Annotated in this window: 96 protein-coding genes, 3 tRNA genes and 16 pseudogenes (2 of these 115 cut by a window edge); 65 read left to right on the top strand and 50 right to left on the bottom strand. The window is 67.6% G+C overall.

Annotated elements, in window-relative coordinates; genetic code table 11:
• The 3 genes in view from ACFJGX_RS19760 to ACFJGX_RS19750 are tightly spaced (at most 25 nt apart) and all read right to left on the bottom strand, a layout consistent with a single transcriptional unit that may run on beyond the window.
• Positions 1-388 carry the 5' portion of a class IV adenylate cyclase gene (locus ACFJGX_RS19760; RefSeq protein WP_382324297.1) on the bottom strand. It extends 131 nt beyond the left edge of the window, so only the first 388 of its 519 coding nucleotides appear in the window; the start codon lies at positions 386-388; the stop codon falls past the left edge of the window.
• 22 nt (positions 389-410) lie between these two features.
• The gene (locus ACFJGX_RS19755; protein ID WP_382324299.1) at positions 411-893 is read right to left on the bottom strand and encodes a GNAT family N-acetyltransferase; all 483 of its coding nucleotides are present in this window, start codon (positions 891-893) and stop codon (positions 411-413) included.
• 25 nt (positions 894-918) lie between these two features.
• Entirely contained in the window at positions 919-1,848 is a 930-nt protein-coding gene (locus ACFJGX_RS19750) for a LysR family transcriptional regulator (protein WP_382158600.1), read from the bottom strand.
• A gap of 103 nt (positions 1,849-1,951) precedes the next feature.
• On the opposite strand from ACFJGX_RS19750, the gene ACFJGX_RS19745 reads away from it, so the two are divergent.
• The 5 genes from ACFJGX_RS19745 to ACFJGX_RS19725 all read left to right on the top strand — a co-directional run bounded on the left by ACFJGX_RS19745 (position 1,952) and on the right by ACFJGX_RS19725 (position 5,468).
• Positions 1,952-2,806: an intradiol ring-cleavage dioxygenase gene (locus tag ACFJGX_RS19745; protein WP_382158598.1), complete on the top strand. Its 855-nt coding sequence runs from the start codon at positions 1,952-1,954 to the stop codon at positions 2,804-2,806.
• Positions 2,803-3,105, top strand: coding sequence for a Dabb family protein (locus tag ACFJGX_RS19740; protein WP_382158596.1), 303 nt, complete (start codon positions 2,803-2,805; stop codon positions 3,103-3,105). The genes ACFJGX_RS19745 and ACFJGX_RS19740 overlap by 4 nt, the downstream gene beginning before the upstream one ends.
• Positions 3,106-3,327: 222 nt before the next feature.
• Positions 3,328-3,771 (top strand): nuclear transport factor 2 family protein, encoded by a 444-nt coding sequence (locus ACFJGX_RS19735; RefSeq protein ID WP_382324301.1) that lies wholly within the window; start codon positions 3,328-3,330, stop codon positions 3,769-3,771.
• A gap of 64 nt (positions 3,772-3,835) precedes the next feature.
• The gene (locus ACFJGX_RS19730; protein ID WP_382324303.1) at positions 3,836-4,855 is read left to right on the top strand and encodes a Bug family tripartite tricarboxylate transporter substrate binding protein; all 1,020 of its coding nucleotides are present in this window, start codon (positions 3,836-3,838) and stop codon (positions 4,853-4,855) included.
• A gap of 31 nt (positions 4,856-4,886) precedes the next feature.
• Complete coding sequence (locus ACFJGX_RS19725; protein ID WP_382158590.1) at positions 4,887-5,468, top strand: malonic semialdehyde reductase; 582 nt, start codon at positions 4,887-4,889, stop codon at positions 5,466-5,468.
• A 24-nt stretch (positions 5,469-5,492) separates the two neighbouring features.
• Here ACFJGX_RS19725 and ACFJGX_RS19720 read toward each other — a convergent pair whose 3' ends face one another.
• Positions 5,493-6,488 (bottom strand): alpha/beta hydrolase family protein, encoded by a 996-nt coding sequence (locus ACFJGX_RS19720; protein ID WP_382324305.1) that lies wholly within the window; start codon positions 6,486-6,488, stop codon positions 5,493-5,495.
• Between the two features lie 160 nt (positions 6,489-6,648).
• Positions 6,649-7,638, bottom strand: a complete 990-nt coding sequence (locus tag ACFJGX_RS19715) for a phosphotransferase enzyme family protein (protein WP_382324307.1) — start codon at positions 7,636-7,638, stop codon at positions 6,649-6,651.
• Between the two features lie 119 nt (positions 7,639-7,757).
• Here ACFJGX_RS19715 and ACFJGX_RS19710 point away from each other — a divergent pair, with 119 nt between their 5' ends.
• Together ACFJGX_RS19710 and ACFJGX_RS19705 are read left to right on the top strand one after the other, a co-directional pair.
• A complete protein-coding gene (locus tag ACFJGX_RS19710; protein WP_382324309.1) occupies positions 7,758-8,450 on the top strand; it encodes a hypothetical protein in 693 nt (230 codons plus the stop codon).
• Positions 8,451-8,648: 198 nt separating this feature from the next.
• Complete coding sequence (locus ACFJGX_RS19705; RefSeq protein ID WP_382324311.1) at positions 8,649-8,822, top strand: hypothetical protein; 174 nt, start codon at positions 8,649-8,651, stop codon at positions 8,820-8,822.
• A 75-nt stretch (positions 8,823-8,897) separates the two neighbouring features.
• Here the strand turns inward: ACFJGX_RS19705 and ACFJGX_RS19700 are convergent, their stop codons facing one another.
• A complete protein-coding gene (locus ACFJGX_RS19700) occupies positions 8,898-9,671 on the bottom strand; it encodes a hypothetical protein (RefSeq protein ID WP_382324313.1) in 774 nt (257 codons plus the stop codon).
• 443 nt (positions 9,672-10,114) lie between these two features.
• Between ACFJGX_RS19700 and ACFJGX_RS19695 the strand changes: the two genes are divergently transcribed.
• Entirely contained in the window at positions 10,115-10,531 is a 417-nt protein-coding gene (locus tag ACFJGX_RS19695; RefSeq protein ID WP_382324315.1) for an NYN domain-containing protein, read from the top strand.
• Between the two features lie 30 nt (positions 10,532-10,561).
• Here ACFJGX_RS19695 and ACFJGX_RS19690 read toward each other — a convergent pair.
• Both ACFJGX_RS19690 and ACFJGX_RS19685 read right to left on the bottom strand, forming a co-directional pair.
• A pseudogene (locus ACFJGX_RS19690) lies at positions 10,562-11,189 on the bottom strand (LysE family translocator).
• Between the two features lie 29 nt (positions 11,190-11,218).
• On the bottom strand, positions 11,219-11,470 hold the full coding sequence (locus tag ACFJGX_RS19685; protein WP_382324316.1) for a hypothetical protein: 252 nt from the start codon (positions 11,468-11,470) through the stop codon (positions 11,219-11,221).
• Positions 11,471-11,631: 161 nt separating this feature from the next.
• Between ACFJGX_RS19685 and ACFJGX_RS19680 the strand changes: the two genes are divergently transcribed.
• Complete coding sequence (locus tag ACFJGX_RS19680) at positions 11,632-13,176, top strand: methyl-accepting chemotaxis protein (RefSeq protein ID WP_382326841.1); 1,545 nt, start codon at positions 11,632-11,634, stop codon at positions 13,174-13,176.
• Between the two features lie 11 nt (positions 13,177-13,187).
• On the opposite strand, the gene ACFJGX_RS19675 is transcribed toward ACFJGX_RS19680, so the two are convergent.
• The 5 genes and pseudogenes from ACFJGX_RS19675 to ACFJGX_RS19655 all read right to left on the bottom strand — a co-directional run.
• The gene (locus tag ACFJGX_RS19675) at positions 13,188-14,306 is read right to left on the bottom strand and encodes a saccharopine dehydrogenase NADP-binding domain-containing protein (protein ID WP_382326839.1); all 1,119 of its coding nucleotides are present in this window, start codon (positions 14,304-14,306) and stop codon (positions 13,188-13,190) included.
• A gap of 25 nt (positions 14,307-14,331) precedes the next feature.
• On the bottom strand, positions 14,332-14,730 hold the full coding sequence (locus ACFJGX_RS19670; RefSeq protein WP_382324320.1) for a hypothetical protein: 399 nt from the start codon (positions 14,728-14,730) through the stop codon (positions 14,332-14,334).
• Positions 14,731-14,872: 142 nt separating this feature from the next.
• A complete protein-coding gene (locus ACFJGX_RS19665) occupies positions 14,873-15,514 on the bottom strand; it encodes a response regulator (protein ID WP_382158573.1) in 642 nt (213 codons plus the stop codon).
• A gap of 7 nt (positions 15,515-15,521) precedes the next feature.
• A complete protein-coding gene (locus tag ACFJGX_RS19660) occupies positions 15,522-15,809 on the bottom strand; it encodes a hypothetical protein (protein ID WP_382328753.1) in 288 nt (95 codons plus the stop codon).
• Positions 15,810-15,999: 190 nt separating this feature from the next.
• Positions 16,000-17,112 (bottom strand): annotated as a pseudogene (locus ACFJGX_RS19655) (PAS domain S-box protein); the annotation flags it as partial.
• Positions 17,113-17,290: 178 nt separating this feature from the next.
• Here ACFJGX_RS19655 and ACFJGX_RS19650 point away from each other — a divergent pair.
• The 3 genes and pseudogenes from ACFJGX_RS19650 to chrA all read left to right on the top strand — a co-directional run bounded on the left by ACFJGX_RS19650 (position 17,291) and on the right by chrA (position 19,502).
• Positions 17,291-17,689 (top strand): hypothetical protein, encoded by a 399-nt coding sequence (locus ACFJGX_RS19650; protein WP_382326837.1) that lies wholly within the window; start codon positions 17,291-17,293, stop codon positions 17,687-17,689.
• A gap of 159 nt (positions 17,690-17,848) precedes the next feature.
• On the top strand, positions 17,849-18,088 hold the full coding sequence (locus ACFJGX_RS19645; protein WP_382326835.1) for a hypothetical protein: 240 nt from the start codon (positions 17,849-17,851) through the stop codon (positions 18,086-18,088).
• 68 nt (positions 18,089-18,156) lie between these two features.
• Positions 18,157-19,502 (top strand): annotated as a pseudogene (chrA, locus tag ACFJGX_RS19640) (chromate efflux transporter).
• Here chrA and ACFJGX_RS19635 read toward each other — a convergent pair.
• On the bottom strand, positions 19,503-21,206 hold the full coding sequence (locus ACFJGX_RS19635) for an AMP-binding protein (protein WP_382326833.1): 1,704 nt from the start codon (positions 21,204-21,206) through the stop codon (positions 19,503-19,505).
• 155 nt (positions 21,207-21,361) lie between these two features.
• Between ACFJGX_RS19635 and ACFJGX_RS19630 the strand changes: the two genes are divergently transcribed.
• Both ACFJGX_RS19630 and ACFJGX_RS19625 read left to right on the top strand, forming a co-directional pair.
• Positions 21,362-22,189 carry an alpha/beta fold hydrolase gene (locus tag ACFJGX_RS19630; RefSeq protein ID WP_382326831.1) on the top strand — a complete coding sequence of 276 codons (828 nt, stop codon included), beginning with the start codon at positions 21,362-21,364 and terminating at the stop codon, positions 22,187-22,189.
• On the top strand, positions 22,186-22,398 hold the full coding sequence (locus ACFJGX_RS19625; RefSeq protein WP_291118552.1) for a DUF3820 family protein: 213 nt from the start codon (positions 22,186-22,188) through the stop codon (positions 22,396-22,398). Before ACFJGX_RS19630 ends, ACFJGX_RS19625 begins: the two co-directional genes overlap by 4 nt.
• A 3-nt stretch (positions 22,399-22,401) precedes the next feature.
• On the opposite strand, the gene ACFJGX_RS19620 is transcribed toward ACFJGX_RS19625, so the two are convergent.
• Positions 22,402-23,004, bottom strand: coding sequence for a 3'-5' exonuclease (locus ACFJGX_RS19620; RefSeq protein ID WP_382324328.1), 603 nt, complete (start codon positions 23,002-23,004; stop codon positions 22,402-22,404).
• A 40-nt stretch (positions 23,005-23,044) separates the two neighbouring features.
• Here ACFJGX_RS19620 and ACFJGX_RS19615 point away from each other — a divergent pair, with 40 nt between their 5' ends.
• The 11 genes and pseudogenes from ACFJGX_RS19615 to ACFJGX_RS19565 all read left to right on the top strand — a co-directional run bounded on the left by ACFJGX_RS19615 (position 23,045) and on the right by ACFJGX_RS19565 (position 31,956).
• Positions 23,045-23,416 (top strand): DUF6172 family protein, encoded by a 372-nt coding sequence (locus tag ACFJGX_RS19615; RefSeq protein WP_382324330.1) that lies wholly within the window; start codon positions 23,045-23,047, stop codon positions 23,414-23,416.
• Positions 23,374-25,494: an excinuclease ABC subunit UvrB gene (gene uvrB, locus ACFJGX_RS19610; RefSeq protein WP_382326829.1), complete on the top strand. Its 2,121-nt coding sequence runs from the start codon at positions 23,374-23,376 to the stop codon at positions 25,492-25,494. Before ACFJGX_RS19615 ends, uvrB begins: the two co-directional genes overlap by 43 nt.
• Positions 25,495-25,711: 217 nt before the next feature.
• Positions 25,712-26,248, top strand: a complete 537-nt coding sequence (gene iscR / locus ACFJGX_RS19605; protein ID WP_066272853.1) for a Fe-S cluster assembly transcriptional regulator IscR — start codon at positions 25,712-25,714, stop codon at positions 26,246-26,248.
• Between the two features lie 71 nt (positions 26,249-26,319).
• Entirely contained in the window at positions 26,320-27,537 is a 1,218-nt protein-coding gene (locus ACFJGX_RS19600; protein WP_382158559.1) for an IscS subfamily cysteine desulfurase, read from the top strand.
• A 13-nt stretch (positions 27,538-27,550) separates the two neighbouring features.
• Positions 27,551-27,937 carry a Fe-S cluster assembly scaffold IscU gene (gene iscU / locus ACFJGX_RS19595; protein ID WP_382324333.1) on the top strand — a complete coding sequence of 129 codons (387 nt, stop codon included), beginning with the start codon at positions 27,551-27,553 and terminating at the stop codon, positions 27,935-27,937.
• A 16-nt stretch (positions 27,938-27,953) separates the two neighbouring features.
• Positions 27,954-28,277 (top strand): iron-sulfur cluster assembly protein IscA, encoded by a 324-nt coding sequence (gene iscA, locus ACFJGX_RS19590; protein ID WP_066272849.1) that lies wholly within the window; start codon positions 27,954-27,956, stop codon positions 28,275-28,277.
• Between the two features lie 64 nt (positions 28,278-28,341).
• The gene (hscB, locus tag ACFJGX_RS19585; RefSeq protein ID WP_382325578.1) at positions 28,342-28,860 is read left to right on the top strand and encodes a Fe-S protein assembly co-chaperone HscB; all 519 of its coding nucleotides are present in this window, start codon (positions 28,342-28,344) and stop codon (positions 28,858-28,860) included.
• Positions 28,861-28,891: 31 nt separating this feature from the next.
• Positions 28,892-30,764 (top strand): annotated as a pseudogene (gene hscA / locus ACFJGX_RS19580) (Fe-S protein assembly chaperone HscA).
• A 15-nt stretch (positions 30,765-30,779) separates the two neighbouring features.
• The gene (gene fdx, locus ACFJGX_RS19575) at positions 30,780-31,118 is read left to right on the top strand and encodes an ISC system 2Fe-2S type ferredoxin (RefSeq protein ID WP_382158553.1); all 339 of its coding nucleotides are present in this window, start codon (positions 30,780-30,782) and stop codon (positions 31,116-31,118) included.
• Entirely contained in the window at positions 31,118-31,825 is a 708-nt protein-coding gene (gene dnaQ, locus ACFJGX_RS19570; protein ID WP_382158552.1) for a DNA polymerase III subunit epsilon, read from the top strand. Before fdx ends, dnaQ begins: the two co-directional genes overlap by 1 nt.
• Positions 31,826-31,881: 56 nt before the next feature.
• Positions 31,882-31,956: transfer RNA gene (locus ACFJGX_RS19565), tRNA-Val, on the top strand.
• Between the two features lie 59 nt (positions 31,957-32,015).
• Here ACFJGX_RS19565 and ACFJGX_RS19560 read toward each other — a convergent pair.
• Genes ACFJGX_RS19560 through ACFJGX_RS19545 form a run of 4 tightly spaced genes read right to left on the bottom strand, consistent with a single transcriptional unit; the run spans position 32,016 to position 36,484 of the window.
• A complete protein-coding gene (locus ACFJGX_RS19560; RefSeq protein ID WP_382326827.1) occupies positions 32,016-33,350 on the bottom strand; it encodes an amidase in 1,335 nt (444 codons plus the stop codon).
• Positions 33,351-34,325 (bottom strand): Bug family tripartite tricarboxylate transporter substrate binding protein, encoded by a 975-nt coding sequence (locus ACFJGX_RS19555; RefSeq protein WP_382324336.1) that lies wholly within the window; start codon positions 34,323-34,325, stop codon positions 33,351-33,353.
• Positions 34,326-34,361: 36 nt separating this feature from the next.
• Positions 34,362-34,883 (bottom strand): cupin domain-containing protein, encoded by a 522-nt coding sequence (locus ACFJGX_RS19550; protein WP_382326825.1) that lies wholly within the window; start codon positions 34,881-34,883, stop codon positions 34,362-34,364.
• A 17-nt stretch (positions 34,884-34,900) separates the two neighbouring features.
• Positions 34,901-36,484, bottom strand: a complete 1,584-nt coding sequence (locus ACFJGX_RS19545) for a gamma-glutamyltransferase (protein WP_382326823.1) — start codon at positions 36,482-36,484, stop codon at positions 34,901-34,903.
• A gap of 169 nt (positions 36,485-36,653) precedes the next feature.
• Here ACFJGX_RS19545 and ACFJGX_RS19540 point away from each other — a divergent pair, with 169 nt between their 5' ends.
• Both ACFJGX_RS19540 and ACFJGX_RS19535 read left to right on the top strand, forming a co-directional pair.
• A complete protein-coding gene (locus ACFJGX_RS19540; protein WP_382324339.1) occupies positions 36,654-37,334 on the top strand; it encodes a TetR/AcrR family transcriptional regulator in 681 nt (226 codons plus the stop codon).
• 102 nt (positions 37,335-37,436) lie between these two features.
• On the top strand, positions 37,437-38,639 hold the full coding sequence (locus tag ACFJGX_RS19535; protein ID WP_382324341.1) for an HD-GYP domain-containing protein: 1,203 nt from the start codon (positions 37,437-37,439) through the stop codon (positions 38,637-38,639).
• A gap of 168 nt (positions 38,640-38,807) precedes the next feature.
• On the opposite strand, the gene ACFJGX_RS19530 is transcribed toward ACFJGX_RS19535, so the two are convergent.
• From ACFJGX_RS19530 to ACFJGX_RS19500, 7 genes and pseudogenes are all read right to left on the bottom strand, one after another.
• The gene (locus tag ACFJGX_RS19530) at positions 38,808-39,263 is read right to left on the bottom strand and encodes a RidA family protein (RefSeq protein ID WP_382324343.1); all 456 of its coding nucleotides are present in this window, start codon (positions 39,261-39,263) and stop codon (positions 38,808-38,810) included.
• A 29-nt stretch (positions 39,264-39,292) separates the two neighbouring features.
• A complete protein-coding gene (locus ACFJGX_RS19525) occupies positions 39,293-40,651 on the bottom strand; it encodes an FAD-binding oxidoreductase (RefSeq protein WP_382324345.1) in 1,359 nt (452 codons plus the stop codon).
• A 26-nt stretch (positions 40,652-40,677) separates the two neighbouring features.
• Positions 40,678-41,490, bottom strand: coding sequence for an ABC transporter permease (locus ACFJGX_RS19520; RefSeq protein WP_382158544.1), 813 nt, complete (start codon positions 41,488-41,490; stop codon positions 40,678-40,680).
• Complete coding sequence (locus tag ACFJGX_RS19515; protein ID WP_382158542.1) at positions 41,487-42,296, bottom strand: ABC transporter ATP-binding protein; 810 nt, start codon at positions 42,294-42,296, stop codon at positions 41,487-41,489. Before ACFJGX_RS19515 ends, ACFJGX_RS19520 begins: the two co-directional genes overlap by 4 nt.
• 98 nt (positions 42,297-42,394) lie before the next feature.
• Complete coding sequence (locus tag ACFJGX_RS19510) at positions 42,395-43,393, bottom strand: ABC transporter substrate-binding protein (RefSeq protein ID WP_382158540.1); 999 nt, start codon at positions 43,391-43,393, stop codon at positions 42,395-42,397.
• 70 nt (positions 43,394-43,463) lie between these two features.
• Positions 43,464-44,323: pseudogene (locus ACFJGX_RS19505) on the bottom strand (creatininase family protein).
• A 21-nt stretch (positions 44,324-44,344) separates the two neighbouring features.
• A complete protein-coding gene (locus tag ACFJGX_RS19500; RefSeq protein WP_382326821.1) occupies positions 44,345-44,743 on the bottom strand; it encodes a hypothetical protein in 399 nt (132 codons plus the stop codon).
• Between ACFJGX_RS19500 and ACFJGX_RS19495 the strand changes: the two genes are divergently transcribed.
• Positions 44,730-45,734 (top strand): hypothetical protein, encoded by a 1,005-nt coding sequence (locus ACFJGX_RS19495; RefSeq protein WP_382326819.1) that lies wholly within the window; start codon positions 44,730-44,732, stop codon positions 45,732-45,734. The genes ACFJGX_RS19500 and ACFJGX_RS19495 overlap by 14 nt on opposite strands.
• Here the strand turns inward: ACFJGX_RS19495 and ACFJGX_RS19490 are convergent.
• From ACFJGX_RS19490 to ACFJGX_RS19450, 9 genes and pseudogenes are all read right to left on the bottom strand, one after another.
• Complete coding sequence (locus tag ACFJGX_RS19490) at positions 45,617-46,636, bottom strand: PDR/VanB family oxidoreductase (protein ID WP_382325580.1); 1,020 nt, start codon at positions 46,634-46,636, stop codon at positions 45,617-45,619. The genes ACFJGX_RS19495 and ACFJGX_RS19490 overlap by 118 nt on opposite strands.
• 122 nt (positions 46,637-46,758) lie before the next feature.
• The gene (locus ACFJGX_RS19485) at positions 46,759-47,022 is read right to left on the bottom strand and encodes a TetR family transcriptional regulator C-terminal domain-containing protein (RefSeq protein WP_382328751.1); all 264 of its coding nucleotides are present in this window, start codon (positions 47,020-47,022) and stop codon (positions 46,759-46,761) included.
• 43 nt (positions 47,023-47,065) lie between these two features.
• Positions 47,066-47,425 (bottom strand): annotated as a pseudogene (locus ACFJGX_RS19480) (TetR family transcriptional regulator); the annotation flags it as partial.
• 107 nt (positions 47,426-47,532) lie between these two features.
• Positions 47,533-47,934 (bottom strand): RidA family protein, encoded by a 402-nt coding sequence (locus tag ACFJGX_RS19475; protein WP_382324351.1) that lies wholly within the window; start codon positions 47,932-47,934, stop codon positions 47,533-47,535.
• A gap of 7 nt (positions 47,935-47,941) precedes the next feature.
• Positions 47,942-48,922: a Bug family tripartite tricarboxylate transporter substrate binding protein gene (locus tag ACFJGX_RS19470; protein ID WP_382158532.1), complete on the bottom strand. Its 981-nt coding sequence runs from the start codon at positions 48,920-48,922 to the stop codon at positions 47,942-47,944.
• A gap of 13 nt (positions 48,923-48,935) precedes the next feature.
• A complete protein-coding gene (locus ACFJGX_RS19465; RefSeq protein ID WP_382328749.1) occupies positions 48,936-49,517 on the bottom strand; it encodes a hydantoinase B/oxoprolinase family protein in 582 nt (193 codons plus the stop codon).
• 1 nt (position 49,518) lies between these two features.
• Positions 49,519-50,460: pseudogene (locus ACFJGX_RS19460) on the bottom strand (hydantoinase B/oxoprolinase family protein); the annotation flags it as partial.
• Positions 50,461-50,534: 74 nt separating this feature from the next.
• The gene (locus ACFJGX_RS19455) at positions 50,535-52,490 is read right to left on the bottom strand and encodes a hydantoinase/oxoprolinase family protein (protein WP_382324353.1); all 1,956 of its coding nucleotides are present in this window, start codon (positions 52,488-52,490) and stop codon (positions 50,535-50,537) included.
• A gap of 9 nt (positions 52,491-52,499) precedes the next feature.
• Positions 52,500-53,738, bottom strand: a complete 1,239-nt coding sequence (locus tag ACFJGX_RS19450; RefSeq protein WP_382324355.1) for an NAD(P)/FAD-dependent oxidoreductase — start codon at positions 53,736-53,738, stop codon at positions 52,500-52,502.
• Positions 53,739-53,904: 166 nt separating this feature from the next.
• Here ACFJGX_RS19450 and ACFJGX_RS19445 point away from each other — a divergent pair, with 166 nt between their 5' ends.
• On the top strand, positions 53,905-54,825 hold the full coding sequence (locus ACFJGX_RS19445) for a LysR family transcriptional regulator (RefSeq protein WP_382324357.1): 921 nt from the start codon (positions 53,905-53,907) through the stop codon (positions 54,823-54,825).
• Between the two features lies 1 nt (position 54,826).
• On the opposite strand, the gene ACFJGX_RS19440 is transcribed toward ACFJGX_RS19445, so the two are convergent.
• Positions 54,827-56,074 (bottom strand): DEAD/DEAH box helicase, encoded by a 1,248-nt coding sequence (locus ACFJGX_RS19440; protein WP_382324359.1) that lies wholly within the window; start codon positions 56,072-56,074, stop codon positions 54,827-54,829.
• A 40-nt stretch (positions 56,075-56,114) separates the two neighbouring features.
• On the opposite strand from ACFJGX_RS19440, the gene ACFJGX_RS19435 reads away from it, so the two are divergent.
• Entirely contained in the window at positions 56,115-56,480 is a 366-nt protein-coding gene (locus ACFJGX_RS19435) for a translation initiation factor Sui1 (protein WP_382324361.1), read from the top strand.
• A gap of 9 nt (positions 56,481-56,489) precedes the next feature.
• On the opposite strand, the gene ACFJGX_RS19430 is transcribed toward ACFJGX_RS19435, so the two are convergent.
• The 4 genes from ACFJGX_RS19430 to mfd form a co-directional block, all read right to left on the bottom strand.
• Positions 56,490-57,041 carry a redoxin domain-containing protein gene (locus tag ACFJGX_RS19430; RefSeq protein ID WP_382158518.1) on the bottom strand — a complete coding sequence of 184 codons (552 nt, stop codon included), beginning with the start codon at positions 57,039-57,041 and terminating at the stop codon, positions 56,490-56,492.
• A gap of 14 nt (positions 57,042-57,055) precedes the next feature.
• The gene (gene serB, locus ACFJGX_RS19425; RefSeq protein WP_382158516.1) at positions 57,056-57,793 is read right to left on the bottom strand and encodes a phosphoserine phosphatase SerB; all 738 of its coding nucleotides are present in this window, start codon (positions 57,791-57,793) and stop codon (positions 57,056-57,058) included.
• 31 nt (positions 57,794-57,824) lie between these two features.
• A complete protein-coding gene (locus ACFJGX_RS19420) occupies positions 57,825-58,802 on the bottom strand; it encodes a Bug family tripartite tricarboxylate transporter substrate binding protein (protein ID WP_382324363.1) in 978 nt (325 codons plus the stop codon).
• Positions 58,803-58,927: 125 nt separating this feature from the next.
• Positions 58,928-62,419, bottom strand: a complete 3,492-nt coding sequence (gene mfd / locus ACFJGX_RS19415; RefSeq protein WP_382326817.1) for a transcription-repair coupling factor — start codon at positions 62,417-62,419, stop codon at positions 58,928-58,930.
• 119 nt (positions 62,420-62,538) lie between these two features.
• Here mfd and ispD point away from each other — a divergent pair, with 119 nt between their 5' ends.
• Both ispD and ispF read left to right on the top strand, forming a co-directional pair.
• Positions 62,539-63,261, top strand: coding sequence for a 2-C-methyl-D-erythritol 4-phosphate cytidylyltransferase (gene ispD / locus ACFJGX_RS19410; RefSeq protein ID WP_382324365.1), 723 nt, complete (start codon positions 62,539-62,541; stop codon positions 63,259-63,261).
• The gene (gene ispF, locus ACFJGX_RS19405) at positions 63,258-63,761 is read left to right on the top strand and encodes a 2-C-methyl-D-erythritol 2,4-cyclodiphosphate synthase (protein ID WP_382324367.1); all 504 of its coding nucleotides are present in this window, start codon (positions 63,258-63,260) and stop codon (positions 63,759-63,761) included. The genes ispD and ispF overlap by 4 nt, the downstream gene beginning before the upstream one ends.
• Here ispF and ACFJGX_RS19400 read toward each other — a convergent pair.
• Together ACFJGX_RS19400 and ompR are read right to left on the bottom strand one after the other, a co-directional pair.
• A pseudogene (locus tag ACFJGX_RS19400) lies at positions 63,745-65,149 on the bottom strand (ATP-binding protein). The gene ispF and the pseudogene ACFJGX_RS19400 sit on opposite strands and share 17 nt — an antisense overlap.
• On the bottom strand, positions 65,149-65,880 hold the full coding sequence (ompR, locus tag ACFJGX_RS19395; protein ID WP_291121876.1) for a two-component system response regulator OmpR: 732 nt from the start codon (positions 65,878-65,880) through the stop codon (positions 65,149-65,151). The pseudogene ACFJGX_RS19400 and the gene ompR overlap by 1 nt, the downstream one beginning before the upstream one ends.
• A gap of 169 nt (positions 65,881-66,049) precedes the next feature.
• Here ompR and ACFJGX_RS19390 point away from each other — a divergent pair, with 169 nt between their 5' ends.
• Together ACFJGX_RS19390 and ACFJGX_RS19385 are read left to right on the top strand one after the other, a co-directional pair.
• Complete coding sequence (locus ACFJGX_RS19390) at positions 66,050-66,343, top strand: hypothetical protein (RefSeq protein WP_291121875.1); 294 nt, start codon at positions 66,050-66,052, stop codon at positions 66,341-66,343.
• Between the two features lie 98 nt (positions 66,344-66,441).
• A pseudogene (locus tag ACFJGX_RS19385) lies at positions 66,442-67,091 on the top strand (SIMPL domain-containing protein).
• Positions 67,092-67,206: 115 nt separating this feature from the next.
• On the opposite strand, the gene ACFJGX_RS19380 reads toward ACFJGX_RS19385, so the two are convergent.
• Positions 67,207-67,977, bottom strand: coding sequence for a 3-hydroxybutyrate dehydrogenase (locus ACFJGX_RS19380; protein WP_382324370.1), 771 nt, complete (start codon positions 67,975-67,977; stop codon positions 67,207-67,209).
• A 91-nt stretch (positions 67,978-68,068) separates the two neighbouring features.
• Between ACFJGX_RS19380 and ACFJGX_RS19375 the strand changes: the two genes are divergently transcribed.
• The 4 genes and pseudogenes from ACFJGX_RS19375 to phaR all read left to right on the top strand — a co-directional run bounded on the left by ACFJGX_RS19375 (position 68,069) and on the right by phaR (position 72,242).
• Entirely contained in the window at positions 68,069-68,989 is a 921-nt protein-coding gene (locus ACFJGX_RS19375) for an alpha/beta fold hydrolase (RefSeq protein ID WP_382324372.1), read from the top strand.
• Between the two features lie 22 nt (positions 68,990-69,011).
• Positions 69,012-71,338, top strand: a pseudogene (locus ACFJGX_RS19370) (RelA/SpoT family protein).
• A 63-nt stretch (positions 71,339-71,401) separates the two neighbouring features.
• A tRNA-Val gene (locus ACFJGX_RS19365) sits at positions 71,402-71,478 on the top strand.
• Between the two features lie 222 nt (positions 71,479-71,700).
• A pseudogene (phaR, locus tag ACFJGX_RS19360) lies at positions 71,701-72,242 on the top strand (polyhydroxyalkanoate synthesis repressor PhaR).
• Here phaR and ACFJGX_RS19355 read toward each other — a convergent pair.
• Complete coding sequence (locus ACFJGX_RS19355; RefSeq protein ID WP_382326815.1) at positions 72,232-72,942, bottom strand: DUF72 domain-containing protein; 711 nt, start codon at positions 72,940-72,942, stop codon at positions 72,232-72,234. The pseudogene phaR and the gene ACFJGX_RS19355 overlap by 11 nt on opposite strands.
• Before the next feature lie 223 nt (positions 72,943-73,165).
• Here ACFJGX_RS19355 and rimO point away from each other — a divergent pair, with 223 nt between their 5' ends.
• A complete protein-coding gene (rimO, locus tag ACFJGX_RS19350) occupies positions 73,166-74,548 on the top strand; it encodes a 30S ribosomal protein S12 methylthiotransferase RimO (RefSeq protein ID WP_382324376.1) in 1,383 nt (460 codons plus the stop codon).
• A 161-nt stretch (positions 74,549-74,709) separates the two neighbouring features.
• On the opposite strand, the gene ACFJGX_RS19345 is transcribed toward rimO, so the two are convergent.
• Positions 74,710-74,794 (bottom strand) — tRNA-Leu (locus tag ACFJGX_RS19345).
• Positions 74,795-74,841: 47 nt separating this feature from the next.
• Here ACFJGX_RS19345 and rnr point away from each other — a divergent pair.
• From rnr to ACFJGX_RS19330, 3 genes are read left to right on the top strand one after another with little or no spacing between them, the layout of a single operon-like run.
• Complete coding sequence (rnr, locus tag ACFJGX_RS19340; RefSeq protein ID WP_382324378.1) at positions 74,842-77,124, top strand: ribonuclease R; 2,283 nt, start codon at positions 74,842-74,844, stop codon at positions 77,122-77,124.
• A gap of 23 nt (positions 77,125-77,147) precedes the next feature.
• Positions 77,148-78,083, top strand: a complete 936-nt coding sequence (locus ACFJGX_RS19335; protein WP_291121867.1) for a type 1 glutamine amidotransferase — start codon at positions 77,148-77,150, stop codon at positions 78,081-78,083.
• 41 nt (positions 78,084-78,124) lie between these two features.
• Positions 78,125-78,676, top strand: coding sequence for a YggT family protein (locus tag ACFJGX_RS19330; protein WP_382324381.1), 552 nt, complete (start codon positions 78,125-78,127; stop codon positions 78,674-78,676).
• 8 nt (positions 78,677-78,684) lie between these two features.
• Here ACFJGX_RS19330 and ACFJGX_RS19325 read toward each other — a convergent pair whose 3' ends face one another.
• Together ACFJGX_RS19325 and ACFJGX_RS19320 are read right to left on the bottom strand one after the other, a co-directional pair.
• Positions 78,685-80,235: an NAD(P)H-hydrate dehydratase gene (locus ACFJGX_RS19325; protein WP_382328747.1), complete on the bottom strand. Its 1,551-nt coding sequence runs from the start codon at positions 80,233-80,235 to the stop codon at positions 78,685-78,687.
• A gap of 106 nt (positions 80,236-80,341) precedes the next feature.
• Positions 80,342-81,595, bottom strand: a complete 1,254-nt coding sequence (locus ACFJGX_RS19320) for an FAD-dependent oxidoreductase (protein WP_382326813.1) — start codon at positions 81,593-81,595, stop codon at positions 80,342-80,344.
• Between the two features lie 370 nt (positions 81,596-81,965).
• Here ACFJGX_RS19320 and rpsB point away from each other — a divergent pair, with 370 nt between their 5' ends.
• From rpsB to ACFJGX_RS19220, 20 genes and pseudogenes are all read left to right on the top strand, one after another.
• Positions 81,966-82,721, top strand: a complete 756-nt coding sequence (gene rpsB / locus ACFJGX_RS19315; protein ID WP_291121864.1) for a 30S ribosomal protein S2 — start codon at positions 81,966-81,968, stop codon at positions 82,719-82,721.
• A 114-nt stretch (positions 82,722-82,835) separates the two neighbouring features.
• The gene (gene tsf, locus ACFJGX_RS19310) at positions 82,836-83,729 is read left to right on the top strand and encodes a translation elongation factor Ts (RefSeq protein ID WP_291121863.1); all 894 of its coding nucleotides are present in this window, start codon (positions 82,836-82,838) and stop codon (positions 83,727-83,729) included.
• A 147-nt stretch (positions 83,730-83,876) separates the two neighbouring features.
• Positions 83,877-84,587, top strand: a complete 711-nt coding sequence (gene pyrH, locus ACFJGX_RS19305) for a UMP kinase (protein WP_291121862.1) — start codon at positions 83,877-83,879, stop codon at positions 84,585-84,587.
• 43 nt (positions 84,588-84,630) lie between these two features.
• Entirely contained in the window at positions 84,631-85,191 is a 561-nt protein-coding gene (frr, locus tag ACFJGX_RS19300) for a ribosome recycling factor (RefSeq protein WP_382158489.1), read from the top strand.
• A gap of 25 nt (positions 85,192-85,216) precedes the next feature.
• Positions 85,217-85,985: pseudogene (gene uppS, locus ACFJGX_RS19295) on the top strand (polyprenyl diphosphate synthase).
• Complete coding sequence (locus ACFJGX_RS19290) at positions 85,978-86,799, top strand: phosphatidate cytidylyltransferase (protein WP_382324389.1); 822 nt, start codon at positions 85,978-85,980, stop codon at positions 86,797-86,799. Before uppS ends, ACFJGX_RS19290 begins: the two are co-directional and overlap by 8 nt.
• Before the next feature lie 5 nt (positions 86,800-86,804).
• Positions 86,805-87,991: pseudogene (ispC, locus tag ACFJGX_RS19285) on the top strand (1-deoxy-D-xylulose-5-phosphate reductoisomerase).
• Positions 87,992-88,040: 49 nt separating this feature from the next.
• Positions 88,041-89,404: pseudogene (rseP, locus tag ACFJGX_RS19280) on the top strand (RIP metalloprotease RseP).
• A 13-nt stretch (positions 89,405-89,417) separates the two neighbouring features.
• Entirely contained in the window at positions 89,418-91,742 is a 2,325-nt protein-coding gene (gene bamA, locus ACFJGX_RS19275) for an outer membrane protein assembly factor BamA (protein WP_382324393.1), read from the top strand.
• The gene (locus tag ACFJGX_RS19270) at positions 91,742-92,260 is read left to right on the top strand and encodes an OmpH family outer membrane protein (protein WP_382158478.1); all 519 of its coding nucleotides are present in this window, start codon (positions 91,742-91,744) and stop codon (positions 92,258-92,260) included. Before bamA ends, ACFJGX_RS19270 begins: the two co-directional genes overlap by 1 nt.
• 19 nt (positions 92,261-92,279) lie before the next feature.
• Positions 92,280-93,332, top strand: a complete 1,053-nt coding sequence (gene lpxD, locus ACFJGX_RS19265; protein WP_382326811.1) for a UDP-3-O-(3-hydroxymyristoyl)glucosamine N-acyltransferase — start codon at positions 92,280-92,282, stop codon at positions 93,330-93,332.
• Positions 93,329-93,769, top strand: coding sequence for a 3-hydroxyacyl-ACP dehydratase FabZ (gene fabZ, locus ACFJGX_RS19260; protein ID WP_291121647.1), 441 nt, complete (start codon positions 93,329-93,331; stop codon positions 93,767-93,769). Before lpxD ends, fabZ begins: the two co-directional genes overlap by 4 nt.
• Before the next feature lie 19 nt (positions 93,770-93,788).
• A complete protein-coding gene (gene lpxA, locus ACFJGX_RS19255; RefSeq protein WP_382324395.1) occupies positions 93,789-94,583 on the top strand; it encodes an acyl-ACP--UDP-N-acetylglucosamine O-acyltransferase in 795 nt (264 codons plus the stop codon).
• 7 nt (positions 94,584-94,590) lie between these two features.
• Positions 94,591-95,736, top strand: a complete 1,146-nt coding sequence (lpxB, locus tag ACFJGX_RS19250) for a lipid-A-disaccharide synthase (protein ID WP_382324397.1) — start codon at positions 94,591-94,593, stop codon at positions 95,734-95,736.
• Positions 95,708-96,355, top strand: a complete 648-nt coding sequence (gene rnhB / locus ACFJGX_RS19245) for a ribonuclease HII (RefSeq protein WP_382158471.1) — start codon at positions 95,708-95,710, stop codon at positions 96,353-96,355. Before lpxB ends, rnhB begins: the two co-directional genes overlap by 29 nt.
• Positions 96,352-97,128: a TrmH family RNA methyltransferase gene (locus ACFJGX_RS19240; protein ID WP_382324399.1), complete on the top strand. Its 777-nt coding sequence runs from the start codon at positions 96,352-96,354 to the stop codon at positions 97,126-97,128. Before rnhB ends, ACFJGX_RS19240 begins: the two co-directional genes overlap by 4 nt.
• A gap of 197 nt (positions 97,129-97,325) precedes the next feature.
• Positions 97,326-98,492: a glutamine-hydrolyzing carbamoyl-phosphate synthase small subunit gene (gene carA, locus ACFJGX_RS19235; RefSeq protein WP_382324401.1), complete on the top strand. Its 1,167-nt coding sequence runs from the start codon at positions 97,326-97,328 to the stop codon at positions 98,490-98,492.
• 24 nt (positions 98,493-98,516) lie between these two features.
• Entirely contained in the window at positions 98,517-101,774 is a 3,258-nt protein-coding gene (gene carB / locus ACFJGX_RS19230) for a carbamoyl-phosphate synthase large subunit (protein ID WP_291121637.1), read from the top strand.
• Between the two features lie 107 nt (positions 101,775-101,881).
• Entirely contained in the window at positions 101,882-102,400 is a 519-nt protein-coding gene (greA, locus tag ACFJGX_RS19225) for a transcription elongation factor GreA (protein ID WP_382326809.1), read from the top strand.
• A 6-nt stretch (positions 102,401-102,406) separates the two neighbouring features.
• Positions 102,407-102,844, top strand: coding sequence for a DUF4149 domain-containing protein (locus ACFJGX_RS19220; protein WP_382324403.1), 438 nt, complete (start codon positions 102,407-102,409; stop codon positions 102,842-102,844).
• Between the two features lie 4 nt (positions 102,845-102,848).
• Here ACFJGX_RS19220 and folD read toward each other — a convergent pair.
• The 3 genes and pseudogenes from folD to ACFJGX_RS19205 form a co-directional block, all read right to left on the bottom strand.
• Positions 102,849-103,701 (bottom strand): annotated as a pseudogene (gene folD / locus ACFJGX_RS19215) (bifunctional methylenetetrahydrofolate dehydrogenase/methenyltetrahydrofolate cyclohydrolase FolD).
• 87 nt (positions 103,702-103,788) lie between these two features.
• Positions 103,789-104,415 (bottom strand): response regulator transcription factor, encoded by a 627-nt coding sequence (locus ACFJGX_RS19210; RefSeq protein ID WP_291119523.1) that lies wholly within the window; start codon positions 104,413-104,415, stop codon positions 103,789-103,791.
• A pseudogene (locus ACFJGX_RS19205) lies at positions 104,412-106,968 on the bottom strand (PAS domain S-box protein). The gene ACFJGX_RS19210 and the pseudogene ACFJGX_RS19205 overlap by 4 nt, the downstream one beginning before the upstream one ends.
• A 216-nt stretch (positions 106,969-107,184) precedes the next feature.
• Between ACFJGX_RS19205 and aceE the strand changes: the two are divergent.
• The 3 genes in view from aceE to lpdA are tightly spaced (at most 15 nt apart) and all read left to right on the top strand, a layout consistent with a single transcriptional unit that may run on beyond the window.
• Positions 107,185-109,896 carry a pyruvate dehydrogenase (acetyl-transferring), homodimeric type gene (aceE, locus tag ACFJGX_RS19200; RefSeq protein WP_382324405.1) on the top strand — a complete coding sequence of 904 codons (2,712 nt, stop codon included), beginning with the start codon at positions 107,185-107,187 and terminating at the stop codon, positions 109,894-109,896.
• 15 nt (positions 109,897-109,911) lie between these two features.
• On the top strand, positions 109,912-111,582 hold the full coding sequence (aceF, locus tag ACFJGX_RS19195; protein ID WP_382326807.1) for a dihydrolipoyllysine-residue acetyltransferase: 1,671 nt from the start codon (positions 109,912-109,914) through the stop codon (positions 111,580-111,582).
• 12 nt (positions 111,583-111,594) lie between these two features.
• Positions 111,595-112,497 carry the 5' end (the start) of a dihydrolipoyl dehydrogenase gene (gene lpdA, locus ACFJGX_RS19190; RefSeq protein ID WP_382324409.1) on the top strand. It continues 939 nt past the right edge of the window, so the window shows 903 of its 1,842 coding nt (coding positions 1-903); it begins with the start codon at positions 111,595-111,597; its stop codon lies off the right edge, out of view.

The raw sequence follows: 112,497 nt of genomic DNA, 5'->3' as shown, positions 1-112,497 counted from the left end.
CCACCTCCAGTTCGAGGAAGTCGCCCAGGCCTTGCACCTTGTCGAGGTGGATGCGGGTGCGCCCCAGCAGGTACAGCGTGCGGTCCTTGATGACGCGGCCGATCTCGCCGTGCGCCAGCGCGAGGGCTTCGCGCAGGCTGGCCGGGCTGGCGGTGGGTGAGCGCACGTAGAACGATTCCTTGGGGCCTTGCCGGTCGGTGCGGCGGTAGAAGATCAGCTCGCCTTCCGTTTCTGAAAACACGCGCAGCTTGAGGCGGCCGTTGTCGCAGCGGAAGAAAGTGTCGTCCTGCGCGATGGCGATGGGGCCGTGGTCGGCCATGGCGGCGGCCTTGGCGGCGACGGCGCTGAAGTTGTCCAGGCGGGCTTTGATCTCGACGTTTCTCGGCATGGTGGGGGCGATGGCGGGGTGGTCAGGCCGCGGCCTGGGGTGGTGCAAGGAGTTTGCGCATCAAGGCGTTCGGGATGATGACACCCGCGCGCACGGGAAAGCGCTGCTCCACGACCTCGAACCCGAAGCGGGCGAAGAAGGGCTGCGCGGTTCGGCTGACGTCCGCCGTGAGTTCGGTGAGGCCCTGGCGGGCCGCCTCTTCGTGAATGCGCTCCATGAGGCGGCGGCCCACCCCCTGGCGAGGAAAGTCGGCGGACACGAAGAAGTGATCGATGTAGCCGCTGGGTTGCAGGTCCGCGTAGCCGGCGATCACGCCATCGACCTCGGCCACGAAGGGCCGAAGGCGGCGCATCTTGATGGCCCACGGCCCCGGGTCCTGCCGGTCCGGCGCCCAGGCCTGGACCTGCTCGGGCGTGTAGTCGCGCGAAGCCACGCGGTGGATGGCCTCGCGGTGCACGCGGTAGAGGGCCGCTTCGTCGCCGGGCTGGAAAGGGCGGATGTTCATCGTTCGATGGCGCTCTGAGAGACGGTCAGTAGACGGAGAAGCGGCCCGTCCACTTGCGCTCGTAGTCCATCTTCTCGAAGTGCGCGGCCATGAAGTCGATGAAGGTGCGCACCTTGGCGCTGAGGTGCTTGCGGCTGGGGTAGGCCAGGTTGACGGTGAGGCGGGGCAGATCCCAGTCGTCGAGCATGGGCACCAGGCGGCCGGCGACGATGTCGTCGTAGACGATGTAGCTGGGCTGGACCAGGATGCCCATGCCGTCGAGCGCGGCGGCGCGCAGGATCTGGCCGTCGTTGCTCTCCAGCAGGCCCTTCACGTTGACGGTCTGCTGCTCGTCGCCGCGCGTGAAGCGCAGTTCGTTGGGGTTGTTGGCGTGCGTGTAGATCAGCAGCTTGTGCCGGTGCAGGTCGTCGATGGTGCGCGGCACGCCGTGGCGCGACAGGTAGGCTGGCGACGCCGTGAGGATGCGCCGCGTGCCCGCGAGCCGGCGGATGGTGATGTTGGAGTCGGGCTCGTATTCGCGGTTGCGGATCGCCACATCGATGTTGTTGTCGATGATGTCCAGGTAGCGGTTGGCCGCCTCCACGTGCACCGACACATTGGGGTAGCGCTCGGTGTACTCGCGCAGCAGCGGCGCGATGTGGTGCATGGAGAACGAGAGCGAGGCGGTGACGCGCAGCACGCCGGTGGGGTTGAGCGCGGCCGCGTTCACGGTGGACTCGGCGTCGCGCAGGTCGGCCAGGATGGCGCGCGAGCGCTGGAAGAACTCCTGCCCCGTGTCGGTGAGGTAGAGGCGGCGCGTGTTGCGCTCCACCAGGCGCACGCCCAGGCGCGTCTCCAGCGCGGCCAGGTGGCGGCTCGCGCTGGCGTTGGACAAATTGAGCAGCTCGGCCGCGCGGCTCAGGCTGCCGGTCTCGGCCACCTGCACGAACAGTTCGATCTCGGTCCAGCGGTCCATGGTCTCCTCTTTGTTGCGCCTGACGAAAAAGTCATTTTTGTCTCAGGTCTTTTTCGGGGTCTCCCAAGGCCGTACATTGTGCCGGCACTCCCGGAGACCACGCTTGAGAAACCTCGACCAGTACAACATCACCCAGGCGGTGCTCGCGCGCATGGCGAACACGCCAGACCCGCGCCTCAAACAGATCATGACCAGCCTGGTGCAGCACCTGCACGCCTTCGCGCGCGAAGTGAAGCTGACCGAGGCCGAGTGGAAGGCCGGCATCGACTTCCTCACCGCCACCGGCCACAAATGCACCAACCAGCGGCAGGAATTCATCCTGCTCTCGGACGTGCTCGGCCTGTCCATGCTGACGGTGGCGCAGAACAACGACAAGCCCGCCGGCTGCACCGAGGCCACGGTGTTCGGGCCCTTCCACGTGGAAGGCGCGCCGCACTACGAGCACGGCGCCGACGTGGCCAACGGCGCGGCCGGCACGCCCTGCCTGGTGCGCGGCAGCGTGCGCGGGCTCGACGGCACGCCGGTGGCCGATGCCGTGATCGACGTGTGGCAGGCCGACGCCGACGGCATGTACGACGTGCAGCGCACCGACCTGCCCGAGGCCCAGGGCCGGGGCGTGCTGCGCAGCGGCCCCGACGGGCGTTTCCACTTCCAGAGCGTGGTGGCCGAGCCGTACCCGATTCCCGACGACGGCCCGGTGGGCGACATGCTGCGCGCCACCGGCCGCCACCCCTGGCGCCCGGCGCACCTGCATTTCATGATCCAGGCGCCCGGCTACGAAACGCTGGTGACGCACGTGTTCCGCGACGGTGGCGAGTACCTCGACTCGGATGTGGTGTTCGGCGTGCGCCAGTCCCTGGTGGCCGACTGGGTGCGGCAGCCCGATGGCACCCACACGCTGGACTTCGACTTCGTGCTCAACCGGGCCCAGCCCGCCACCGCCGCACGCGCCACATGATCAAACACATCGTCATGTGGAACGTGCACGGCGAGACCGCCGTGGCCAAGGCGCACAACGCGCAGCGGCTCAAACGCGCCTTCGAAGGCCTGCGCGAGCAGATCCCCGGCCTGCTGCGGCTGGAGATCGGCCTGGACGAAAGCGGCGTGGACTACGCCTGCGACGCCGTGCTCTACGCCGAATTCGAGTCGCGCCAGGCCCTCGACGACTACGCCCACCACCCCGCGCACACCCGCGTGCGCCACGAACTGGAGGGCGTGCGCACCGCGCGCCACCAGGTCGACTTCGAAACCCTTTGAATCACCGCAACCCCCCGAGGAGACAAGCCATGATCGAACAACAACTCAAAGACGAACTGCTGATCCGGCAGATGGTGGAGCGCTGGGCCGTGTGGCGCGACGCCGGCGACTGGGAGCGCTTCGCCACCGTGTGGCACCCCCGGGGCGTGATGATGGCGCACCTGGTTCCAGGGACCGTTCGCCGACTTCATCCGCGTCACGCAGGAAGGCTGGGCCAAGGGCGTGAGCATCCTGCACTTCCTGGGCGGCTCGGCGATCGAGGTGGCGGGCGACCGCGCCATCGCGCAGACCAAGATGACCATCTCGCAGCGCGGCATGGTCGACGGCGCCAACGGCCCCGTGATGTGCGACGTGGTCTGCACCGGCCGCTTCTACGACTTCGTGGTGCGCGAAAAAGGCGAGTGGAAGCTGCTGCACCGCCAGCCCATCTACGAAAAAGACCGCATCGACCCGATCGATTCCACCGCCGTGCTCGCGCTCGACCAGGAATCCCTGGCCAGGATGCCCGAGGGCTACCGCCACCTGGCCTACATCCAGACCCGCATCGGCTACACGGTGAAGATGGACATGCCCATGCTCAAGGGCCTCGAGGTGGACGAGCTCTACCGCCGTGGCGCGCGCTGGCTGGCCGGCGGCGAGCTGGAGCGCGAAGTGAACCCGGGCTGAGTTTCATGCGGCGGGCGCGGGCCGCTGTCCAACCGCGTCAGACACCACAACAAGGAGACAAGACATGAACGCACTCGATCCGACGTGCGGGGGACCGGCTTCGCCGCTTCGCCGCCAACTGCTCGCCGCCGTGCCGGCCGCCGCCCTCGCTTCCCTGGCCCCGGCCGCCGCCTGGGCGCAGGCCGACTACCCCAACCGGCCCCTGCGCGTGATCGTGCCGCAACCGCCCGGTGGTGGCTTCGACTTCGTGGGCCGCGCGCTCGCCGACCGCCTCGCCCAGCCGCTCGGCCAGCCCGTGGTGGTGGAGAACCGCACCGGCTCGGGCACCGTGGTGGGCACCGACGCCGCCGCCAAGGCCGCGCCCGACGGCTACACCCTGCTCACCGGCTCGGTGTCGAACATGGTCCTGAACATGGGCCTGTACAAGAACCTCTCGTACGACAGCCTCAAGGACTTCGAACCCGTGGGCCTGGCCGTGAGCTACAGCTACACGCTGCTCGGCCGCAACAGCCTGCCGTTCAACAACCTGGCCGGCCTGGTGGCCTACGCCAAGGCCAACCCCGGCAAGCTCACCTACGCCTCGGCCGGCAACGGCTCGGGCCAGCACGTCATCGCCGCCGCGCTCTGGAGCCTGGCGGGCGTGGACATCGTGCACGTGCCCTACCGGGGCGCGCAGCCGGCGTACGCCGACCTGCTCGGCGACCGCGTGGACCTGTTCTTCGACCTCACGCCCACCACCCGCGCGCACGTGGACACCGGCAAGCTCAAGGCCATCGCGGTCTCCAGCGCCGAACGCAACCCCATGCAGCCCACGGTGCAGACCATCAACGAGTCCGGCACCGTCAAGCTGGAGCTGGAATCGTGGTTCGGTTACTTCGCGCCCAGCAGGACCCCGCCCGAGGTGCTGGCGCGGCTGCGCACCGAACTGGCGAAAATCATCGCCACGCCCGAGCTTCAGGAAACCTTCCGCAAGGCGGGCGGTTCGCCCATGAAAATCAGCGTGGCCGACACCAAGACCATGCTGGCACGGGACGTGCAGCGCTGGACCGGCCTCATCAGGGCCGCCAACATCAGTTTGGACTGAGTTTTCCTTCTTCTACTTTCTGCCTCACACCATGACCCTCGACGCGTTAGCCCTCGACCAGATCTTCCTCAAGGCGCGCACCGCCAACACCTTCCTCGACAAGCCCGTGCCCGACGAGCTGCTCAAGCAGGTGTACGACATTGCCCGCATGGGGCCGACCTCGATGAACACGCAGCCGGCGCGCTACGTGTTCCTCAAGACGCCCGAGGCGCGCGCGCGCCTGCTGCCCGCGCTCTCGCCGGGCAACCTCGACAAGACGCGCGTGGCACCGGTCACGGTCATCGTGTGTGCCGACACCCGCTTCCACGAGTTCATGCCCCAGGTGTGGCACCGTGAAGGCGCGAAGGAAAACTTCGAGAGCAACCCCGCGCTGAGCGAAGCCACGGCCACCCGCAACAGCACGCTGGGCGGGGCGTACTTCATCATCGCGGCGCGCGCGCTGGGTCTGGACTGCGGACCCATGAGCGGCGTGGACCTGGCCAAGGTGAACGCCGAGTTCTTCCCCGACGGGCGCTGGCGCGCGAACTTCCTGATCAACCTCGGGTACGGGGATGGCAAGGTGTTCGACCGCAATGCTCGCTTGAGTTTCGAGCAGGCTTGTCAGGTGCTTTGAGCGCGGCGGTCGTCGCGCACGGGATCAATGCGCCCGCAGTGTCATGCTGAAAAATCCGACGACCGCTGCATTGAAGCGGGCATGAAACTCGACCCGATCGAAACCTGGAGCGCTGGTGCAAATGGGGGGTGCGATCGACGCCAGCGCGCTGCTGCACGGTGCCAGGAAGTCAAAGTGTCCGGCCTTGGGGACAAGGTGGTACTCCGGTGCCTGCGGCAATGCGAGCCGCACCGCTTCGGCGTAGCGCGGATGTGGAAGGATGGCATCGTCCTCGGCGCGCCAGAGCTGCACGGGGACCTTGACGTTCTTGAGCCCATCGGGTGCGAAGCTGAAGCCGAGCGCTGGTGCGGCCACCACTGCGGCCTTGATCCGAGGGTCCGCCGCGTTGGCGATGGCGGACGCGGCGGGCGGGGTGACGTTGCTGCCGCCGTTTTTCGCCAGGAGCTGGCATGCAAAGTCGCCGGGGTATTGGCGGCACACCGGTTCGATCTTTGAAAAGTCGGGCACCCCACCGATGTTCGCGAGCGTGGTGAAGCCGCCGGCGGAGAAGCCAAACATGCCGACGCGCGCCGGGTCGATCGCCGCACGACCATCCCAGCTCGCCAGCATGTGATCGATCACCCGGCTGATCTGTCGGGGCCGGTCCATGATGTCGACGGCGCGACTCTGATCCGCGTAGTTGTCGCCCGTGTGCGTGACGGCCGCCACCACGAAGCCGGCGTCGGCCAGCGCCATGGCCGTATCGAAGTGCCCGAGAAACGAGCCGCCAGTGCCATGCGAGATCAACACCAGCGGCAGTGCCTTGCCTTGCACCGGCCCTTTGACGGCCACGCTCATCGTTGTCGGGCCCATCGCCACGGGCAGGACCGCGGCCGAACTCGGGTACCAGATGCCGATTTCGAGTGGCTTGCCGTCCGGGTCCGCGGCGAATCCATGCTGAAAACCGGCGGCGTGGGCGCAGGCACCGGTCAGCGCCAGGGTGAGGACCACGGAGAACCGTTTTGTGTTGAGCGTTTTCATGTGGCGCGAGCCTCGGTTGGAATGACGTTCGCGATTATCTGGACGGGGCGTCCACGGGTCTCGCGTCTTGCGACGAAGTGCGGATTCTCTTCGCCAAACACCCTCGGTGCTGCGCCAGCGGAACCAGCGCAGTCCATCAGGTGCGCATGTCCAGCCCTCGTCAGGCCTCGAACACCTCTCCCTGCTTCTGCATCCAGTCCACCGGCATCGAATTCGTTCCCCAGTGGTGCAGCCGCCCGGCGGCCTCGCCCAGGTTCCAGAGGTGCCGCAGCTGCAGGAACAGCGGCAATGCCGCCAGGTCCGCCTCGCTCACCTCGCCGCCGCCTTCGCGGTAGCCGCGCAGGTAGTGCGTCCAGCGCTCGCGCAGGGTGTCGTCGGGCTCCTTGAGGTTTTTGCGGACCATGTGCGACCAGGGCAGCACGCTCAGGTCGTAGGCCAGGAAGCCGGGGCCGGCATCGTCGAAGTCGAAGAACACCGTCTTGCGGGTGCCGGCCGCGTCGGTGTGCACGTGGTTGTTGAAACCGTGCGTGTCGCCGTGGCAGACGACGCGCGTGAGCCCGCCTTCGGCGGCGGCCAGCTCGTCCAGCAGGCGGTGCACCACCTGGCTGTAGGTTTCGAGCAAACCGGCGTCCAGGTCCGGGTAGGCCTGCAGGTAGCCCAGGGTTCGGCCGGCGAGGTGGTGGCCGTCCAGCGTATAGCGGCTGGGCGGGCCTGCGTATTCGCGAGCCACCCCGTGGATGTGGGCCAGCGTGCGGCCGGTCAGCTCGATGTCTTCCAGTGTGTCGGGGACGGTGCCTTCGGCATGGCGGAACAGCGCCAGCGCGCGCGGCCCTTCCGGGAACTGAAGCGGGATGTGCGTTTGCCCGTCCGCCGTGAGCATCGGCGCGGCCACGCCCACGCCTTGGGCGTTCAGGTGCATGAGCAGCGAGGCTTCGAATTCGACGTTGAAGTCGCCGCGCGGGCGGATGGAATAGAGGCGCGCCACGCAGCGGCTGCCGTCGGTGGACCGCAGGGCGTAGTTGTCGTTCAGGCCCCGGCGGATCAGGTGGCATTGCCGCACCTCCAGCCCGTGGTGCCGCGCCACCCAGCGCGCGATGGAGGAGGGGGCTGTGGTCGTGTGGGTGGGGATCAGGTCGGGATCGTGGGCCATGGCGCATTGTCTGCGCGGGGCGGCGCCTCGCAAAGCACCCGTCGCTGCACGATGAAGCAGAATGCAAGGCGCCAGAGCAGTCAGCACTTCACCAGCTTGCCGATGCGGGAGAACACCCCATGAAAACACCAGCGATCCTGTTTTTCCTTGCACTTTCGTTGCCGCTCACCGCAACGGCTTGCCCGATTGGTATGCAGTTCAACGGGAATGGCTGCAGTCCGCCGTACCAATACAGCATGGACGACTGGATCCGTCAGCAAAGAGACTACGTGGATTCCCTCGGGCCGAAGGGGCCTCCCGCTCAAGGCCTCACGCTGGAGGAAAGCCGCGCCTTGCAAAAAGGACTGGCGGAGCAGGAAAAAGAGCAACAGGAAAAACGGCGGGCGCATGCCAAAGGCCTATGGCATGTGGAGACGAAAGCCACGCCCGAGGGCAACCTGTGCGCGGCGGTGTTTTCCAAATACAAGCTCGACGAAGGTGGCGTCGTGACCATCGTGGGGTTCCAGAAGCCCAAGACCGATGCATGGCTGATTTTTCAGGGTGCAGGGCTGCCCAAACCCCAGAAAGTCGAGAAATTGAGAATCACCCTTCAGCAAGACGACGAACCTGCCCAGACCCTTCAGGTATTCAATTACAGGGAGTCCAGGGAGGTGGGCACGGTGATGTTCGCTGTGCCCGGGCTGGCTGCGGCGCTCGATGGCATGCGCGATCAACAGAGCTTCAAACTGTCGTTGGATGGGAAAACGCTGATGGGCATTCAATGGACGGGCGGCGCGGCGGTGATTGAGAAACTCAGGCAGTGCGCGAAGTGATTCCGATGGCAGTGGTTGGTCGGCGACAGGCTTTTTTAGGCCGTTCCTGCGGGGCAACGATGGCTCTTTTCTGCCATAAGCAGGCATTCGTGGAGAACGTTTATGGGGTGGTTTTGGATCGTGCTCGGCGCTTCCCTCCCATGGGTTGGATGGGATGCTCTCGGGTCACTTGTCACTCGCCAGTTGACGAGACGTGAAGTGGCGGAGAGGGTGTTCGGACCGGGTGCTCCAGATCTGTCCGAGCAGGCGGAGCACTACGCTAGAACCCGAGCGCTGATTCAAGGCTCATCGCTCGCGCAACTGATGGCGATTGTTTTCTGTATCGCCGGTTTGGCTGCCATCGTCTTCGGCATTGCGCTGTTGCTCGAATGAAACCGAACACGCTCGTCCGCTGTGGCAGGCATGTCCTGGAAACGGAGGCCGCAGGGCGCAATCGGCGTGCCTGTGTCAGGGCGCTGCAGCGGCCTTGAGCGGGGAGGACGCCATGAACTGGGTGGCGATGCGTTCGGCCAGCAGGTTCAAGGCGCCGCGGTAGACCGCGTCGACACGCTCGGGCTCGCCCATCAAGACCTCGAACGAGGGGATGTTCGCGGTGTCGGGGGCCATGATCGCCCAGTCCTTGTTGGGTCGGGCATCCACCCCGTAGTAGATCGTGGTGCTGAACGGGTTTTCGGCACCGCTGCGCAGAAAGGAGTGCGCGTCGACGTTGACCTTGGGCGCGAAGCCCATGGTCCCCATGTCGGAGAAGAAGCCCATGGTGTCGAACTGCAGTTGCATGCCGATGTCTTCATCGAACACCAGGGCTTCGAGGTCCACCCCATCCGGGTCGGCCGGGTCGCGGTGTTCAGGCTCGATCAGCCGAACCTGGTAGCCCGCCGCGCGCAGCCGGTCGGCCACCAGCTTGCTGAGGTAGGCCCCGTAAGCGGGCTGGCGAGACTTCGTGAGGGCGGTGAAAGCGCGGGTCTTGTCGCGTGAGTCGGCCCATGCGCCCGCAGAGGCTATCGGGAAGATGAAGACGGCGGCTGTGCGGCTGGTGAGCGTGTACTCGATGGGATCGGCAGCGGGAACGAGGGCGACGCTGCGCACCGGAAAGGTGTCGGCCGCGCGGGCCACGAAGGAGGTGGCGAAAAGGGCCGCGATCAGCAGGGCACGAAGCAGGCGCATGGTAGAGAAGGGGTAGAAAGGAGAAAGGTTCTCCGGGGTGTGGCCGATGGCGGCCATTCTATGCAGGCGGCCTGTGTTCGAAGGAGTCTTGCGTTGCTGCGCAGGCGTATGTCCTGGTCTGCGGCCCGGAAGAAAGGGCTTGCTGCGGACCGCTCGTCGAACGTCCAGTTGCAGCTGATCTGACAATGAAACAGTCCGCTGCACCTGCGGGGATTGGCATAAAGTCTTTTCCGCTCACGAAAAAGGTGAGCCGGGTGTGAGAACCTGTATATCCACGGCAGAGGCCGTAAATACCGACAAGGAATGCGGCCTCTGTCGATCCAGACCGATGTTTTTTTGGCGGCCTGGACGGGAGGCCGCGAGGCCTACCGGTTTTCCGTGGATCCCGGTTCTCACCCCGTTCAGGCCGCCGCCCTTATCCAGGGCGGCGGCTGTTCACCAACGAACAGGGAAGCCACCACATGCCCCGGCTGCAGCACAAGCAACAGAGACTCGCCGTCTTGTTTGACGCGGAAAACGTCTCCTACACACTCACCCGTCCCATCCTGCTGCGCGCCGCGAGTTATGGCGTGCTGGCGGTCAAGCGCGCGTATGCGGACTGGTCCCGGCCGGGCATGAGCCGCTGCAAGAACGTGCTGCTGCACAACGCGATCGAGCCGGTGCAACTCTTTCCCTACGCCATGGGCAAGAACGCCGCCGACATCGTGCTCAGCCTGGACGCGATGTCGCTGGCGAACACGGGCCAGTTCGACGGGGTGTGCCTCGCGTCGTCGGACAGCGACCTCACACCACTGGCCTTCTGCCTGCGGCGCGAGGGTCTGCGCGTTTACGGCTTTGGCGCGCGCCAGACGCCGCGGGCCTTCGTGGCGGCGTGCAACAGCTTCATCTACACGGAGTCGATCGCCATCGCGGCCTGAGCCTGCCCGCTCGTTCGTTCGTTCGTTGATTCAGGCCGCGCGCCGGGCCATCAGGGCCCACACGCCCGCCGCCGTCAGCAGCGAGCCGCCCGCGAGGTGAAAGCGCCGCTGCGCGCGCGGCGAGGTGAGCACCCGGCGCGCCGAGGCCGCGAACACGGCGTACAGCGTGGCGTTGAGCGTGCGCCAGCACCACGAAGGTGATCGCCAGCACCCACAGCTGCGGGGCCACCGGCACCGAGGGGCTGATGAACTGGGGCAGGAAGGCCACGAAGAACACGATGCCTTTGGGGTTGAGCGCGGTCACCAGGTAGGTGTTGGCGAACAGGCGCCAGCGCGATTGCGGCGCGGGTGGGGCGGCCAGTTCGGTGGACGAGATGCCCGCGCGCAGCAGCTTGACGCCCAGGTAGATGAGGTACAGGCCGCCGGCCCATTTGATGAGGGTGAACCAGAAGGCCGAGGTGGCGAGCAGCGCGCCCAGGCCGAGCAGCGAGACCGCCAGCGCGGTGGAGTCGCCCAGCGCCACGGCCGCCACCAGCGGCACGTTGGCGCGCCGGCCGTGGGCCATGGAGTAGCTGATGACGGTGAGGATGGTCGGGCCGGGAATGATCAGCATGACGGCCGATGCGGCGACGAAGGCGAGCCAGAGTTCGATGGGCATGGAAGCGTTCCGGTTGGTCCGAGCGTGGTTTAGCCGAGGGTGGTGTCGCTCTGGGCGTGGGCGTCGCCCATGTAGAGCTTGAGGATGGGGCCTTCGCCGTCGTGTTCCCACACGCGGCCACGGATGAGGAATTGCCGGCCACCCAGGCGGACCAGGTCGCCCTGGGCCGGTTGCACCGAGTGGCCTTGCCAGAAGGCGGGCACGGTGATGGGGGTGCGGCGGATCCAGGCCTGGTCTTCCGCGCTGAACACCAGGACCGTGCGCAAGCTCGATGGGCTCATGGGTGTCTCCTTGGGCTGGCTGGCTTTGGGGGGCCGATGAACGGGAGCTTAGCGCAAGCGGGCGGGCCGGGGTGAGCAAAAAAGACATGGTTTCCCCACACAAGACGGCCCCGGGGGCGTCGATACAGCAGACATCTGTCCACACATTCAAGGTATCCGCCATGCGCGTCAACTCTCCCGTTACCCAGCGTGAATACGAGTTCCCCGACAATGCCACGCTGATGTCGACCACCGACACCCAGAGCCACATCACCTACGCCAACGCAGCGTTCGTGGACGTGAGCGGTTTCACGCTGGAGGAGATCCAGCGCCAGCCGCACAACCTGGTGCGGCACCCGGACATGCCCAAGGAGGCGTTCGCCGACATGTGGGCCACGCTCAAGGGCGGTGAGCCCTGGACGGCCCTGGTGAAGAACCGCCGCAAGAACGGTGACCATTACTGGGTGCGGGCCAACGCCACGCCGGTGATCCGCAACGGCCAGACCGTGGGCTACATGTCGGTGCGCACCAAGGCCAGCCGCGAAGAGATTGCCGGCGCCGAGCGGCTCTACGCCGACATGCGCGAGGGCCGCGCCCGCCACCTGAAGCTGCACAAGGGCCTGCTGCTGCGCACCGGGCTGATGGGGCTGACGACCGTGTTCAAGACCATGGGCGTGCGCAGCCGCATCCGCCTGCCGCTGGCGGTGTTGCTGGCCGCTCTTGCTGGCGGCGCCTGGGCGCTGGGGCTGCATGGCATGGAGTGGGCGCAGTTCGCCGGCCTGTCCGCCGTGGGCGTGGGCCTGGCGGGCTGGTTCCTCGAATCACAGCTGGCCGGCCCGCTGGAGTACCTGCGCGAGCAGGCCCTGCGCGTGCGCACGGGCGACACCCACAAGGTGGCGCATATGGACCGGGTGGACGAAATCGGCATGACCATGCGCACCATCAGCCAGCTGGGCCTGATGTTCCGCTGGTTGATCGACGACGTGAGCCAGCAGGTGCTGACGGTGCAGACGGCGGTGACGGAGATCGCCCAGGGCAACAACGACCTGAGCCAGCGCACCGAGCAGGCGGCGTCCAGCCTGCAGCAGACGGCGGCGTCCATGGAGCAGATGACCGCCACCGTGCGCCAGAACGCCGAGACCTCCAGCCAGGCCAACCAGCTCTCGGGCACGGCCAGCGACGCGGCTTCGCGCGGCGGCCATGCGGTGTCCCAGGTGGTGCACACCATGAGCGAGATCACCGAGAGCTCGCGCAAGATCAGCGACATCATCGGCGTGATCGACGGCATCGCCTTCCAGACCAACATCCTGGCGTTGAACGCGGCGGTGGAAGCCGCTCGGGCCGGTGAGCAGGGTCGGGGCTTCGCGGTGGTGGCCGGTGAGGTGCGCAGCCTGGCGCAGCGCAGCGCCGAGGCGGCCAAGGAAATCAAGCAGCTGATCGGCGCCAGCGCGGGCAAGGTGGAGGCCGGCACGCGACTGGTGGACGACGCGGGCAAGACGATGGACGAGATCGTGCAGCAGGTGCAGCGCGTGTCGGACCTCATCAGCGAGATCAGCGCGGCCACGATCGAGCAGAGCGGCGGCATCCAGCAGGTGAGCCAGGCCGTGGGCCACCTCGACCAGGTGACGCAGCAGAACTCGGCCCTGGTGGAGCAGGGTGCCGCCGCCTCACAAAGCCTGCAGCAGCAGACGAAGCGGCTGGTGGAGGCGGTGAGCGTGTTCCGCTGAAACCGGCGCCGTCATGCCTCCTCGACCCGCGTGGTGATGCGCAGGCCGGTGGCGGCTTCATCAAAGTCCTCCAGGGACAGCAGGCCGGTGCACGGCCGGGCGCCGCTCGGCAAGGGCTCGCCGGCCGCCAGTTTCTTCACCAGGGCCCAGGCCGCGAGGGTGGGCACATAGGGCCCGTGGCCCTCGGTAGCGATCAGTTCCCAGGTGCGCGCGATGGGTTGGTCGCGGTGGTCCACCCCTTTGGCCCGCACGTGCATGGCCCCGGCATCGCTGCCCCAGGTCTTGAACAGGTCCGCCGCGCGGGTGAGCAGCCTGGCGTGGGCCGACCAGTCGCGCACCAGGCCCAGGCGCCGGGCCAGCGCCATGAGGTTCATGCCCCGGTGCAGGAAGGCCAGTTCCAGGCCCGCGCCGAACCGCACCGTGGGTGCGCCCGGGTAGCGCGCGGGGAGGAGGCTCAGGTCGGGCACCTCACAGGGTGAGAGCAGCCGCGCCCCGACCGGTGCGCCATACCGATGGCGGTACGACCGCCCCCAGCCGAGTTCGCTGCGGCCGTCGGCGTGCGCGATGGTTTGCCCGCAATAGCTCAGGATGCCTTGCACGGTGGAGAGCCCACGCTCGGTGCGGTTGCCCGGGCTGATGCCGATGTCGATGGAGCGCACCAGCGCCATGCCTCGGCTGAGGTGGTCCGCGGCCGCAGCCGACAGCGCGGGGACGGAGCTGGCGCCGCTGAGCACCAGCACACCGGCCGCTTTGGCCGAGGCGTCCAGGGCGCCGATGCCGGCGACGAAGTCACGGCCGTCGGCCAGATCGATGTAGTGCGTGCCGTGGCGGATGCAGGTCTCGGCCACGTGGTGGTTCTGGCCCTGGAAGGGGCCCGAGGTGTGCACCACCACATCCGGGGTCCACTGCGCCAGGGTCTGTTCGAGAGAGGGGGTATGGACGTCCAGCGCCGCGGCATGAAGCTCCGCGGCGGCGGAGGCCTGGAGCGTTTGAACCAGGGCTTGCGCGGAGGCCGCGTGCCGGCCAGCGACCACGATGCTCAGGCCTTCAAGCCGCGCCAGGCGCTCGACGAGGCGGCTGCCGAAGAAGCCGTATCCCCCTGTCACCAACACCCGGTAGCCGCTGTGCATACCGGAGTCTAGTGCGGGCGCAGGTTCAGTGGGCCGGGGGCGCGAGCACCAGGTGGCGTTGCACCCACCAGCCGATGGCGCGGGGCAGTTCGGACCAGTGCCAGGTGCTGGGCTGGCACTGCACGCAGTTGGCGCCGGGGTCGTCGAAGCTCAACACGTCGAAGTCGGTGTGGGCGAGCGCGAGTTCGCGGCTGAGCATGCAGCCGCTGGCGCGGTCGATGCGGGCGTCCAGGACTGCCAGGGCCGGGGGCGATTGCTGCGCGCGCCGCAGGGCGGCGACGGGGTCAACCGTCCAGTAGATCTGGGTGCTGCGCACCCAGTCGCCGACGAGGCCCCGCACCGTGTCCAGGTATTCGCCACGCGGGCAGACCACCAGCACCTGCAGGGGCTGGGTGTCGAGCGGCGCGGGGAGGGAAACGGTCATCTCAGGCTCCTGTCGGCTGGACGCGAGAAGCCGCGCCGCCATGCAGAGACTGTGCAGCGCATCGGGGGCGCGTGCCTGCGGGGAAAACTGGACGGTGCGGGGCGGAATCACCCGCAAGCCCAGGGCGCCTGTGCGAAAGTCCTCAGTCGTCTTCGGCGCTGATCAGGCCTTCGCGGATGGCCAGGCGCACGAGCGCGGGCAGGTCGCTCACGCCGAGCTTGGCCATGAGCCGGCTGCGGTAGGACTCGACCGTCTTGGGCGAGAGGTGCAGCTGTTCGCCGATGGCCACGCTGGTCAGGCCGCGCACCACGAGCAGGATGACCTGCTGTTCGCGCGCCGAGAGCGATTCGATGCTGCTGGGCGGGGCGTCGCCCATGAGCCCTTCGACCGCCAGTTCGGCCACGCCGATGCCCAGGTACTTGCGGCCCTCGCTCACCGCCGCCACCGCGTCGATCACGTCCCGCGAAGGCGAGCCCTTGAGCACGTAGCCGAAGGCGCCCAGGCGCATCGCTTCGGCCACGTGCCTGGGCTGGGCCGACATGGTCAGCAGGATGGTGCGGGTGCTGAGTTTGCGCCGCTGCAGCTGTTCGAGCAGTTCGAAGCCGGAGCGGTGGGACAGGTGCAGGTCGAGCAGCAGCACGGTGGGCACCAGGCGCACGATGTCCGCGAGCGCGGGGGTGGGCTGATCCGATTCGCCGACCACGTGGTGCCCGGCGCCTTCGAGCACCGCGCGCAGGCCGTCCCTCATCATCGCGTGGTCGTCTACCAGGTATATGTCGCTCATGGCAGTCTCAAGGTGGCGCAATCAGGGTCTTGCGGGTGACGGTTCTCCGGGGGGGATGGCCGGTGGGGTTCCCCCAGGTGAGAGAGATGACGGTGCCGCCTTTGGGCAGGCCCTTGGCTTCCATGCGCGCACCGATGGCCAGCGCGCGTTCGCGCATGCCCACGATGCCGAGGTGCCCGGGCCGGCCAGCGGCCATCTTGGGCGTCAGGCCTTTGCCATCGTCGGTCACCTGAAGGTGCAACCACTCGGCTTCGCCATCGACACGCACCACCACCTGGCTCGCGTTGGCGTGCATCACGGCGTTGGCGCAGGGCTTCCCGGGCCACCATGAAGGCGGCGTATTCCACGTCGGCGGGCCAGCGCACGTCGCTTGCGGTGGGCGAGATTTTCAGCAGCAGCGCCACCGGCTCGGCATCGGGGGTGCGCGTGTGCACCTCGTTTTCCAGCGCCGCCTGCAGGCCGAGTTCATCCAGCAGCGGTGGACGCAGCTCCACCAGCACCTGGCGCACCTCGGTGTTGGCGGTGTCGATCATGTTGCCCAGCTTGAAGGCGCGCTCTTTGGCCTTGTCGGGCAGGCCGAGCGGGATCATGCCCGTGAGCGCGTCGAACGACAGCCGGATCGCGCCCAGCGTCTGTCCGAGCTGGTCGTGCAGGATCTGGGCCAGCCGGCGCGTGGTCTGTTTTTCCTGATGCAGCAGGCGGCGCGTGAGTTCGGAGAGCTCGAGCTGGTACTGCGCCACGGCGCGCTCGGCGCGCACGCGCTCGGTCACGTCGCGCAGGATGGCGGTGAGCACCTTGTTGCCGCGCACGGTGATCTGCGAGATCGAGGCTTCGAGATTCAGCGTCTGGCCGTCGGCCCGCAGGCCGGTCACGCGCCCCACACCCATGGGGCGTGTGGTGGTGTGGGATTCCGCAAAACGCTGCAGGTGGCCGAGGTGCTGGGCGCGTTGCATCTCCGGCAGCAGGACGTCCAGTGGCTGCCCGATCATGCTGCTCTCGGGGTGGCCGAAGATGCGGGCGGCGGCGGGGTTGAAGAGGCTGATGCGCCCCTGCAGATCCACGCTGATCACCGCATCGCTCGCGGAGTTGATCACCGCGCTCAGCACCTCGCCCTGTTCGCGCAGGTGCTGCTCGGACTGGCTGTAAGGCCGCGCCAGGTGGCGCGAGATCGCGAAACCGGCCAGGCCCAGCAGCAGCGTGGTGATGCCGCCCCAGGTCAGCAGGCTGCGCTCGAGCTGGCGCACGGGCTCGACCGCGGCGCTCAGCGGCTGGTAGCCGACCACCTGCCATGGGGTGCGCAGTTCCGAGTCCCGGGGCTGAATGGCGACGTGCGAGAGGAGGTAGTGCCTGCCTTTGTCGTCCTGCACGGTGTGGGCGTCTTCTTCAGGGCCGGTCAGCAGAACGTTCCATTCGCTGTCGGTCACCGTCGGCCGCTCCCCGATCAGCACGCGCCCGTCGGCGTCGACCAGGGCCAGGTTCAGGGACCGGCGGACCTCTGGCGGCCCCAGCACCTGCTGGCGCAACTGGTCGAAGAAGCGGGCGTCGAGGTGCGCGGCGATCACCCCACGGGTCAGCCCCTGGGTGTCGTAGACGGGCATGGCGATGTCGGCGAGCTCTTCCGGCACCTGCAGACCCCGTTTGCTCAGGGGGTCGCGCAGCGCCACCGGCGGATGCAGGCTGCCGAACCACAGGCCGTCCCGGCCGTTGGTGAACACCCCGCGATGGGCGATCGAAGTGCCTTCGAGCAGGCGATCGCTGCGCCACTTCCACTTCGCCGTGCTCATTGGTCACACCGATCCACACGTAGCTGTTGGTGCTGATCTTCAGGCGCTGTATCTGATCGCGCCAGGTGTCGGTGTGGATGTCGGCCCGGGCCATTTCGCCGAGCAGCTGGAGTTCGACGGTGCGGCGGGCCAGCGAGCGCGAAATCTGGTCCGCGTACAGCTGGGCGGATTGCTCGACACGGGTGCCCGCGCGCTGTTCCAGTTCCTTGGCCACGATGATCTCGGCCAGCAGCAGCGAGAGAACCAGCAACACCAAGGCCACCACCGCGGGCAGCAGCGGCAGTATCCAGGTCAGAACTCGGTCGCGGGGTGCAGCGGTCGTCAAGGGGCTCCCTCTTCTTTTGGGTGGCGCCCTGCCAGCGTATCAGAGCTTGCGAGGTCTTTCGTGTGAAATATCACTCGACAACGGGCCTGTCCGTGGCGAATATGACTTCACTTGCACGAGGCCCTTCATGCGCATCCCCTTGTTGATCATTGGCGCTGTTCTGTGGCACACAGATTTGCATGCGCAGGTGGTCGAGCGGGTGGTTGGGGTGGCGGCAACTCCCTGGTGCGATCTCGCGCCCTGTTTGCGCAGCAGGGCGTGACGGTCGCGGTGGTGGACGCGCCTTCGGAGAAGCAGCGCCCTCCGTACCTGAGCGGGTTTCGCCAGCTAGCTGACCATGTGGTCGATGTTCAGGCCGTCATCGCCTGGTCGCGCCCCAGGAGCCGGACGCAGAGCCACCACGGCTTCAACGGCATCGAGGCCGAGGTGGTGGGCCAGACGGTGGCGTGGATGCTGGCGAAATAGAGGCGGTCCGTCACCGCGGTTTCAAGGGGATGGGCTACATTGCGGGCGGTTGCTTCACCCCAGTTCCCATGCCCGAACCCGCCACCCCCGAACCCCCCGCCGCCGTCGGCTTTGGCGAGGCCCTGCGCTTCTGGCTCAAGCTGGGTTTCATCAGCTTCGGCGGGCCGGCCGGGCAGATCGCGATCATGCACACCGAGCTGGTGGAGCGCCGCCGCTGGATCAGCGAACGCCGCTTCCTGCACGCGCTGAACTACTGCATGCTGCTGCCCGGCCCCGAGGCGCAGCAGCTCGCCACCTACATCGGCTGGCTGATGCACCGCACCTGGGGCGGCATCGTGGCCGGCGCGCTGTTCGTGCTGCCCTCCCTGTTCATCCTGATCGGCCTGTCCTGGGTGTACCTGCGCTTTGGCGACGTGCCGGTGGTGGCGGGCATTTTCTACGGCATCAAGCCGGCCGTGACGGCGCTGGTGTTGCACGCGGCGCACCGCATCGGCACGCGCGCGTTGCGCAACCCCTGGATGTGGGGCATCGCCGCCGCCGCCTTCGTGGCGCATCTTCGGGTTCGACACACCGTTCCCCGCCATCGTGCTGGCCGCCGGCCTGATCGGCCACTTCGGCGCGCGGCGTTGGCCCCAGGTCTTCGCGCTGGGCGGTGGCGATGGTGCCCAGGCGGCGGGCCATGGGCCGGCCTTGATCGACGACCACACGCCCACGCCGGCGCACGCGCGTTTCTCGAAACGCCATCTGGCGAACGTCCTGGGCGCGGGGCTGGCGCTGTGGCTGCTGGGCATGGCCGCGCTGGTTGCGCACGCAGGGTTGGGAGGGCACGCTGGCCCGGATGGCCTGGTTCTTCACCAAGGCGGCGCTGCTCACCTTTGGCGGGGCCTACGCGGTGCTGCCCTACGTGTACCAGGGCGCGGTGGACACGCACCAGTGGCTCACCGGCGCTCAGATGATCGACGGCCTGGCGCTGGGCGAGACCACGCCCGGCCCGCTCATCATGGTGGTGGCCTTCGTGGGGTTTGTCGGTGGATGGACAAAGTCCGTGCTGGGGCCGGACGCGCTGTTCCTCGGCGCGGCGCTCGCGGCGACGGTGGTGACCTTCTTCACCTTCCTGCCGTCGTTCGTGTTCATCCTGGCGGGTGGCCCGCTGGTGGAGGCCACGCACGGCAGGCTGGGCTTCACCGCGCCGCTCTCGGCCATCACCGCCGCCGTGGTGGGGGTGATCCTCAACCTCGCGCTGTTCTTCGCGTACCACGTGTGGTGGCCCAAGGGCTTCGGCGGGCCGTTCGACCTTGCTTCGGCGGTCATCACGCTGCTGGCGCTGGTGGCGCTGTTCCGCCTCAAGTGGGGCGTGATGCCGCTGCTGGGGGTGTGCGCCTTGGCCGGGCTGGCGCTGACCCTGCTGCGCTAGTCAGGCCGTTGCTGCCGCCTTGAGGCCGAGTTTCTTGACCATGGCCTCGCGCAGCAGGAACTTCTGGATCTTGCCGGTGATGGTCATGGGGAAGGCGTCGACGAACTCGATGTAGGCCGGCACCTTGTAGTGGGCGATCTGGCCGCGCGCGAAGTCCTGCAGTTCCTGCACCGTGGCCTTCTCGCCGGCCTTGAGCACCACGCAGGCACAGAGCACCTCGCCAAAGCGCGGGTCGGGCACGCCGACCACCTGCACGTCCTGCACCTTGGGGTGGCGGTAGTAGAACTCCTCGATCTCGCGCGGGTACACGTTCTCGCCGCCGCGGATCACCATGTCTTTCAGGCGGCCGACGATGTTGACGTAGCCCTCGGCGTCCATGGTGGCGAGGTCGCCGGTGTGCATCCAGCCCTCGGGGTCGATCGCTTCGCGGGTTTTTTCGGCGTCGTCCCAGTAGCCCTGCATCACCGAGTAGCCGCGCGTGCAGAGTTCGCCCACCAGGCCGCGCGCCACGGCGCGGTTGTCGGTGTCGACGATCTGCACCTCCAGGTGGGGCTGTACCCGTCCCACGGTGGACACGCGGCGGTCCACCGGGTCGTCCACCGCGCTCTGGGTGGAGACCGGGGAGGTTTCCGTCATGCCGTAGGCGATGGTGACTTCGCGCATGTTCATCAGCGATTGCACGCGCTTCATGACCTCGATGGGGCAGGGCGAGCCGGCCATGATGCCGGTGCGCAGGCTGGAGAGGTTGGTGGCGCCGAACTGCGGGTGGTCGAGCACGGCGATGAACATGGTGGGCACGCCATAGAGCGCGGTGCAGCGCTCGGCCTGCACGGCCTGCAGCACGGCGGCGGGGTCGAAGGCCTCGGAGGGGTAGACCATGGCGCAGCCGTGCGTGACGCAGGCGAGGTTGCCCATGACCATGCCGAAGCAGTGGTACAGCGGCACGGGGATGCACAGGCGGTCTTCCGGCGTGAGGCGGATGGCCTCGCCGACGAAGAAGCCGTTGTTCAGGATGTTGCGGTGGGTCAGCGTGGCACCTTTGGGGAAGCCAGTGGTGCCCGAGGTGAACTGGATGTTGATCGGGTCGGTGGGCGCGAGCCGGGGGCCGATGGCCGCGAGTTGCTCGCGCTGGGCGTCGCCGGCTTTCGCGGGCAGGTCGTCGAAATTGAGCATGCCCGCGGTTTTTTCCTGGCCGAGCCGGATCGCCCAGCGCAGGTGCGGCAGGGCCTGGGCATGGAGCTGGCCGGGGGCGGCGGCGTCGAGCTCGGGGGCGAGGCTGCGCAGGATCTCGATGTAGTTGCTGGTCTTGAGCGCGGGCGCGAGCACCAGGGCCTTGCACGAGACCTTGTTGAGCGCGTAGGCCAGTTCGCTGGCGCGGTAGGCGGGGTTGATGTTGACCAGGATCAGGCCGGCGCGCGCGGTGGCGAACTGCATCAGCGTCCATTCGGCGCAGTTGGGTGCCCAGATGCCCACGCGGTCGCCGGGTTGCAGGTCCAGCGCGAGCAGGCCGGCGGCCACGGCGTCGCTGCGTTGCAGCAGCTCGCGCCAGCTCCAGCGCACGTTCTGGTGCGGGATCACCAGGGCTTCGCGCTCGCCCCACTGGTGGGCGGCGCGGGCCAGCGCCTCGCCGATGGTGATGTCGTGCAGGGCCGGGCTCTGCGGGCCCTGGGCGTAGGAAGAGGTGGGGGCGGATGCTGGGTTCATGTCGGTCTCGGCGGTGCGGGGGTGCAAAGGTTCGCCGGCCATCATGAACGCCCGCCGCGCCGCCCGCACGCCCGGGATTTCCCTGACGCCATGTGTTCCATTCCAGTACGATGCGCGCTGCCCATTCATCACCCAACCGCCGGAGGCTCTCGCTCATGAAGGAAGCTTTGCAGATCGATGACGTGGATGTGGTGGTGGAAGGCGAGGGCCCGCACACGGTGGTGATGCTGCACGGCTGGCCCGACACCCCGGCCCTGTGGGACAGCACCGTGGTGGCCTTGCGCGAGGGCTACCGCTGTGTGCGCTTCTGCCTGCCGGGCTACGACCTGGCCAAACCGCCCAGGGCGGCGTCGGTGGACGCCATGACCGGCCTGATCCGCAAGATCGTCGACGCGGTCAGCCCGCACCAGTCGGTCACGCTGCTGGTGCACGATTGGGGCTGTTTCTTCGGCTACGAGTTCGCCGCGCGCCACCCGGACCGGGTCGCCCGCGTGGTGGGCGTGGACATCGGCGACACCAGCTCGGGCGCCTACCTCAGGGGCTTGAGTGGCAAGGAAAAACGGATGATCGCGGGCTACCAGATCTGGCTCGCGGTGGCCTGGAAGATCGGGCCGTGGTGGCCCTGGCTGGCGAACCGCATGACGCGCTACATGGCGCGCACCATCGGCTGCCGCAACGAACCGTCCCGGATCGGCTGGCAGATGAACTACCCGTATGCCATGGGCTGGTTCGGCGCCCATGGCGGCCTGCGCGGCGTGGGCCGTGTGGACAAGCTGCTGGGCGTGGGCATGCCCGCGCTGTTCATCTATGGGCGGCGCAAGCCCTTCATGTTCCATTCCGAGCGCTGGCTGGACCAGCTCACCCGCGCGCCGGGTTGCGAGGTGCTCGCGCTGGACACCGGCCACTGGGTGATGCGCCAGAAGCCGGCCGAATTCAACGCCTGCGTGCGCGCCTGGCTGGACCGATCCACTTCCCTGGTATGAAACCCGAAGACCTCGAACGCCTCGTCACCGTGGAAATGCCCTTTGGCAAATACAAGGGCCACGTGATCGCGGACCTGCCGGGCAACTACCTGCACTGGTTCGCGCGCGAAGGCTTTCCGCCCGGCGAGATCGGCCGCCTGCTGGCGCTGATGCGGGAGATCGACCACAACGGGCTGAGCGAGCTGCTCACGCCATTGCGGCGGCGCTGAAACTCAGCCCAGACCCAGCGCGTGGTGCACGCGCATGGCGCCCCAGGCGTCGTTGGCGGCGTAGATGAGTTGGGCTTCCGTCAGCCGCGGGTTGGCCCAGTTGGACGTGGCCGCCTTCTTGGATTTGATGAAGCGCTGGTTGAACAGCACCGCGATCGCGCCTTTGACGCCCATGTCCTTGCGGTAGCCGCGTTCGCGGAACACGGTGTTGAGTTCCAGCACGCCGCCGGGCTCCACGCCGAGCTTGGCCACGATGCGCCGGGTGTCGTCGCCCAGGCCGAAGCCGGCCTTGGTGTGGCCGCCGTCGGCCAGCAGCGCGGCCACCTGGGCGCGGCAGTCGGGTTCGTGCAGCTGGAACACCCAGGCGTGCTGCATCGTGGCGAGCTGCACGATGTGCGGCCCGTCGGACACCTGGTCCTTGAAGAAGGTGGGCTTGGACTCGGTGTCGAAGCCCCAGGCGCGGTGGTCGCGCAGGGCGGCGCAGGCCTCTCGGGCCTGGGCGGCGGTGTTCACCAATGTGATGCGGTCGAGCCGCAACTGCTCGAACGGGGCGAGCAGGGCGATCTCGTCCTTGCTGGGGGTGGGGTGGTGTTCTCGGGAGGTCATCGCGGGGCAGGATACCCCGGCGCGCATAATCGCGCCCTCCATGAGAAAAATCTTCCCCCTGACCCAAGAAGGCCGTCACCGCGATCGCGTGCTGGAAGCCGTGAAGCACGAGATCCGCAAATACCTCAAGCGCGAGCGCCGCCGCGAGTTGCCCGAGGGTGCCGATTTCCTGGACTTCGACTGCCGCCTCGGCGCCACCAAGGAAACCGCCGAGGTGGTGCACCTCTCCGCCCTGATCGGCCAGCTGGACGCCGTGGCGCGCGAGGGTGGGGCGCAGGCCTACGTGGAAATCCTGGCCGAAACCCGGCGTGCGCCGCCCGCGCCCCCCGGGCGCCAGCGCCGAAAGCGACCATCCGGCACAATCGTCCGATGCCCCAGACGACCCTGCCTCCGACGCCGAAAGACCCGCTGATTGAAGGGGTGAGCGACGCGCCCCCCGAGGGCGAGTTCCTCACGTTTCCCGGTTCCCCGTTCGAGCTCTTCCTGCCCTACCCGCCAGCGGGTGACCAGCCCGAGGCCATCCGCCAGCTGGTGGAGGGGGTGAACGACGGCGAGGTGTTCCAGACCCTGCTGGGCGTGACCGGCTCGGGCAAGACCTTCACCATGGCCAACGTGATCGCGCGGCTGGGCCGCCCGGCGATCGTGTTCGCGCCCAACAAGACGCTGGCCGCGCAGCTCTACAGCGAGTTCCGGGAGTTCTTCCCGAAGAACGCGGTGGAGTACTTCGTCAGCTACTACGACTACTACCAGCCCGAGGCCTATGTGCCGCAGCGCGACCTGTTCATCGAGAAGGACAGCGCGATCAACGAGCACATCGAGCAGATGCGGCTCAGCTGCACCAAGAGCATCCTGGAGCGGCGCGACGTGGTGATCGTCGCCACGGTCTCGGCCATCTACGGCATCGGCAAGCCCGAGAGCTACCACCAGATGGTGATGACGCTGCGCACCGGCGACAAGATCGGCCAGCGCGACCTGATCGCCCAGCTGGTGCGCATGCAGTACGCGCGCAACGAGCAGGACTTCTCGCGCGGCAAGTTCCGCGTGCGCGGCGACACCATCGACGTGTTTCCCGCCGAGCACTCGGAAATGGCGATCCGCATCGAGCTGTTCGACGACGAGGTGGAGACGCTGCAGCTGTTCGACCCGCTCACCGGCAAGGTGCGCCAGAAGATCCCGCGCTTCACCGTCTACCCCAGCAGCCACTACGTGACGCCGCGCGAGCAGGTGCTGCACGCGGTAGAGGCCATCAAGCTGGAGCTGGCCGACCGGCTCAAGCAGCTGGTGGGCGAGGGCAAGCTGGTGGAGGCCCAGCGGCTGGAGCAGCGCACCCGTTTCGACGTGGAGATGCTCAGCGAGGTGGGCCATTGCAAGGGCATCGAGAACTACTCGCGCCACCTCGCGGGCAGCGCCCCGGGCGAGCCGCCGTCCACCCTGACCGACTACCTGCCCAAGGACGCGGTGATGTTCCTGGACGAGAGCCACGTGCTCATGGGCCAGTTCGGCGGCATGTACAACGGCGACCGCGCTCGCAAGACCACACTGGTGGAATACGGTTTCCGCCTGCCCAGCGCGCTGGACAACCGCCCGCTCAAGCTGGAGGAGTTCGAACAGCGCATGCGGCAGGTGGTGTTCGTCTCCGCCACGCCGGCCGACTACGAGAAAACCCACGCCGGTCAGGTGGTGGAGCAACTGGTGCGCCCCACCGGTCTGGTGGACCCGGAGCTGGAGGTGCGCCCGGCCACCCACCAGGTGGACGACGTGCTGCAGGAGATCCGCATCCGCGTCGAGAAAAACGAACGCGTGCTGATCACCACGCTGACCAAGCGCATGGCCGAGCAGCTCACCGACTACCTGACGGAAAACGGCGTCAAGGTTCGCTATCTGCACAGCGATGTCGATACCGTGGAGCGTGTGGAGATCATCCGCGACCTGCGCCTGGGCGCCTTCGACGTGCTGGTGGGCATCAACCTGCTGCGCGAAGGGCTGGACATTCCCGAGGTGTCGCTGGTTGGCATCCTGGACGCCGACAAGGAAGGTTTCCTGCGCTCGGAGCGCAGCCTGATCCAGACCATCGGCCGCGCCGCGCGCAACCTGGGCGGCAAGGCCATCCTGTACGCCGACCGCATCACCGACTCGATGAAGCGGGCGATGGACGAGACCCAGCGCCGGCGCGACAAGCAGATCGCCCACAACCTGGCCATGGGCATCGAGCCGCGCAGCATCAACAAGCGCATCAAGGACCTGATCGACGGGGTCTACAGCGAGAAGGCGGGCCGGGAGGCCGATCGCCTGGCTGCCGAGAGCGCCCAGCGCGCCAGCGTCGAGGAGATGAGCGAAAAGGACGTGGCGCGCGAGATCAAGCGGCTGGAAAAGCTCATGCTCGAACACGCCCGCAACCTGGAGTTCGAAAAGGCCGCCGGCGTGCGCGACCAACTCGCCCACCTCAAGGCCCAGGTGTTCGGTGCCCCGGGTACCGACAACATTCCCTGAGCACCGAACTGGTGCCCCCGGGGAACGGGGGAAGGGTTTACCAGTAAAATGCTGAGCAAAACACTAGGCTTTTGAGGTATACTCGACGAAAACAGTCGGGAAAGCCTTCGATAACAGATCCGCAACGGATCGGGGTGGGTGGAGAAGGGGTTCAGGGGGGTTCTTACCCGTTGGACCATGCCACGACGGTCAAGCCAACATCTCAAGGAGCTTGAATATGCGCCTCACGACCAAAGGCCGCTTCGCGGTCACCGCCATGATCGATCTGGCCCTGCGCCAGAACAATGGTCCCGTCACGCTCGCGGCTATCAGCCAGCGGCAACAGATTTCGCTGTCCTATCTGGAACAGCTGTTCGGCAAGCTGCGCCGCCACGAACTGGTGGAATCCACCCGTGGCCCCGGCGGCGGCTACACGCTGGGCCGCAAGGCGGCCGACATCACCGTGGCCGACATCATCGTGTCCGTGGACGAGCCCATCGACGCCACCCAGTGCGGCGGCAAGGAAAACTGCCTGGGCGAAGGCCACCGCTGCATGACGCACGAACTGTGGGCGCAGCTCAACGCCAAGATGGTCGATTTCCTCGACTCGGTGTCCCTGCAGTCGCTGGTGGACGAGCAGCTCGCCAAGGGCGTGGTGGTGGAGAACGCACCCCTGATCAAGCGGGCGATTTCCAGCGCGCCGGTGGTCAAGCCGATCCGCGTGAACGCCCCCAACTCGGTCTTTGCCCTCGGAGGCGCCGCGTTCTCGAAATGAACCCGGCCTGACCGGGGCGCTCGACCCCGCCGCCACCTCTTTTCACCGACAAGCCCACGAACCGTCCTTCCATGAGCACTCCGCACTTCCCCATCTACATGGACTACAGCGCCACCAACCCCTGCGATCCGCGGGTGGTGGACGCCATGATTCCCTGGCTGCGTGAACATTTCGGCAACCCGGCGTCGCGCAGCCATGCCTGGGGCTGGGAGGCCGAGAAGGCCGTGGAGACCGCGCGCGAGCAGGTCGCCGCCCTCATCAACGCCGACCCGCGCGAAATCGTCTGGACCAGCGGCGCGACCGAGTCCAACAACCTCGCGCTCAAGGGCGCGGCGCAGTTCTACAAGACCAAGGGCAAGCACCTCATCACGGTGAAGACCGAGCACAAGGCCGTGCTCGACACCATGCGCGAGCTGGAGCGCCAGGGCTTCGAAGTCACTTACCTCGACGTGCAGGCCGATGGCCTGGTCGACCTGGAAGCCTTCAAGGCCGCGATCCGCCCCGACACCATCCTGGCCTCGGTCATGTTCGTGAACAACGAGATCGGCGTGATCCAGGACATCGCGGCCCTGGGCGCGATCTGCCGCGAGAAGGGCGTGGTCTTCCACGTGGACGCCGCGCAGGCCACCGGCCGGGTCGACATCGACCTCCAGACGCTGCCCGTCGACCTGATGAGCCTGACCTCGCACAAGACCTACGGCCCCAAGGGCATCGGTGCTCTCTACGTGCGCCGCAAGCCGCGCATCCGCATCGAGGCGCAGATGCACGGCGGGGGCCACGAGCGCGGCATGCGCTCGGGCACGCTGCCCACCCACCAGATCGTGGGCATGGGTGAGGCCTACCGCATCGCCAAGGCCGAGATGCACGAAGAGAACCAGCGCATCAAGGCCCTGCACGACCGCATGGTCGCGGGTCTCAAGGACGTGGAAGAGGTGTTCATCAACGGCCATGAAACGCGCCGTGTGCCGCACAACCTCAACATGAGCTTCAACTACGTCGAAGGCGAGTCGCTCATCATGGGCATCAAGGGTCTGGCGGTGTCGTCGGGCTCGGCCTGCACCTCGGCCAGCCTGGAGCCCAGCTACGTGCTGCGCGCCCTGGGCCGCAGCGACGAACTGGCGCACAGCAGCCTGCGCATGACCATCGGCCGCTGGACGACCGAAGAAGAAATCGACTACGCGATCGCCACCATCAAGGAAAACGTGGCCAAGCTGCGCGAGTTGTCCCCGCTGTGGGAAATGTTCAAAGACGGTATCGACCTGTCCACCATCCAGTGGTCAGCGCATTGAAGGAGAAGACACCATGGCTTATTCAGAAAAAGTTGTTGACCACTATGAAAACCCCCGCAACGTCGGCTCCTTCGAAAAGGGCGACGACTCGGTGGGCACCGGCATGGTGGGGGCCCCTGCCTGCGGCGACGTGATGAAGCTGCAGATCAAGGTCAACCCGACCACGGGCGTGATCGAGGACGCGCGCTTCAAGACCTACGGCTGCGGCTCGGCGATCGCCTCGTCGTCGCTGGTGACCGAGTGGGTCAAGGGCAAGACGCTCGACCAGGCCGCCGCGCTCAAGAACAGCCAGATCGCCGAAGAACTGGCCCTGCCGCCGGTGAAGATCCACTGCTCGATCCTGGCCGAAGACGCCATCAAGGCGGCGGTGGACGACTACCGCAAGAAACACGTCAACTGAGGAGCACCGCGTTCCCATTGCCATCTCGATTTCTGAAGCCGCCGCCAGGCACGTCAACCGCTACATCGCCAAACGCGGCAAGGGCGTGGGTGTGCGCCTGGGCGTGAAGACGACCGGCTGCTCCGGCATGGCCTACAAGCTGGAGTACGCCGACGAGATCGCGCCGGAAGACGTGGTGTTCGAGGACAACGGCGTGAAGGTGCTGGTTGATCCCAAGGCCCTGGCCTACATCGACGGCACGCAGCTCGATTTCGTGCGCGAAGGCCTCAACGAGGGCTTCCGCTTCAACAACCCGAACGAGCGCGACCGTTGCGGCTGCGGCGAAAGTTTCCGCATCTGATGCTGCGTTCCCCCACCAAGCCGCCCGTGCTGTCCAGTGCTGGCGGCTTTTTCACGCGATGAACCTGAATTTGCAATCGAACGACTTCGAGATCTTCGGCCTGAGCCCGCGCTTCGCGGTGGACCGCGCCTCGCTCGACGCGCGCTGGAAAGACCTGCAGCGCGAAGCCCATCCGGACCGCTTCGCCACCGCCGATGCCCAGACCCAGCGCCAGGCGATGCAGTGGTCGGTGCGCATCAACGAGGCCTACCAGCGCCTGAAGGATCCGCTCAAGCGCGCGGCCTACCTGTGCGAACTGCACGGCGCGCCGATCCAGGCCGAGAACAACACCGCCATGCCCGCCGCCTTCCTGATGCAGCAGATGCAGTGGCGCGAAGACCTGGACGAAGCCCAAGGCCAGGACGATCTGGAGCGCATGGCCGACGACGTGGCCACCGCGCGGCGCGCGATGCTGCAGGAACTGCAGACCACGGCCGACGACCTGCGGGACTGGCCCGCGCTGGCCCAACAGGTCAGAGCCCTTATGTTCGTTGAGCGCTTTGCCAGCGATGTGGAGAACCGGCTCGATCTGCTGGGACAATAGCCGGTTCCCCCTTATGAATGACCGTTGACCCATGGCGCTTCTGCAGATCTCCGAACCCGGCCAGTCGCTCGACCCGCACCAGCGGCGCGTGGCGGTGGGCATCGACCTGGGCACCACCCATTCGCTGGTGGCCGCTGTGCGCCACGGCGTCTCCGAATGCCTGCCGGCGGCCGATGGCCGCGTGATCCTGCCTAGCGTGGTGCGTTACCTCGATCCCGCGCAGGGCGGCTCGGGCCGGCAGATCGGCTTCGAGGCACTGGCCGCGCAGGTGCAGGACCCGGCGAACACCGTGAGTTCGGTCAAGCGCCTCATGGGCCGCCGCCGTGCGCAGGTGGCCGACGTGGACAAGCTGTCCTACACCGTGGTCGAGCAGGACGGCATGGCCGTGGTGGAGACCGTGGCCGGCCGCAAGACGCCGATGGAAGTCAGCGCCGAGATCCTGGCCACGCTGCGCTTTCGCGCCGAGGACAGCTTCGACGACGACCTGTATGGCGCGGTGATCACCGTGCCCGCGTACTTCGACGATGCGCAGCGCCAGGCCACCAAGGACGCGGCCCAGCTCGCGGGCATCAACGTGCTGCGCCTGATCAACGAGCCCACCGCCGCCGCGATCGCCTATGGCCTGGACAACGGCTCCGAAGGCGTCTACGCCATCTACGACCTGGGCGGCGGCACCTTCGACATCTCCATCCTGCGCCTGACCAAGGGCGTGTTCGAGGTGATTGCGCACCGGCGGCGATTCGGCCCTGGGCGGTGACGATTACGACCAGGCGCTGGCCGCCTGGGTGCTGGCCCAGCAGGGCGTGAGTGCCGAGCTCAATGCCTCCGAGCGGGCCGCCGTGCATGCCGAGGCGCGTCGCGTGAAAGAGGCGCTGTCGTCGGCCGCGAGCGAGACCTTCCGCGCCAGCGTGGCGGGCCAGGCCATCGAACAAGCGGTCACGCCGGGCGATTTCGAGGCCTGCACCGCCGCGCTCACCGCGCGCACGATGACCGCGGTGCGCAAGGTGTTGCGCGACGCCGGCACGGCCAAGGACGAGGTGCAAGGTGTGGTGATGGTCGGTGGTTCGACCCGCATGCCGGTGATCCGCCGCACGGTGGGCGAGTTCTTCGGCACCGAGCCGCTGACCAACCTCAACCCGGACGAAGTGGTGGCGCTGGGCGCCGCCATCCAGGCCAACGCGCTTGCCGGCAACAGCCGCGACGGCGACCTGCTGCTGCTGGACGTGATCCCGCTGTCGCTGGGCATCGAGACCATGGGTGGCCTGGTCGAGCGCATCGTGCCGCGCAACAGCGCCATCCCCACCGCGCTGGCGCAGGACTTCACGACCTACCAGGACGGCCAGACCGCATTGGCATTGCACGTGGTGCAGGGCGAACGCGATCTGGTGGCCGACTGCCGCAGCCTCGCGCGCTTCGAGCTGCGCGGCATACCGCCCATGGTGGCCGGCGCCGCGCGCATCCGCGTGACCTTCACCGTGGACGCCGATGGCCTGCTGTCGGTGAGTGCGAAAGAGCAGGGCAGCGGCGTGGAAGCCCGCGTGGACGTGAAGCCCGCCTACGGCCTGAGCGACGAGCAGATCGCCGCCATGCTGCAGGACAGCTTCGCCACCGCGCAACAGGACATCCAGGCGCGCGCGCTGGTCGAGGCCCGCGTGGACGCCGACCGCATGATCGCCGCCACGCGCACCGCGCTGGCCGCCGACGCCGACCTGCTGCAACCCGCCGAGCGCCAACAGATCGACGACCTCATGGCGGCGCTGGCGGCCACCGCGCAGGGCGACGACGCCAACGCGATCGAGAACGCCACGACCGAACTTGCCAAGGCCACCGAGCCCTTCGCCGCGCTGCGCATGAACCGGGGCATCCAGCAGGCCCTGTCTGGCAAGAAACTCGAAGAAGTCTGAAAACACAACGTCCCCATGCCCACGATCAAGATCCTGCCCCATCCCGAATACTGTCCCCAGGGCGCCAGCATCACGGCGCCCGCGGGCACCTCGATCTGCGAAGCCCTGCTGGACAACAAGATCAACATCGAACACGCCTGCGACATGAGCGCGGCCTGCACCACCTGCCACGTGATCGTGCGCGAAGGCTTCAACAGCCTCAACGAGCTGGAAGAGACCGAGGAAGACCTGCTCGACCGCGCCTGGGGCCTGGAGCCCAACTCGCGCCTGTCGTGCCAGGCCATCGTGGCGCAGAAGGACCTCACGGTGGAGATCCCGAAGTACTCGATCAACCACGCGAAGGAAAACCACTGATGCGCCAGATCGTCCTCGACACGGAAACCACGGGCCTGTCGGCCGAGAACGGCGACCGCATCATCGAGATCGGTTGCGTCGAGCTGCTCAATCGCAAGCTCACCGGCAACAACCTGCACTTCTACGTGAACCCCGAGCGCGACAGCCACGAGGACGCGCTCAAGGTGCACGGCATCAGCAACGAGTTCCTGCGCGACAAGCCCAAGTTCGCGGCCATTTCCGACCAGTTGCTGGACTACCTGCGCGACGCGGAAGTGATCATCCACAACGCACCGTTCGACATCAGCTTCCTCAACAAGGAGATGGAGCGCCTGGGCCACCCGCCCATCACCACCATCCTGGGCCAGGTGACCGACAGCCTGGTGATGGCCAAGGAAATGTTCCCTGGCAAGCGCAACGGCCTCGACGCCCTGTGCGACCGCCTGGGCGTGGACAACTCGGGCCGCACGCTGCACGGCGCCTTGCTCGATGCCGAACTGCTGGCCGACGTCTACATCAACATGACGCGCGGCCAGGACGCGCTGCTCATGGACCTGGGCGATGCGCCGGGCGAGGACGGGCAGACCGAGGCGCTGGACCTGAGCCGCTTCGAGCTGCCGGTGCTGCTGGCCAACGAGCAGGAAAGCCAGGCCCACGAAGGGGTGCTGGCCGAACTGGACAAGGCGAGCAAAGGCAAAACCTTGTGGCGTTCGGTGCAAGCCGCCTGAAACGGCCCAAAAACCGGCTATAATTTGAGGCTTCCGAGAGATCGGTCAGATCAATCGGGCGGTTAGCTCAGTGGTAGAGCACTGCCTTCACACGGCAGGGGTCGCAGGTTCGAACCCTGCACCGCCCACCAGACAAGACGCTGGAGAAACAAGGACTTGCGAGAAATCGCCAGTCCTTTTTTCTTGCCTGTCAGCCAGGGTGGAGCAGCTTTTCGATGGCGTGGGCGATGGCCAGCAAGTGCGGGTCTTCACCGTGCCTGCCAATCAGTTGCAAGCCGGCCGGGAAGCCTTCCCGCGTCGGGATGGGCATGCTGATCGCGCATTGATCGAACACGTTGACGGGCCGGGTGTGGCGCCCGACGCGCCGGTTCCATTGCAAGGCCTCCTCCAGCGAGCGCAACGCGTTGCGGGGGCCGGGCAACATCGGGGTCGTGGCACCCATCCAGGCGTCGAATCCCGCCATCTGTGCTTGCGCCTGGCGCCGCCATTGCGCGGTGTGTCGCCGCAAGGCGTCCAGCTCCGCCGGGTCCATGTCGATTTCGGCTGCGGCGCGAGCGGCGGTCACCGGGTCGAGCGAACCGAGGCCGGCGCGCAACCGCTCTTTGCCCAACACCCGCGCGAACTCCGCCGGCATGAGCCGCGAGAACAGTGTCGCGACGTCCTCCGCTGCCGGAGGCTCGATGGGCGACACCACCACACCGGCCTTCTGCAGCCACTCGACGGTGTCGTCGAGCGCTTCCTGGACCGCTGCGTCCAAGGGCTCGCCATCGCGCTCGCGCAGCAGACCCAGGCGCAAGCCGAGCAGAGGGATGGCCAGAGCGCGTGGCGAAGGCTTGATCGCGTTCGCCACCGTGGCGCAATCGGCCACGCTCGTGGCCAGCACGCCCATCGAGTCCAGGGACGGTGCCGCTGGAAAAACACCCTCGGTCGACCAGGTGCCCCGGGTGCTCTTGTACCCGGCCACGCCGCACAGCGCCGCCGGCACCCGGACCGATCCGCCGGTGTCCGTGCCCACGGCGAAGGCGCACAGGCGCGCCGCCACGGCCACCGCCGAACCATGGCTGGACCCGCCGCACAGGCGGCGCGTGGCGGCATCCACCGGGTTCCAGGGGCCCGGGTCGTTCCAGTTGATCGTCGCCAGGGCGAATTCCGTGGAGACCGTCGTGCCCAGGATGACGCAGCCCGCGGCGCGAAGCGCGCGGACGAGAGGGCCCTCCGCCGGCAGCAGGTCGGCGACGGCTAGCGACGAGTTGACGCTGCAGCCCAGTCCCTGGACGGCGATGATCTCCTTGATGGCGATGGGCACGCCCATCAGGGGGCCACGGTCGTCCCCCTCGGACAGCGCCGCATCCAGGGCGCGGGCTTCCGCCAGCGCCTCCTCTGCCCTCACGCGGCGGAATGCCGCGAGTTTCGGCTGGCTTTGGGCGATGCGGGCAAGGTACTGCTGCGTCGCCTGCTCACTCGTGACCGCGCCGCGCCGCAACGCCTCGCCGAACCCCTTGATGCCCTGAGCGAATGCGTCCACTCATTGCACCTTCACGTTGCCGGCCTTGGCAATGCCGCCCCATTTCTTCTGCTCGTCCACCATGAAGTGGCGGAACTCCTCGGGCGTGCGCTGCGTGGGTTCGGTGCCGGCGCCGCGCATCTTTTCCTGCACGTCGGGCGCTTTCAAGGCCTCGTTGATGGCCTGGTTCAGCTGCGCGATGACCTGGGGCGGCGTGCCGCGGGGCGCCATGAACGCGTACCAGCCGAGGTACTCCCGATCGTCCAGCCCCAGCTCCTTCGCGGTCGGCACGTTGGGCAGGGCCTCCACCCGGGTCGCGGAGGTCACCGCCAGCGGCAGCAGCTTGCCCGACTTGACGTGCGGCGCACCGGTGGACACCGCATCGACCATGATGGGCAGCATGCCGCTGATGACCGCCAGCTGCGCCTCGGGCGCGGTCTTGTGGGGGACGACGGTCACATCGAGGCGATGGCGCTGGCGCATGCCTTCGAAAACCAGGTGGTTGAGCGATCCGCTGGCGCCCATCGACAGATCGAGCTTGCCCGGGGCGGCCTTGGCCTGTTGAACGAAGTCGCCCAGCGTGCGGATCGGCCCATTGGGGTTCGCGACCCACAGCATGGCCGTCGTGCCCGCGAGCGCCACCGGCTCCAGATCCTTCATCGGGTCCATCGGCATGCGTTCGTAGATGGACGAGTTGATCGTGAGCGCGCCCGTCGAGGCGAACAGCAGGGTGTGGCCGTCGGCGGGTGCCTTGGCCACGAGGTCCATCGCGATGTTGCCGTTCGCGCCGACCCGGTTCTCGATGACGATGGGCTGGCCCAGGCTGGCCATGAGCTTGGGCGCGAGAAGCCGCGCGATCCACTCATAACCCCCCGGGGCGATCGGCGTGACGATGCGGATGGGCTTGCTGGGGTAGGCCGACTGCGCCGCCGCGCCATGGGCGGCAGCGGCGGTCAAGGCCACCACGAGGATCTTGGAGAGAAGCAGCTGGATCATGATGGGATGTCCTTTCGACGAAAGAGGGTCTGTGCGTCAGGTGCGGGTGATGTGGCCTTGCGCGTCCAGCTCGAAGCCGGCCTGGCGGGCGGTGTCGAGCACGTTTTTGGCCCACTCCACCTTGCCGGGGTCCGTGCCACTGAGGATCGCGAGGATGTAGGCCTCCTGGTCGCCGTCGTTGCGGAAGCCGCGCATGATGTGCGGCGGCACCGACACGGCATCCCATTGGCCCAGGGTCATCTCGTGCTCGCCGGTGTCGCCCCAGATGAGCGTCCAGGTGCCCGAGAGCGGGATGAAGACTTCGACGGTCTGGTGAAGGTGCAGGCCCGAGCCTTTGCCCGGCTGGGCCTTCACCAGGGTGACATGGAAGTTCTCCACGTCGGTGATCGGGATCTCCATGGACGCGTCTTCGCACACGCCCATGCCGATGATGTTGTAGTTCTCCCGCTGGTACTCGGGCAGCACCGCGTCGATCAGCGGCATCGTGCTCGGCACCAGCTGGTTGAAGAAGGCCACGCGTTTGAGCATCTGCTCGCGGGTGACGATGGGGTGGCTCATGATGGCTGGTTTCCTTTTCAGGTTGCTGCGTTGGAGGGGCGTGCGAGCTGTTCTTCGCTGATCGCCACGCTGTAGGGCACGTCGATGGACGCCATGCCGCTGTTCTGGCCGTCGACGCGCATGACGGCCGAGGGCACGGCGAAGGGCATGGGGTACGCGGTGTGTTCGAGCAGGGTGACCTCGTGGTGCCCGGCGATGCGCTCGATCACCGCCGGGCTGAGGCGGTGGTCGCAGAGCACCTGCGCCGGGTCCGAGGCATCGATCCGGGGCGTGTTGAACGCCTGCGCGAGGCTCAGACCGTGGTGGACCATGAAGGACAGCAACTGGATCACGGCGGGGGGAATGTGCCGCCCGCCCGAGGCGCCGAGTGCCAGCCAGGGCTGGCCGTCGCGCGCCACCATCATGGGACAGGCGTTGGTCAGCGGCCATTTGCCCGGGCCGATGGAGTTGGGCTTGCCTGGTTCGGGGTCGAACCAGAACATGCCGTTGTTCATCAGGAGCCCGAGGCGTTCGAGCATGACGCGCGAGCCGAATCGCGCACCCAGGGTGTTGGTCAGCGAGACCATGTTGCCCTGCGCGTCGACGACGTTGAGGTGCGTGGTGCATTTGTCGCGCGGGCCGGTGTCGCCCAGGCTGGCGTAGCGTTCGGCCCAGCAGTCGCGCATCACCGAGGCGATGCGCAGGTAGTCGTCCGGCGTGGGCTGGCCGAGCCCGGGCGCGTGATCGTGAAGATGGCGTTCGAAGAAGCGCAGCGCGGTCGGTCCGCCATTGAGACCTGGGACCACCATCAGGCGCACGCCGGCGTGGTCGAGCGCCATCGGTTCGGCCACGCGCGCGCGGTAGGCCGCGAGTTCCGCCGCCGTCCAGGTCCGGCCGCAGGCGGCCACGTCGGCCAGGAGATCGCGGGCGATCTCGCCCTCGTAGAAGTCGCGGTAGCCGCGCTCGGCCAGGCGCCGCAGCATCGCGGCGTCGCGCGGGTTGCGGATGGCGTCGACGCCATCGGCTTCCTCCACCGTCGGTGCGTAGTGCCCGTCGCGCAGGAACACGTCCCGGGTGCCGGGGAAGCGCGCCAGGCCACGGGCTTCCGTGCCGATGGCCAGGGTCGTGTACCAGTTCACCGGCCAGCCCCGCTCGGCCAGTTCAACCGCCGGCGCCAGGGCGCGGCGCCATTCCCAGGTGCCGAAACGCTCCAGCGCCTGCCCGAGCCCATCGATCGCCCCGGGGATGAGCATCGACGTGGGCCCCGACATGTTGCGGCCGCCCTCGACCCGGGGCCAGCGGAAGGTGCCGAAGCGTTCCTTGCCCGGGAGGAGGGGGTAGTCGCGGGCATCGATGTCGGACGCCGATTTCATCGAGAAGTCGATCGCGTGGCAGCGGTTCTCGCTGGCCTGGTGGACGAGCATGCAGCCACCCCCGCCCAGCCCGCTGGACCAGGGCTCGACCACATGCAGCGCACAGGCGGCCGCGACGGCCGCATCGACCGCGTTGCCGCCTTCCGCGAGCACGGTCGCGCCAATCTCCGCCGCGCGGGCGCTGGCCGCCACCACGATGCCCTTGCGCGAGGTGTTGACCTGCTTGTTCAGCACCCAGTGCTGATTCATTTCACCGATTTCCAGCCGCCGTTTGGACATTCGACACTTCCCGTTGAGTTGCAGACAGCGCCACGGGTCAGCACCCGCGGCACGCGCAGTCTAGAAAACAAAATCCATTTAGTCAACCATCCGGATGGTTGGTTAAAAACCAAGATGTCGAATCTGCATAATCGAAACCATGGAGAGCCCCAACAAGTCCCCAGCGCCGCTCATCTCGGCGAGCCGGTCGCGCGAACCCTCCGATGGCAAGCGGAACGCGGAGCGAACCAAGAGCAATCTGCTGAACGCTGCCTACGTGGAGTTCTCCGAGAACGGTTTCCAGGGCGCCCGGGTGGACGCCATCTGCAAACGCGCCGGCGTCAGCAAGCAGATGCTCGCCCACCATTTCGGGTCGAAGGAGGCCCTGTTTGTCGAGGTGCTGGAGCGGGCCTATCTGTCCTTCCGGATGCACGACGAAGACGTGGAGCTCTCCAGCGGCGGGCCGTTCGAGGCGGTGGAGCATCTGGTTTTGAGCACCTTCGACCATGTGCAGAAACACCAGGAGCTCATCCGGCTGCTGTCCGACGAGAACATGCACAACGGGCGCCACATCCAGCAGTCCACCAAGCTGCGGGCGCTGTACACGCCCCTCATCGAGAAGGTCGCGGCCATGCTTGAGCGGGGCGAGCGCGCGGGCCTGTTCCGCCCGGGCGTGGATCCCTATCAGTTCTACATCTCGATGACCTCGCTCATCTTTCTGTTCTTCTCGAACAACCACACCCTGAGCGCGGTGTTCGACCGGGATTTTTCAACGCCAGAGGCGGTGGCTGAGCGCCGCCGGCATGTCGTTGAATTCGTCCTGGCCGGTCTGCGGCGCTGAGGGCCACGGCGCGCCGGTGCCCCTGGCGAGCGCCCGAACTTGCGGGCTTTTCTGCGTTTATTCCCGGCTTTGGCGGCCCGGGCGAGGCGTAGATTCACCGGAATGTACAAGTCGCTTCCTCTGGATGCCATCGCCCTGCAGCAGCCGGTTCCCGTGAACGTGTGGGACCCGAAGGGCGTGCTGTTGCTGCGCAAGGGGGAAGCGATCACCTCGGAACAGCACCGGGGGCTGCTGATGCTGCACTCGCCCGTGGTGCTGGAGGCCGACTGGCGCGCCTGGTCGTACAGCTACACCACCGAACTCGACCGCATGGTGCGCGACAACGCGCCGCTCAACCGCATCGCGGGTGTGAGCCATGCGGTGGAGGTGCCCCATGTCGAGGCACGCGAGGAGGCCGGGCCGGTGGAGCTCTGGGCCGACCTGCACGCGTCGCTCAACAGCCTGTTGCACCAGGGCACGGCCGCCACCCAGTTCTACGACAAGCTCGAGCGGCTGGCCGCGCGTGCGCAGCGCCTGTGGCACTCGACGCCGGACGACTGCCTGTTGGTGTTGGTGCAATTGCTCTTCGATGCCCGCATGGGCTACAGCGCGACGCACGCGCTGCTTTCCGCGGGCCTGTGCGCGCTGGTGTCGCCCTCCACGGGGGTGTCGCCCGCCGAGCAGGCCACGCTGTTCCGCGCCGCGCTGACCATGAACATGGGCATGACGCGCACGCACGACGCGATGGCCCGCCAGACCGGTCCCCTGACCGACGCCCAGCGCCAGACGGTGCGCGAGCACCCCTTGCGCAGCGCGGCGATGTTGCGCGAACTGGGTGTGGCGGACGCGCTGTGGCTGCGCCTGGTGGAAGAGCAGCACGAGCGGCCCGATGGCAGCGGTTACCCGGCGGGCAAACCCGTGGCCGACCTCGCGCAGCGCCTGCTGCAGATGGCCGACGTGTACGTGGCCTGCATCAGTCCGCGCATGGGCCGGGGCGGCCTGCTCTCGCAGCAGGTGGCGCGCGAGCTGTACCTCGGGCCCGATCAGCAACCCGACGCGCTGGGCGCGCTGTTCGTCAAACACATCGGGTTCTATCCGCCGGGCAGCTATGTGCGCCTGGCCAGCGGCGAGGTGGCCGTGGTGACGCGGCGCGGCGCCAAGGCGAATGCGCCGCAGGTGTTCGCCATCGTCGGGCGCCAGGGCATGCCGCTGGGCGAGCCGACCTGGCGCGACACGCAGGACCCGGCCCACGAGATCAAGGCCAGCCTGCCGCCGGGCGACGTGCGGGTGGTGGTGAACGTGCCGCGCCTGCTGAGCAGACGCTAGGGATCAGTTCCTCAACGCGTCGCAGCGCGACCCGCAACGAAAGAAGTGCACCCTCCAGAGGCATCAAGGGTCCGGCTGCGCCGGCCCGAGATGCCGTTCCCCCTCGAAGCGCCGAAGGCGCGCCACGGAGGGGGGAAGCCGCGCAGCGGCGCAGGGGGGTGTTTCATATCACTGCGGCAGGTACATCGTGGCCTCCACCTCGACGAGCACCTCGTCGCCGGGCAGGAAGCGCGAGACCTCGACCACCGTGCTCACCGGCGGCTCCCCCGGAAAGAACAGGCCGCGCACCCGGTTGTAGGGCGCGTAGTGGGGCAGGTGGCGGAAGTACTGCACCAGCTTGACCACGTCGGACATCTTCCCGCCGTGTTCCTCGGCGAGCTGGCGGATGCGGTCCAGCACGAACCAGCTCTGCGACACGATGGGCGCCTCGAACACGTCCACCGACATCTGGCCGGTGACGAAGCCCTGCTTGCGCAGGGCGGCCAGCGCCTTGGTGGGGATGTCCTCGTAGCTGCTCACGGTGCGTCGCTTGGCCGGGTCCACGGCCACGACGCCGCTCATGAACACGAAGTCGCCGACGCGTTTGGCGGCGGCGTAGTGGGCCATGGGTTTGCCTGTGCTCATGTGGTGTCTCCGGTGCAAGGGTGGGTGGCTCAGTCGGGCAGGCCCCAGGCGCGCATCTTCCCGGGGTTGAGAAGGCCGGCCGGATCGAAGCGCTTTTTCATGTCGATCACGTTCTGCGGCAGGTCGCCTCCGACCTTGCCTTCCTCGATGATGAAGGTGTGCGGGTTGTTCACGCGGATGCCGTTGTCGCGGAAGATCTGGATGATCTCGTTGAGGCGTTCTTCCGTCGTGAAGCGCACCAGCGGCAGCGAAGTGCAGGTGGTGAAGCCGTCCATGCTGCGCAGGAACTCGACGTGCATCAGCACCTCGTCGCCGAACAGCTCGCGGATGCGGCGCACCTGGTCCAGGTGCTTGCCCGGCGTGAACGTGGTCTGCAGGTAGGTCAGGCCCTTGTCCACCTTGAGGGCGTTGAGCGTGGTGTGGTTCCAGCAGTACTCGGCCAGCGTGTGGTGCTGGGCCCGCACCTCGTCGGCCGTGCGGCGGTAGGTGACCTGGCCGCCGTTGGCGGTGATCACCTGCAGGGCCGCGGCTTCCGAGAACTCGGCCACCAGCAGCAGCGCGGCGTGGCAGCCCTTGGGCAGGTATTCGGCCAGCGGCACCATGTAGGCGGGGATGGGGTCGGCCAGCAGGGCGATGTTCTTCTTCACGATGCCGGGCGCGTGCGCCAGCGCGTTGCCGAAGTCCAGCGCGCGGTCGGCGTCGTCGAAGGTGACGATCATCTCCATCCAGTCGTGGGCCGGGGCCAGCGCCATCTCCACTTCCAGCACCAGGCCGTTGGTGCCCCAGAGGTGGTGCATCAGCAGGGCTTCGGGGCCGCGCAGTTCCACCACCTGCGGCTCGGCCTCGATGCTCATCGCGCGGATGCCGAGGATGTTGCCGGCCGCGCCGATCGGGCCGTAGTTGATCGAGCCCACGCCGCCGAAGCCGCCGCTGAACAGGCCGCCGAGCGAGGCGCTGCGGAAGGTCGAGGGGATGCAGCGCAGCTCCCAGCCGGTGGGGCGCGCGGCGTTGTCGAACTCGGCCAGGCGGATGCCGGCCTGCGCGCGGCCCACGCCGGGGCGCGACCACAGGAAGGCGTTGTAGCCGCTCATGTCGAGGATCACGCCGCCGTGCAGCGGGGTGGACTGGCCGTAGTTGCCGGTGCCACTGCCGCGCACGGTGAGCGGGATGCGGTGGCGCGCGCAGGCCGAGGCCACCTGTCGGATCTCGTCCTCGGTGCGGGGCTTGACGACGATGTCGGCGCGCTTGCCGAGCAGCTGGCGCTTGAGCACCGGGCTGAACCAGGAGAAGTCCTGCGAGAGGCGGCCGATCTTGAGGGGATCGGTGATCCAGTCGAGGCCGGGCAGTTCCTGCTGGATTTGTTCGATGGAGGTGCTGGAAACGGTCATGGCGTGTGGTCTTCTTTCAATGCGGTTCAGTCCTGCGCGATTTCGCTGGCGTGCCAGGAGCCCAGCGACACCTTGGTCAGCCAGGCCATGAGCACGAACAGGAAGACGCCGGCGAGCGAGATCAGCAGCAGCGCGGCGAACATGCGCGGGATGTCGAGCTGGTAGCCGGCCATCAGGATCTGGTAGGCCAGGCCGGTGTTGGTGCCGCCGGTGCCGGCGACGAACTCGGCCACCACGGCACCGATCAGCGCCAGGCCCGAGGAGATGCGCAGGCCGCCGAAGAAGTAGGGCAGCGCGCTGGGGATGCGCAGGCGCCAGAGCATCTGACCGCGCGTGGCGCGGTTCATCTTGAAGTAGCTCTGCAGGTCGGGGTCGACGCTGCGCAGGCCCAGCGTGGTGTTGGAGATGATGGGAAACAGGGCCACCAGGGCCGCGCACACCACCAGCGAGGCGGTGGGCTGCTTGACCCAGATGATGATCAGCGGGGCGATGGCCACGATGGGCGTGACCTGCAGCAGCACGGCGTACGGGAACAGCGCGGTCTCGATCAACCGGCTCTGCACGAACAGGAAGGAGATCAGCACGCCGACGACCACGGCCACCACGAAGGACAGCACGGTGATCTTCATGGTGATCACCAGCGAGTTGAAGAGCGTGGACCAGTCCTTGACCAGCGTCTCCATCATCAGGCCGGGCGAGGGCACCAGGTAGGGCGGCAGTTCGAGGCCGACCACCAGGCCGTGCCAGAGCGCGACCAGCACGATGGCGACCAGGGCCGGGTACAGCACGCGCTGCACGCGAGGCTGTTTCAGGAAGGGGGTGTTGACGGTGGGGTTCATGCGTGTGCGCTTTCGGTCGTGTCGCGGCTGGCGCGCAGCAGGCTGTCCTGCAGTTGCTTGGCGTAGTGGCTGAATTCGGTGGAGACCATGAAGTCCGGCGTGCGCGGGTACGGCTGGTCGATCTGGAATTCCTCGACGATGCGGCCCGGGCGCGCGGCCATCATGACGACGCGACTGGAGAGGAACACCGCCTCGTGGATGGAATGGGTGACGAAGACGACGCTGAGGTTCTTCTTCTGCCAGAGTTCGAGCAGGTCGGCGTCGAGCTTGTGGCGGGTGATTTCATCGAGCGCGCCGAAGGGCTCGTCCATGAGCAGCAGCGTGGGCTCGACCACCAGTCCGCGCGCGATCGACACGCGCATCTGCATGCCGCCGGAGAGGGCGCGCGGCAAGGCCTTGGCGAACCTGGACAGGCCCACCAGGGCCAGTGCATCGGCCACGCGGGCGTCGGCCTCGGCGCGCGGCACGCCGGCCAGGTCCAGCGGCAGGCGCACATTGGTCTGCACGCTGGCCCAGGGCATCAGCGTGGGCGACTGGAACACGAAGGCCAGGCGGTGGCCCGACTTCTCCAGCTGGCTGACCCCCTGGCCCCAGAGCTTGAGGCTGCCGCTGCTGGGTTCGAGCAGGCCGGCCACCATTTTCAGCAGCGTGCTCTTGCCGCAGCCCGAGGGGCCGAGCAGCGTGACGAATTCGCCTTCGCGCACCGTCAGGTCCACCGGCTGCAAGGCCACGGTGCCGTTGGGGTAGGTTTTCTGGACGCCCTGGATGTCAATGGCCAGGGTGGCGGACGGTTGGTCAGTCTTCATGGGGTACTTGTGGGTGAAGGCGGGGCGGGCCGATGCGGGCGCGGAGCCCGCATCGGTGCGCGTGGTGCGCGCCCGCCGCGGCGGGCGCACAGCGGTCGTCAGGGCAGGACCTTGGCGTCGCGGGAGATGTCGAAGCGGTAGGCCTGGTCGATGTTGACCTTGGCCGGGTCGATCATCTCGTTCTCGACCAGGAAGGCGTGCGTCTTGAGCAGGCGCTCGCGCGTGATGATGCCGATGCCCTGCTTGGCGGCGTCGCCGCTGGTGATGATGCCCATCTCCTTGAGCTTGCCGATGCCGTAGTTGAGCTGGTCGTCGGTCATGTTGGGGTTGTCCTTCTTGATCAGCGCGTTGGCGGGTGCCGGGTCGGCCAGGTAGCTCTTGTAGCCTTCGGCGGTGGCTTTCACGAAGGCGGCCACGGTCTTCTCGCGTTCCTTCACGGTCTTGTCCATGCAGGAGATCAGGTTGGCGTAGGGCGGGTAGCCCTGGTCGGCCAGCAGGAAGGTGTTGGCCTTCACGCCGGCCTTCTGGATCGCGAACGGCTCGGACGAGAGGAAGCCCATCTGCACGACGTTCTTGTCGGCCACGAAGGGCTGGATGTTGTAGGTGTAGGGCCGCGCCTGCGCGTCGGTGTAGCCGTACTTGCCCTTGAGCCAGGACCACATGCCACGCATCGCCGTGGGCGCGATCAGGATGGTCTTGCCCTTCATGTCCTCGAAGGACTTCACGTCCTCGTGGGCGATCAGCACCTGTGGGTCCTTCTGGAAGATGGCGGCCACGTTGACGATGGGCAGGCCGTTGCCGCGCGCCACCATCATCTGCGTGTCGGTCGCGCCCATGATGCAGTCGGCCTGGCCGGCGGCCATGATCTGGATGATGTTGATCTGCGGGCCGCCCATCTTGATGGTCACGTCCAGCCCGTGCTTCTTGTAGATGCCGTTCGCGATGGCCTGGTAGTAGCCGCCGTGCTCGGCCTGCGCGTACCAGTTGGTCATGAAGGTGAACTTTTCCTGCGCCTGGGCGGCGCTCAGGCTCAGGACGCCCAGGGCGGTGGCGCCGAGGGCTCGGCACAGTCGGGTCAGGGATGCGGAGGAGGACATGGCAGGCCTTTCTGTCGAAGGGTGGGGGTGGGACGGAGGAGCGCGGGAGGGAAACGGAACGGTGGATCGATCAGCCCAGCGTCTGCTGGATGTGACCGGTGAAGTGCGCAGCGCTCCCAGGTCGGTTCATCGCGAACGACCCAGCGCATGGTGAAGAGTTCGGTGATGGCCTGGACCCAGCTGTTGGCCAAGCTGTCGAGGATGGCTTCGCCCTGTTCGCGCGTGGCGGTGGTGGGGTCGCCGATGACGCCGCTGGGGCCGAAGTCGCGCGCCACCCAGGCGCAGGCCGGTCGGCCATCGGCCGAGAGCGTCTTGGACGGGAAGGGTGGCGGGAAGTACGCGGCCGCGCGCTCCATGTGCACCGTGTCGGGCGCCAGTGCGAGCATCAGCGCGGTTTCCGAATGACCAGCGTGCATGGAGAGCTTGCGTTCTTCGTCGCTGATGAACTTGCCCGAGACGTTGGGCACGCGCGAGACGCCGTAGGGCACGACGACGAAATCGCCATGGCGCAGGCGCAGCTCGCGAGCGGCCATCTCCAGCACCTGCGGCTGCGCGACCATGGCCGTTGGCGAACACCAGCTTGCGGAAACCCGAGCGGTAGACCGACTCGCCCAGCTCGATCATGGTCGAGAGCAGGGTGGTGCCGGTGAGCGTCATGGTGCCCGCGAAGTGCAGGTGCTCTTCGGACTTGCCGTAGGTGATGGGGGGCAGGCCGAAGGCGCGGATCTCGGCGGGCAGGCGCTCGAAGGCCTTGCCGATGACGCCCGCGGCGATCACGGTGTCGACCGAGCAGGGCAGGTGCGGCCCGTGCTGTTCGGTGGCCCCCACCGGCAGCACGATGACCGTGTTCTCGCGGTCGGGCAGCGCGGTGATTTCCGTCCAGGCCAGGTAGGGCAGGAAACGGTGCGGGGGGAAGTAGCCGTGCATCATGGGGCGGGTCCTTGTGGGGAGTCAGGGAATGAGGGGGCGGCCGTTGCGCAGCACCACGCGGGGCGTGGTGCGCGAGGGCCAGGCATGGGCGTCCGAGGCGGTGAACACCACGAGGTCGGCATTCGCGCCGTCCAGCGTGGCGCGGGCCAGCGGCTGGCGCTGCAGCCAGTCGGCGCGGCACAGCGCGTCGGACCAGGTGTCGAAAGGGGTGTCGAGCTGGCCGGCCAGCGTGGCGGCCTGCATGGCTTCGAGCGGGTCCAGGCTGCCGACGCGGCAGAACGGGTCCTGCACGTTGTCGCTGGCGAACAGCAGCGGGATGCCGCGCTCGCGCGCTTCCTTCACCAGCATGAGGCCGCGCAGGCGCGGCGTGCGGCCGGTGACGGCGTCCTGCAGCAGCAGGTTGGTGATGGGCAGCGACACCAGTGTGATCGGCGCGCGCGCCACGGCGTCCAGCGTGCGCCAGCGCCTGGTCCTCGGGCTGGGCCGCGAGCGCGCAGTTGTGGCCGCAGACCACGCGGCCGGTGAAGCCGATGTCGCGCAGCAGCAGCGCGATGAAGGCCAGGCCTTGCGCGCCGGGATTGAGTTCCTCGTCCACGTGCAGGTCCAGGTCCAGATCGACCGCCTGCGCGGCGTGCACGAGGTGGCGCAGGGCGTTGGCGTCCCAGTTGCTGGAGTGCACGAAACCGCCGAGCAGCGCGTGCGGGCCGGTGGCGGCGACGCGGCGCGCCAGGGCCCGCGCCTCGTCGCGGTCCTGGAACAGGCCGAGCTTGATCAGGGCGACCTGTTCGAGCCGCACGCGGCCGCGCCATTCGGCGGCGAGTTCGGCGGTCACCTCCCACGCCAGGGGCGGGGTGCTGGGGTCCCACCAGTCGATGTGGGTGCGCAGGTGCGTGGTTCCGGCCTCCCAGGCCCATTGCAGGCCGCGCTCGGCGCGCTCGCGCAGGTCGGCGTGGGTCCAGTGGGCGCGGTCGCCGATCACCGCGTCGATCGCGCCGAGCAGGCCGGGCTTCACGGCGCCCATGCGCGGCAGGATGAAGGCCTTGTCCAGGTGCGTGTGCGCATCGACCATCCCGGGCAGCACCGGCGCGCCCTGCACGTCCCAGCCTTGGCCGGTGACCCTGACGGTGCCGGTGATGGGCGAGGTGCGGGTCACACGGCCCTGGGCCAGTTCCAGCAGCGCCAGGGCCGGGCCGGCGCGGTCGGTGGGCCAGTCGGTCGGCAGCAGCCAGCGCGGCAGCCGCGCGTTGGCGATGAAGTCGGGGGCGGCGGGCGGCTGCGGCATGGGGGTGGGGTTCAGAGGTCGAGGGTCAGGGTGGGCGAGTGGCTGCGCGCGCAGCAGATCGCCACGTGCGTGGCGCGCTCGGCCTCGGTCATGCACGCGTCCTGGTGGTCCGGCGTGCCATCGAGGTAGGGCGTGAGGCAGGAGCCGCAGATGCCTTGTTCGCACACGGTGTCCACCGCCACGCCCGCGCCTTGCAGCACGTGGGCGATGCTTTTGCCCGGCGCCACGGGCAGGCGCAGCTGGCGGCGCGCGAGCAGCACCTCGAAACCCGACGTCTGGGCCGGGGCGGCCTGGGGCTGGGTCGGGGCGCTGAAGTACTCGAAGTGCACGCGCTCGGCCGGCCAGCTCTGGCAGGCCTCGCGCACGTGGGTCATGAAGCCCTCGGGCCCACAGAAGTAGACGTGGGAACCGGCCGGCGCCTGGGCGATCACGGAAGAGGGGCGGGTGGGCGACGGCACGCTGTCGAAGTGCACCTGCACGTTGCGCCGCCAGGGTGCGTGGTCGAGCGTGCTGCACAAGGCCAGGTGCTTGGAACTGCGCGCGAACACCGCGAGCGTGAACGGCGCGCCCAGCGCGTGCAGCGCATGCGCCATGGAGACCAGGGGCGTCACGCCGATGCCACCGCCCAGCAGCAGGTGGTGGGCCGCGTTCGGCGCCAGGCGGAACTGGTTGCGCGGCAGGCCGATGCGCAGGATCTCGCCTTCGCGCACCCACATGTGCAGGGCGCGCGAGCCGCCGCGGCCGGTGTCTTCGCGCTTGACCGCGATCTCGTACGACTCCGTGGTGCGCGTCGGATCGCCGCAGAGCGAATAGCTGCGCACCAGGCCGCCGGGCAGGTACACGTCCACGTGCGCGCCGGCCTCGCAGGCCGGCAGGGGCAGGCCGTCGATGCGCTGCAGCACATAGCTGTTGACCTCGTCGGTGTGGCGCACGACGCGGGCGACGCGGATGGTCAGGTCACCGCGTGGCGCGGGGCCGTTCGGGGGGCTGGCATGGACCGGTTGGCCCGCTGGCGTGTTGATCGAACTCAATTTCTGACCATTTAATTTGACTATTTGGTCAGTATAAGAAGAATCATCCCCGGGGAAACCGTGAAAACCCGCAGATTCAGGGAAGGAAGGTGGCGCCGCGTGTCGTTGGCGCCACAGCGCGCTCAGTCGCGCAGCAGGCCGCAGCCGCGCAGGATGAACGGGATGAGCTCGTTCGCCACGGCCTCGCGGTCCAGGGGCCCGCAGATGTGGCGCACCTGCAGCGCGAAATCGGCGTGGTGCTGCGTCATGGCCCAGATGTGCATGAGCAGCAGGTGCGCGTTCATGGGCTTCATCAGACCGCGCGCGATCCAGCCGTTGATGATGCCGACTTCCTTCTGGACCCAGGTGCGGGCGTTGGGCCAGTAGCGCCCCAGGTTGTCGGCCACCGTCCAGGATCTCGCGCGTGAAGATGCGCGAGACCGTGGGCTGGTCGAAGGCATGGTCCAGCTTCTGGCGGATGTAGTGGCTCAGGATGTCGGCCGGCTCGGTCAGGCCGGGCGGTGCGAACTCGATCTTCCAGGCCATCATCACCGAGTCCAGCAGCTCGTTGTAGAGCTCCTCCTTGCCGGTGATGTAGTAGTGCAGCTGGGGCTTGGTCAGGCCGGCGCGCTCGGCGATGGCCTGGGTGGAGGTGCCCTTGAGGCCATGCAGGCTGAACTCCTGGGTGGCCGCTTCCCGGATGGCGGCGAGGATGCGCTGTCGGCTTTCCCGCACCGCACGTGCGGGGCGCGCAAGCGTGGGGGTGGCGGCGCGGGGCTCGCGCCGTGCCGGGGAATCTGCAGCTGTCATGGTCCGGAGTCGCGTGGGCCGGAGCCGGCCACGACGCGCTGAAAAGTGGGATTTCATGATAGCAGGCGCGCCATTCTGGTGCGCGCGGCCAGCCCCTCGCCACGGGCTCAGCCGGGGCGGCGCAGGGCCACCGCCTCGATCTCCACCAGCACGGGGGCAATCAGGCCGGAAATGACGGTCGAACGCGCGGGCGCCGTGGCCGCGGGGAAACGCTCGGCGTAGGCCTCGTTGAAGCCGGGGTAGTCCTTGGCGTTGACCAGCCACACCGTGGTCTTGACCACGTCGGCCAGCGTGCAGCCGGCGCGCTGCAGGATGGCCTCGATCAGGTCCAGGGTGTAGTGGGTCTGGCTCGCGATGTCCTCGCCGGCCGCCTGGCCGTTGCACATGGGCACCTGGCCGGCGACGAAGACCAGCCGGTCCTCGACCACCACCGCGGGCGAGATGGGCTGGACCTTGCCGGCCCGTTCCACGGGCGGCCCGATGTGTTCAATGCCGGGGTTGGGGCTCATGCGGGGATCAGTCGGGTTTGGCACCGGAGGCCTTGACGATGGAGGCCCACTTCTTCGTTTCCGATTCGATGAAGGCCTTGTACTCGGTGGCGCTGCTGCCGCCGAGCTTGAAGCCGCGCGAGACGAAGTACTCCTGGATGTCGGGGCTGGTCAGCGCGGCGTTCACGTCCTTGTTGATCTTTTCGACGATGGCCGCCGGCGTGCCGGGCGGCGCGAACAGGCCTTGCCACGACAGCGCCTCGAAGCCCGGGTAGCCGCTCTCGGCGACGGTGGGCACGTTGGGGAACAGCGGGTGGCGTTCTTTGGATGTGACGGCCAGCGGCACCAGTTTGCCGGCCTGGATCTGCGGCATGACGACCAGCACGTCGCCGAACATCAGGTCGATCTGGCCGCCCATGAGGTCGGTGAGCGCGCCGGCGCTGCCGCGGTACGGGATGTGCAGGAACGACGCCTTGGTGGCGAGCTTGAACATCTCGCCGGTCAGGTGCATCGAGGTGCCGCTGCCGGGCGAGCCGTAGGTGATCGAGGCGGGCTTGGCGCGCGCGGCCGCGATCAGCTCCTGCAGGTTCTTCGCCGGCAGGTTGGGGTTCTTCACGATCAGCAGCGGCGCGCTCACCACGGCCGTGACGGGCGTGAAGCCCTTGACCATGTCGTAGGGCAGGTTGGGGTAGAGCGCGCCGGCGATGCCGTTGCTGCCGGTCACGCCCAGCAGCAGCGTGTGGCCGTCCGGCTCGGACTTGGAGACGTGGTCCGCGCCCACGGTGCCGCCGGCGCCCGCGCGGTTGTCCACCACCACGGTCTGTTTCCAGGTGACGGTGAGTTTCTCGCCGAGCTTGCGCGCGAGCAGGTCGGTGCTGCCGCCGGGCGGGAAGGGCACGACGATGCGCACCAGTTTGCTGGGGTAGGCCTGCGCCGAAGCGAGCGAGGGCGCGAGCGCGGTCACGGCGAGCGTGGCCGCGAGCGCGAAGGTGGTGGTGATGCGGTTCATGGCGAGATCACTTTCATGTGGGTTGGTCTTTCGGTGCCACCAGTGTGTGGTCTGGTGCACCCCAAGCGCCTCCTCCGGCCGTTTCTATGACGAGCCTGTCCCCCGCCGACCACTCGACGCGCGCCCGGGCGGGCAACACGTCGATGCGTCCATCGGCTCTTTCGATGCGGGCGGCCGACGGTGAACCATCGCCACCGCCCTGGCTGCCGCGCGCGCGGCTGACATGGCGTTCGCCCCGGTAGGAGACGCTGCCCTGTCCTTCTAGCAATTGGTATACCCGCCGCACGCCATGGCCGCCCACGAAGCGGCCCACGCCGCCCGAGCCTTCGCGGATCGCGTAGGTGCTCACGCGCAGCGGCGCTTCGGATTCGATCACCTCCACCGGCGTGTTGCGCGCATTGCCCACGTCGGTGGAAATGCCGCTGGTGCCATCGGCCTGCGCGCTCGCGCCCGCGCCGCTGGCGATGATCTCGGTGAGCAGCCAGCGCTGGCCGCCGGCCCCGGTGCCGCCGAGCGAAAGCACCGTCGCGCACGCCCGCGTTCGAGGCCAGCGGCTCGCGCGAGGCGCCGAGCGACCAGGCGCTGAGCATGGCATTGCAGGCCAGCTTGAGCGTGGCGGTGCGCGCGTTCACCGCGGCGGGCAGGCGCGGGTTGACCACGCTGCCTTCGGGCAGCACCCAGGTGGCGGGCGCGAGGCAGCCCGCGTTGTTCGGCGCCTGCGGCGCGAGCGAGCGCATGAAGAACAGGATGGCGGACATCATGCTCGAGGGCGATGCGTTCACCGGCCCGCGCGTCTGCGGCGACGAACCCGTGAAGTCGATCGTGAGCGCGTCGCCGTGCTTGCGCAGGCTCACCGCGATGCGCACCGGGGCGTCGTCGATGCCGTCGCCGTCGAGCTGGTCTTCCCACTGCCAGGCGCCGTCGGGCACCTGGCGCAGGGCGTCGCGCGTCATGCGCTCGGACTGCGCGAGCAGGGCATCGCACACGGCGTTGAAGGCGGGGCCGGTGCGCGCCTGCAGCGCGGCGGTTTCGCGCGCGCCCAGGCTCACGGCGGACCACTGCGCGTTCAGGTCGCCGACCAGGTTGCCCGGTGTGCGGCTGTTGGCGGTGAGCAGGGTCTCGACGTTGCTGTCCACCACGCCGGCCGCGCGCCAGCGCACCGGCGGAATGCGCAGGCCTTCCTGGTGGATGTCGGTGGCGTTCGGCGGGATCGAGCCGGCCGCCATGCCGCCCACGTCCTGGTGGTGCAGGATGGCGGCGGCCAGCGCGATGGTAACGCCCTCGCGGACGATGGGCCGCACCACGATCAGGTCGGGCAGGTGCGTGCCGCCCGACCAGGGATCGTTCATGAGGTAGGCGTCGCCCTCGGCCATCTGCGGCGCGGGAAAACGCTTCAGGACGCCGGCCACGGCGGGGATCAGCGAACCCAGCAGCAGCGGCAGCGAGCGCGCCTGCGCGAGCAGGCGGCCGTCGGGCAGGAAGACGGCGGCGGCGCAGTCGCCGCCCTCGCGCGCGATCGACGAGTAGGCCGCGCGCATCATGCGGCTTTGCATGCGGTCGACGATGCCCTGCAGCGCCAGCCGCACGGGCTCCATCAGGATCAGGTGTTCGTTCATGCGCGCGCCTCCTCGGCCTGCGTCAGCAGCAGGGAGCCGTCGGCCTCCTGCGCCCATTGCCAGCCCGCCGGCACCCACACGGTGGTGGTGGCCGCGAACAGGGCCTGCGGGCCCTGGCCCGTGGCGGCGCAGCCGGCCCACAGCGCGGGGTCGGGCCGCAGGTGGTGGGCGTTGACGCCGGGCTGGGGCACGGCCTGTTCGAACACACCGCGCAGCAGGCCCACCAGCGCGTCGCTGCGCGCGGGCATCTGGCGACGCAGGGCTTCGTAGCGCGCGGCGAAGCGCGCCTGCAGCGCGGGCAGGTTGTCTTCGGGCAGCCAGGCCACTTCCACCGGGCTGCCTTGCCCCCGGTGCAGGATCTCCAGGCTCCAGCGGATGGACGCGCATTCGATGGAGGGATGCAAGTCACCGCGCAAGGCGGTGAGCGCGGCCAGGCCATCGGCATTCAGCGGCAGCGAACAGGCCTTCTCCACCGTCTGCGTGGGCGGCGAGGCCAGCAGGCCCAGCGCGGCGACCACGCCGGCGTGCGCGATCACGCGCACCTGTGACACGCCCGCGAGCTCGGCCACCTCGGCCACGTGCTGGGCGCCACCGCCACCCGCCGCGACGAGCAGGCAGTCGGCGGGGTGGATGTCGCGCTGGAAGGCGCGCATCTTCACGCTCTCGGCCATGGCCGTGGCGGCGGTGGCGACGATGGCTTTCGCCGCGTCGATGGTGGCGATGCCCAGGGGCAACGCGACGTCGCGCGCCACGGCCGCTTCGGCCAGCGCCACGTCCAGCGCCACGCCGCCGGAGAGCTGGCGCGGCAGGCGGCCGAGCAGCAGCAGGGCGTCGGTCAGCGTGGCGTTCGTGCCGCCCAGGCCGTAGGCCGCGGGGCCGGGCCAGGCGCCTTGCGAGCGCGGGCCCAGGCGCAGACCGCCACCGGCGTTCACGCTGGCCAGGCTGCCGCCGCCGATGGAGAGCGATTCCACGTCGGCGCAGCGCAGCCGCAGTGTGAGGTCGCCGCAGAGCAGGGTGTCGGTGAACAGGGGGCGTCCGGTTTCGAGGATGCCGATGTCGGTGCTGGTGCCGCCGACGTCGATGGACATCACCACCTGGGCGGCATCGCTGTCGGGCAGGCTCGCGGCCACGCCCTGCAGCGCGGCGCAGGGGCCGGACATCGCCAGGCCGATGGGGCGCGCCACGGCATCCTGCCAGGGCGCGATGCCGCCTTCGGAGCGCATCAGCGCGGGCGCGGGCAGGCCGCGTTCGGCCAGCGCGCCGCCCAGCGACCGCAGGTACTGCTGCACCATGGGCTTGCTGTAGGCGTCGAAGGCGGTGGCGAGGAAACGCTCGAACTCGCGCGGCTTGGGGTCGACCTCGCTGGAGAGCGAGACCATCAGTTCAGGTTGCGCTTCGAGCAGCCAGGCGCGCACCTGCTGCTCGTGCGCCGGTCGCAGGTGCGAGAACAGCAGGCAGACCGCGACCGAGCGCAGGCCCGAGGCGGCGATGCGGTGGGCCAGGGCGGTGAGCTGTTCGCGGTCCAGCGGCTCGATCTCGTCGCCGTGCGCGTCCACGCGCCCGGCGATCTCGACGCGGTGCGCGGCGGGAAACAGGCGGCGCTCGGGCGTGGGCGGCAGCACGGCGGCGGTGTACAGGTCGCGCCGGTCCTGGCGCGCCAGCGCGAGGATGTCGCGCATGCCGGTGTTGGTGATCACGGCCACCGGGCCGTCGTTCTGCTCCAGCAGCAGGTTGGTGACCACGGTGGAGCCGTGCACGATGCGCGCGACCTGGGTGGGCGCGATGCCGTTTTCATCGAGCATGCGCTGCACGGCCTGCAGGATCGGCTGCACCAGCTGGCCCGCTTCGCGCGGGTGCTTGAGGCTGCGCAGTGTGCCGTCCGAGGCGCAGGCCACCACGTCGATGAAGGTGCCACCCATGTCGATGCCGATGGCCCAGCTCGGTGTGCTCATGCCGGCCTTTCAGCGGAAGCGCCGCGCGCTGAACGGCGACAGGTCCACCTGCGTGGCGCGGCCCGCCACCAGGTGGGCCACCTCGCGGCCGGTGCTGGCGCCCATGCACATGCCCATGTGGCCGTGGCCGAAGGCGAGCCAGGCGTTGTCGGCGTCGCGGCTGCGGTCGATCACCGGCAGGCTGTCGGGCATGCAGGGGCGGTGGCCCATCCACTGCGTCACTTCCGAGGTGTCCAGGTGCGGGAACAGCAGCTGGCCCTGGCGCAGCAGCGCCTGAGCGCGCTCGTAGTTGGGCGCGCGCTTGAGGCCGGCGAATTCCACCGTGCCGGCCAGCCGCAGGCCCATGGCCATGGGGTTGACCATGATGTTGTTCTCCGAGGCCATCACGGTGTGGCGCAGCTTCAGATTGGAGCTGCGCACGGTCACGTGGTAGCCGCGCTGGGTTTCGAGTGGCACGCGGTCGCCGAGCTGTTTCGCGAGCTGGCCGGACCAGGCGCCGGCGGCCACCACCACGCCATCGACCGCGAGCGGTTCGCCGCGGTCCATGCGCAGGCCGGAGACGCGCCGGCCTTCGCGTTCGAAGCCGGTGACCGAGCGGTGGTCGTGGCGGGCGCCGTCGCGCACGCTTTGCGCGACCAGGGCCTTGACCAGTTGCGAGGGGTCCAGCGTGGAGCCGTTGTCGGGCGCGAGGATGCCGAAGCGGAAGCGCCCCTTCAGGTCGGGTTCGAGTTCTTCCAGCTCATCGCGCTCGACGTTGACGAGGTTCACGCCGAGGGACTTGCGCAGGGCCATGCCCCACTTCCACTGGTCGGCGGCCTCGCGCGAGGAGTAGACGTACAGGCAACCGCTGCGGCGCACCAGGGCGTTCGCGTCGGCGTGGTCGAGCAGGGGGCCGTAGCAGTCGAAGATCGGGCGCAGCAGGGTCTGCAGCGCGGTGGCGATGCGCGTGACCTCCTGCGGCGTGGAGTGCTGCAGCATGCGCAGCAGCCAGGGCATCACGCGCGGCAGGTAGGTGGTGCGGATGGTCAGCGGGCCCAGCGGGTCGAGCAGCCAGCTGGGCACTTTCTTCCACATGTTGGGCATGCCCACCGGCAGGCAGGCGCTGGGCGAGAGGGAGCCGGCGTTGCCGAACGAACAGGCTTCGCCCGGTTCCAGCGGATCGACGAAGGTGATCTGGTGGCCGTCGCGCTGCAGCCAGGCGGCTGTGCAGGCGCCGACGATGCCTGTGCCTACAACGGCGATATGCATGGGATCAACGGATTCTTGTGAGGGGGAGGGGTGGGGTGTCTCGCGGCATTCTATGAACCGTGCGATGCATCAAACAAGCGAATTCTTTTGATACATTCATCATGAAATCTGATGATGGTGCATGCACGCCCGCGGGCACCGCTTCTGAACCAGATGGGTGCACGCGATGAACATCAGCTTGAGACAGATGCGGGCCTTCGCGGCCGTGACGCAAAGCGGCAGCTTCACCGGCGCGGCGCGCCAGCTCAGCCTCACGCAGTCGGCGGTGAGCATGCTGGTCCAGCAGCTGGAGCAGGAGCTGCACCTGCAGCTGTTCGACCGCAGCCGCACGGCCATCACGCTCACCGAGGCCGGCAAGAACCTGCTGCCGCTGGCGCAGCGCATCCTGGAGGACGTGCGCCAGGTGGTCGAGGGCGCTTCCGAAATCCGCGCCTTGCGCCGGGGCTTCCTGCGCGTGTCCACCTCGCAGATGATGGCCTGCACCTGGGTGGCCTCGGTGCTCACCGAGTTCGGCCAGCAGCACCCCGGCATCAGCCTGCGCCTGAAGGACGCGGTGGCCGACGACGTGGTGGACACCGTGCGCCACGGGGCGGTGGAGCTGGGCATCGGCCCCGAGCGCCTGACGGGCGAGGACGTGACGCGCAGCTTCCTCATGAACGTACCGATCCGCCTGGTGTGCCCGAAGGGGCACCCGGCCTACGAGCGCGCCAGCGTGTCGTGGAAAGAGCTGCGCGACGAGCGCTGGATCAGTTACTCCCACGAGTTCGGCCGCCACGTGGAGCGCGCGCTGCACACGCACGGCCACGACTTCTCGCTGGACACGGCGAGCGACGTGGGCTTTCTCACCACGGCGATGGCGCTGGCCGGCCACGGCATGGGCGTGCTGCTCGCACCGGAGTACGCGCGCTCGTTCGCCGACAACTTCGGCGTGCGCTTCGTGCCGCTGCGCGCGCCGGCGATCCAGCGCGAGTACTTCGTGTACCAGCGCAAGGGGCAGTCGCTGTCGCCGGCGGCGGCCACTTTTCTCGATCTGTTGCGGCAGCGCGGTGGGGGCGCCCGGCGCGCGGGCAAGGGGGCTCAGGGCTGAATCAGTCCGGCTTGCGGGCGGCGGCAGCAGCGGCTGCGCGCAGCTTGTCCTTCTTGCTCGGCCGTTTGCCCTTGATGCCACCGTCGCCCGGCGAAGGCGGTGGCGCGGTTTCGGTGGGCTCGAAACCGGGCAGGACCTCGAGCGGCAGGGAGAGGCCCTGGCGTTTCTCGATCAGGCGCCAGTGGGCTTCGGTGGTCGGGCTCACGAAGCTCACCGCCAGGCCGCTCGCACCGGCGCGGCCGGTGCGGCCGATGCGGTGCACGTAGTCCACCGCCGAGCGCGGCAGGTCGTAGTTCACCACCACCGGCAGTTGCTCGATGTCGATGCCGCGCGCGGCCAGGTCGGTGGTGACCACCACGTCCCAGCGTTTTTCCTTGAACTCGCCCAGCGCCTGCTGGCGCGCGCCCTGGCTCAGGCCGCCGTGGAAGGAGGTGGCGTACAGGTCACCGTGGTGCAGCTTGGCGGCCACGCGCTCGGCCGCGTACTGCGTGACCACGAACACCAGCACGCGCTGCCAGCCCTGGTCCTTGATGAGCTGGCGCAGCAACTGCGTGCGGCGCGTGCTGTCGACCAGAAAGGCCTGCTGCAGGATCACCGCGGCCTCGGCCGGCGCGGCGGGCACGTCGATGCGCAAGGGGTCGTGCAGCAGCGCGTCGGCCAGTGCCTGCACCGGCGAGGGGAAGGTGGCCGAGAAGAAGAGGTTCTGCCGCTGGACGGGCAGCAAGGCGAGCACGCGCGCGAGTTCGTCGGCGAAGCCCAGGTCCAGCAGGCGGTCGGCTTCGTCGAGCACCAGCAGCTCCACGGCCGACAGGCGCAGCGCGTTGTGTTCCACCAGGTCGAGCAGGCGCCCGGGCGTGGCGACCACCACGTCGGCGCCGCCGCGCAGCGCCATCATCTGCGGGTTGATCGACACGCCGCCGAACACCACGGCCACCTTGGGCGGGCGCGGCAGATGCTGCGCCAGCGCGCGCACCACCTCGCCGGCCTGCGCCGCGAGTTCGCGCGTGGGCACGACCACCAGCGCGCGCACGCGGCGCGGCGAATGGGTGGCGGCCTGGGTGAGCCGTTGCAGCAGGGGCAGGGCGTAGGCCGCGGTCTTGCCGGAGCCGGTCTGCGCGGTGGCGAGCAGGTCATGGCCGGCCAGCACGGCCGGAATGGCTTCACGCTGGATCGGGGTGGGCGTGGTGAAACCGAGTTCGGCGGCGGCTTGGGCGAGGGCGGGCGCGAGGCCCAGGGCGGTGAATGGCATGGATCGGGGCAGTGTACCGGCCCGGGTAGGATGCGGCCCCATGAAGAACAAGCTTTCGACCGGTGGCCTGGTCTACTCCACCGATGCGGGCCGCATGTGCCCCGACTGCCGCCAGCCGGTGGCGCAATGCGTGTGCAAGCAACGGGCCAGCGCCGTGCCGGCGGGCGATGGCGTGGTGCGCGTCTCGCGCGAGACCAAGGGCCGGGGTGGCAAGGGGGTCACGCTGGTCAAGGGTCTGGCGCTGGACGCGGTGGCTTTGGCCGCGCTGGGCAAGCAGCTCAAGGCGGCCTGCGGAACCGGTGGCACGGTGAAGGACGGCGTGATCGAGATCCAGGGCGATCACATCGAGAAGGTGATGGCCGCGCTGAAATCCCAGGGTCACGCCGTCAAACGCGTGGGCGGCTGAGGCCCGGGCTCAGAACAGCCGCGCCCACCACAGCCGAAGCCGCATGCCGATCTCGCTGGTGTAGCCGGCCGTGGGCGTGCGCAGCCGGCCCTGGGCATCCACCACCACGAAGGCCGGCACGGCCTTGAAGCCGAGCTGGCGGGCGATCTCGCCGCGCGGATCGATCGCCGTGGCCCAGGGCAACTGCCGCTGCGCCAGCACGCGGGCCACGGGGCCGGCCTGACCGGATTGCATGGCGATGGTGAGCACCGGCCAGTCCGCCGAGAGCCGGGTCACGCTGTGTTCTTCCGTGCGGCAGATGGGGCACCACTCTGCCCACACGTGCAGGGCCACGGGCTGGCCGGGGTGGTCAGCGCGCCATTGCGCCAGGGTCGTGCGGCGCTCGCTGCCGTCGGGCTGAACCAGGGTGAGGGCCAGATCGGGCGCGGGGCCGCGCGGCACATCGCGCGTCTGCCAGGCCTGCACGCCCAGCAGCACCGCGAGCACCAGGCCCAGGGTGACGAGGTGGCTTTTCCACCGCCGGCGCAGCGACTGCGCGAAGCGGGCAAGGCGTGACGTCATGGGCATCAGCGTGTTCAGCGCAGGACTTCGAGCAGGCGGTCGAGCCCGCCTTCGTTGATGGCCACCATGGCCTGCGCGCGCACGGCGGGTTTGGCGTGGTACGCCACCGAGAGGCCGGCCACGCCCATCATGGGCAGGTCGTTGGCGCCGTCGCCCATGGCGATGCACTGCGAGGGCTCGATGCCCAGCAGCGACGCCACTTCGAGCAGCGTGCGGCGTTTCTCGGCACCGTCGCAGATGTCGCCCCAGGGCTGGTCCACCATGTAACCCGTGAGCTGGCCGCAGTTCGGGCCGCTTTCCACTTCGAGCACGTTGGCGCGCGTGAAGTCGATGCCCAGCGTCTGGCGCACGCGCTCGCTGAAGAAGGTGAAACCGCCCGAGACCAGCAGCACCTTCAAGCCGGCGGCCTTGCAGGCGCGCACCAGCTCGGCCGCGCCGGGGTTGATGCGCAGGCGCTCGGTGTAGATCTGCTCCATGTCGGCGATGGTCACGCCGCGCAGCAGCGCCACGCGCTTGCGCAGGCTGTCCTTGTAGTCGGTGATCTCGCCGCGCATGGCGGCCTCGGTGATGGCGGCCACCTCGGCCTTCTTGCCCACGGCGTCGGCGATCTCGTCCACGCACTCGATGCTGATGAGCGTGGAGTCCATGTCGAAGGCGATGAGCTTGAAGTCGCTGAGTTTGAGCGGAGGGGTGAAGCCCTGGACGGTGAGGCCGGGGGCGAATTCGGTGGCGGTGGCGGGAGCTTGTGTCATGGCCGGGATTATCCCAGCCATGCACAAGCCCTTACTGTGGCGTGAGGCCGGCGGCCTTGACCAGTTCGGCGTGCAGCTTGATGTCGGCCGAGATGATGCGCTGCAATTCTTCCGGCGTGCTGGGGGCCACCTCGATGCCGCTGGCTGCCAGCTTGGCCTTGAATTCGGCGTCCATGGCGGTGTTCACCGCGCGGTTGAGCTGGTCGATGATGGGGCGCGGGGTCTTGGCGGGCGCCAGGATGGCGACCCAGGCCGAGAGGTTGAGGTTCGCCAGACCGCCTTCGGCCATGGTGGGCACGTCCGGCAGGACGGGCGAGCGTTGGGGGCTCATCAGGCCCAGCGCATGGAGCTTGCCGGCCTGGATGTGCGGCAGGGCCTCGGGCAGCACGGCGAACATCGCGTCCACGTTGCCGGCGAGGGTGTCGTTGACCGCGAGCGCGCCGCCCTTGTAGGGCACATGCAGCATGCGGGCCTGGCTGCGGGTCTCGAACATCAGCCCACCCAGGTGCTGCGGGCTGCCGTCGCCCGACGAGGCGTAGCTGATCTTGCCCGGCGCGGCCTTGGCGGCGGCGAGGAAGGCGGCGGCGGTCGGGTACTTCTGCCTGTCCTTGACCACCAGCACCATGGGCTGGTTCACCAGCCGCGAGATCGGCATGAAGTCGGCCTCGGGGTCGTAGGGCAGGGTCTTGAAGATGCTCTTGTTCGTGGTCAGGAAGGAGGCGGGCGACACGGTGAGGGTGTAGCCGTCGGCCGCGGCCCTGGCAACCGCCGGCATGCCGATCTGGCCCGAGCCGCCCGCGCGGTTCTCGATCACGAAGGGCTGGCCGAACTGGGCGTTGAGCTTCTGGCCCAGCATGCGCGCGATCATGTCGGCGCTGCCGCCGGCCGGCAGGCCGACGATGACCTTCACCACGTGGTCCGGGTAGCTGCCCTGCGCCAGCGTGGGGCCAGAGAGGGCGAGCGCAAGAAGGGCGCTGGCGATGTGCAGCGCGGTGCGTCGGGTCGGCATGGTGGGCTCCGTATCGGTGTGTTTGTGCGGTGAAAGGGACAGGGCCACCAGGGAAGGTTGCGCATGCCGTTTTACGCAAAAACCATGCCGTTGGGTATCGGGCCCGGCCCACCCTCGGTGGGGACCTACGGGGCCGGCGCGGGGGTCTTCGCCTGCAGCGGCTGGCCCAGGCTGCGCAGCACGTCGCGCACCAGCTGCACGCGGTCCTTCACCTCGGGCAGGGCGCGCTCGATGCGCAGCTTGTCGTTGCCGGCGAGCTTGATGTGGCGGTTCTTCTGGATCAGTTCGATGATGCGCATCGGCTCGAACGGCGGGTTGGCGCGGAAGGTGATGTTCGTCACGCCCGGTGCCGCATCGACCTTGACGACACCGTAGGGCGTGCTGATGCAGCGCAGGCGGTGCACGTCGATCAGCGTCTGCGCCTGGGGTGGCAGCTTGCCGAAGCGGTCCACGATTTCCTCGAGCAGCGCATCGACTTGGTCGGTGTTCTTCGCGGTGGCCAGCTTCTTGTAGAACGACAGGCGCAGGTGCACGTCGCCGCAGTAGTCGTTGGGCAGCAAGGCCGGGGCGTGCAGGTTGATGTCGGTGGTGACCGACAGCGGCGAGAGCAGGTCGGGCTCGCGCCCGGCCTTGAGCGAGCTCACCGCTTCGGACAGCATCTCGTTGTAGAGCTGGAAGCCCACCTCCAGCATGTTGCCGCTCTGGTTCTCGCCCAGCACCTCGCCCGCGCCGCGGATCTCCAGGTCGTGCATCGCCAGGTAGAAGCCGCTGCCAAGTTCCTCCATCTGCTGGATCGCGTCCAGTCGCTGCGCCGCCTGCTTGGTCAGGCCTTCGATGTCGGGGACCATGAGGTAGGCGTAGGCCTGGTGGTGGCTGCGGCCCACGCGGCCGCGCAGCTGGTGCAGCTGTGCCAGGCCGAACTTGTCGGCGCGGCTCATCACGATGGTGTTGGCCGTGGGCACGTCGATGCCGGTCTCGATGATGGTGGAGCACAGCAGCACGTTGAAGCGCTGCGCCACGAAGTCGCGCATCACGCGCTCCAGGTCGCGTTCGGGCATCTGGCCGTGCGCGATGGCGATGCGCGCCTCGGGCAATATCTCCTCCAGCTTCTGGCGCCGGTTCTCGATGGTCTCGACCTCGTTGTGCAGGAAGTAGACCTGCCCGCCGCGCTTGAGTTCGCGCAGCACGGCCTCGCGGATCACGCCGTTGCCCTCGTTGCGCACGAAGGTCTTGATGGCCAGGCGGCGCTGCGGCGCGGTGGCGATCACGGAGAGATCGCGCAGGCCTTCGAGCGCCATGCCCAGCGTGCGCGGGATCGGCGTGGCGGTGAGCGTGAGCACGTCGACCTCGGCGCGCAAGGCCTTCATCGCCTCCTTGTGGCGCACGCCGAAGCGGTGTTCCTCGTCGATGATGAGCAGGCCCAGGTCCTTGAACTTCACGCTTTCGCTGAGCAGCTTGTGCGTGCCGACCACGATGTCCACCGAGCCGTCGGCCAGGCCCTTGGCGGCGGCGGTGATTTCCTTGGCCGAGCGGAAGCGGCTCATCTCGGCCACCTTCACCGGCCACTTGGAGAAGCGGTCGGACAGGGTCTGGAAGTGCTGTTCGGCCAGCAGCGTGGTGGGCGCGAGGAAGGCCACCTGGCGCCCACCGGTGACGGCCACGAAGGCGGCGCGCAGGGCGACCTCGGTCTTGCCGAAGCCCACGTCGCCGCAGACCAGGCGGTCCATGGGGCGCGGGCTGATCATGTCCTGGATCACGGCGTGGATGGCGCCACGCTGGTCGGCGGTCTCCTCGAAGCCGAAGTCGTTGGCGAACACCTCGTAGTCCTGCGCCGAGTAGCGGAACGCATGGCCCTGGCGCGCGGCGCGGCGGGCGTAGATGTTGAGCAGCTCGGCGGCGGCGTCGCGCACCTGCTCGGCCGCCTTGCGCTTGGCCTTTTCCCACTGGCCGCTGCCCAGCTTGTGCAGCGGCGCCTCGTCGGCGCTCACGCCGGTGTAGCGGCCGATCAGCTGCAACTGGCTCACCGGCACATAGAGCACGGCCTTGTCGGCGTACTCCAGGTGCAGGAATTCCTGCAGCGCGGGGCTGCCGTCGGGGTTTTTCTCCCCCATGTCCATGTTCACCAGGCCGCGGTAGCGGCCGATGCCGTGCGCGTTGTGCACCACGGGGTCGCCCAGGTTGAGCTCGGACAGGTCCTTGATCAGCGCGTCGACGTCGCTGACCTGTTCCTGCTTCTTGCGCCGGCGCGTGGTGGGGCCGGCGGCGAAGAGCTCGGTCTCGGTGACGAAGTCGATGCCGTCGTCCAGCCAGGAGAAGCCGACCGCGAGCGCGGCGGTGGCGATGCCGGTCTTTTCTTCGCTGGCCTGGAACTCGGCGAGCGAGTCGAAGGCCGGCGGGTGGACGCCGCTGGCGCGCAGGAAGTCCAGCAGGCTCTCGCGCCGGCCATCGCTTTCGGCCAGCAGCAGCACGCGGTGCGCGGTGTTGCGGATGTGGGCCTGCAGGCGCGAGAGCGGGTCTTCGGCGCCGCGCACCACGGACAGGTCGCCCAGCTTCTGCACGTGCGCGCCGTGTTCGATCTCCTGCTGCGCCGGGCGCACCACGTACTGCGCGTGCTGGTTGGCGCGGGTGTAGAACTGCTCGGTGCCCAGGAACAGGGCTTCGGGCGGCAGCACCGGCCGCTCGGTGTCGCCGCGCAGCAGGCGGTGGCGGTCCTTGGTGTCCTGCCAGAAGCGCTGGAAGGCGGGCTCCAGGTCGCCATGCAGCACCACGGTCGCGTCCGCGCCGAGGTAGTCGAACACGGTGGCGGTGTCGTCGAAGAACAGCGGCAGGTAGTACTCGATGCCGGCGGTGCGCACGCCGTTGCCGATGTCCTTGTAGATGCGGCTCTTGGTCGGGTCGCCTTCGAGCAGCTCGCGCCAGCGGCTGCGGAATTTGGCGCGCGCCGCGTCGTCCATCGGGAACTCGCGCCCGGGCAGCAGCCGCACCTCGTTCACCGGGTAGAGGCTGCGCTGGCTGTCGGGGTCGAAGGTGCGGATGCTGTCGATCTCGTCGTCGAACAGGTCCACCCGGTAGGGCACCAGGCTGCCCATGGGGAAGAGGTCGATCAGGCCGCCGCGCACCGCGTACTCGCCGGGGCTCACGACCTGCGTCACGTGCTGGTAACCCGCCAGGGTCAGCTGGCCCTTGAGCCTGGCTTCGTCGAGCTTCTGCTTGACCTTGAAGTGGAAGGTGTAGCCGGCCAGAAAGGACGGCGGCGCGAGCCGGTACAGCGCGGTGGTGGCGGGGACGAGCACCACGTCGGCGCCGGTGTCCTTGTCGCGCTGCGAGATGCGCCAGAGCGTCGCCAAGCGTTCGCTGATCAGGTCCTGGTGCGGCGAGAAGGTGTCGTAGGGCAGCGTTTCCCAGTCGGGGAAGAGGGCGCAGCGCAGGCCGGGCGCGAAGAACGCCATCTCGTCGATCAGCCGCTGCGCGTCGTTGGCGTCGGCGGTGACGATGGCGGTGAGTCGGCCGGCGGCTTTTTCGCGCTCGCCCAGCTGGGCCAGCATCAGGGCATCGGCCGAGCCGCCGGGATGCGGCACGGTGTGGCGTTTGCCGGGGGTGAGTTTGGGCAAGTCCATGGGAGATGGAGGGGCGTGCGGGGTGGACTTGAGTGCGTGGTGGGCCAATGCGGCCATGACGAACACCCCCGACCGGGAGGGCGGGGGTGTGAGGGCTGATTTTAGAATGCAGGCACACCATGCCCCATGCCGACACCGAATTGACCCGCCCGGGCGCTCCCCGATGCCATGCGCTGCTGCCCTGTGCGGGCACCGGCACCCGGGCCGGCACCGACATCCCCAAGCAGTACCAGCCGATCGCCGGCCAGCCCATGGTGATGCACACCCTGGCGGCCTTGCGCGCCGTGGCGCGCCTGCAAGGCTGCGTGGTCGTCATCGCGCCCGACGATAGCTTCTGGACCTCGCAGCCCGTGGGCACCACGTTGGCGCGCTGCGGCGGGGCCACGCGCGCGGAGAGCGTGTTCAACGGCCTGCAGGCCTTGCGCGAGCAGGGCGCGGGGGTGGACGACTGGGTGCTGGTGCACGACGCCGCGCGCTGCCTCGTCACGCCGGCCCAGGTGGATGCCCTGATCGACGCCTGCAGGAACGACGCCGTGGGTGGCCTGCTGGCGCTGCCCTTGCCGGACACGCTCAAGGCCGAAACCGGTGGGCGCGTGGCGGCCACGGTGGAGCGCGCCGACAAGTGGCTGGCGCAGACGCCGCAGATGTTCCGCCTGGGCGCCTTGCAGGCCGCGCTGGCGGCCACGGCGCCCGGTGGCTTCGCCGGTGTGACCGACGAGGCCAGCGCCATGGAGATGGCGGGCCACCGGCCGCTGCTGGTGCGTGGCAGCGCGCAGAACTTCAAAGTCACCTACCCCGAAGACTTCGCGCTCGCCGAAGCCGTGCTCAGGAGCCGTTCATGAACCCCAACACCGTTCCGTCGTTCCGCATCGGCGAGGGCTGGGACGTGCACGCGCTGGTGCCCGGGCGGCCGCTCATCATCGGCGGCGTGCGCATTCCCCACAGCCAGGGGCTGCTCGGCCATTCCGATGCCGACGTGCTGCTGCACGCCATCACCGACGCGCTGCTGGGCGCGGCGGCGCTTGGCGACATCGGCCGCCATTTCCCCGACACCGACGAACGTTTCAAAGGCGCCGACTCCAGCGTGTTGCTGGCCGAGGCGGCGCGCCGGGTGCGCGAGGCGGGTTTCGAGATCGGCAACATCGACAGCACCGTGATCGCGCAGGCGCCCAAGCTCGCGCCCCACATCGCCGCCATGTGCGAAGGCATCGCCCGCACGCTGGGGCTGGCGACCGGTCAGGTCAACGTGAAGGCCAAGACGGCCGAGAAGATCGGCCCCGTGGGGCAGGGCCTGTCGATCGAGGCGCGCGCGGTGGCGCTGCTCGTCAAGACGGCGCCTTGACCAGTTTCATGTGGGCCGCGAGGCCCCCGGTGCTGCTGTTGGCCAGCGCGAAACGGCCGCCCATGCGCGCGATGGCGCGGTCCACGATGGCCAGGCCCAGGCCGGTGCCGGTGGCCGCGCTGCGCGAGACGTCGCCCCGGTAGAACGGCTGGGTCAGCTGTTCGAGCTGCTCCGGGTTGACGCCTTGCCCGTGGTCGCGCAGCTTGACCAGCACGTCGTCGTCCTTGGCCTTGGCCGCGATGTCGATCTTGGCGATGCCGGTTTCCGGGTCGCGCCCGTAACGCATGGCGTTCTCGATCAGGTTGGAGAACACGCGCTGCAGTTCCACCGCGTCGCCCATCACGGCGGTGTCGCGCGGGATGTTGGTGGTGATGTAGGTGTTCGGGTCCTGGCCGACCGAGAAGATCGCGGCGTCCACCACCTGGTTGAGGCTCACGCGCTCGGGCTTGAGGTGGTCGGGGCGGGCGTAGTCGAGGAACTTGTCGATGATGGCGTTGACCTGGTCGATGTCGGCCGCCATGTGCTCGCGCGCCTGCGCGTCGTCCACGCTCATCTCGGTTTCCAGGCGCAGGCGGGCCAGCGGCGTGCGCAGGTCGTGCGAGATGCCGGCGAGCATCAGGGCCCGGTCCTGCTCGATCTTGGAGAGCCGCTGGGCCATGCGGTTGAAGCCGATGTTGACCTCGCGGATCTCGCTGGTTGCGCACGGCTTCGTTGAGCTGGCTCGCGTTGAAATCGCCTTCGCGCACGCGGCTGGCCGCGAACGAGAGCTTCTTCAGTGGCCGGTTGATCAGGCGCGCGATCAGCGCCGCGCCCGTGAGCGAGAGCAGGGCGGCGGTGCCCAGCCAGATCAGCCAGGTGGTGCCCGCCACCGGGCCGATGCGCGAGGGGTCGGTGAGCAGCCAGTAGGGGTCGCCGTCGATGGTGAAGCCGATCCACAGGCCTGGCGCGCCATTGACTTCGCGCGCCACCAGCGTGTCGGGCCCGAGCCGGCCCCGCAGGCGCTCGGCCACGTTGCGGCTCAGTGCGTCGGTGTTGTAGAGGCGGAAGGTGTCGGTGGGCTCACGCGGCGCGATGCGCAGGCCTTCCTCGCTGGCCAGGGTCTTGATCAGCGAGACCCGGGCGATGGCGTCCGAGTGCACCAGGGCGGCGCGGCTGAGGTTGACCAGCGAGGCCAGCTGGTTCGCGCTCTGCAGCGCCCGCGGCTCGTACTCCAGCGCGCGGAAGGTCTGCAGCCAGGCGACGGTGCAGCCGACCAGCAGCAGGGCAAGGAAGAAAAACGTGCGCCAGAACAGGCTCACGCCCCGCGAAGGACGCATGTCCAGCGGGGCCGGCGCTGTCTCCAGCGAGGCCGGCTGGGTCTCGAACGGAACGCGTGACTCGTCGGACATCAGGCATTGCCATCGGGCACGAAGACATAACCCACGCCCCAGACGGTCTGCAGGTAACGCGGCGACGCGGCGTCCTCTTCGATCAGCTTGCGCAGGCGGGAGACCTGCACGTCCAGGCTGCGGTCAAAGGGCTCGAACTCGCGGCCGCGCGCCAGCTGGGCCAGTTTTTCGCGCGACAGGGGCTGGCGCGGGTGGCGCACCAGGGCCTTGAGCATGGCGAATTCGCCGGTGGTCAGCGGCAGGTCGGCGCCTTCCTTGCGCAGGGTGCGCAGGCTCAGGTCGAACTCGAACGGGCCGAACTTCACCACTTCCTGGTCCTGCGACGGTGCACCCGGCACCTCGGTGGGCGGGCGGCGGCGCAGCACGGCGTGGATGCGGGCCAGCAGCTCGCGCGGGTTGAAGGGTTTGCCCAGGTAATCGTCGGCGCCGACTTCCAGGCCCACGATGCGGTCCACATCCTCACTCTTGGCGGTGAGCATGATGATGGGCGTGCGGTCGCCATTGGCGCGCAGGCGGCGGCAGATCGACAGGCCGTCTTCGCCGGGCATCATCAGGTCGAGCACGATGATGTCGACCGAGTCGCGTTGCAGAACCCGGTTGAGGGCCTTGCCGTCTTCGGCCAGCATGACCTCGAAGCCTTCCTGCATGAGGTAGCGGCGCAGCAGGTCGCGGATGCGGACGTCGTCGTCGACGACCAGCACTTTGTTGGGACGGACAGTGGTTTGTGGCATGGGAGCAACTTCCGTTAAATGTAACAAACTCGATTGTGGCAGCGCCAAGTGCTTGTCAGCACTCATTTTTTATTTTTATGACACGCTGTTACAGATGTTGCCCGCATACTCCGCCGCTTCACCTCGCCCACATCACACAATCGGCGAATTGACCATACTTGAGTGCACCATGAAATCGTATCTGTCGAGTGGTTTGTTGCTAGTCACCCTGGGTTCGGCCTATGCCGCGCCGGGCGACCAGCGCGTGCATCCGATGCCCTCGGATGCGCCGGTGGCCGTCATGCCGATCTCGGCCGACGAAAGCGACCCACGCAGCACGATGCGCTTGCGCGATGCGCTGCGACAGCCCTTCGATGACATGGACGACAGCCGCAAACCCTACCGACTTTCGGTGGAAGAGCGCCAGCGTCTGCGCGAACAGCTTCGCGACCAGCCGCATCACGACTTCAAGTTCAAACCATGACCCTGTCTTCCTCGCGTCGTTTCTCCGGTCCCTCTTCTTCTTCCCGCTTTCTTCTCTCCTCCGTGCTGGCCCTCGGGCTGGGCTTGAGCGCTTCGGCGATGGCCCAGGTCACGGTGCCCGTGCCCGCCAACGTGGTGAACATCGCCGCCAGCGGTTTCCTGGAGGTGCCCCAGGACTGGCTGAGCATGAGCCTGAACACCACGCGCGAGGGCAGCGACGCCGTGACGGTGCAGAACCAGCTCAAGCAGGCACTCGACGCCGCGCTGGCCGTGGCCCGCGCCAACGCCAAGCCGCAGCAGCTGGAGGTCCGTACCGGCCAGTTCAGCCTGTATCCGCGCTACAGCAGCAACGGCAAGATCAACGGCTGGCAGGGCAGCACCGAACTGGTGCTCGAAGGGCGCGACTTCGCCCTCATCAGCGCCACGGCCGGCAAGATCCAGACCCTGACCATGTCGGGCACCAGCTTCTCGCTCTCGCGCGACGCACGCCGCAAGCTCGAGTCCGATGTGCAGGCGCTGGCATCGAGCGCTTCAAGGCCCGGGCCGATGAAGTCAGCAAGGGCTTCGGTTTCTCCGGCTACAGCCTGCGCGAAATCAATGTGAGTTCGGCCGACCAGGAAGTGCGCCCGTTCCAGCCGCGCGCCATGGCCATGGAAGCCAAGGCCGCGATGTCGGACGCCGCCGTGCCGGTGGAAGCCGGCAAGTCCACGGTCAACGTCACCGTGTCGGGCTCGATCCAGCTGAAATAGACAACTTCTGCGCCTGAGACGGCGCGGTCCAGAGGTGCCGCGGAACCGGCTTTGCCGGGCCGCTGGCGCCGCCCCCTGGAGGGGGACGCGCGAAGCGCGGCGGGGGGTGCTGCTGTTACTGGGCGGCCCAGCCGCCGTCCATGTTCCAGGCCACGCCCCGCACGTTGTTGCCGGCCGCCGAGCAGAAGAACACCGCCAGCTCGCCCAGTTCTTCCGGGGTGGTGAACTGCATGGACGGCTCTTTTTCGCCCAGCAGCTGTTTGGTGGCGTCCGCGTTGGAAATGCCTTGCGCCGCGGCCTTGGCGTCCACCTGTTTCTGCACCAGCGGGGTGAGCACCCAGCCCGGGCAGATAGCGTTGCAGGTGACGCCGGTGGTGGCGTTCTCCAGCGCCGTGACCTTGGTCAGGCCCACGATGCCGTGCTTGGCCGCGACGTAGGCCGACTTCTCGGCCGAACCCACCAGCCCATGCACCGACGCCACGTTGATGATGCGGCCCCAGTTGGACTTGAGCATCGCGGGCAGGGCCAGGCGGCTGGCGTGGAAGGCGCTGCTGAGGTTGATGGCGATGACCGCGTCCCAGCGCTCGACGGGAAAGTCTTCCACGCGCGCGACGTGCTGGATGCCCGCGTTGTTCACCAGGATGTCCACCTGGCCGAAGGTGCTGGCCGCGAAGGCCATCATGGCCTCGATCTCCGCCGGTTTGCTCATGTCGGCGCCGTGGTAGGCGACCTTGGCCCCCAGCGCAGCGATCTCCGCCTTGGGGCCTTCGGCATCGCCGAAACCGTTGAGCACGATGTTGGCACCCTGGCGCGCCAGGGCCTTGGCAATGCCCAGGCCGATGCCGCTGGTGGAGCCGGTGACGAGGGCGGTCTTGTTGGCAAGCATGAAGTGAACTCCAGTTCCAGTACGATGGGTTGAAAAGCGCTCAAGGCATTATCACGGACGCCTCCAGGCGCCCGCTTCGCACTGTCACACCATGCAAGAACCGAACCTCCAATACCTTCCCGTCACCGGGCCCGTGGCCCGCACCGGCGAACCGCGCCGCATGGCCTATTGGGACTGGGCCAGCGCCTCGGGCGACCACCGCCATGTCGTGGTCTGCGTGCACGGTCTCTCGCGCCAGGGGCGCGACTTCGACACCCTGGCGCGCGCCCTGGTCGGCCGCTGTCGCGTGATCGCGGTCGACGTGACCGGGCGCGGCCATAGCGACTGGCTGGCCGATCCCATGGCCTACCAAGTGCCCACCTACGCGGCCGACCTGGCGGCGCTGCTGATGCATGTGCGCGCAGCGAACCCGAAGGCCGTGATCGACTGGGTCGGCACCAGCATGGGCGGACTGATCGGCATGGCGATCGCGGCCCAGCCCGCCCTGGCACCACGCCGCCTGGTGCTCAACGATGTGGGGCCGGCCATCCAGTGGGAGGCACTGCAGCGCATCAGCACCTACCTGGGCCAGAACCCCTCGTTCGACAGCGAGCAGGCGGCCCTGGATTACCTGGCCTCGATTTCCGCCGGCTTCGGTCCCCACACGCCGGCGCAATGGCGGGCGCTGTCCCTGCCGCTGCTGCGCGAGCGCGACGGGCGCTGGTGGCTGCACTACGACCCGGCCATCGCCATGCCGGTCAAGGCCCTGACCGGCATGGCCGACGAGGCACAGGCCCGGCAGATCGCCCGCGACGGCGAGGCCACCCTTTGGCAGCTGTACGACGCCATCACCGCGCCCACCCTGCTGCTGCGCGGCGGGCAGTCGGACCTGCTCTCCGAGGCCACCGCCGCCGAGATGGGGCGGCGCGGTCCCAGGGCGCGCTGTGTGGTTTTTGAGGGCGTGGGCCACGCGCCGACGCTGGTGGCCGATGATCAGGTGGCCGCCGTCCGGGACTTCCTCTGGTCCAACTGAGCGGTTGGTTGTTGAGCGATTCATGAAACGTGTGATTTCCCCGACCTCGTCCGAGGCCTCCCATGCGGCCACCCTCATCGAGCGCGCGCCGGCCGTGCCCTCGGCGATCGTGGCGGCCACTTCCGACAGCCTGCCCAAGCAGGCCAACGCACTGGCCCGCGCGCGCGCGTTCGCGGAACCCTTGCTGGGCAGCGAACAGCTCGACACCGGCGAGAACACCCTGGCGCACGCCGATGCCGTGGCCGGCGTGCTGCACGACATCGGCGGCTCCGAGGCGATGCAGGCGGCGGCGTATCTGGTGTACGCCTGCCAGCACCTGAACCGCCCGCAAGAGGTGATCGCCAAGGCGTTTGGCGACAACTTCGCGGCGCTGGCGCTGGAGACCACCAAGCTGGTGCAGTTGCAGCGCCAGGCCCGGATCAAGTCGGCCGAGGTGCTGGCCAAGAAGGAAGAGGAACGCCAGGCGGCGCAGGAACAGGCCCTGCCCGTTGCGCACGCCCGGCAAGGCGCCGGTGTCCGAGCTGGCCGCGAGCCAGACCGAGAACGTGCGCAAGATGCTGCTGGCCTTCTCGCGCGACCTGCGCGTGGTCATGCTGCGCCTGGCGTCCCGGCTGCAGACCCTGCGCTACTTCGCCGCCTGCAAGGGAGAGCCTGGTGACGCGCTCGCCAGCGAGTCGCTGCACGTCTTCGCGCCGCTGGCGCAACCGCCTGGGCATCTGGCAGATCAAGTGGGAAATGGAGGACCTGGCCTTCCGTTTCCTGGAGCCGCAGACCTACAAGCACGTGGCCCGGCTGCTGGACGAGAAACGCGCCGAACGCGAAGCCCATGTGGAGCAGGTGCGCCAGCAGCTCGAGGCCGAGCTGCAACGCCAGGGCGTGGCCGCTTCCGTGCAGGGACGGCCCAAGCACATCTACAGCATCGTCAAGAAGATGCGCGGCAAGTCGCTGGACTTCGACCAGGTGTTCGACATCCGCGCGCTGCGCGTGATCGTGCCCGGCCGCGATGATTGCTACACCGCGCTGGCCCATGTGCATGCGAACTATGTGCCGGTGGCCGACGAATTCGACGACTACATCGCCAAACCCAAACCGAACGGCTACCAGTCGCTGCACACGGTGGTGCGCGATGAGCAGGGCCGGGCCTTCGAGATCCAGATCCGCACCCAGGCCATGCACGACCATGCCGAACACGGCGTGGCCGCGCATTGGGCGTACAAGGAGGCGGGAGCCAAGGGTTATGCCGGCGTCTCGGCCAGCTCGGAGTACGACGCCAAGATCGCGGTGCTGCGCCAGCTGCTGGCCTGGGAGCGCGACCTGAGCGGCACCGCGCAGGGGCTGTTCGACGATCGCATCTACGTGCTCACGCCCGATGCGGCCATCGTCGAACTGCCCCAGGGCGCCACGGCGGTGGACTTTGCCTACAGCGTGCACACCGACCTCGGCCACCGCTGCCGGGGGGCGCGCGTCGATGGCGCCATGGTCACGCTCAACACGCCCCTGCAGAACGGGCAGACGGTGGAAATCACCGCCGCGAAAGAGGGCGGGCCGTCGCGCGACTGGCTCAATGCCGAACTGGGCTACCTCGTCAGCCACCGGGCCAAGAGCAAGGTGCGCGCATGGTTCAACGCGCAGGCCATGGAGGAGACCATGGCGCGCGGGCGCGAGGCGGTGGAAAAACTGCTGCAGCGCGAGGGCAAGACCGCGCTGAAGTTCGACGACCTTGCCGTGTCCATGGGACTGGCTTCTGCGCAGGAGCTCTTCGAGCAGGTGGGCAAGGACGAACTGTCGCTGCGGGCCATCGAGATGCACCTGCGCCCGCCCGAGCCCGAGGCGCCGTCCGAAATTCCCGTGTGGCTCAAGAAGCCGCGCAAGTCCTCCAGCCAGCCCAGCGGTGGGGTGCTGGTGGTCGGGGTGGATTCGCTCATGACGCAACTGGCGAAGTGCTGCAAGCCGGCGCCGCCGGACGACATTGGCGGTTTCGTGACGCGCGGCAAGGGCGTGAGCATCCACCGAGCCGATTGCAGCGATTTCGCCCACCTGCAGCGCAAGAACCCAGACCGCGTGATCGAGGTGCAGTGGAGCGGTCAGGTCGCCCCGGATCGGGATGGCCGCGCGGCCGTGTACCCGGTGGACGTGGCGATCGAGGCGCAGGACCGCCAGGGCCTGCTGCGTGACATTTCGGACGTGTTCGCCCGCGAGAAGATGAACGTGATCGGGGTGCAGACCCAGTCGGTCAAGGACGTGGCCTGGATGACCTTCACCATCGAGGTGTCGGACGCCCGGCAGGTGCTGCGGGCCATGTCCGTGGTGGGCGATGTGCCGGGTGTGCGGGTGGTGCGCCGCAAATGATGTGATGGGTCGGCCAGAAGTGCCCCGGAACACTGCTATACTGCGAGGCTTCGAATCGTTTGTAGGCGCGTAGCTCAGCTGGTTAGAGCACCACCTTGACATGGTGGGGGTCGTTGGTTCGAGTCCAATCGCGCCTACCAAACTTCTTCGGGGTCAACCAGGCCCCGGAAACAGAAAGCAGACCCCGCAGTCTGCTTTTTTTTCGTCTGTCCGGCGCCAGGGCATCGCCGGACGCTGTCTCGCAAGGCTCCCCGCACAGGGAAAACCCATGCTTGCGGCCCAGGGGCGGGTTTTTAGAATGTGCCGTATCCTTCCCGCAGACGACGGGCCTTGTTCGCCCGTTCCTTCCAGAAAGTCCCGCAGTGCAAAAAACCAAGGCCGGTAGCGGCAGCGAACGTGCGCCCGCCGTGCGTGTGATCAAGAAGTACCCGAACCGGCGTCTCTACGACACCGACACCTCGTCGTACATCACGCTGGCCGAAGTGAAGTCGCTGGTCATGGACAACGAGCCCTTCGTGGTTCGGGACGCCAAGACCAACGACGACCTCACGCGCAGCATCCTGCTGCAGATCATCCTGGAAGAAGAGACGGCGGGCGTGCCGATCTTCACCGAGCAGGTGCTGGCCAACATCATTCGGTTCTATGCGATGCCATGCAGGATTTCATGGGCGCCTACCTCGAAAAGAACGTCCAGATCTTCATGGATCTGCAGCACAAGATGGCCGAGCAGTCCACGGGCGTCAACCCGGAAGCCTGGAAGCAGTTCATGAACGTGCAGTCGCCCATGATGCAGGGCATGATGGGCACCTACCTGGAGCAGTCGCGCACCGCCTTCACGCAGATGCAGGAGCAGATGCAGAAGAACAGTGAGCAGATGCTGGCGGCGCTGGGGCTCAAGCGCTGAGTCTCGCCATTCTCGCTGCCAGCCGCAGCGCGTCGTCGGCTGCTGCGCCCGCCGCAGTGTTGTCGAAGATGCACCAGACTTGGGTGGTCGCTGGCCAGTTCAACAACTCCCGCGCCCTGGCCTCAAGCCAGTCGTCGTCGTAAGCCGACCAATACATGCGTGGCGAGCCGTGCCAACGGCAGTAGACGACGGCACCCTGGCCGTCTCCGCGCTCGCCGAGCCAGCCGCCTGGCTCCCCGGCGCCGGCAGGTTTGGGCGGATCCGCGACCACGCGACCGATGCCCTGCTCCACCAGCAAGCGCTCGGCCACCGCCGTGAACCAGGTGGGATGCCTCGGTTCGCAGACGACCGCACCCGGGTATTCCGCGCGCACCGAGCGAAAGAAGTCGCGTGCCACCTCGGGATCGAATCCCAACGACGGCGGCAGTTGCACCAGCAACACCGCCAGGCGCTCGCCGAGTCCCGCCAGCGACGAAACGAAGGCGCCCACCTCCCGGGGTGGAACCTTCAGCCGCGCCACGTGCGTGAAAGCCTTGGGCAGCTTCACCGAGAAGCGGAAACCGGTCGGTGTCTGCATCGCCCAGCGCTCGAAGGTGTCCGCGCGGTGGGTGCGGCTGAAGGTGGTGTTGATTTCCGTGCAGCCCAGCACCCGTGCATAGCGCTCCAGCAGCGCTCCGTCGCCCGGAAATGCCTCGGCCACCGCTCGCGGTAGGCCCCAGCCTGCGGTGCCGATGTGGAGGGAAGGTGTGGTCCGTGTCATGCCGCTGGTGTGTGGCAATCCGCGTGCCGGTGCCCGTGCCTGTCTGGCCGACCGCTGCCGGCGAGGGGCCAAGGAATGTGCTGTCAGCCAAATCGACGCGCCGCCTTACAATAACGGACCACGCTCTTCAGCCAGGTAGCCCGGCGGAATTCAAATGGAAACAATGACTTACGACACCGCCTCCGCCGCCAAAACACCCAAAGTCGGGTTCGTCAGCCTGGGTTGCCCCAAGGCGCTGACCGACTCCGAACTGATCCTCACGCAACTCAGCGCCGAGGGTTACCAAACCTCCAAAACCTTTGCCGGTGCCGATCTGGTGATCGTCAACACCTGCGGCTTCATCGACGACGCCGTTCGTGAGAGCCTGGACACCATTGGCGAAGCCCTGGCCGAGAACGGCAAGGTGATCGTGACCGGGTGCCTGGGCGCGCGCGAAGGCGAGGGCGGCGGCAACTTGGTGCGGCAGATGCACCCCAGCGTGCTCGCCGTGACCGGCCCGCATGCCACGCACGAGGTGATGACGGCGGTGCACGAGCACCTGCCCAAGCCGCACGACCCCTTTGTGGACCTGGTGCCGCCGCAGGGCATCAAGCTCACGCCGCGCCATTACGCTTACCTGAAGATCAGTGAGGGCTGCAACCACCGCTGCACGTTCTGCATCATCCCGTCCATGCGCGGCGATCTGGTGAGCCGACCGATCGGCGACGTGCTGACCGAAGCGCGCAAGCTGTTCGAGTCTGGCGTGAAGGAGTTGTTGGTGGTGAGCCAGGACACCTCGGCCTATGGCGTCGATGTGAAGTACCGCACCGGCTTCTGGGATGGCAAGCCGGTGAAGACGCGCATGTTCGATCTCGTGCGCTCGCTGGGTGAACTGGCCCAGGGCTATGGCGCCTGGGTGCGGCTGCACTATGTGTACCCGTATCCGCACGTGGACGAGATCATTCCGCTGATGGCCGACGGCCTGTGCCTGCCTTACCTGGACGTGCCGTTGCAGCACAGCCATCCGGACGTGCTGCGCCGCATGAAGCGGCCCGCCAGTGGTGAGAAGAACCTGGAGCGCATCGCGCGCTGGCGCGAGCTCTGCCCGCAGATCGTGGTGCGCAGCACCTTCATTGCCGGCTTCCCTGGCGAGACCGAGGCCGAGTTCGACCACTTGCTGGAGTTCGTGCGCGAGGCGCGCATCGACCGCGCCGGCTGCTTCGCCTATTCGCCGGTGCCGGGTGCCACGGCCAACGAGCTGCCGGACGCCGTGCCCGATGCCGTGCGGGAAGAACGCCGGGCGCGCTTCATGGCGGTGGCCGAGGCCGTGTCGGCCGAGAAGCTGCAGCAGCGCGTGGGCGCGACCATGCAGGTGCTGGTGGATTCCGCGCCGAGCCTGGGCAAGAAGGGCGGCATCGGACGCAGTTACGCCGATGCGCCGGAGATCGATGGTGTGGTGCGGCTGCTGCCGCCAGAGAAGATCAGCAAGACCATGAAGGTCGGCGAATTCACCAAGGCCCGTGTGGTCGCGGCACAGGGACACGACCTGTTGGCGGTCCCGGTTTGACGGTGACTGCGATGGCCGGACTGCACACTCGCCGGCCACATCGGGTGCTTCAGAATGTGAAGCAACTCAACCGTATGCGCAAAGCCTGCTTGCAGGCTTTGCATCTTGATAAGGCAAAAGAAAAGGGCTTGCAAACATCACGTTTGCAAGCCCTTTATGATTGGTGCCCAGGAGAGGACTCGAACCTCCACGATGTTACTCGCTAGTACCTGAAACTAGTGCGTCTACCAATTCCGCCACCTGGGCTTTCAGGAAAACCAGAAGTATAGCAGAGAAAAAAAGCGATCCAAAAAGTGAACGAAAAAAACAGCCTGTTGGCCGAATATGAAGGTGTCGTTTCCGGACATCGCGATGGACACGGTTTTGTGATCCGCGACGATGGCCAGGCCGACATTTACCTGCCCTCCAACGAGATGCGCGCGGTGTTGCACAAGGACCGGGTCAAGGCCCGCATCGTGCGGCTGGACCGCAAGGGGCGCCCCGAAGGGCGCGTGACCGAAATCGTCGAACGCTCCGACTCCCCCATCATCGGGCGCCTGTTGCAGGAAAGCGGTGTGTGGCTCGTCGCCCCCGAGGACAAGCGCTACGGGCAGGACGTGCTGATCCCCAAGGGCGCCACCGGATCGGCCAAGCCCGGCCAGGTGGTGGTGGTGCAACTGACGGAGCCGCCGGCGCTGTACGGTCAACCGGTGGGGCGCGTGAAGGAGGTGCTGGGTGAGATCGACGACCCCGGCATGGAGATCGAGATCGCGGTGCGCAAGTACGGCGTGCCGCACGAGTTTTCCGATGCCGCACTCGCCCAGGCGCGCGCGCTGCCGGACCACGTGCGCGCCGCCGACCACAAGCACCGCGTCGACCTGCGCGACGTGCCGCTGGTGACGATCGACGGCGAAGACGCGCGCGACTTCGACGACGCCGTGTATTGCGAGCCGGCGAAGGTCGGCAAGGGCAAGGGCTGGCGCCTGCTGGTGGCGATTGCCGACGTGAGCCACTACGTGGAGACCGGTTCACCGATCGACGTCGATGCGTATGACCGCGCCACCTCGGTCTATTTCCCGCGCCGCGTGATTCCCATGCTGCCGGAGAAGCTCTCCAACGGCCTGTGCTCGCTGAACCCCGGTGTCGAACGCCTGTGCATGGTGTGCGACATGCTGGTCAATGCCAAGGGCGAGGTGCACGCCTACCAGTTCTACCCGGCGGTGATGTTCAGCCACGCGCGCTTCACCTACACCGAGGTGGCCGCGATCCTGCAGAACACCCGGGGGCCGGAGGCCGCGCAACGCAAGGCGCTGGTGCCTTACCTGCTCAATCTGCACGATGTGTACCGCGCCCTGCTGATGGCGCGCGGCGAGCGCGGTGCGGTGGATTTCGAAACCACCGAGACGCAGATCGTCTGCGACGAGTCGGGCCGCATCGAGAAGATCGTGCCGCGCACGCGCAACGACGCGCACAAGCTGATCGAGGAAGCCATGCTCGCGGCCAACGTGTGCTCGGCCGATTTCATCCAGGAGGGCAAGCACACCGGTCTGTTCCGCGTGCACGAAGGCCCCACGCCGGAGAAGCAGGAAATCCTGCGCAACTACCTCAAGGCCATGGGTGTGTCGCAGACGATCGGCGACAACCCCAAACCGGGCGATTTCCAGGCGATCGCCAACGCCACCAAGGACCGCCCCGAGGCCCAGCAGATCCACACCATGCTGCTGCGCTCCATGCAGCAGGCGATCTACACGCCCATCAACAGCGGGCACTTTGGTCTGGCGTTCGAGGCCTATACGCACTTCACGAGCCCGATCCGGCGCTACCCCGACCTGCTGGTGCACCGCGTGATCAAGGCCATCTTGGCGCGCAAGCGCTATGAGCTGCCGAACCTGCCCACGCCGGGCGAGGCGCACGCCAAGTTGAGCAAGCGGCTGGCGAGCCGTGTGAAGCCGCCGGTGGCGGGCGAGGTGGTGAAGAAACCGTCGGCCGACACGCTGGCCTGGCAAGCCGCAGGCTTGCACTGCAGCGCCAACGAGCGCCGCGCCGACGAGGCCAGCCGCGATGTGGAGGCCTGGCTCAAGTGCAAGTACATGCGCGAACACCTGGGCGAAGAGTTCAGCGGTGTGGTGACCGCGGTCACGAGCTTCGGCCTCTTTGTCACGCTCGATGCGATGTACGTCGAGGGGCTGGTGCACATCACCGAACTCGGCGGGGAGTACTTCCGGTTCGACGAGGCGCGCCAGGAGCTGCGTGGCGAGCGCACCGGCATTCGCTATGCATTGGGCACCCGGGTGCAGGTGCAGGTGAGCCGGGTGGACCTGGATGGCCGACGCATCGACTTCCGGCTGGTCAGCGGTGAAGACGACCTCGTGTTGCGGGCCATGCGCGACAAGACCGGTTTGCCTTCCTCTCCCGACCATCAGGCGCAGCCTGCCCGGGGGGGCAAGTCGCGCCGCAACCGGAGCGAGGGCGCGCCGCAGGGGCGCCAGGCGCCCGCCATGGACGTCAAGGCCGCCGTGCGCAAGGCGGCGGGCAAGAAGGGCGAGCGGGGCGGTGCCCGCAGCACCGCGAGCCAGTCTCGCAAGAGCCGGCGCTGAACCGGTCGTTACCCGACTTCGCCATGCCCAACTCCGCCGCCCTGACCAAAAGCCCCGCGGCCAAGCCAGCCAAGGCCACCGTGGTGCGCCGGCGCGAGCCTGCGGCCGTGCCCACCGACCGGGCCTTGCGCATCGGCGTCTCGGCGCGCCTGCTGCACCAGGCGCCGCAGGAACTGGGGTTTCGAAACAAGATCCTGCAGTACATCGAACAGTCGCTGGCCCACTGGATCATGGAGCACGGGGCGGTGGCCTTCATGGTGCCGGCCGTGGCGCACGACAGCAAACACGCGGCGCGCCATCTCAAGGTGGAGCAGGTGGTGCAGGAGCTGGATGCCCTGGTGCTGCAGGGTGGCGCCGACGTGGCGCCCCAGAGTTACGGGCAGACCCCGATGGACCCACGCTGGCAGGGCGACGTGGTGCGCGACCGCTATGAGCTGGCCTTGCTGCGCACCTTTCTCGCTCAGAAGAAGCCGGTGCTGGGGGTTTGCCGGGGCGCGCAACTGCTCAACGTGGCCTTCGGCGGGACGCTGTACCAGGACATCCCGACGCAATGCCCGGCGGCCCATGCCCACGTCGACACCGATCTGTACGACCAACTGGAGCACGACGTGACCTTTCTCCAGGGCACGGCACTGACCAAGCTGTATCCGAATGCCTCGCAGCTGCGAGTGACCAGCATCCATCACCAGGCGGTGGCGGAACTGGGCAAGGGCGTGGTGGTGGAGGCCGTGTCCACGCTGGACGGCATGGTCGAGGCCATTCGCTGGACCGGCGGGACCTATGCGCGCGGCGTGCAATGGCATCCCGAGTTCCACCATGGGCGCGATGCGCTGGCCGACAGCTCGCCCATCATGTTGGACTTTCTGGAGGCCTCGCGGGCCGCCGCGTTGGAGCGGCTGGCCAGCGGGCACGAACCCGATCCGCGCACGCCGCGGGCGCCCTTGCGATTGGGCGCCTGAGCCTACACTCTGTCCCCTCCGTCTTCCGCTGCTCTCACGCCATGCGCATTGTTTTCTTCCTGCTCGAAACCTTCTTCTTCTTCCTCGTGGCGGCGGCGCTGTTGAGGGCGTGGATGAACCACCTGCGCATCAACATGTCGGGCCAGCCGGGGCGCTTCGCGATCGCGGTGACCGATTGGCTGGTGGCACCCCTTCGCCGGGTGCTGCCACGCTCGCTGGCACAGAGCCGCATCGACTGGGGCAGCCTGGGTGCGGCCGTGCTGCTTTCGTTGGCGTTCGGCGTCTTGTGGTGGTTGCTGGCGGCGAGCGTGTCTGCGGCCCCCGGCTCGGCCGCCGGAGTGGTGACGATCGTCTTCACCATGGCGGTGCGCCTGCTGGTGCGCACCTTGCTGCAGGGCTTGATGATCCTGCTGATCGGCTACGCCATCCTGTCGTGGGTGCAGCCGCAATCGCCGGTGATGGGCACGCTCGACCGCCTGTGCGCGCCCATCCTGCGCCCGGTGCGCCGGGTCGTGCCCTTGATCGGCGGGGTGGACCTGTCGGTGCTGGTGGTGATCATCCTGCTGCAGGTCGGCCTGATGCTGCTGGGCTGATCGGGCTTTCAGCCCGGTGGCCGCACCCGCGCCGCCAGGCGCCCGGCCGTGAGCCCAGGGGCAGCGCCATCGTCCCAGCGGTCGGCCAGCCAGCCGTGCTGATGCACGGCCGCAGCGACCCTGTCCCGCACCCCTTCGCCCGAAAGCCCGGCTGGCGCGATCGCGCTGCCGATCATGCCGGCGAGCACATCGCCCGTGCCGGCGGTGGCCAGGGCGGCGTTTCCGCTGGCGTTGATGAGCGGCACTTCGCCGGGCGAGGCCAACACCGAGCCCGAGCCCTTGAGCACGCACAACGCGCCGAAGCGATCGGCCAGCGCCTGTGCAGCCTTCAATCGATGGGCCATGACCTCGGGGGTCGTGGTGCCCAGCAGGCGCGCGGCTTCCAGGGGATGCGGGGTGAGCACCGTTGTCCTGCCCCGGCCGTGGCGGCGGCCGAGCAGGGTTTGCAGCGCGGTGTCGGTGGCGATGGCATTGAGCGCGTCGGCGTCGAGCACCAGCGTTCGGGCGCCCGAGAGCACGCGCGGCAGCAGAGCAGCCACCGAGGCACCGCCGCCGCAACCGCAGACGACACTCGCGGTTTCGAGGACGCCGGGCTCCAGTAGCCGCTGCGGACGGCGGAACATGAGTTCGGGGCAGCCGGGGTCCCAAGGCGTCGGGCTGCTTGCATCACCTTCGAGCAGACCGACGAACACGCGGCCCGCGCCGGCGTGCAGCGCGGCCCGAGCGGCGAGCACGGCGGCACCGGTCATGCCCGCGCCCTGCACGGCGATGCCTTGGCCACCGAGCACCAGCACGTCGCCGAAGCTGCCCTTGTGACTGGCATGCGGCCGTGTGCCCGTGGTCTGGGGCTGCCCGGCCAGCCAGGCGGTCACAGGCACGGCGGTCGCTGGCGGGACCTCCAGGTCGTCGAACCAGACGCTGCCGGCGGCATCGCGTCCGGTGCCGGTGAACAAACCGGGTTTCAGGGTGAGCAGCGACAGCGTGTGGCGCGGCCCCGGCGGTGCCAGGGACGGGGCGTTCAGGGCCGCCAGGACGCCTGTGTCGGCGTCCAGCCCACTGGGGACATCGACGCAGAGCACGGGCTGGGCGCAGGAGCGAAGCAGGTCCAGCCATGGGGCGAGAGCTCCCTCCAACGCCCTTTGCGGGCCGATGCCGAACAGGGCATCGATGGCGAGATCGAAGCGCGTCGGCGGCCCGTCGCTGAACGGCACGCCGGCGGCGCGCGCGGCCTGCAGGGCCTGACGGGCGTCGGCCGGCATCCGGGTCTCATCCCGCACCGCATGTGTCACGACCACTTCGGGAAAGCCACCCCGTTCCTGCGCCCACTGGTGCAGGTGGGTGGCCGCGACCAGGCCGTCGCCCCCGTTGTTGCCGGGCCCGCAGGCGACCCAGATGCACCGCGCGTGCGGTTGCAGCGCGCGTGCGAGCCGCGCCACCGCCAGGCCGGCGCGCGACATCAAGGTGTGGTGGGGGAGGGTGGAAGCGGCCTGCTGCTCGATCTGCCGCGTGGCGGCGCTGCCGTACAAGGCAGCGCGGCCGGTGCCGGACACCGGGTGCAGGCGGGTGCCTGTGTTGAAGCTGCGCGTGTCCAAGGTCTCGCTCCTCTCAAGGAATGGGCGCATTTCAACATGTTTGCGCGCAGGCGCTGACCGCCCGCGGATGGTTTCAGAGACCGAAGCGCTGGGGCGAGCTGCCGGTGATGTCGATCTCGGCAGAACGCCCTGACAGCTGATCGGCCAGCGCCCGGGCGGTGCCGCAGGCCATGGCCCAGCCGGCGCCGCCGTGGCCCAGGTTCAGCCACACGCCGGGTTGGCGCGTGGCACCCAGCACTGGAGGGCCATCGGGCAGTGTGGCCTGGGCGCCTTGCCATTCCTGCACGCTGCCCCGGGGGCCACCCAGACGCACAGCACCGGGGAACCAGTCCGCCAGCACGCCGTAAAGCCGTTTCAGCGTGGCTTTGGAGGGCTGGCCGGGCGTGGCGCCGAACTCACTGCCGCCGGCCACGCGAATGCGCTGGCCCAGCCGGGCGATCGAGATGCCATGGCCGGCGTCCAGCACCGCCGACTGCGGGGCGTCCAGCGGCTCACGCACCGCAGCACTGAGCGAGTGGCTGTAGACGGGCTGCAAAGGCAGGCGCAGCCCGAGTGGGTGCAGCAGGCGCGCGCTGTGCACCCCCGCGCACACCACCACCGCGTCGAAGCGTTGCACGTCGTTGGCATCCGGGGTGCCCGCGCTCGAGAGCCGCAGGTTCACACCACCCGTGGGGCCCAGGGTTTCGATGGCGTCCACCGACGTGCTGAACACGAAGCGGCAACCGAGTTGCTGGGCCTCGACGCGGATCGACAGCGCGAATTCCCGGCAATTGGCCGCGGCTTCCCCGCCCAGTTCGACCGCACCGTGCAACGGCGTTTCAGGATTCAGGGCGGGTTCGAGCGCGCGGGCCTGATCGGCCGAGAGTTCACGGCAGGCGATCCCGAGGTCCTTCATCTGTTGCAAGGCGGGCTGGGCTTGCTCCGCCTCCCGCGGATGGCGCCAGAGCACCAGCATGCCCTGGCTGCGGTCATGGTCGAGGTCCCGTTCCTCGGTGATTTCCAGCAGGCGCTGCTGGCTGTACTGCACCCATTGGTGCATCTGCCGGTGGTGTTCGGCCTGGCGTGGGCCTTGGCCCGCCTGCAGCCAGCGCCAGATCCAGCGCCACTCTCCGCCGCGTGGCAACCGGGCCAGCTTCAGTCCTCCCGGGCGCGAGGCCCAGGGCATGCGCAGGCTACGTTCCGGCCGGTTCCAGGCGGCCGTCCAACCTGCGGCGACGAGCGCGCCGCTGGCAAAGCTGGCTTCTTCGGCCACGGTGCTGCGGCGCTCGAACACCGTGACTTCATGGCCGTCGCGCGTCAGTTCGAACGCGGTTGTGGTGCCGATCACACCCGCGCCCACCACCGCGACCCTCAAGATGCGCCCCCGACGGGTGCAGAGGGCGCCCCTGGGTGGGAAGGGGGTGGGCAATCGACGGTCAACGGGACATCGGGCATGGGTTGTGGCGCAGAAACACCCCGGCCGCGATTCCATTCGGAGCGCGGTCCAGAGAGCGAAAGTAGGACGGGATCGGTCGGGCTGCTATAATCGACGGGCTTTGCAGATGGCTGGCTCGAACACCGTTCTTGCCGCCTTTGCAGGGCGAAATCGCAAACCAGCCCAACCGGGTGTTGCCTGAAGCACCAGGACCGTCAGCGGTCCGTTCAATGCACAGGTGATCGGGGCTGGATTTTAGACTCAACCTCTGGAAAGTTAACTCATGTCTATCTCCATGCGCGAAATGCTGGAAGCCGGTGTCCACTTTGGACACCAGACCCGCTTCTGGAACCCCAAGATGGCACCGTACATCTTCGGCCATCGCAACAAAATCCACATCGTCAACCTCGAAAAGACGCTGCCCCTGTTCGAAGAGGCCGCCAAGTTCGTGCGCCAGCTCTCCGCCAACCGCGGCACCATCCTGATGGTGGGCACCAAGCGCCAGTCGCGCGACATCGTGGCCCAGGAAGCCCGCCGCGCCGGCGTGCCTTTCGTGGACCAGCGCTGGCTGGGCGGCATGCTGACCAACTTCAAGACGGTCAAGACCTCCATCAAGCGCCTGAAGGACATGCAAGCCCAGAAGGAAGCCGGTCTGGACAGCATGACCAAGAAAGAGCAGCTGATGTTTGCTCGCGAAATGGAAAAGCTCGAGAAGGACATCGGCGGCATTCAGGACATGAATGCGCTGCCCGATGCCATCTTCGTCATCGACGTGGGCTTCCACAAGATCGCCGTGCTCGAAGCCCAGAAGCTGGGCATCCCGCTGGTGGGCGTGGTCGACACCAACCACTCGCCCGTGGGCATTGACTACGTCATCCCCGGCAACGACGACTCGGCCCGTGCCGTGGCCCTGTACGCCCGTGGCATCGCCGACGCCATCATCGAAGGCCGCAGCAACGCGGTGAACGATGTCGTCAAGGCCGTGGCCGCCGAAGGCGCTGACGAATTCGTGGAAGTCAAGGAAGACGCTTCCGCCTGAGCCTGACTCTTGCATGAAAGAGGGGCTCCTGTAGCCCCTTTTTCATAAGGCCACCCGATCATTGAAACAGACCGTTCTGCCCGCCGGGGCACAACGGCGAACGGAGAAACTGAAATGGCAATTACCGCAAGCATGGTCGCCGAACTGCGCGCCAAGACCGACGCACCCATGATGGAGTGCAAGAAAGCCCTGACCGAAGCCGACGGCGACATGGCCAAGGCGGAAGAGCTGCTGCGCGTCAAGCTCGGCACCAAGGCCGGCAAGGCCGCCAGCCGCGTCACCGCCGAAGGCGTCGTGGCCAGTTCCATCAACGGCACCACCGGCGCGCTGATCGAAGTCAACTGCGAAACCGACTTCGTCACCAAGAACGACAGCTTCCTGGCGCTGGCCAACGCGGCCGCCCAGCTGGTGGCGGCACACAACCCCGCCGACCTGGAAGCCCTGGGCGCGCTGCCCTACAGCCAGGACGGCTTCGGCCCCACGCTGGAAGACGTGCGCAAGGGCCTGATCGGCAAGATCGGCGAAAACATGTCGTTCCGCCGCTTCAAGCACTGGGCCAACGGCGGCCAGCTCGCTGGTTACCTGCACGGCACCCGCATCGGCGTGGTGGTGGAGTTCGAAGGCGATGCCGTGGCGGCCAAGGACGTCGCCATGCACGTGGCCGCGATGAAGCCGGTGTCGCTGACCTCGGCCGACGTGCCTGCGGAGCTGATCGAGCGCGAGCGCTCGGTGGCCGCCGCCAAGGCCGCCGAATCGGGCAAGCCTGCCGACATCGTCGCCAAGATGGTGGAAGGCTCGGTGCAGAAGTACCTCAAGGAAGTGTCGCTGTTCGACCAGGTTTTCGTGAAGGCCGCCGATGGCAAGCAGACCGTGGGCGCGATGCTCAAGGCCGCTGGCACCAACGTGAAGGGCTTCACCCTGTTCGTGGTGGGCGAAGGCATCGAGAAGAAGGTCGACGACTTCGCGGCGGAAGTGGCCGCGCAAGTGGCTGCCGCCAAGGGCGCCTGATCCTGCCGAGACTGGACGAGACAACGGGCCGCAAGGCCCGTTGTGCCGTATGGGGCTTATTTACGCCCCGAAGCGGCAGGTGAATGCGGGCTCCTCGCTACACTTGCCGGTTGAATCTTTGTTTATCGATTTCCTGAAAGTTGCCTCATGCCAGCCTACAAACGGATTCTGTTGAAACTGTCGGGAGAGGCCCTCATGGGCGATGACGCTTTCGGCATCAACCGAGCCACCATCGTGCGCATGGTGGAAGAAATCGCCGAAGTCACCCGCCTGGGCGTCCAGGTGGCGATCGTCATCGGTGGCGGCAACATCTTCCGCGGCGTTGCCGGGGGCTCGGTCGGCATGGACCGCGCCACCGCCGATTACATGGGCATGCTTGCGACCGTGATGAATTCGCTGGCTCTCGCCGACACCATGGACAAGGCCGGCCTGGTTGCCCGCGTGATGTCGGCCATTGCCATCGAGCAGGTGGTCGAGCCCTACGTTCGCCCCAAGGCCTTGCAATACCTCGAAGAGGGCAAGGTCGTGGTCTTCGCCGCCGGCACCGGCAACCCCTTCTTCACCACCGACACCGCCGCGGCGCTGCGCGGAGCCGAGATCGGTGCCGAGATCGTGCTCAAGGCCACCAAGGTCGATGGCGTCTATACCGCCGATCCGAACAAGGACCCCAGCGCCACGCGCTACACCACCATTTCCTTCGACGAGGCCATGAGCAAGAACCTGCAGGTGATGGACGCCACCGCCTTTGCCCTGTGCCGCGACCAGAAACTGCCCGTGAAGGTGTTCTCGATCTTCAAGCCCGGCGCGCTGCGCAAGGTGGTGCTGGGAGGCGATGAGGGCACGCTGGTTCACGTCTGATGCCCACACGGCATTCCATTTTCTGCTGCATTGAGGAGTTTTCATGAGCACCGACGACATCCGCAAAACCGCTGAGCACAAGATGCTTCAATCGGTGGAAGCGCTCAAGAACAGTTTGACCAAGGTCCGCACCGGCCGGCCCAACCCCGCCCTGCTGGACACCGTGCACGTGGAGTATTACGGCTCCATGCTGCCGCTGTCCCAGGTCGCCAACCTGACGTTGCTCGACGCGCGCACCATCGGCGTGTCGCCGTGGGAAAAAGGCATGGGCGCCAAGATCGAGAAGGCCATTCGCGAGTCGGATCTGGGCCTGAATCCTTCCAGCCAGGGCGACCTGATCCGCGTTCCCATGCCTCCCATGACCGAGGAGCGCCGCAAGGAGCTCACCAAGGTGGTCCGGGGTGAGGGCGAAGCCGCCAAGATCGCGGTGCGCAACCTCCGGCGCGACGCCAACGAATCGGTGAAGAAGCTGGTCAAGGAAAAGCTGGCGTCCGAAGACGACGACCGCCGCTCGCAGGAAGACATCCAGAAGCTCACCGACCGCATGATTGCCGAGGTGGACCGGCTGGTGGCCTCCAAAGAGCAGGACATCATGGCGGTCTGATCCGCCCCTTCCATCGACCCTGGCCATGGCATCTGCTGCAACTCACCCCTCCGTGCCGGCGAAACTGCCTGGCGATGTGGCCATCGTCATGGACGGCAATGGCCGCTGGGCGCAGAAGCGCTGGCTGCCGCGCGCGGCCGGGCACAAGCAGGGCGTGGACGCGCTGCGCGGGGTGGTCAAGGCGTGCATCGAGCGAGGCGTGCCCCGTGCTCTCCGTCTTCGCGTTCTCGTCCGAAAACTGGAACCGCCCGGTGGAAGAGGTCTCGGGCCTCATGGATTTGCTCGCCATGGCGTTGTCGCGCGAGGTTCCCAGCCTGAAAAAGAGTGGCGTGCAACTGCATTTCCCAGGCAACCGGGAAGGCCTGTCGACGCGGGTGGTGCAAGGCCTGGAGGCGGCCGAGCGCGAGACCGCGCACAACCACACCCTGGTCTTGAACGTGTGCTTCAACTATGGCGGGCGCTGGGACATCGCCCAGGCCGCCCGGCGCCTCGCCCAGCAAGGCGTGGAGATCACCGAGCAAAGCTTGTCAGGTGCGATGGCGCTGGCCCACGTGGACGACCCGGATCTGTTGATCCGCACCGGTGGTGAGCTGCGCATCAGCAACTTCCTTCTCTGGCAGTCGGCCTACACGGAGCTGCTGTTCACCGACTGCCTCTGGCCCGATTTCGATGCGGCCGAACTGGACCGCGCATTGGCCGAATTCGCCCGGCGCGAGCGCCGCTTCGGCCAGACCGCCGAGCAACGGGCCGAGGTCGAGCCCGAGGTGGTCGCGGTGGGCCAGCGACATGCTTAAGCAGCGCATCATCACGGCTGTGCTGTTGCTGGCCGTTCTGCTGCCCGCGCTGTTTAACCCCTCGATCGAGCCTTTTGCCGCCCTGACCCTGCTGCTGATCGTGGCGGGCGGCTGGGAATGGGCTCGCCTCAATGGCTGCGGCTCTTCGCTCTCGCTGGGTCTGGGTCTGGGTCTGGGTGTCCTGATGGCGGTGGTCTGGTGGGCCGGTGGCCTGAACCTGTCGCTGCGCCCGCTCTGGCTGGCCGTGGGGGCCGCCTGGGTGTTGCTCGCTGTCGTGATGCTGGGCCGTGGCGTGAAAGGCTGGAGCGCATGGCCGGTCGGCCTGCGCCTCTGGGTGGGGCTGGCACTCATCGCCTGTGCCTGGCTGGCCATGGTGCACGCGCGCCTGGAAGGTCTGGGCTTTCTGCTCTCCGTGCTGCTGCTGGTCTGGACGGCCGACATCGCCGCCTATTTTGGTGGCAAGGCCCTGGGGCGGCGCAAGCTCGCTCCCACCATCAGCCCGGGCAAGAGCTGGGAGGGCGCCATCAGTGGATTGCTGGGGGTCTTTGTGTTGGCGGCCTGCTGGCTCTGGGCCGATGCGCAAGGCACCAGCCTGTATGCGCGGCTCTGGGCTCTGGGGCCGGCGCTGGCGGTGCTGTCGCTGGTGTTTCTCGTCACCATGAGCGTGGTCGGTGATCTGGTGGAGTCGCTGGTCAAGCGCAGTGCCGGAGCCAAGGATTCCAGCCAGCTGCTCCCCGGCCATGGCGGCGTGCTCGATCGCGTCGACGCCTTGCTGCCCGTGTTGCCGCTGGCCATGATGCTCATCACCGTCTGATTGCCATGACCCGCCCCCAAGCCATCACCATTCTGGGCTCCACAGGCTCGATCGGGGTCAGCACGCTGGACGTGATCGCCCGCCACCCTGAGCGCTACACCGTGTTTGCGCTGACTGCCGCCACGCAGGTGGAGGCCATCCTGGCGCAATGCCAGCGCTTTGCTCCCCGCTACGCCGTCATCGGCCAGCCCGGCGCATGCGCAGCAACTGGCCGGCCGCGTGCGCGAGCTCGGCCTGTCGGTCGAGGTGCTGTCGGGCGCGCAGGCCTTGTGCGACGTCAGCCGCGATCCGGAGGTGGATGCCGTGATGGCCGCCATCGTCGGAGCCGCCGGTCTTTCGCCCAGCTTGGCGGCCGCGCAGGCGGGCAAGAAGCTGCTGCTGGCGAACAAGGAGGCGCTGGTGGTCGGCGGCGAGCTGTTCATGCGGGCGGTGCGCGAAGGCGGTGCGACGCTGCTGCCCATCGACAGCGAACATTCGGCGGTCTTTCAGTCGCTGCCCGAAGACCCCACGACCTGGTCGCGCCGGGTCGACAAGATCGTGCTCACGGCTTCCGGTGGTCCTTTCCGCACGCGCGATCCGCAGACCTTGCACGAGGTGACGCCGGAGCAGGCCTGTGCGCATCCCAATTGGGTGATGGGCCGCAAGATCTCGGTCGACTCGGCGACCATGATGAACAAGGCGCTGGAAGTCATCGAGGCCTGCTATCTGTTTGGATTGCCCGCTTCGCGGATCGAAGTGGTGATCCATCCGCAAAGCGTGATCCATTCGATGGTGCAGTACGCCGACAGATCCGTGGTGGCCCAGCTGGGTACCCCCGACATGCGGGGGGCCCATCGCCTATGGCCTGTCCTGGCCGGAGCGCATCGTCTCGGGTGCGGCCGCACTGGACTTCGCTTCACTGGGGGCTCTGAGTTTCGAAAAGCCGGACGACCGGCGTTTTCCCGGTCTGCGCCTCGCCTGGGATGCCCTGGGCGGCCCGGCGGGCACGACGGCGGTGCTCAATGCCGCCAACGAGGTCGCCGTGGCGGCCTTTCTGGACCATCGGCTGCGGTTCGACCAGATCCACGTCGTCAACCATGCAACTTTGCAGGCCCTGACCCCCTCGAAGCCCCAGGGCCTGGACGACCTGCTGGCGATCGACGCGGAAACGCGCGCCATCGCGCAAGTCCAGATCGACCGGTTGGCGGCTTGACGGCCCGACGGCCGCCACCCCGTCCGTTCACCTCTCAACCGAATTCGCCATGCTCACACTCGTTGCCTTCGTCGTGGCCCTCGGTCTGCTGATCGCCGTGCACGAGTACGGCCACTATCGGGTGGCCGTGGCCTGCGGCGTGAAGGTGCTGCGTTTTTCGGTCGGTTTTGGCAAACCGCTGCTGACCTGGCGCAAAAGGGCAGTCCCACCGAGTTCGTGCTCTGCGCGTTGCCCCTGGGCGGCTATGTGCGCATGCTCGATGAGCGCGAGGCACCGGTCGACCCGGCCGAGCGCCATCTGGCCTTCAACACCCAGCCGCTGCGCTCGCGTGCCGCCATCGTCGCGGCCGGCCCTGCGGCGAACCTGCTGCTGGCGATCGCGATTTATGCCGTCGTCAACTGGACCGGTGTGGAAGAGCCCAAGCCGGTGCTGGCCAGTCCGGTGGCGGGTTCGATCGCCGAGCGTGCGGGCCTGCGCGGCGGTGAGTGGGTGGCGCAGACCGCCGTGGCCGACGCCGAAGCCAGTGCGGTGGCGTCTTTCGAGGACCTGCGCTGGCGCCTGACGCAGGCCGCTCTGTCGAGCGAGGACTTGACCCTGTGGGTGTCGTCGCGCGAAGGCGATGCGACGCGCCCCGTGACGCTTCCCTTGAGCGAGCTGGACGTGCGGGAAGCCGACGCTGCGCTGTTCCAGCGCATCGGCATCACCAGCCCGTGGAGCGCGCCGGTGGTGGGCGAGGTCATGGAGGGTGGGGCGGCGGCCGCTGCCGGACTGAGGGAAGGCGACACCGTGCGCAAGGTCAACGACCAGGCCCTGGGTGACGGGCAAAGCCTGCGGGCCCTGATCCGGGCAGCCGTCGGCCCGGCCGGGCAGCCCGTCGAGCAGCGCTGGGAGGTGCTGCGCGCAGGGCAGGTCGTGCATCTGGTGGTCAAACCCATGCCCGAGCAGCAGGCCGGCATCTGGGTGGGGCGTGTCGGGGCGTACATCGGCGCCATGCCGGAGATGACGACCGTGCGCCACGGCGCGGTCGATGGCCTGGTCAACGGGGTTGTCCGGACCTGGGAGGTGTCCTGGCTGACGCTCAAGATGATGGGGCGGATGCTCATCGGCGAAGCGTCTGTGAAGAACCTCAGCGGCCCGCTCACGATTGCCGACTACGCCGGCAAATCGGCCAGCCTCGGTATCACCTCTTACCTGCTGTTTCTCGCTCTGATCAGCGTGAGTCTGGGCGTGCTCAACCTGCTGCCGCTGCCGGTCCTCGATGGGGGGCACCTGATGTATTATCTTTGGGAGGGTGTCACTGGGCGCAGCGTGTCTGATGTCTGGATGGAGCGCCTGCAGCGAGGGGGTGTCGTGGTTCTCATGGCGCTCATGTCCGTCGCCTTGTTCAATGATGTGGCCCGCCTGGCTGGCTGAACGCTTCTTTTCCATGAAAATAAAATCCTTCGGACTTCGCGGCCTGACCCTTTCGGCGCTCGCGACGACCCTTCTTGCGGCCCTGCCTGCCTGGGCTGTCGACCCCTTCACCTTGCGCGACATCCGTGTCGAAGGCCTGCAGCGTGTCGAGCCCGGTACGGTGTTCGCTTCCTTGCCGTTCCGCATCGGTGACCAGTACAACGACGACAGGGGTTCGACCGCCATCCGTTCGCTGTTCGGCCTGGGCCTGTTCAGCGACGTGCGCCTGCAGGTCAATGGCGACGTGCTGGTGGTGATCGTCGAAGAGCGGCCGACGGTCGCGGACATCAGCTTCTCTGGCATCAAGGAGTTTGACGACACCGTGCTGAAGAAGGCCCTGCGAGACATCGGCCTGACCGATGGCCGGCCGTTCGACAAGGCGCTGGCGGATCGCGCCGAGCAGGAGCTCAAGCGCCAGTACATCAACCGCAGCATGTACGCCGCGCAGATCGTCACCACCGTGACCCCGAGCGAGCGCAACCGCGTCAACCTCAATTTCAGCGTGGTCGAAGGCGACGTCGCCAAGATCCGGGAGATTCGCATCGTCGGCAACCGCGCGTTCTCGGAGTCGACGCTGCGCAACCTGTTCGACCTCGACACCGGTGGCTGGCTGAGCTGGTACACCAAGTCCGACCGCTATTCGCGTGCCAAGCTCAACGCCGACATCGAAACCCTGCGTTCCTACTACCTCACGCGCGGCTACCTCGAATTCCGCATCGACTCCACCCAGGTCGCGATCGCGCCGGACAAGGAGAGCATGTCCATCACCCTGAACATCACCGAAGGCGACCGCTACGTGGTCAAGTCGGTGGCGCTCGAGGGCGAGTACCTGGGGCGGGAAGAGGAGTTCAAGTCGCTCGTGACGCTGCGCGCTGGCGAGGCCTACAACGCGGAAGACGAAACCAGCACGGTGAAGGCCTTCACCGACTACTTCGGCGCCTTCGGTTATGCCTTCGCCCAGGTCGAGGCCAGCCGCGACATCGATCGGGTGAACAAACAGGTGGCCTTCGTGCTGCGGGCGCAGCCCGCACGCCGCGTGTACGTGCGCCGCATCAACGTCGAAGGCAACAACCGCACCCGCGACGAAGTCATCCGTCGCGAGTTCCGCCAGCTGGAATCGGCTTGGTACGACAGCGATCGCATCCGCCTGTCGCGCGACCGGGTCGACCGGTTGGGCTTCTTCACGTCCGTGGAGGTCGATACCCAGCCGGTGCCGGGCACGCCCGACCAGGTGGACATGACCATCACCGTGGCCGAAAAACCCACCGGCAACCTGACGCTGGGTGCGGGCTACTCACAGGCCGACAAGCTCTCGATCATTGCCGGCATCCGCCAGGAAAACGTGTTCGGCTCGGGCAACTACCTGGGGGTGGACGTCAACACCAGCGACTACAACCGCCAGGTCGTGATCAGCACGGTGGACCCGTATTTCACGCCGGACGGCGTGTCGCGCAGCTTCGACGTCTACTACCGCACGACCCAGCCGTACACCGAGCAGGGTGGTGACTACCGCCTCATCACGCCGGGTGTGAGCGTGAAGTTCGGCGTGCCCTTCACCGAGCAGGACACGGTGTTCTTCGGCATTGGCATCGAGCAGACCAAGATCGAACCCGGTACGGGTCTGCCACAGGCCTACCAGCAGTACTCGAACACGTTCGGGGAAACCAGCTCCTCGGTGCCCCTGACCATCGGTTGGTCACGGGACGGTCGCGACAGCGCGCTGGTGCCGACCCAGGGCCGGTTGCAGCGCTTCAACACCGAGATCGGGGTGGGCGGCGACACCCGCTACCTCAAGGCCAACTACCAGATCCAGCAGTACATTCCGCTGACCAAGCAGTACACCCTCGCGTTCAACGGTGAGTTGGGCTATGGCAAGGGCCTGGGCGGCCGTCCGTTCCCGCTGTTCAAGAACTTCTACGGGGGGGGCCTGGGTTCGGTGCGCGGCTTCGACCAAGGCACCCTGGGTCCGACCTCGCCCATCATGTCGGGCGTTCAGGCCGGCGAGCTGGTCAACATCGGTGGCAATCGCAGCATGGCTTTCAGCGCCGAGTTCATCACGCCTTTCCCAGGCGCGGGCAATGACCGTACCCTGCGCATGTTCGGGTTCATCGACGTCGGCAACGTGTACGGCGAAAATGACACCCGAGCAAATGCCACCGATTTGCGCGCTTCCGTGGGTGTGGGCCTGAGCTGGATCTCGCCCGTCGGCCCCTTGCGCTTCGCCATCGCCAACCCCATCCGGAAATTCCCTGGCGATAGAATCCAGAAATTCCAGTTTCAGATCGGAACCTCCTTTTGATGAAGACTTTCTCCCGACTTTTCAACCGACGCCTCCTGCTGGCCGCTGGGCTGGGCCTGCTGGCCTTTGCCGCCACGGCGCAGGACTTCCGCATCGGCTTCGTGAACACCGACCGCATCTTCCGCGAGGCCAACCTGGCCAAGGCGGCACAGACCAAGCTGGAGCAGGAGTTCTCGCGGCGCGAGAAGGAAGTCCAGGGTCTGGCAGCCCAGCTCAAGACCGCTTCGGAGAAATTCGAACGTGAGTCCCCCACGTTGCCGGATGCCCAGCGCGCGGCGCGCCAGCGCCAGCTCGTCGAGCAGGACCGCGACTTCCAGCGCAAGCAGCGCGAGTTCCAGGAAGACCTCAACCTGCGCAAGAACGAGGAGCTGCAAAGCGTGCTCGAACGCGCCAACCGCGTGATCAAGCAGGTGGCCGAGGCCGAGAAATACGACCTGGTGATCCAGGAAGCCGTCTACATCAACCCCAAGCACGACATCACCGACAAGGTGCTGAGCGGCTTGAACGGCGGCAAGTAAGTTCACGCCAGGGCGACCCGTGTCGAGGCCACTGGGCGACATCGTTGAAGCCCTGGGCGGCGCGCGGCACGGCTCACCCGACCTGCTGATTCACCGCCTGGCCCCCGTCGCCACGGCCGGCCCGGGCGAGCTGGCCTTCGTGGCACAGGCACGCTACGCAGGCCAGATTGCCAGCACGGCGGCCGAGGTGCTGATCGTTCCTCCGGCCTTGCAGGACCAGGCCATGGCCCGTGGCGCCTGCATCGTCACGGACGACCCCTACCTCTATTTCGCCAGGCTGACCCAGTGGTGGAAGCAGCAGCACGATGCTGCGCCTGCGCAGGGCATTGATCCACTGGCCAGCATCCATCCTTCGGCCCGTGTGGACGAGGGGGTGAGCGTGGGGCCGTTTGCAGTCGTGGGGCGCGATGTTCATTTGTCGCGCGGTGTCCGGGTGGGCGCCCATGCCGTGCTGGGTGACGGCGCACGCGTGGGCGAAGGCACCTGGTTGCATCCGCGGGTCACCCTGGGTGAGCGGTGCACCATCGGCGCGCGTGGTGTGGTGCATTCCGGTGCGGTGATCGGGGCCGATGGTTTCGGTTTCGCGCCTCATCAGGGCGAATGGATCAAGATCGAGCAACTGGGTGCGGTGCGCATCGGCAACGACGTGGAGATCGGTGCGAACACCTGCATCGACCGTGGCGCGCTGGACGATACCGTGATCGAGGACGGCGTGAAGCTGGACAACCTGATCCAGATCGGCCACAACGTGCATGTGGGAGCGCACACCGCCATGGCCGGTTGTGTCGGCGTGGCGGGCAGTGCGACCATCGGAGCGCATTGCACCATTGGCGGGGGCGCGGTGGTGCTGGGGCACCTCCGGCTGGCTGATGGTGTGCACGTCTCGGCGGCCTCGGTGGTCACGCGCTCCCTGCTCAAGCCAGGACATTACACCGGCATGTTCCCCATCGACGACAATGCCAGCTGGGAAAAGAACGCTGCCTCCCTCAAGCAGCTCAACCGCCTGCGCGAGCGCCTCAAGGCCGCGGAGCAGGCGATCGAACAAGCCCTTCAAAACAATTCAAAGCCATGATGGACATCCACCAGATTCTCAAGCAGTTGCCGCACCGATACCCCATTTTGCTGGTGGATCGCGTGCTGGAGCTGGACAAGGGCAAGAGCATCAAGGCACTGAAGAACGTGACCATCAACGAGCCGTTTTTCGTGGGCCACTTTCCGCATCGCCCGGTCATGCCGGGGGTGCTGATGCTCGAAGCCATGGCCCAGGCCGCGGCGCTGCTGTCCTTCGACACCATGGGCGTCACGCCCGACGACAAGACGGTGTACTACTTTGCGGGCATCGATGGCGCGCGTTTCAAGCGCCCCGTTGAACCCGGCGACCAGCTCATCATGGACGTGACCCTGGAGCGCGCCAAGGCCGGCATCTTCAAGTTCAAGGGTGTGACGCGCGTGGGCGATCAGATTGCGTGTGAAGCCGAACTGATGTGCACCATGCGCACCATCGCCTGAACGTGGGAGAGCGCGCCTCGTGTCTCTGATTCATCCCACTGCGCTGGTCGACCCTGCCGCCGAACTCGACAGCTCGGTGAGCGTGGGGCCGTACACCGTGATCGGGCCACACGTGAAGATCGGTGCCGGCACCACGGTCGGCGCCCACTGCGTGATCGAAGGTCACACCACCATCGGCCGCGACAACCGCATCTTCCAGTTCAACTCGCTGGGGGCGATTCCACAGGACAAGAAGTACGCGGGCGAGCCCTGCGAACTGGTCATCGGTGACCGCAACACGATCCGCGAGTTCTGCACCTTCAACATCGGCTCGCCGGGCGACCGTGCGGTGACCCAGGTCGGCAACGACAACTGGATCATGGCCTATGTGCATTTGGCGCACGACTGCGTGGTAGGCAATCACACCATCTTTGCCAACAACTCGCAGCTCGCCGGCCACGTGGTGGTGGATGACTGGGTGATCCTCGGCGGTTTCACCGTGGCGCATCAGTTCGTGCGCATCGGTGCGCATGCCATGACCGCCATGTGCTCGCTGCTGTTTGCCGACTTGCCCCCGTTTGTGATGTGCCAGGGCCAGCCCGCCCAGGCGCGTTCGATGAATTTCGAAGGCCTGCGCCGCCGGGGCTTTTCGCCCGAGCGCATTTCGGCCGTGAAGGCCATGCACAAGGCGTTGTACCGGGACGATCTCAAGCTGGAAGAGGCCGTGGCGCGCATTCACGGGCTGACCGACAAGACGCCCGAGGCGGCGCCCGATGTGGCGATGATGCTGGACTTCCTCGGGCAGGTGTCGCCCCAGCGCGGCATCGTCCGCTGAGGCCTTGATGAATCCGTCCAAGCGTTTTGCCCTCGTGGCGGGTGAGACGTCGGGCGACCTGCTCGCCGGTCTGTTGCTGGGTGGTGTCCGGCAGCGCTGGCCCGATCTTCACTCGTTCGGCATCGGTGGCCCGCAGATGGTGGCGCAGGGCTTCGACCCCTGGTGGCCCAGCGAGAAGCTCGCGGTGCGTGGGTATGTCGAGGTGCTGCGCCATTACCGCGAGATCGTGGGCATCCGTGCCGAGTTGCAGCAGCGCTTGCTGACATCGACGCGCCCCGATGTGTTCATCGGCGTGGACGCACCCGATTTCAATCTGGATCTGGAAGCCAACCTGAAGTCGGGGGGCATTCGCACCGTGCACTTCGTCTGCCCGTCCATCTGGGCCTGGCGCGCGGACCGGGTCGACAAGATCCGGCGCAGCGCCGACCACGTGCTCTGTATTTTTCCGTTCGAGCCCGAGCTGCTGGCGCGGCATGGCATTGCGGCGACCTACGTCGGCCATCCGCTGGCGAATGTGATCCCCATGGAGCCAGACCGCGCGGCAGCGCGCGCCCAGTTGGGCCTGCGCGAGGAGGACGCGGTGGTCGCCATCCTGCCGGGCAGTCGCGCGTCGGAGGTGCAGTACCTGGTCGCCCGTTTTTTTGAAGCGGCCGTGCGGCTTCGGCGCGAGCGCCCGGGGATTCGATTCGTGGTGCCGGCGGTGCCAGCGCTGCGCGAGCGCATCGAGGCCGCGGCCCGTGCCGCCGGGCTGGATGGCGCGTTGACGGTGATCCCAGGTCAGTCGCACACCGCGCTGGCCGCCTGCGATGTGACGCTGATCGCCAGCGGCACCGCCACGCTGGAGGCCGCGCTGTTCAAGCGGCCCATGGTGATCGCCTACAACATGAACTGGCTCTCGTGGCAGATCATGCGGCGCAAGCAGCTGCAGCCCTGGGTGGGCCTGCCCAACATCCTGTGTGGCGAATTCGTGGTGCCCGAGCTGCTGCAGGACGCGGCCACACCCCAGGCGCTGTCGCGGGCGGTGCTGGACTGGCTCGACGCACCTGCGAAAATCGCATCACTCCAGCAGCGATTCACCGACCTGCACCACACACTGAGACGAGACACCGCCCAACTGGCCACCGATGCGATCGAACAAGTTCTTGAAGGCTGAACAGGCCCCGCTGATCTGGGACGTGCCCGGACTGCTCGCGGGCGTGGACGAGGCCGGGCGCGGCCCCCTGGCCGGGCCGGTGGTGGCCGCCGCCGTGATCCTGGACGACCGCTCGCCCATCAAGGGTCTGGCGGACTCCAAGCAACTGACCGCATTGCGCCGCGAAAAACTGTATGACGAAATCCGCGCCAAGGCGCTGTGCTGCAGTGTGGCGCAGGCCTCGGTGGAGGAGATCGACCAGCTCAACATTCTCCAGGCCACCATGCTGGCCATGCGCCGGGCGGTCATGGGCCTGCGCCTGAAGCCGGCCAAGGTGCTGGTGGACGGCAACCGGCTGCCGACACTGGACGTGCTGGCCGAGGCCATCGTGTCGGGCGATGCGCTGGTGCCGTCGATTTCGGCCGCGTCCATCCTGGCCAAGGTCACGCGTGACCGCCTGTTGTGCGAGCTGCACCTGCAGCACCCCGAGTACGGATTCGACCAGCACAAGGGCTACGGAACGGCGCAACACATGCAGGCCTTGCGGGTGCATGGCGCCCTGGCTGTGCATCGGCGCTCGTTCGCGCCGGTCGCGCGTGCCTTGGTGGTGCCCGCAGCGGACGAGGGCGGTGAGCCATGACGGCATCGCCCCTGGCCATCACTTCGCGCGACAACCCTCTGCTCAAACGCCTGCGCCTGCTGGTGCAGGATGGCACCGCCTACCGAAAGCAAGGCCAGGTCTGGCTGGAGGGGGATCACCTTTGCCGGGCCTTGCTGGCGCGCGGGCAGCGTCCGCTCACCGCGGTGTTCACCGAATCCTTCTGGCCGCAGGCCCCGCACGACCTGCGCGATGCCACCGATCACGTGGTCACCCTGCCCGACGCCCTGATGGCAGGCATCAGCGGGCTGGAGTCGCCCGCCGGCGTGGGCTTTGTCTGGTCCTTGCCGCCCGGCTTGGCGGTGCAGGGCGGCACGGCCACCGTGGTGCTGGACCGCCTGCAGGACGCGGGCAATGTGGGCTCCATCCTGCGCAGCGCCTCGGCTTTCGGTTTTGGTCAGGTGCTGGCCCTCAAGGGCACTGCCGCGCTGTGGTCGCCCAAAGTGGTGCGTGCCGGCATGGGGGCGCATTTCGGGCTGCGCTTGATCGAAGGCCTGGCAGCGGACGATCTCGCGGCGCTGGACGTGCCGATGCTGGTGACCAGTTCCCACCAGGGCGACTGGCTGCATCAGGCCCGGCTGCCGTGGCCCTGCGCCTGGGTCCTGGGTCACGAAGGGCAGGGCGTGGGCGAGGCCCTGATGGCCCGTGCCGGGGCTTTCGTGCGCATTGCCCAGCCCGGCGGAGAAGAGTCGCTCAACGTGGCCGCCGCCGCCGCCATTTGCCTGCACGCCAGCGCAGCCGGATTGGCTTCGTGACCCGTCGGTCGATTGACCGACCCGGGCTATAATTCCACGGTTTACCCGCAATCAGCGCAACCCTGCGCGCCCCGGCTCACCACCCCAGGTTTTTGCTCCGTTTCTGCCCCGGCTCCGGCCGGCGCGAGGCGGGTGCGAGGCCTGCGCGGCACCTGCCGCCGGCGCGAAGACGTTGCCGCCCCACTCTGGAGAATTCCGTGCTTCCCGTCCACCCGAAAGCCCTTCTCGCGCTCGCCGACGGCACGGTCTTTACAGGCGTTTCCATTGGCGCCACCGGTCAGACCACGGGCGAGGTGGTGTTCAACACCTCGCTCACCGGCTACCAGGAAATCCTCACCGATCCCAGCTACTGCCAGCAGATCGTCACGCTGACGTATCCGCACATTGGCAATACCGGCGTCAATGCCGAAGACGTGGAAGCCAGCCGCGTCCACGCCGCTGGCCTGATCATCAAAGACCTGCCTCTGCTGGCCTCCAACTTCCGCAGCAACGAAACGCTCTCGCAGTACCTTCAGCGCGAAGGCACCGTGGCCATCGCCGACCTCGACACCCGGGCGCTCACGCGCCGCCTGCGCACGCATGGCGCGCAGAACGGCTGCATCCTGGCCCTGCCGGCCGGCGAAGCCATCACCGAGGCGCACCGCGCCCAGGCCCTGGCTGCGGCCAAGGCTGCGCCGAACATGGCCGGCACCGACCTTGCCAAGGTGGTCTCGGCCACGGCGCCTTACGCCTGGACGCAGACCGAGTGGCAACTCGGCTTCGGCTATGGCGAGCAGATCGCGCCGCGCTTCCACGTGGTGGCCTACGACTTCGGCGTGAAGTACAACATCCTGCGCATGCTCAGCGAGCGGGGCTGCAAGATCACCGTGGTGCCGGCGCAGACGCCAGCCTCCGACGTGTTCAAGCTCAAGCCCAACGGCGTGTTCCTGTCCAACGGCCCTGGCGACCCGGAGCCTTGCGACTACGCCGTCGCCGCCACGCGCGAGATCATCGAAGCGGGCGTGCCGACCTTCGGCATCTGCCTGGGCCACCAGATCCTGGCGCTGGCCAGTGGGGCCAAGACCTTCAAGATGAAGTTCGGCCACCACGGTGCCAACCACCCGGTGAAGGACCTCGACAACGGCCGCGTGAGCATCACCAGCCAGAACCACGGCTTCGCGGTCGACGAAAAGACCTTGCCCGCCACGCTGCGCGCCACGCACGTGAGCCTGTTCGACGGCACGCTGCAAGGCCTGGCACGCACCGACCAGCCGGCCTTCTGCTTTCAGGGCCACCCCGAGGCATCGCCCGGCCCGCACGACATCGGTTACCTGTTCGACCGTTTCATCGACCTGATGCAGGCCCGCGTGCCCGCCACCGCCTGAGCCGGCGCACATCCCCAGCGAACCATGCCCAAAAGAACCGACATTCAAACCGTCCTCATCATCGGCGCCGGCCCGATCATCATCGGCCAGGCCTGTGAGTTCGACTACTCTGGCGTGCAGGCCTGCAAGGCCCTGCGCGAAGAGGGCTACCGGGTCGTGCTGATCAACAGCAACCCCGCGACCATCATGACCGACCCGGCCACGGCCGACGTCACCTACATCGAGCCCATCACCTGGCAGACGGTCGAGAAGATCATCGCCAAGGAACGCCCGCTGGCCCAGGGTGGCTTCGCCATCTTGCCGACCATGGGCGGTCAGACCGCGCTGAACTGCGCGCTCGACCTCTGGCGCAACGGCGTGCTCGCCAAATACGACGTGGAGCTGATCGGCGCCACGCCCGAGGCCATCGACAAGGCCGAAGACCGCCTGAAGTTCAAGGACGCCATGACCAAGATCGGTCTGGGGTCGGCGCGCTCGGGCATCGCGCACAGCATGGAAGAGGCCTGGGGCGTGCAGAAGACCGTCGGCTTCCCGGTGGTGATCCGCCCCAGCTTCACGCTGGGCGGCACGGGCGGCGGCATTGCCTACAACCCGGAAGAGTTCGAGACCATCTGCAAGCGCGGCCTGGAAGCCTCGCCCACCAACGAGCTGCTGATCGAAGAGTCGCTGCTCGGCTGGAAAGAGTACGAGATGGAAGTGGTGCGCGACAAGGCGGACAACTGCATCATCGTCTGCTCGATCGAGAACCTGGACCCCATGGGTGTGCACACCGGTGATTCGATCACCGTGGCGCCTGCCCAGACGCTGACCGACAAGGAATACCAGATCCTGCGCAACGCTTCGCTGGCCGTGCTGCGCGAGATCGGCGTGGACACCGGTGGCTCCAATGTGCAGTTCTCCATCAACCCGAAGGACGGCCGTATGGTCGTCATCGAGATGAACCCGCGCGTCTCGCGGTCTTCGGCGCTGGCGTCCAAGGCCACCGGCTTCCCGATCGCCAAGGTGGCCGCCAAGCTGGCCATCGGCTACACGCTGGACGAACTGCGCAACGAGATCACGGGCGGCGCCACGCCCGCGAGCTTCGAGCCCAGCATCGACTACGTGGTCACCAAGATCCCACGTTTCGCGTTCGAGAAATTCCCCACCGCCGACAGCCGCCTGACCACGCAGATGAAGAGCGTGGGCGAGGTCATGGCCATGGGCCGCACCTTCCAGGAGTCGTTCCAGAAAGCCCTGCGTGGCCTGGAAGTGGGCGTGGACGGCATGAACGAGAAGACGCAGGACCGCGAGACGCTGGAGCGCGAACTCGGCGAACCCGGCCCGGACCGCATCTGGTACGTGGGCGACGCGTTCGCCGCCGGCTGGACGCTCGAAGAAGTGCACCAGTTCACCAAGATCGATCCCTGGTTCCTGGTGCAGATCGAAGAGATCGTGAAGATCGAACTCGCGCTGGAAAAGACCAGCCTCGACGCGATCGACGCCGACACGCTGCGTGGCCTGAAGAAGAAGGGCTTCTCCGACCGCCGCCTGGCCAAGCTGCTCAAGACCAACGACCAGGCCGTGCGCGAGCGCCGCATCGCCGAGAACATCCGCCCGGTCTACAAGCGCGTGGACACCTGCGCGGCCGAATTCGCGACCGACACCGCCTACCTGTATTCCACCTACGAAGGCCATGGCGACGGTGAGTGCGAGGCCGAGCCGACCAACAAGAAGAAGATCATGGTGCTGGGTGGTGGTCCCAACCGCATCGGCCAGGGCATCGAGTTCGACTACTGCTGCGTGCACGCCGCGCTCGCCATGCGCGAGGACGGCTACGAGACCATCATGGTCAACTGCAACCCCGAGACCGTGTCGACCGACTACGACACCAGCGACCGCCTGTACTTCGAACCCCTCACGCTGGAAGACGTGCTGGAGATCGTGGACAAGGAGAAGCCGGTGGGCGTGATCGTGCAGTACGGTGGCCAGACGCCGCTCAAGCTCGCGCTGGGCCTGGAGGCCGCAGGTGTGCCCATCATCGGCACCAGCCCGGACATGATCGACGCGGCCGAAGACCGCGAGCGCTTCCAGCAGCTGCTGCACACCCTGGGCCTGCGCCAGCCGCCCAACGCCACCGCCCGCGCCGAACCGGAGGCGCTGGAGAAGGCGGCTGCCCTGGGCTACCCGCTGGTGGTGCGCCCGAGCTATGTGCTCGGTGGCCGCGCCATGGAGATCGTGCACGAGCAGCGCGACCTCGAGCGCTACATGCGCGAGGCCGTCAAGGTCAGCAACGACTCGCCCGTGCTGCTGGACCGCTTCCTGAACGATGCCATCGAGTGCGACGTGGACGCGGTGCGCGATGCCACCGGCCGCGTCTTCATCGGCGGCGTCATGGAACACATCGAACAGGCCGGCGTGCACAGCGGTGACTCCGCCTGCTCGCTGCCGCCGTACTACCTGAGCAAGGCGACGGTCGATGAGCTCAAGCGCCAGACCGCCGCCATGGCCGAAGGCCTGAACGTGGTCGGCCTGATGAACGTGCAGTTCGCGATCCAGGAGGTGGAAGAGAACGGCGTGAAGAAGGACGTGATCTTCGTGCTCGAAGTGAACCCGCGTGCCTCGCGCACCGTACCCTTCGTGTCCAAGGCCACGGGCATCCAGCTGGCCAAGGTGGCGGCGCGTTGCATGGCCGGCCAGTCGCTCGACCAGCAGGGCATCGGCGCCGAAGTGACGCCGCCGTACTTCAGCGTCAAGGAAGCGGTGTTCCCGTTCGTGAAGTTCCCCGGTGTGGACACCATCCTCGGCCCCGAGATGAAGTCCACCGGCGAGGTGATGGGCGTGGGCAAGACCTTTGGCGAGGCCTTCGTGAAGAGCCAGCTCGGCGCCGGCACCAAGCTGCCGACCTCGGGCAAGGTCTTCCTGACCGTGAAGAACAGCGACAAGCCGCGCGCGGTGGAGATCGCGCGCCAGCTCGTCGAGATGGGCTTCTCGCTGGTCGCCACGCGCGGCACGGCGGCGGCCATCGCCGCCGCTGGGGTCGCGGTGCAGACGGTGAACAAGGTCACCGAGGGCCGCCCTCACATCGTCGACGCGATCAAGAACGGCGACATCGTGCTCGTCATCAACACCGTGGAAGAGCGCCGCAACGCCATCGCCGACTCACGGGCCATCCGCACCTCGGCCTTGCTGGCGCGCGTGACCACGTTCACCACCATCGCTGGCGCTGAAGCCGCGGTGGAGGGCATGCAGTACCTGGACAAGCTGGGTGTGATCTCGGTGCAGGAGATGCACGCGCAACTCTGAGGCTGGCCCGCGCATCGGCTCGGCCGATGCGTGTGGACACCGCTTTCTTTCGCGGCATAATGCCCTTTCATGAACACCGCCGAGCGGCAACGCCCGGCGGTTTGCTTTTGTGCCGGCGCAGAGCCGGAAGCAGTAGGAGAACATCACAGTGCGCCACCATTCCGATCACCAAACGCGGCGCCGAAAAACTCAAGGAAGAGTTGCAGCGCTTGAAAACCGTGGATCGCCCCTGGGTGATCAACGCGATCGCCGAGGCGCGCGCGCAGGGGGACCTGAGCGAGAACGCCGAGTACGACGCCGCGAAAGACCGCCAAGGCTTCATCGAAGGCCGCATCGCCGAAATCGAAGGCAAGCTCTCGGCCGCGCAGATCATCGACCCGGCCGCACTCGATGCGGGCGGCCGTGTGGTGTTCGGCGCCACGGTGGAGCTGGAAGACGAAGACAGCGGCGCGGCCGTGACCTACCAGATCGTGGGCGAGGACGAGGCCGATCTCAAGCTGGGCCTGGTGAACATCAGCAGCCCGATCGCGCGCGCGCTGATCGGCAAGGAAGAGGGCGATGTGGCCGAAGTGCAGGCGCCGGGTGGCACCAAGCGCTTCGAAATCGTCGCGGTGCGTTACGCCTGATAGGCCATGCCACTGCACCGTGTTTCCATCTTCATCGCCGCGCTGTGGTGGGGTGGCATCACGGCGCTGAGTTTTCTCGCGGTGCCGACGCTGTTCGCCCAATTGGGCAATCCCGCCGTGGCGGGGCCGGTCGCCGCCAAGCTCTTTTCCCTGCAGTGTTACGCAGGCCTGTTGCTGGGCCTGGCGCTGCTGGTGATGTTGCGGCGCGGCAATGAGCAGGGTGGCCCGCCCAATGGTGCCACCATGACCACGCTGGGCATCGTGGTGTTGGGCATGTTGCTGGCGCTGCTGCAGGAATTCGGTGTGGCGCAGAACATCGTCACCGCGCGCGCCAGCGGCGGCAACCTGCGCCTGTGGCATGGCGTGGGCACCGCCATGGTGCTGGGCCAGTGGCTGTGTGCCGGTGCCGTGCTCTGGCGCTTGAGCACGGCACCGGCTCGCTGAGGCCTCAGGCCGCCAGACGCTCGGCCGACTCCAGCGTATTGACCATCAGCATGGTGATGGTCATGGGGCCCACCCCGCCGGGCACGGGCGTGATCCAGCTGCGCCACTTCCTTCACGCCGTCGAAATCCACGTCACCGCAGAGCTTGCCTTCGTCGTTGCGGTTCATGCCCACGTCGAGCACGACGGCGCCGGGTTTGACCATGTCGGCCGTGAGCACATTGCGCTTGCCCACGGCCGCCACGATCACGTCGGCCTGCAGGGTCAGGGCTTTCAGGTCCTTGGTGCCGCTGTGGCAGATGGTCACGGTGGCGTTCTGTTGCAGCAGCATCAGGGCCATCGGTTTGCCCACGATGTTGCTGCGCCCGATCACCACCGCGTGCTTGCCCTTGAGCTCGCAGCTGATGCTCTCCAGCATCTTCATGCAGCCATAGGGCGTGCAGGGCCAGAAGCCGGGCATGCCGGTCATCAGAGCGCCCGCGCTGGCGATGTGGAAGCCGTCCACGTCCTTGGCCGGAGAGATCGCTTCAATCACCTTCTGGGCGTCGATGTGGGCGGGCAGGGGCAGCTGGACCAGGATGCCGTGAACCGTCGCGTCGTGGTTGAGCGCATCGACCCGCGCCAGCAACTCCGCTTCGCTGAGGGTGGCGGGCCAGCGCTCCAGCACCGAGTGCATGCCGGTGTCTTCGCAGGCCTTGACCTTGTTGCGCACATAGACCTGCGAGGCCGGGTTCTCGCCGACCAGGATCACGGCCAGGCCCGGCGTGATGCCTTTGGCCTTGAGGGCGGTGACGCGGGCGCTGACGTCGGCGCGCAGTTGGCGGGAGAGGGCATTGCCGTCGATGAGTTGGGCGGTCATGGCTGGAGAGTGTCTACGGTTGAAATGCAAACGCCCGCCGGGAGAGCGGCGGGCGTTAGGGGGAATGGGTGTGGCTGATGAAGGGGTTCAGGCCTTGGCCGGGGTCTGCCCCAGCGCGATCTTGAGCAGGTCGGCCACGGTGTTGGCGCCGAGCTTTTCCATGATGTTGGCGCGGTGCGCCTCCACCGTCTTGATGCTGATGCCCAGGTCGTCGGCGATCTGCTTGTTCAGCCGGCCGGCGACGATGCGTTCGAGCACCTGCGCCTCGCGGCTGGTGAGCTTGGAGAGCAGGGCATCGCGGCTGACCGCCTGCTGGTGGGTGGCGAAGGCTTCGCGCGCGTGTTCGAGCATGCGCTCGACCAGGGCCACGAGCTGGTCTTCCTTGAAGGGTTTCTGGATGAAGTCGAGCGCGCCGCGCTTCATCGATTCCACCGCCATGGGCACATCGCCGTGGCCGGTGATGAAGACGATGGGCAGGGGCGACTGGCGCTCGATCAGGCGTTCCTGCAGTTCCATGCCGGTCATGCCGCCCATGCGGATGTCGGCGATCAGGCAGGCCACTTCGCGTGCGTCGTAGCGGCTCAGAAAGGCTTCGGCCGATTCGAAACATCGGACCCGGAAGTCCTTGCCTTCGAGCAGCCATTGCAGAGAGTCGCGCACCGCCTCGTCGTCATCGACCACGTAGACGCTGCCTTTTTTGGGGATCAAACTCATCTCGCTCTTTCAGTGTCCGTCAGCGGCTCTGTGGCGGGCCCGGCCGCGGCGCTGAGATTCTGCAGCCGAGAGATCACGGGGATCCAGAAGCTGAAGCAGCAGCCCACCACCTCTTCACCATTGTAGATGTTCTGAACCTGCATCCGGCCGTGGTGCGATTCGACGATGCTGCGGCACAGTTTGAGGCCGATGCCCATGCCTTCGCTCTTGGTGCTGTAGAAGGCTTCGTAGATGCGCTCGATCATTTCGTCGGGCACGCCATTGCCCGAGTCGCGCACCGAGAACTCCACCACGTCCACGTCGTCCAGGCGGCGTGGCCCGACGCGCAGCTCCACATAGCGTTCGCCCGGTGCGCGCCCCGCTTGGGCGATGGCTTCGCCCGCGTTCTTGAGGAGATTGATCAACACCTGCTCAATCAGGATGGGATCGACCATGAGATTCGGCAAGCGCGCGGCCACGTAGGGTGAGAGGCGCACCTGATGCCGGCGCAACTCGATGTCGGCGAGTTCGATCGCGTTGCTCACCATCTGTGCCACGTCGGACAGCGTGGGATCGGGTTCGCTGCGCTTCACGAAGGCCCGGATGCGCTGGATGATCTGCCCCGCGCGCTGGGCCTGGCGCGAGGTCTTCTCCAGCGCGCCCAGCAACTCGTCGGTGGTGATGCGCTGCTCGGTCACGCGCGAGATCATGCCGTTGCAATAGTTGGTGATCGCGGTCAGCGGCTGGTTGAGTTCGTGCGCCACGCTCGATGCCATCTCTCCCATGGTGATCAAGCGGCTCGCGGTCTGCGCGCGCTCGGCCTGGCGAGAGGCTTGTTCTTCCGCGTAGCGGCGGGGCGTGATGTCGCTGGCGATCACCATCTGGGCGAGCCGGCCGTCGACCCAAGTGAGGTAACGCGTGCGCACCTCCAGCCAGCGGTCCAGTTCTTCCACGAACACTTCCGCGTTCTCCGCGCCAGCGTCGGTCAGCGTTTCGGTGGGCATGCCGGCGAAGGCGTCCACGGCATCCCCGTCGTCGGGGCTGGGGGAGGGCTGGTTGCCGGCCAGATCAACCAGGTGGCGGTGCCCCTGGCCGCGGGTACCGAACCACAGGCGGTACATCTTGTTGGCGAACAGCATCTCGTCGCTGCCCAGGGGCGCGACCGAGACCGCGGAGTCCAAAGACTCCAGCACCGTGGTGAAGCGTTCGTAGGAGGCCGAAAGCTCCTCCCGGATGCGCTTGGGCTCGGTGATGTCGGTCATGGACGTCATCCAGCCGGTCTGGTGACCCTTGGGGTCGATCAGGGGCGAGACGTACATGCGCGCGTCGAAGATGCTGCCGTCGCGGCGCTTCACATGCACCTCGAAGCCACCGGGCGTGGAGCGGCCACGCAGCTCGTCTTCCAGGCGCGCGGCGAGTTGATCATGTTCCTCTTCCGGCCAGTAGGGGAAGGGCGCGGTGCGGCCGACAAGCTCGCCTTCGGTCCAGCCGGTCATCGAGCAGAAGGCCGGGTTGACGTAGGTGATGCGCCCCTGCATATCGAGGGCGCGCATGCCGGTGAGCATGGAGTTTTCCATCGCGCGGCGGAAGTTGGTCTCGGCCACCAGCGCCTGCTGCGCCTGCACGCGGCGGCGGGTGTGGCGCCAGGTGCCGAGCAGCATCCAGACCGTGAGCGCGGAGAGTGCGCCGATGACCCAGAAGAAACCACTGCCCACGATGTCCTGCGAGGTGCGGTAGCCCTGGGCTTTCAGGATCAGGCCGTTGCCCACCGGCGAGACGGGCACCTCGTGCTCCAGCGGCGGGTTGGACCACGGCAGCAGGCGCAGCACGCTGGTGGGTGTCTGCAGGCTGCCGGCCAGCACGCGGCCGCGGTCGTCCACCAAGGCCACGGCATAGCGGGCCATGATTTCCGGCGGGATGCCGAAACGCATCAGCCCGTCGACCGAGTACTCGCCCATGATGGTGCCGGAGAAGCGGCCTTGCTCGCTCAGCGGCACGTGCAGCATCAGCGTGGAATTGCGCGCGTCCTCGCCCAGCGGGCGCGAGTAGATGGGTTGGCGCAGGTCCCGGGCCAGGTCGAAGGAGCCGTCGGTTTCGCCGGCCGAGAGCACCGTGCCCACGGGGCGCACCAGCGCCGCAGGCGCGCTGGGCGAGGCGTAGGTCGCGCAGCACGTTGCGACGGCCATCGATCCAGCTGATGGCCAGCATCTCGGGGAACTGGCTCACCAGGGATTCGACCTGGAACTCGAACTCCTCGCTCTCGATCTCCTTGTTGCCTACTTCACGGGCCAGTCGCATGAGCTGCTCCTGCCGTTCGAGCAGGCGCAGGCGCAGGCGCTGCTGGGCGTACTCCACGTCGCGCGTGACGGCCTCCTGTTCGCGTTCGAGTTCCTCGTAACGCAGGTAGGTGATGGCGACCACGATGGCCGAGAGGAACAGGAGCACGGCCAGCAAGGGGCCGAGGGTGGCGAAGCGATCCTGGCGGGACGGCGGCAGGCGGCGCCACCAGCGCTTCCACCAGACGGCCTGGGCAGGCGGGCTGTTGGGTGGCGTGGTTTGGGGCAGGGGAATCATGAACCCGAGAGTCTACGTGAGTGGGTGCTCCACGCCCTTCGGAGGGGCTGGAGAAACGCGTGTTTTGTCGCGCCCAAGGCCCGTCTCGTCAACCGTTTAAATTTTCACAATATAAAAACATAAAGCATATGTTGAAAATGAAAAGCTTTTGTGGAAAAATCAGTGACAGTGCGGATGGACCTCCGTAAGCTCGATTCAAACCAACAGGAGACAACAATGTCAGCGAATGACGCTCTCAATGCCCGTGGTGCCGCCGATGCGGATTCCCAGGAAACCCGTGAGTGGATGGAGGCGCTGGCCGCCGTCATCGAGCGTGAGGGCCCCGAGCGCGCGCACTTCCTGCTCGAACAGCTGCTGGAAGAAGCCCGCCAGCACAGCATCGACCTGCCGTTCTCGGCCACCACCGGTTACGTCAACACCATCGAGCCCAACCAGGAAGAGCGCTGCCCGGGCAACATCGAGATCGAAGAACGCCTGCGCGCCTACATGCGCTGGAACGCCATGGCCATGGTGGTCAAGGCCAACCGCCACAACCCCGAGGACGGGGGCGACCTGGGCGGTCACATTGGTTCGTTCGCCTCGCTGGCCCACATGTTCGGCGCCGGCTTCAACCACTTCTGGCATGCCGAGAGCGAGAACCACGGCGGCGATTGCCTCTACATCCAGGGCCACGTGTCCCCCGGTGTGTACGCCCGCGCCTACCTGGAAGGCCGCCTGACCGAAGAGCAGTTGCTCAACTTCCGCCAGGAAGTCAACGGCAAGGGGCTCTCCAGCTACCCGCACCCCAAGCTCATGCCCGAGTTCTGGCAGTTCCCCACGGTGTCCATGGGCCTGGGCCCGCTGATGGCGATCTACCAGGCGCGTTTCCTGAAGTACCTGCATGCCCGTGGCATCGCCAACACCGAGAACCGGAAGGTCTGGGTGTTCTGCGGCGACGGCGAGATGGACGAAGTCGAGTCGCTTGGCGCCATCAGCCTGGCCGCCCGTGAAAACCTGGACAACCTGATCTTCGTGGTGAACTGCAACCTGCAGCGCCTGGACGGCCCGGTGCGCGGCAACGGCAAGATCATCCAGGAACTCGAAGGCGAGTTCCGCGGCTCCGGCTGGAACGTGATCAAGCTGCTGTGGGGCAGCGAGTGGGACTCGCTGCTGGCGCGCGACAAGGACGGCGCGCTGCGCAAGATCATGATGGACACGGTCGACGGCGACTACCAGTCGTTCAAGGCCAACGACGGCGCCTATGTGCGCAAGCACTTCTTCGGCCGCGATCCCAAGACGCTGGAGATGGTCGCCCACCTGAGCGACAACGACATCTGGAACCTCAAGCGTGGCGGCCACGACCCCCAGAAGGTCTATGCGGCTTATCACAAGGCGGTCAACCACAAGGGCCAGCCCACCGTGCTGCTGATCAAGACCGTCAAGGGTTTTGGCATGGGCAAGGCGGGCGAGGGCAAGAACACGGTCCACCAGACCAAGAAGCTCACGGACGAGGACATCAAGATCTTCCGCGACCGCTTCAACCTGCCGATCCCGGACAGCGAACTCTCCAAGATCCCGTTCTACAAGCCGGCCGAAGACACGCCGGAAATGAAGTACCTGCACGAGCGCCGCCAGGCCCTGGGCGGCTACCTGCCCAAGCGCCGCGTGAAGGCCGACGAAAGCTTCACCGTGCCTTCGCTCGACACCTTCAAGGCCGTGCTCGACCCGACGGCCGAAGGCCGCGAGATCTCGACCACGCAGGCCTATGTGCGTTTCCTCACCCAGCTGCTGCGCGACCAGGCCCTGGGCCCGCGCGTCGTGCCCATCCTGGTGGATGAAGCCCGCACCTTCGGCATGGAAGGCCTGTTCCGCCAGGTCGGCATCTACAACCCGCACGGTCAGCAGTACACCCCGGTCGACAAGGACCAGGTGATGTACTACAAGGAAGACAAGGCCGGCCAGATCCTGCAGGAAGGCATCAACGAAGCCGGCGGCATGAGCAGCTGGATCGCGGCGGCCACGAGCTACAGCACGAGCAACCGCATCATGGTGCCGTTCTACGTGTACTACTCCATGTTCGGCTTCCAGCGCATCGGCGACCTCGCCTGGGCGGCGGGCGACATGCAGGCGCGCGGCTTCCTGCTGGGCGGCACCTCGGGCCGCACCACGCTCAACGGCGAAGGCCTGCAGCACGAAGACGGCCACAGCCACATCCTGGCCGGCACGATCCCGAACTGCATCAGCTACGACCCGACCTTCGCGCACGAAGTGGCGGTGATCCTGCACCACGGCTTGAAGCGCATGGTGGAGAAGCAGGACAACGTCTTCTACTACCTGACGCTGCTCAACGAGAACTACCCCATGCCCGGCCTGCAGCCCGGCACGGAGGAGCAGATCATCAAGGGCATGTACTACTGCAAGCAGGCGCCGGCCCTCAAGAAGGACGCGCCCAGCGTGCAACTGCTGGGCAGCGGCACCATCCTGCGCGAAAGCATCGCCGCGCAGGAACTGCTGGAGAAGGACTGGGGCGTGAGCGCTGGTGTGTGGAGCTGCCCGAGCTTCAACGAACTGGCCCGCGACGGCCAGGACGCCGACCGCTGGAACCTGCTGCACCCGGCCGAAACGCCGCGCGTGCCCTTCGTGGCGCAGCAGCTGAGCGCCACCACCGGCCCGGTGATCGCGTCCACCGACTACATGAAGAACTACGCGGAGCAGATCCGCCCCTTCATTCCCAAGGAGCGCACGTACAAGGTGCTGGGCACGGACGGTTTCGGCCGCAGCGATTTCCGCAGCAAGCTGCGCGAGCACTTCGAGATCAACCGCCACTACATCGTGGTCGCCGCGCTCAAAGCCTTGAGCGAAGAGGGCAAGCTGCCGGTGGCCAAGGTGGCCGAGGCGATCAAGAAGTACGGCATCAACGCCGACAAAGTGAACCCGCTGTACGCGTAATCCGGAGACAAGAACATGGCACTGATTGATGTGAAGGTCCCGGACATCGGGGATTTTGATGAAGTGGCGGTCATCGAACTGCTGGTAAAGGTGGGTGACACGGTCAAGGCCGAGCAGTCGCTGATCACGGTCGAGTCCGACAAGGCCTCGATGGAGATCCCTTCCAGCACGGCCGGCGTGGTCAAGGAACTCAAGGTCGCGCTGGGCGACAAGGTCAAGCAGGGTTCGGTGGTGCTGGTGCTGGAGGCGGCGGGAGAGGCCGCAGCCGCTTCGGCCCCGGCGGCGGCCGCACCGGCGGCAGCCGCTGCACCGGCCTCGGCCCCTGCGGCACCGGCTGCCGCGCCTGCGGCGGCGCCCGCTGCGGCCGCCGGCCCGGTGGAGGTGCGTGTGCCCGACATCGGCGACTTCAAGGACGTCGCGGTGATCGAGGTGCTGGTCAAGCCCGGCGACAAGATCTCGGTGGAGCAGAGCCTGATCACGGTCGAGTCCGACAAGGCCTCGATGGAAATCCCGTCCTCGGCCGCTGGCGTGCTCAAGGAGCTCAAGGTCAAGATCGGCGACACCGTGAACATCGGTGACCTGCTGGCGATTCTGGAAGGCGCCGCTGCCGCCGCAGCGCCGGCGCCCGCCGCCGCACCGACGGCCGCGCCCGCGGCACCTGCTGCCGCAGCGGCAGCACCCCAGGCCGCCACGGCATCGGCGCCCGCCGCCGCCGCACCGGCCCACAACCCCACCGCCACGGCCCCGCTGGGCCTGCCCCACGCCTCGCCCTCGGTGCGCAAGTTCGCCCGTGAACTCGGTGTGCCGCTGGAAGAGGTCAAGGGCAGCGGTCCCGAGGGCCGCATCGTGCTGGACGACGTGCAAGGCTTCACCAAGGCCGTGATGGCCGGCGCCATGCAGACCAAGGCGCAGGCGGCCAAGGCCCCGGCCGGCGGTGGTGGCGACGGCGCGGGCCTGGGCCTGATCCCCTGGCCCAAGGTCGACTTCGCCAAGTTCGGCCCGATCGAGCGCAAGGAGATGGGCCGCATCAAGAAGATCAGTGGTGCCAACCTGCTGCGCAACGCGGTCATGATCCCGGCGGTCACCAACCACGACGACGCCGACATCACCGACCTCGAAGCCTTCCGCGTGTCCACCAACAAGGAAAACGAGAAGAGCGGCGTGAAAGTCACCATGCTCGCCTTCCTGATCAAGGCCTGCGTGGCCGCGCTCAAGAAATTCCCCGAGTTCAACAGCTCGATCGACGGCGATGCCCTGATCTACAAGCAGTTCTGGCACATCGGCTTCGCGGCCGACACGCCCAACGGCCTGATGGTCCCGGTGATCAAGGACGCCGACAAGAAGGGCGTGCTGCAGATCAGCCAGGAAATGGGCGAACTCGCCAAGAAGGCGCGCGAGGGCAAGCTGAGCCCGGCCGAGATGAGCGGGGCGACCTTCACCATCTCCAGCCTGGGTGGCATTGGCGGGCGTTATTTCACGCCCATCATCAACGCGCCCGAAGTGGCAGTCCTCGGCGTGTGCAAGAGCACCATGGAGCCGGTGTGGGACGGCAAGGCCTTCCAGCCGCGCCTGATGCTGCCGCTCTCGCTGACCTGGGACCACCGCGTGATCGACGGCGCCGCCGCCGCCCGCTTCAACGTGTACCTCGGCCAGATCCTCAGCGACTTCCGTCGCGTGTTGCTGTAAAGGACCACGCAGATGGCACTCATCGATATTCAAGTCCCCGACATCGGCGACTTCGACGAAGTGGCGGTGATCGAGTTGCTGGTCAAGCCCGGCGACACGGTCAAGGCCGAACAAAGCCTGATCACGGTCGAGTCCGACAAGGCCTCGATGGAGATTCCGTCTTCCCAGGCGGGCGTGGTCAAGGAGCTCAAGGTCAAGCTGGGCGACAAGGTCAAGCAGGGCAGCGTGGTGCTGACGCTGGAAGCCGCGGGTGAGGCCGCCGCCGCGTCCGCCGCCAGCGCACCGGCACCCGCGCCACAAGCGGCACCCGCCGCGGCGCCGGCTGCGGCCCCGGTGGCTGCGCCGACCGCCGCCAGCTTCGGCGGCAGCGCCGATCTCGAGTGCGACGTGGTCGTGCTCGGCGGTGGTCCTGGCGGCTACAGCGCGGCCTTCCGCGCGGCCGACCTGGGCCTGAAGGTCGTCATCGTCGAGCGCTACGCCACCCTGGGTGGCGTGTGCCTGAACGTGGGCTGCATTCCTTCCAAGGCGCTGCTGCACGTGGCGGCGGTGATGGACGAGGTCAGCCACATGGCGGCGCTGGGCGTGGAGTTCGGCCGCCCGGTGGTCAACATCGAGAAGCTGCGCGGCCACAAGGAAAAGGTGATCGGCAAGCTCACCGGTGGCCTGGCCGCCATGGCCAAGATGCGCAAGGTCACGACCGTTCGCGGTGTCGGTTCCTTCGTGGGCGCCAACCACCTGGAAGTGGAAGAGACCACGGGGGCCACCGGCCAGGAGAAGACGGGCAAGAAGCAGGTGATCGGCTTCAAGAAGGCCATCATCGCCGCCGGTTCGCAGGCCGTGCGCCTGCCCTTCATGCCGGACGATCCGCGCGTGGTGGACAGCACCGGTGCGCTCGCGCTCAAGGAAGTGCCCAAG

It is taken from the genome of Hydrogenophaga sp. UC242_50 (assembly GCF_042697355.1).
In the GTDB taxonomy this organism is placed as follows: Bacteria; Pseudomonadota; Gammaproteobacteria; order Burkholderiales; family Burkholderiaceae_C; genus Hydrogenophaga.
Note: the sequence above shows the minus strand (reverse complement) of the source record. Positions and strands in the feature narration are given on the sequence as shown.

Coding starts and splice junctions, on each gene's coding strand:
- ACFJGX_RS19755 (WP_382324299.1), bottom strand. CDS start 893: ATGAACATCCGCCCTTTCCAGCCCGGCGACGAAGCGGCCCTCTACCGC.
- ACFJGX_RS19750 (WP_382158600.1), bottom strand. CDS start 1,848: ATGGACCGCTGGACCGAGATCGAACTGTTCGTGCAGGTGGCCGAGACC.
- ACFJGX_RS19740 (WP_382158596.1), top strand. CDS start 2,803: ATGATCAAACACATCGTCATGTGGAACGTGCACGGCGAGACCGCCGTG.
- ACFJGX_RS19730 (WP_382324303.1), top strand. CDS start 3,836: ATGAACGCACTCGATCCGACGTGCGGGGGACCGGCTTCGCCGCTTCGC.
- ACFJGX_RS19725 (WP_382158590.1), top strand. CDS start 4,887: ATGACCCTCGACGCGTTAGCCCTCGACCAGATCTTCCTCAAGGCGCGC.
- ACFJGX_RS19720 (WP_382324305.1), bottom strand. CDS start 6,488: ATGAAAACGCTCAACACAAAACGGTTCTCCGTGGTCCTCACCCTGGCG.
- ACFJGX_RS19715 (WP_382324307.1), bottom strand. CDS start 7,638: ATGGCCCACGATCCCGACCTGATCCCCACCCACACGACCACAGCCCCC.
- ACFJGX_RS19710 (WP_382324309.1), top strand. CDS start 7,758: ATGAAAACACCAGCGATCCTGTTTTTCCTTGCACTTTCGTTGCCGCTC.
- ACFJGX_RS19700 (WP_382324313.1), bottom strand. CDS start 9,671: ATGGCCGCCATCGGCCACACCCCGGAGAACCTTTCTCCTTTCTACCCC.
- ACFJGX_RS19685 (WP_382324316.1), bottom strand. CDS start 11,470: ATGAGCCCATCGAGCTTGCGCACGGTCCTGGTGTTCAGCGCGGAAGAC.
- ACFJGX_RS19680 (WP_382326841.1), top strand. CDS start 11,632: ATGCGCGTCAACTCTCCCGTTACCCAGCGTGAATACGAGTTCCCCGAC.
- ACFJGX_RS19675 (WP_382326839.1), bottom strand. CDS start 14,306: ATGCACAGCGGCTACCGGGTGTTGGTGACAGGGGGATACGGCTTCTTC.
- ACFJGX_RS19670 (WP_382324320.1), bottom strand. CDS start 14,730: ATGACCGTTTCCCTCCCCGCGCCGCTCGACACCCAGCCCCTGCAGGTG.
- ACFJGX_RS19665 (WP_382158573.1), bottom strand. CDS start 15,514: ATGAGCGACATATACCTGGTAGACGACCACGCGATGATGAGGGACGGC.
- ACFJGX_RS19660 (WP_382328753.1), bottom strand. CDS start 15,809: ATGCACGCCAACGCGAGCCAGGTGGTGGTGCGTGTCGATGGCGAAGCC.
- ACFJGX_RS19635 (WP_382326833.1), bottom strand. CDS start 21,206: ATGAACCCAGCATCCGCCCCCACCTCTTCCTACGCCCAGGGCCCGCAG.
- ACFJGX_RS19630 (WP_382326831.1), top strand. CDS start 21,362: ATGAAGGAAGCTTTGCAGATCGATGACGTGGATGTGGTGGTGGAAGGC.
- ACFJGX_RS19625 (WP_291118552.1), top strand. CDS start 22,186: ATGAAACCCGAAGACCTCGAACGCCTCGTCACCGTGGAAATGCCCTTT.
- ACFJGX_RS19620 (WP_382324328.1), bottom strand. CDS start 23,004: ATGACCTCCCGAGAACACCACCCCACCCCCAGCAAGGACGAGATCGCC.
- ACFJGX_RS19615 (WP_382324330.1), top strand. CDS start 23,045: ATGAGAAAAATCTTCCCCCTGACCCAAGAAGGCCGTCACCGCGATCGC.
- uvrB (WP_382326829.1), top strand. CDS start 23,374: ATGCCCCAGACGACCCTGCCTCCGACGCCGAAAGACCCGCTGATTGAA.
- iscR (WP_066272853.1), top strand. CDS start 25,712: ATGCGCCTCACGACCAAAGGCCGCTTCGCGGTCACCGCCATGATCGAT.
- ACFJGX_RS19600 (WP_382158559.1), top strand. CDS start 26,320: ATGAGCACTCCGCACTTCCCCATCTACATGGACTACAGCGCCACCAAC.
- iscU (WP_382324333.1), top strand. CDS start 27,551: ATGGCTTATTCAGAAAAAGTTGTTGACCACTATGAAAACCCCCGCAAC.
- fdx (WP_382158553.1), top strand. CDS start 30,780: ATGCCCACGATCAAGATCCTGCCCCATCCCGAATACTGTCCCCAGGGC.
- dnaQ (WP_382158552.1), top strand. CDS start 31,118: ATGCGCCAGATCGTCCTCGACACGGAAACCACGGGCCTGTCGGCCGAG.
- ACFJGX_RS19555 (WP_382324336.1), bottom strand. CDS start 34,325: ATGATCCAGCTGCTTCTCTCCAAGATCCTCGTGGTGGCCTTGACCGCC.
- ACFJGX_RS19550 (WP_382326825.1), bottom strand. CDS start 34,883: ATGAGCCACCCCATCGTCACCCGCGAGCAGATGCTCAAACGCGTGGCC.
- ACFJGX_RS19545 (WP_382326823.1), bottom strand. CDS start 36,484: ATGAATCAGCACTGGGTGCTGAACAAGCAGGTCAACACCTCGCGCAAG.
- ACFJGX_RS19540 (WP_382324339.1), top strand. CDS start 36,654: ATGGAGAGCCCCAACAAGTCCCCAGCGCCGCTCATCTCGGCGAGCCGG.
- ACFJGX_RS19535 (WP_382324341.1), top strand. CDS start 37,437: ATGTACAAGTCGCTTCCTCTGGATGCCATCGCCCTGCAGCAGCCGGTT.
- ACFJGX_RS19530 (WP_382324343.1), bottom strand. CDS start 39,263: ATGAGCACAGGCAAACCCATGGCCCACTACGCCGCCGCCAAACGCGTC.
- ACFJGX_RS19525 (WP_382324345.1), bottom strand. CDS start 40,651: ATGACCGTTTCCAGCACCTCCATCGAACAAATCCAGCAGGAACTGCCC.
- ACFJGX_RS19520 (WP_382158544.1), bottom strand. CDS start 41,490: ATGAACCCCACCGTCAACACCCCCTTCCTGAAACAGCCTCGCGTGCAG.
- ACFJGX_RS19515 (WP_382158542.1), bottom strand. CDS start 42,296: ATGAAGACTGACCAACCGTCCGCCACCCTGGCCATTGACATCCAGGGC.
- ACFJGX_RS19510 (WP_382158540.1), bottom strand. CDS start 43,393: ATGTCCTCCTCCGCATCCCTGACCCGACTGTGCCGAGCCCTCGGCGCC.
- ACFJGX_RS19495 (WP_382326819.1), top strand. CDS start 44,730: ATGGGCAGCGACACCAGTGTGATCGGCGCGCGCGCCACGGCGTCCAGC.
- ACFJGX_RS19475 (WP_382324351.1), bottom strand. CDS start 47,934: ATGAGCCCCAACCCCGGCATTGAACACATCGGGCCGCCCGTGGAACGG.
- ACFJGX_RS19470 (WP_382158532.1), bottom strand. CDS start 48,922: ATGAACCGCATCACCACCACCTTCGCGCTCGCGGCCACGCTCGCCGTG.
- ACFJGX_RS19465 (WP_382328749.1), bottom strand. CDS start 49,517: ATGCCATGCTCAGCGCCTGGTCGCTCGGCGCCTCGCGCGAGCCGCTGG.
- ACFJGX_RS19455 (WP_382324353.1), bottom strand. CDS start 52,490: ATGAGCACACCGAGCTGGGCCATCGGCATCGACATGGGTGGCACCTTC.
- ACFJGX_RS19450 (WP_382324355.1), bottom strand. CDS start 53,738: ATGCATATCGCCGTTGTAGGCACAGGCATCGTCGGCGCCTGCACAGCC.
- ACFJGX_RS19445 (WP_382324357.1), top strand. CDS start 53,905: ATGAACATCAGCTTGAGACAGATGCGGGCCTTCGCGGCCGTGACGCAA.
- ACFJGX_RS19440 (WP_382324359.1), bottom strand. CDS start 56,074: ATGCCATTCACCGCCCTGGGCCTCGCGCCCGCCCTCGCCCAAGCCGCC.
- ACFJGX_RS19435 (WP_382324361.1), top strand. CDS start 56,115: ATGAAGAACAAGCTTTCGACCGGTGGCCTGGTCTACTCCACCGATGCG.
- ACFJGX_RS19430 (WP_382158518.1), bottom strand. CDS start 57,041: ATGACGTCACGCCTTGCCCGCTTCGCGCAGTCGCTGCGCCGGCGGTGG.
- serB (WP_382158516.1), bottom strand. CDS start 57,793: ATGACACAAGCTCCCGCCACCGCCACCGAATTCGCCCCCGGCCTCACC.
- ACFJGX_RS19420 (WP_382324363.1), bottom strand. CDS start 58,802: ATGCCGACCCGACGCACCGCGCTGCACATCGCCAGCGCCCTTCTTGCG.
- mfd (WP_382326817.1), bottom strand. CDS start 62,419: ATGGACTTGCCCAAACTCACCCCCGGCAAACGCCACACCGTGCCGCAT.
- ispD (WP_382324365.1), top strand. CDS start 62,539: ATGCCCCATGCCGACACCGAATTGACCCGCCCGGGCGCTCCCCGATGC.
- ispF (WP_382324367.1), top strand. CDS start 63,258: ATGAACCCCAACACCGTTCCGTCGTTCCGCATCGGCGAGGGCTGGGAC.
- ompR (WP_291121876.1), bottom strand. CDS start 65,880: ATGCCACAAACCACTGTCCGTCCCAACAAAGTGCTGGTCGTCGACGAC.
- ACFJGX_RS19390 (WP_291121875.1), top strand. CDS start 66,050: ATGAAATCGTATCTGTCGAGTGGTTTGTTGCTAGTCACCCTGGGTTCG.
- ACFJGX_RS19380 (WP_382324370.1), bottom strand. CDS start 67,977: ATGCTTGCCAACAAGACCGCCCTCGTCACCGGCTCCACCAGCGGCATC.
- ACFJGX_RS19375 (WP_382324372.1), top strand. CDS start 68,069: ATGCAAGAACCGAACCTCCAATACCTTCCCGTCACCGGGCCCGTGGCC.
- rimO (WP_382324376.1), top strand. CDS start 73,166: ATGACTTACGACACCGCCTCCGCCGCCAAAACACCCAAAGTCGGGTTC.
- ACFJGX_RS19335 (WP_291121867.1), top strand. CDS start 77,148: ATGCCCAACTCCGCCGCCCTGACCAAAAGCCCCGCGGCCAAGCCAGCC.
- ACFJGX_RS19330 (WP_382324381.1), top strand. CDS start 78,125: ATGCGCATTGTTTTCTTCCTGCTCGAAACCTTCTTCTTCTTCCTCGTG.
- rpsB (WP_291121864.1), top strand. CDS start 81,966: ATGTCTATCTCCATGCGCGAAATGCTGGAAGCCGGTGTCCACTTTGGA.
- tsf (WP_291121863.1), top strand. CDS start 82,836: ATGGCAATTACCGCAAGCATGGTCGCCGAACTGCGCGCCAAGACCGAC.
- pyrH (WP_291121862.1), top strand. CDS start 83,877: ATGCCAGCCTACAAACGGATTCTGTTGAAACTGTCGGGAGAGGCCCTC.
- frr (WP_382158489.1), top strand. CDS start 84,631: ATGAGCACCGACGACATCCGCAAAACCGCTGAGCACAAGATGCTTCAA.
- ACFJGX_RS19290 (WP_382324389.1), top strand. CDS start 85,978: ATGCTTAAGCAGCGCATCATCACGGCTGTGCTGTTGCTGGCCGTTCTG.
- bamA (WP_382324393.1), top strand. CDS start 89,418: ATGAAAATAAAATCCTTCGGACTTCGCGGCCTGACCCTTTCGGCGCTC.
- ACFJGX_RS19270 (WP_382158478.1), top strand. CDS start 91,742: ATGAAGACTTTCTCCCGACTTTTCAACCGACGCCTCCTGCTGGCCGCT.
- fabZ (WP_291121647.1), top strand. CDS start 93,329: ATGATGGACATCCACCAGATTCTCAAGCAGTTGCCGCACCGATACCCC.
- lpxB (WP_382324397.1), top strand. CDS start 94,591: ATGAATCCGTCCAAGCGTTTTGCCCTCGTGGCGGGTGAGACGTCGGGC.
- rnhB (WP_382158471.1), top strand. CDS start 95,708: ATGCGATCGAACAAGTTCTTGAAGGCTGAACAGGCCCCGCTGATCTGG.
- ACFJGX_RS19240 (WP_382324399.1), top strand. CDS start 96,352: ATGACGGCATCGCCCCTGGCCATCACTTCGCGCGACAACCCTCTGCTC.
- carB (WP_291121637.1), top strand. CDS start 98,517: ATGCCCAAAAGAACCGACATTCAAACCGTCCTCATCATCGGCGCCGGC.
- ACFJGX_RS19220 (WP_382324403.1), top strand. CDS start 102,407: ATGCCACTGCACCGTGTTTCCATCTTCATCGCCGCGCTGTGGTGGGGT.
- ACFJGX_RS19210 (WP_291119523.1), bottom strand. CDS start 104,415: ATGAGTTTGATCCCCAAAAAAGGCAGCGTCTACGTGGTCGATGACGAC.
- aceE (WP_382324405.1), top strand. CDS start 107,185: ATGTCAGCGAATGACGCTCTCAATGCCCGTGGTGCCGCCGATGCGGAT.
- aceF (WP_382326807.1), top strand. CDS start 109,912: ATGGCACTGATTGATGTGAAGGTCCCGGACATCGGGGATTTTGATGAA.